Genomic DNA, 109850 nt, shown 5'->3' on the forward strand with positions numbered 1-109850 from the left:
GGTGTATGCAGCACTGGGCGCGTGTTGGCGGTGCTTTCTGACAATGCGTCGGCAGGAGGCGGCGGCGCGTGTTGGTCGGTGTGTTGCGAGTGACCGGGACAAGGCTTGGGTTGTATGAGCGTGCAGTCCCGGCAGTGTGATTTGCCGCGTAAGAACGCCAAACACAACGTCGTAGACCGATGTCAGCCGTGTGCGGATCGCGCGTTCGGGGTCTGAATGCTTGAACAACTGCCGATTCTCGGCACCAATCAAGGCTGCTGAGCGATTGCGCGCCAGTTGCGTGGGTTGCTCGCTCGCGACTGCTCGAATCGGCGGCTGTGCGCGATCCAGCCCTGCGTGATCGCTGGGCGGTCGCGCGGCAGGTCTGCGCTCTGCAATTGCTGCACCATCGAGCCACAGCCGCACTTTGGCGTGCTGCTGCGCTGCTTATTCGGCGTCGGTGGCCGGCTTGGCCGCTGCAACGGGAGCGGCATCCGGCGCACCGCGCTTTTTTTCGCGACGCAACGGCGTATCGCCCAGACGCTCGATTGCACCACCGGACTGCTGGAATGCTTCAAGGTCGGCGGCCAGGCGCTGTTCGGACAAGCGGGGTTTGCCTGGCTGGTTGCTAACGGTCATCGACTGGCGGCGTGAATTATTCATCGCGAATCCTCATGCGTTGTAAAGCGTCAAGGGAATGCCCCGGCGGCGCTGGTCGTCGTAGGTGGCACGCACGTCGCGGCAATACGCGCCGGACATGACGAAACGGCGGCAGATCGCCGGCCGCGTGTCGTAGATCGAGCAACACATGCGCGCAGCGTCGATGGCCACGCACCAACCTTCCTCGTCGCGCGCCATCACGTGCCAGCCTTGCGGTGTCACGCTGGTCAGGTGGTTAGGGATGCGGTCGGATGGGTCGACCATGACGGTGAGCCGGCAACAGACGGCGTCGCAGCGTTCGCAGAGATTCTTGATGGAAAAGGCCAGATGAGAGTGGAGGCGACACCGGACTCCGGCCGCCCCCTGCACCATACACCTTGGGTATGCCGGGGTGTGAACCGGTCCCCCTTGTATGCGGTGTCGCTTCGAAAAGCATGCTGGTTTGTGCGTGCGATGCTACTTGCAGGGTGTCTTCAAGGTGCGTGTCAGGTCATTGCGTGCTGCCGACAGCACGCCCTCAATGGCATCGTCTATGTCCTGCGACCGGCATTGCGCGACAGGAACTGCCCCTGACACTGGGCGATGGCAGCGGCATGACCTGCCGGCGCCGGTTGCGTGATTGGCAAGCCAGCGTGTGTGGCATCGCCTGTATCAGGTCTTGCTAGCCGAACTGCGTCCAGGCCAGACGCTAGACCTGGGCCGGGCGCCTGGACGCCGCTAGCTGGCGTGGCCTCGGCAGTGCGTGTCACTGGCGCCCATCTCCACACCTCGGGGGTTGTTAGCCGCTCCTGGCGGGGACGTCAGCGCACTGCATCGACGATGCGCCATGCAACGGGTCCACAGGCATAGGGCGAATCGCTCAGCAACCTTAATGATTGCAGAGAGATAAAGTTGCGGCTGGTTTCACGTGTCGGCCGTGCCCGGTATAGCGCGACGCAATACTCCACGTTGCGGAGACGAACATCTGCCGGTCGTAAACTCCATGATGCAATAGTCATTCGGGAACATGCCGTTCACCATCGTTCCAGTTGAGCCCAGTGTCATTCTGGTCAAAGGTCGGTATCGACGCTTGCGGCATAGCGTTGGTGTGCTGGTGCTCTGTAGCTTCTGGCTGCGGTGCACCCGGGTCGAACGCAAAGCTGGAACTCGACGCCCCAGGCTGGGTTGGCCACGAAAGCGCCATGAACTGATGAGAAAATGTATCGAGATCCCAATTGCTTTGATGCGTTTGCGACAAAACATCCGTTTGATACAGTGCGCCCTCCCAGTCGAATTCAAAGGGGGAAATCGACGCATCGGGCTGGTCTGGACACGCAGGTCCCGTCACCTCCTGCTCGGGCGTATCGGGAATCCAGACGTCTTCAGCCGCCTGCGGCCAACCACCCTCATGAGTGAGTGGAAACATGGAGGAGTAAAAAGGCTCCACCGGTTCGGCTCTGCTTCCCAGGTCGGGCAACTGCTCGTTAGAAGGATACATCTGGTGCATCGGACGGGATGACATTTCACTGGCGTAGGTTCCCCCCTCGGCATATCTTTTCCCACCGCTGGACTCACACAAATCATTTTCATATTTCTCGTTGAATTGGTGGTCGACTTCGTAGATCTCACGCCCATCAATTATCTCCACGGAGTCCGTCGTTCTGGGGCGGTAAAAGGGTGGTCTCAAGATTCAAGTGCAACACGTGATTTGAAAGTTGCCAGTTCATGCTCCATCGCCTCGCTCGGCGTTTTCCATCCCAACGTCTCGCGTGGACGGGTGTTCATCAGTAATGCGATGTGATTGAGGTACTCCTGACTGACGGTGGACAGATCCGCACCCTTGGGCAAGAACTGGCGAAGTAGGCCATTGGTGTTTTCGTTGCTTCCGCGCTGCCAAGGCGCGTGTGGATCGGCAAACCACACATTGATGTTCAGTCCCTGCATCAGCTCGGCATAACACGTCAGTTCGGTCCCGCGATCATAGGTCAAGCTCGTTCGCATCGAAGCGGGAAGCCTTTTCATCTGGCGGGTAAACCCTTCCAGCGCATCGGCAGCCGTGCAGCCGTCCATTCGGCACAGCACCACAAAGCGCGTCTTGCGCTCCACCAACGTGCCAACGCAGGAACGATTGAACGCGCCCTTGATCAGATCGCCTTCCCAATGACCTGGAATCAGGCGCTGTCGCACGTCTTCGGGCCGGTGCACGATGCGTAGTTCCTCCGGCACCCAGGTGCGTTTGGCAGCGGTCGTACGCCGCAATCCCCGAGTAGGCTTGCCCTGGCGTAAAGCCTCCACCAGCTCCTTTTTCAGGCCACCGCGCGGGTGCGCATAGATCGTTGCGTAGATGGTTTCGTGGCTGACGCGCTGGGCAGAATCATCCGGATGCATGATCAAGAGCTTGGCAGCAATCTGCTGGGGCGACCAGCGCCACAGCACAAGATGATCACGCACCAGCTGGAACAAATCCGTCCCCGGGGTCAGCCTACGCCGCCGAACACTGCGCTGACGCCGCGCTTTGTAACGCCTGGCCGCATCTGCCGCACAGTAGCTCGTGGCGCCCTGCCTGACCAGCTCCCTGCTCAATGTCGATGGGCTTCTGCACAGAAGTCTGGAGATCGAGCGCAAGCTTTGACCACGCCGTGTTTCGATTTGCAGCACCGCGCGCTCTTCTGCACTCAGATGGAGATAGCTTTTTGACATGTGAACACCTTACTTGCTATGAGGGTGTTGCACTTGGAAGTTGAGTCTAAGAAGTCTCGCAGTTTCCGCAGCGCACTAACCGACTTTGCACTGCCCGCCGTGCGCGTTCTAGAGAATTCTTTGGCCTCATCCATCAAAGTTTGGGAGTGCAGTCTGCCCGTTTCGCATAATCCCTCTTTACCCTGGGCATGGAGCCATGCACTGAAGGCGCGCAACGCACATCCATAACCATTGAAAAGAAAACTATGCGCATTTTCGATGAATTGTGTATCAGCGTCAGGAGCCTTATGGTTGCGGTAACCCCGCATCTTTACCATTCCGTGGGTGAGGGATTTCGCGTCATGGATATGATCCAGTGCCGCGAACAGAGAGTTATTCTCATTATTTTTCAGGGACATCGAGGCATCGCGTTTCAGCTCGTCTTTGTCGTTGAAGACCCGATGTAGACCACCCTTTTGCTGCTGCCTGAGCCAACCGCTAAAACGCATCAACAAATAGGCGTACTGTTTTGTGGTCCTGAATTTGGCACCCCCTTTGTTGGCACCGTCTACAAACTGCACGATGAGTTCCCTATCGGCTCGATAGGGTGTTTCCGAGCCTGGTGACCAGATCCCGTTTCGAATCGCGTCGCTTAGCTCGGCGAACGTGCGGAGCCTACCGTACAAGGCTGGACGATTATCTGGCGCCTGACGTTCCTCATGAACTGCGGCGTGTGCAACTGCAGCGTCTGCAAGAGCAGGCTGCTGCGCTGTTGTCCCCTGGGGCCCAGGCGCATCCGCGCGCCGAAGTTGAGGATGAGGAACATGACTGTTGGGGGGCAGGTCGTCGTAATGCAGCGCGAAGGGAAACGGTATCGATGTGCCGTTCGGCGCCAGAAGCGCACCCAATCCCGGCACCGAACGCGCAGCGGATGCCTCGGTGCGACGGAGTTTAGTCGGTCGAGCTGTCAGTTCGCCGAGGACGCCAGAGGGCGCTGACGACGACGGCATTCCGGCCGGAGCGCCACCCGGGCTCGCCGGCTGGCCAGTCGGCTGCTCTGGCAGGCTTTGGTAGGTACTCTGGGCATGCGTCCGACGAATGCTGCTCTTTGGGCTCCACATTTTTTCGCTCCGCTTCATGATGAAAAAGACGGCTCGTTGCTGGATCTGGTCAAGCTGATGCGGCGCAGGGATATCCGCTTAACACCGCCAGCTCTCGCGCATTTGCCCTACTGATGACCTTTGCTTTCCATCTAGTCGGAGTGCTGCCGATTTAGCCTTCGATAATCGATTATTGTGATCGATCGATCGATCGCACACCCGGTGCGCAGATAGCGAAGCCGTAGCGGGTTTGCCGAACACCACCGTGAGCGTTTAAGGCGCGCGCTGGCAACGTTTGTCGAGTGACGGATTGGACCTTGAAGTCATCGGTATAATGACGACGACACCGGACCGAACCGGACCGACCGCTGCAAGCTCGGCAGCAAGCGGTACCAGATCGTCGACCGCACCGGCGTTCCCTTGGCGTTTTGTGTGACGGGCGCCGATCGACACGACGCAGTGGTTTTCGAGGCCGACGTTTGCAAGCGACGCATCCGCTTCCAGCGACGTGTCGATCTCCATCTGGCGTGGCTGTGGCTTGCCTGCTCCATCATCTGCCTTCGGCCCCTTACCTTGATTTTTCTAAATGCTCTTAGGTGATTGGCCATGCATTGCGTTGCCGCACGGTGCATGCCGTGCGCACAACGACAAGAAAAAGCAGGACACGCTGCGGGACGAAGCTGTGGAAGAAACCTTCCCGGCCAGCGATCCTGTGTCGCCATTCTTACCGGCCAAACCGCTGGACTGAGCAACCTGTGCGGTTGTATCAAGGCAGACGGCGCGCCCAAGGACCGCGCCGTCTGCGTATTAGTATCGCCAACGCCAACGCCAACGCTTACGGGGTCGGCACCACCTTGCGGCAATCTTCCAGCTTCTTGTCGAACACCTCGTAGCCGCGCGCTGCCTCGGCCAGTGGCATGCGCTGCGAAATGATTGAAGTCTGCTTGAGCTCGCCATTACCGATGCGCTCCAGCAGATGCGGTATGTGTTTTCGCACATGCGTCTGGCCCATCTTGAAGGTCAGGCCCTTGTCGAACGTAGCGCCGCGTTGCCGTAATGCACTTCGGTCTAGCCGCCGGACAAACCGCCGTACAAATGGCTGAAACCGAACAGGGCCGCAGGCGGGCGCATGTTGCTAGCCGCTCTAAACCCGTCAGTACGGTGCGTGCGCACGGTGTGGACGCGCTCGATCGGCGACGCCGCGTTGATGCCCAAGTCACATCTGGATAACCCACGCCCTCGCACTCTGGCTGCACGCGCTGGAACGCATGCAACTGGTGCATGCATTGCCCACGTGAACCCAACAATCAACGATCGCTAAGCAACGATCACTCAGGAGGCAAGAATGGAAATTTTCAAGATGGTGACCGCCGGTGCCGTCGGCTATGTGGCCTACAAGGCGTGGCAGCGTCGGCAGGGTCAGGCCGAGGACACGCAGAACGCGCAAGGCGCGCCGCAGGACATGCACAAAGCACCTGTCCTCGGTGCCATACCGCCGCACGGCGACCCGTTGCGTGACAGCGTGGGTGGTGCCCGTGACCGCAAACAGGCGCTGGGTGCGCTGGCGGCGTTCAATGAGCAGGAACGCACGCTCGCGCAGCTGGCAGTGGTTAAAGGCGTCGAAGGGGAAGTGCTCGACTTCGCACGCAAGATGGACGAAGCGCACAGCGCTGCGCTGACCGACCTCAGTCGTTTCGCCCCGGATCGCAACGGTACGCTGGGCCAAGCTGCGTCCGCGCGCTCGGAAGGCACGCGCAAGCGTTTGGAAGACCTGCATGGGCAGCAGTTCGAATCGCAGTATCTGCAAGCCAGCGTGACCAGCCACGAACAGGCGCTGGCGTTGCTCGATACGCAGCTGAGCAGCGAGCCGGGCTCCAGCGATCTGGGCAAGGAACTGCAGCATGCGCGCGAAACCATCGCCGAGCATCTGGAACACGCCAGAGCCTTGCGTGCCAAGCAGGGCCAGCCGCACTGACACCTGCTCCACCGGCTGCAGACTCGGCAACGCATCGGAGATCGCCATGGGCGGGCCACAGAACGTAAATCGTCAACCCACCGACATGCATGAACCGACATGCACAAAGTGAGAATCAACCAGGAATGGGATTTGCAGCTCTGGGCGCGCGAACTGCCGATCTGCGCGGACGACCTCAACAAAGCGGTGCAGGAGATGGGCAACGCGACCATCGCGTTATGCGGCTATCGACCGCCGCATTGAGCATCAGATGTCGATTACCAAAACAGGTAGCACGCGCTGCCTGTTTTTGTTGGTGCCGATGATCGATCCAGTCTGATGTCGGCACAGTTTATCGAACCGTGCAGCGCTGCAATCGAGCGCGCATCATGCATCGCAATCGGGTGATAGCCCCTGCGGCGCAGCCTGCTCGAATCCCGCCGCCTGGCGCTGCCACAAGCCATCGAAGACGCCGCCGCGGCCGCGCAATTGCGCAGGGTCGCCGTCTTCCACCACGCGGCCTTCCTGCAACACCACGATGCGATCGAAGCCGATCACGGTGGATAGGCGATGGGCCACCGCAAGCACCGTGCGATCGCGCATCAGATGATCCAGCGCGGCCTGGATTTCCGCTTCCGATTCGGTATCCAGCGCCGAGGTCGCCTCGTCCAGGATCAGGATCGGCGCATCCTTGAGGAATGCGCGTGCAATGCCTAGCCGTTGCCGCTGGCCACCGGACAACATCACCCCACGCTCGCCCACCTGGGTGTCATAGCCTTCGGGCAATTGTCGAATGAAGCCATCGCAGAACGCATGGCGAGCTGCTTCGTGCACCTCCGCATCGCTGGCGTCCGGCCGGCCATAGCGGATGTTGTCGCCGATGCTGCGGTTGAACAGTGCGGTTTCCTGCGGCACCACGGCGATCTTCTCGCGCAGGCTGTCCTGGCTGACGCTGCGGATGTCTTGCCCGTCGATCAGCACGCGCCCGGACTCCACATCGTCCAGCCGCTGGATCAGCGCGATCAAGGTGGACTTGCCGGCACCGGACGGCCCGACGATGCCTACCTTTTGGCCTGCCGGAATATGCAGGTTCAATCCGTCCAGTACCGCTGCCCGATCGGGATAAGCAAATCGCACCTGTTCGAAACGCACATCGCCCTCTGCCAGCGCCAACGGTGCATCCGAATCGACGATGGCGTGCGGTTGCAGAATGATATGCAGCGTATCGGCGATGGCGCCCAGTTGCTGGGTGGTATCCAGCAGGGTCAGCGCCAGATCGCGCGAGCCGTGCAGGATGCGGAAAGTCAGCGCGCTGACCAACACCACATCGCCTGCACTCACTGCGCTGGCGCGCCACATGCCGATCGCCCAGATCAACATGCCGCCGGCCATCAGCGACAAACAAATGTCGTGGATCACGCGGGCTTTTTCCACATACATCCAGCTGCGCCGATGTGCGACCGCCTCGTGCCCGATCTGCTCGGCCAGCCGCGCGCTTTCGCGATCGCGCGCGGCAAACGCCTTGATCGTCCACACATTGGACACCGCATCGACCAACTCGCCGCCCACGCGTGCAGCCTGTGCGGCAAAGCGCTGATGTTTGGCGCGACCACGGATGCCGAAGCTGGTGATGATGGCCGCCACAATCCCGATGAAGCCGACCAGGGTGGCCGCCATGCGCCAGTCCACCGTCAACAGCAACACGATTGCGCCGATGAAGTCCACGATCGGCGGCACGATTTTCCACGCCAACCCTCCGAAGATCTGCCCGGAAGCGCTGCCGAGCGCGGTGATTCGGTTGCCCAGTGCACCGCCGAAATGCTCGGTGAAATAGCGCATCGGGTGGCCGGTGAGATGGCGGAACAGATCCACGCGGATATCCACCACGCTGGCCACCACTGTGCGGCAACCCAGCCAGCCGCCAAGCCGCCACAACAGGTTTTCGATCGCGATCAGGCTGATGAACACGCCCAGCGGCAGCCATACATCGGCTTGGCTGCGTCGGTCGGTGGCCATCGCGTCCACCAGTACCTTCATGCCGTATTGCACGCAAACCGCGCAGCCGGCGGCGCCAACGATCAACAGCAGCAGACCACCAAAATGCCAGGGACGTTGGCAGACGTAATGCCAGAGGAAACGTGCCGGTGTATCCGGCAAGAGATCGGGTTGTGCGGCGGTTTTCACGTGCCGATGTCGGCCAGCGCAAACGGCGGTGCGCGCTGGCCGAAGCGGTCATGCTCGCGCCGCAACTGTTCGGCCAGGCCGGCATGCAGCGGCCGCTCGCCGTGTTCATCCGCGTAACCAAACAGGCCTGTCGGACAATGGCGATAATTTTCCCATCCCGGATAGTCCAGCACCGGATACAGGCAGATGCCTTCCATCGCCACGCCTTGCTGCAGCGCCAGCGCGACTTCGCTGCCGACGTGCTCCAGCCACGGCCCGCGTTGATCGGCTTCGGCACCGGTTTCGGCGACGAACATCGGGCGACGATAGCGCTGCCAGAACTCCTGCATGATGGTCGAGAATGGGCGGTGGTCGGCAGAGCTGCGCAGGATCGGCGCGCCGCCGAGATACCACTGATTGTCCGAGTAATAATTGACGCCGATGATGTCCAGATACTGCGGCGCCCCACCCAGGCCGGGCCACTGTTTTCCGCACAGCATGTCCCAGGCTTCGAACTGCGCCAGGCGCAAGCGTTCGGCTTCGCGTCGCGGGCCGGGGCGATCGTTGGAGGGCACCACATGGATCGCAGGATCCACCTGCACGAAACGCGCGCGCGGCTGGACCTGCCGCACTGCATCGATCGCGGCAATGGTGGCACGCACCAGTTGATGCTTGAGCTCGAAGCCGCGCCCGCGCCCCATCGGATGCATGTGTGCGTGATCGCCGCCATTCCACGCCCAGAACGAGATCTCGTTGAGCGGCGCATAGAATGGCACCGCGTCGGTTTCGTTCTTGATGCACTGCGCGGCCGCCGCGGCGAACCGCGCGAAGCGGTCGACGAATTGCGGCGTCCAGATATCCACATCGTCCGGCCAGCCGTAATGGCACAGGTCCCAGATCACCTGCATGCCGGCCGTATTGGCGGCATGCAGCATCGGTAAAAAGCTGGACCAATCGTAATGCCCGGGGCGTTGCTCGATCAGGTGCCAACGCAAGCCATCGCGCACGGTGCGCAAGCCGTGCGCGGACACCGCCTCGTAATCCTTTGCGGCCCAACGGTCGTGCTTGGTGCCGGCGATCAGGTCCAGCCGACGCCCGTCGCGGCGGCGGTGGCTCGAACACTCGAATCCGGCCATGAAAAAACTGTCGAACACTGTGGGGGTATGCATCTGACATCCTGCTGCACGCTCGGCTGCGCGTCGGCAGCGGAGCGTCAATGACTGCCCCGCAGCGGGACTGCTGCAGGGGCGGGGCGTTGTCGATCAGATCGCCGGTTCGGCGCGACGCTGCTGTTCGGCCTCTTCGATGCGCTTGTACAAGGCCAAGGCCTGACCGACCACTTGATCCATGTTGTAGTACTTGTAGGTGCCCAGCCGACCAAGGAAGGTGACCTTGGGCGTCTCGGCCGCCAAGCGCTCGTAGCGCCGGTACAGCTCGGCGTTCTCTGCGCGTGGAATCGGATAATACGGGTCGCCTTCGGCCGATGGATACTCGCGGGTGAGGCTGGTCTTGGGGTGTTGCTGACCGGTCAGGTGCTTGTATTCGGTGATGCGCGTGTAGGCGACATCTTCGGCCGGATAGTTGACCGTGGCCACCGCCTGGAAGTGCTCCTGATCCAGCGTGCTGTGCTCGAACTTGAGCGAGCGATACGGCAGCTTGCCGTAGCAATAGTCGAAGTATTCGTCCACCGGCCCGCTGTAGACCAGCTGGTCGTAGTCCAGCTCGTCGCGGATCTCGCGGTAGCCGGTATTGAGCATCACCTTGATGTTGGGATGATCGAGCATGCGCTCGAACATGCGCGTGTAACCGTGCAACGGCATCTGCTGGAAGGTGTCGGTAAAGTAACGGTCGTCGTCGTTGGTACGCGTTGGCACGCGCGAGGTGACCGATTTGTCCAGCTGCGATGGATCCAGGCCCCACTGCTTGCGCGTATAGCCGCGGAAGAAGGTCTCGTACAGCGCGTGACCCACCTGGTTGATCACCACATCTTCGCTGGTCTGGATGTCGGCCACCGGCTCGGCACGGCTGGCCAGAAATGCGGCGGCCTCTTCTTCGGTGGTGAGCTGCAAGCCGTACAAGCGGTTCAATGTGGTCATGTTGATCGGGATCGGCACCTGCTGCTCGCCCACCTGCGCGAGCACGCGGTGCTCATACGGGCGCCACTGCGTGAAGTTGGACAGATAATCTACGATGCGCTGCGCATTGGTGTGGAAAATATGCGGGCCATAGCGATGGATCAGCACACCGGCATCGTCGTGAAAGTCATAGGCATTGCCACCGATATGGGGACGCCGATCGACCACCAGTACACGCTTGCCCAGGCCCGCAGCCAGACGCTCGGCCAGCACGCTGCCGGCAAAGCCCGCGCCGACGATCAGGTAATCGAAGCCACGCCGCGTACTGATGCGCGTACGCGTGTTGGCGAGCGGCGCAGTGCCGGAAAGCGTCATTGCATCCAAGAGAGGGTCTCCTTCATCAAGTCGTAGGTGTGGTCCCAGGACATATCGCCCAGCACCTGGTCGGCGGAGTGGAACAACCGCTCGCGATCGGCGCCGTCCTGCAGCGCGGCCTCGCAAGCGGCCACAAAGGCATCGGGAGTGTCGGCAATACGCACCACGCCGGAGTCGCCATAGGTGCGCACCACATCGTGGATCGGCGTGGACACGACCGGGCAGCCGCCGGCCAGATATTCGGGCGTCTTGGTCGGGCTGATGAAGCGAGTAGAGGCGTTCATCGCGAAGGGCATCAACGCCACATCCCAGCCAGAGAGATAGCCGGGCAGTTCGTCGTAGGTTTTGCTGCCCAGGTAATGGATGTTGTCGGCCTGCGGCAAATCGGCCGAGTCGATCTTGACCACGGGCCCGATCATCACGAACTGCCACTGCGGTCGCTGCACGGCAATCGTGCGCAATAGCTCCACATCCAAGCGCTCGTCGATCACGCCATAGAAGCCAAGTCGCGGATGTGCGATGCCGGTTTGATCGGCAGGCTCCTGCTGCGGCGCGCGCGCTGCAGCAAAGTGCGCCACGTCCACACTGCTCGGAAACGCGTGCGCGTTGGCATGCAGCGCGCGTTTGGCTTCCCAGATGCTGTAGCCGCCGGTGAAAACCACATCGGCACGCTGCAGCAGTTCGCGCTCGCGTTGCACCAGTTCGGGCGGCGCACCGCGGAAGGCCGACAGCTCATCCATGCAATCGTAGACGATGGTGCGTGGATGCAGATGCGCACTGAAGCTCTGGCTCATCGGCGTGTAATACCACAGCAGCAGATCGCTCACGCCGAGCTCGGCCAGGTAGCCGTCCAGCAGCCGGCGCTGCACCTGCACGGCATCGTCGCCTTCGCGCCCGACCGGCAAACGCGGCACCAGGACATGCGCGCCGCCTTCCTCGCCACGCACCTGCAGCCACGGATCGGGCTCGTCGCAGGCAATGGGTTCTTCCCAGAACAGGACGTTGAAATCGCGGGCAAAGCGCGCCATCAGATGCTGCGGTCGCTGATAGACAAAGTTCCAGCGCAGATGCGACAGACACAATAGCGTGGGCCGTGACGCGTCGAACTGCGGCGCGCTGTCGGATGCAACGGCTCGGCGGGTCTTGCCGATAGCGTATTGGAACTGACCAGCCCAACTCATGGAATGTCCCCAATAGAGAAAAAAGAATGACCGCGTATCACGCGCGCGAAAGACGGTCGGCGACCACCAACGTGCGTGCCGGTTCGCTGCGGCGCCGTCCATCCGCCGTCAGCATCAGCCGGCGTGCCGGTGCAACCGGTTCGCGAGCAACCTCGCGTTCGGGTACGGTTGCCGGTGTGCGCTGCCGGGGCAGGCGCGAGGTGGCATAACCATCCGGGTGCATCGACTGCCAGCGCCAGGTGTCGCGGCACATGCGGTCCAGGTCGTATTCGGCTTTCCAGCCCAACAGCCGATTGGCCAGCGCGGTACTGGCGAAATACACTGCCACATCGCCATCGCGGCGCGGCGCAATGTGCAGCGGGATGCGGCAACCGCTGGCACGCTCGAACGCGGCCGCTACTTCGCGCACGCTATAGCCGCGCCCGGTGCCGAGATTCACCACCAGCCCCTTGCGTTTGCGTTGCAGGTAATCGATGGCATCCACGTGCGCGCGTGCCAGATCCATCACATGCAGATAGTCGCGCACACCGGTGCCGTCTTCGGTGGGGTAGTCCTCGCCAAACACATGCAAGGCATCGCGGCGACCGACCGCAACCTGCGCGATGTACGGCATCAAATTGTTGGGCACCCCGCGCGGGTCTTCGCCCAGATAGCCGCTGGGATGCGCACCGACCGGATTGAAGTAGCGCAGCAGCGCCGCGTTGAACTCAGGCCAGGCCGCGCTCAGATCGCCGATCATTTCTTCCATCATCAGCTTGGTGCGCCCGTAAGGATTGATCGCCTTCAACGGCGCGCTTTCCTTGATCGGGCTGATGTTGGCGTCGCCATACACGGTGGCCGACGAACTGAACACCAGGTTGGACACCTTGGCGATGCGCATTGCACGCAACAGCGACAGCGTGCCGGTGACATTGTTGTTGAAATACAGCAGTGGCTCGCGCACCGATTCGCCCACCGCCTTGAGCGCAGCGAAATGCAGCACCGCATCGATGCGTTTGCCGATCAGCAGCTCTGCGAGCTCGGGTGCGCGCACATCCATACGATGGAATTCCGGTCGAAATCCCATCAGATGCTGCAGATGATCGAGCACGCGTTCGGACGAATTGCTGAAATTATCGACAATGCACACATCGTGTCCACGTCGCGCCAGTTCGACGCAGGTATGTGAGCCGATATAGCCGGTACCGCCGGTGACCAAAATTCTCATTGTTGTCTGCCTTGTGGGAGCGCCGATGCGCTAGCCTGCCAATGGCGCGGATGCACCACCTCGCACGTTTCGATGCGTATTGCGTGATGTCATCGCGCCAGCAGTGCTGAGCATCTGTGCCACGCACGAATGGCGGGCAGGTCTGGGCGAGAAGAAGGGGGCGTGCATCACGGTCCAACGCCACTTATGTTAGGTGGCGCGGCGTGAGAGCAGACGCAGTGATTAGTGTGCGCCACGCGAGTACAACGTTGACCGGATGCTCACTGCCTCTGTGTGTTTTCGTTCGTTCGCCGATTGCCTATGCAATGCGGCTGAATCAAGCGTGCCGGGCAACAAAAAGCCCGCATCACTGGGCAAGTGACGCGGGCGTGGCGACACCTTGAATATCGCGTTACAGCGTGACTGCACCGCCGGAAATCGTCAGTAAGGTGCCCGACGTATAACTGGCCGTATCGGATGCCAGCATGACGTACGCCGATGCCAGCTCGACCGGCTGACCGGGACGGCCCATCGGCGTTTGGCTGCCGAAATTTTCTACCGAATCTTCGTCCATGCCAGAGGGAATGAACGGCGTCCAGATCGGGCCCGGCAGCACGGCGTTGACGCGAATGTTTTTCTCGGCCAACACGCCGGCCAGGCCAATGGTGAGGTTGGCCAGGGCGCCCTTGGTGGCCGCGTAGGGCAGGATGTTCGGAGTCGGCTTCTTCGACTGCACCGAGGCGGTGTTGATGATGGAGCCGCCATCGGTCATCAACGGCACCGACAAGCGCACCAGGTTGAACACCGCATGCACGTTGGTGTCGAAGGTCTTGCGCCACTCATCCAGAGTGATGTCTTCGAAGCTCTGGAAATACTTCTGATAGCCGGCGTTGTTGACCAGGATATCCAGACCACCGAACGTGCCGTCGACCTTGTCGATCAGCGCTGCAGCCTGGCTGGGGTCGCTGATGTCGCAGCCCACCAGCAATGCGTCGACGCCGGCCTGTTCAATCAGCGCGCCGATTCTGGCCGCGTCTACCTGCTCATCGGGAAGAAAGGCAATCGCCACATCGGCGCCTTCGCGCGCATAGGCGATTGCCACCGCAGCGCCGATGCCGCTGTCGCCGCCGGTGATCAGCGCACGCTTGCCTTTCAACTGGCCGTGACCGACGTAGCTGTCTTCGCCATGGTCCGGGCGCGGGTCCATCTTCTCGGTCCGGCCGGGGAAGCTCTGCTGCTGTGGCTTGAACGGCGGGCGCGGGTAATTAGGCAAGGGCATTGGTGTCTCCTGGCGGCGAGGGGCACGTGTCTGAGCGTCAGTGTGGTCACGCAGACGTAAACATCCGGGCTAAGCCATGTGGGCGGCATGTGTGTTGCGCGCCGGCAAATAGCTCGCGTATTCACGCCATGCGCGATACCACTGCGTGCATTGGATGTGTCCGGTACGCAAACTTCATGTGCTTTTGCCGACCACGCTCGATACTGCGGGCATCGTCAGGAGTTCAACCATGTTCTTCCGCCGCAATGGGCTGTCGTTGTGTTTGCTTGCGCTCACGTTGTTCTTTATCGGTTGCCAGATCTACGCCGGGTTGCATGCTTATAACGAAGAGTTGACCGAGCAAGGTCAGGCGACGCTGCAGCTGGCTGCGTATGTGCACAGCCCGCACTTCATGTCTGCACTGTTCGAGAACTGGGAGAGCGAGTTTCTGCAGATGGGCATGTATGTGTTGTTGACGGTGAAACTGCGTCAGGTGGGCTCAGCCGAGTCGCGTCCGCTCGATCCGAACCAAGAAACCACCGAAATCAAACCCGGTGCAACGCCCTGGCCGGTACGCGCTGGCGGTCTATGGCGACGCTTGTACGAGCATTCGCTGGCGATCGCCTTCGGTGCGTTGTTCCTGATGAGCTTTGTGCTCCACTTTATCGGTAGCTGGCGGCTGGCGTTGCTGGAGCATGCGCAAAAAGACCTGCCGCCGATCACCGTGCTCGACCATTTCACCAGCGCATCGTTCTGGTTGGAGTCGATGCAGAACTGGCAGAGCGAATTCCTGGCAGTGTTTGCCCTGGTGGTGTTGACCATCTGGTTGCGGCAGAAGGATTCGCCGCAGTCCAAGCCGGTGCAGGCACCGCATTCGCAGACCGGCGGGTAGCGCAGCCATCAGACCTGCTGGGCGGCCATCAGGTGGGCGCGGTCGACTTTGTCGACAGGCACCACTTCACGCCATCACGTGTCTTCGTTCACCACCATGCAATGCGCCTGTGCCTAGCGTGGTGCCACAACGACGACGCAGGAGAGCAGCATGGTTAGCGAACCGAAAAAGCCATGGGGTCCGGAAGATGATCAGCAAAAGCCATTCACCCCGCAGGAGCAGCGCAACGAGGACGTTGAATGGAAGGTGCACGACATGCCCGACGACGATCCGGAAGTGAACAAGGCCGATCCAGAGCATGATTACGAACGCCCGGATGGTTCGAAAAAACGCTGAGGCCATCCAGCGAACAGACAGAAAAGTGCCCGCAAATACGCGCGCTTTTCATTTCAGGCGTTCGTCGACTTAACACACTGCGTTGCCTGGACGCCACGCGAGGCAACAGCGCTCAATGAGGAGGGAGATACTCCAAGTCTGCTGCGGTCTTGCCGCGCAACAACCGATACGACCATCGGTCTTGAGGATCAATCAGGTACTGCCAGCAGCGCATATGGCGGCGCGCATGCAGCGCCGAAAAGCGTGACTTGGCACGCTACGTACGACCACGCTGCGTGGTGGGCATGTCACCTCGCCAGGCATGCCCGCACCCAACTGCGCAGGCGAACTCAACGGCAGACCGGCTTACGCGCCGCGCAGAATAATGAAGATCGTGAGCGCGCCCTGCACACCGTCTCCACAGTCGGCGCGTAGGCTGTGGGTCATCCAGCGAACTCGGCGCATGTCGTCGAACGGGTTGGCCCGACGCCGCGAACTGGGGTTGCTCACGTCGGTGTCGGCTGACATCCTGTGTTGCGATGCAATAGCGCAAGCGAGCTGATCCATGCGTCGATCAAAACGGCGTCCGCGTTCGGACTGGCGTGGCAGCCGCTGCAAACCTTGCACTCTTTGGCGTTTCGGCATTTTCGACGCGGCGACCGACCCCGGCCATGGCGCTCTTGGCACTGGCATAATCCGGCGGTGCCGTGCGTACTTCGCTCACATTCACTGCGGCAAGCTCGATTTGGGGGAGAGCGTCGCACGGCGCATATGGTTGTGACAGCAGCACGCAATCTCGATGTGATGCGCAGACGCGGGTTCGCGCCGCTGTCACAATTCTCAACTGAACATATTTAGTCATTGCGGACAAAAGCGCTCATGGACCGTCTTTCCTGCGCCATCATCGACGACGACGTGGAGTTCTGCGATCAGGTGGTTGAGTTAGCCACCGATAGCGGCTTCCATGCCAAGGGCATCCACACCCTTGGCGAAGCCAGCCGTTGGCTGGACAGCAACTTCCCCGACCTGCTGGTCGTGGATGTTGGTCTGCCCGACGGTAGCGGTTTCGATCTCATCGAACGGCTCGACCCGGATCACACGCCGCAGATTGTGGTGGTGTCGGGCGATTACGCTTACGAAACACAGGGCCGCGCGCAGCAGTTTGGCGTCAGCGAATTCCTCACCAAACCCTTCGAACCGGAACGTCTGGAGCGGGTGCTCGGGGGGCTGCGTGAAGCGCAGCAGGGCAACCTGGGCATCGTCGGCAATAGCGACAGCGTTGTGATGCTGCGCAAGGACATCGTGCGCGTGGCGCCGACCGATCTGAATGTGTTGGTGACCGGCGAAACCGGTACCGGTAAGGATCTGGTCGCGCGGGCCATCCACCGTGTGTCCGGCCGTCGCGGTCGCTTCGTGCCGGTCAACTGCGGCGCGATTCCGGAAGAACTGCTGGCCAGCCAGTTGTTCGGTCACGAGCGCGGCAGCTTCACCGGTGCCGATCGTCGGCATGCCGGGTTCCTGGAACAAGCCGCCGATGGCACGTTGTTCCTGGACGAAATCGGCGAGATGCCCAAGCGCCTGCAGGTGTATCTGCTGCGGGCGATCGAATCGCGCAGCTTCATGCGTGTTGGCGGCAACGAGGAAATCCCGTTGGAGGCCCGCGTTGTGGCTGCCACGCATCAGCATGTGCAGCGCGAGCACGCTGTGCTGCGTGAAGATCTGTTCTATCGCCTCAACGAATACCCGATCCAGGTGCCGCCGCTGCGCGAACGGCGCGGCGATGCGCGTCTGCTGGGCCTGCGCGTGATCGACGAGCTCAACGTGCAGTACGGCGAGCGCAAGCTGCCAACCAAATCGTTGCTCCGCTATCTGGCGTATCACACATGGCCGGGCAACGTGCGCGAACTGCGCTCGTTTATTCGCTATCTTTATCTGCGTTCGGATGGAGATCTATTGAGCGCGCCGGATATCGAGCAGACGGTGCCGCAGGCCGATCAGGACGGGTTATTGATTCCGGCTGGCTGGACCATGCGTCAGGCCGAAGACGCCATGATCGAAGCGACACTGGCACGCACGCACTTCAACAAGAAGGCTGCGGCGCGTGAGCTGGGGATCAGCGTGCGTACGCTGCACAACCGGCTCAGCGACAAGGACACCTAGTGCTCGATGCATCGCAGGGGCAGCGGCGCGACCTGCTGCACAAGTTGCGCAACCGTCTCAACGTGATGGGCTTTGCGCTGTACGCCATGCACAATGAATCTTCCAAGCCGCTGGAAACGCTACGCAGCGCCCATCAGTCCGCTGTCGAGCTGCTCAATCAAATCGGCGCAGAAGAACGCGCCCTGCAGCATGCCGTTGACGCACCCACAAAGACACCAAACGCGGAGGGCAGCGATCAGTGATGCTCGGCTGGTTTGGACTGGTTGTTCAGCAGCGTCGTGATCGTGCGCGGGTTGTACGGCTTCATGCAGTAAGACAGATGCGCGAAGCGCTGCGGCAAGGTGTAGCGGTCGTAGCCCGAGCAAAACGAGAACGGCACACCGCGTTCCATCAAGGCATCGGCCACCGGAAACACCGGCTGGCCACGCACATTGACGTCCAGCAACGCGCCATCGATGGCTTGGCCCGAATTGACTAGCGACAGGGCGTCGGGCACATTGCCGACCGGCCCGACCACGCTGACGCCGGCTTCCATCAATAAGTCGTTGAGAGATTCAGCCAGTAAATAATCATCCTCGACCACGAGGATGCGGCGGCCGTTAAGTGAATTGTCGAGCATGGGAAACTCCAGGGCGTTGGCGCAATCACAGACGCGCGTGCGCATGGTGCGCGTAGCCAGGGTTAATGCCGTGCGTAAGCAGGCGCTTCCAAGACCGGTCTCTGCAACGCGCTGCGCACCTGCATGCGCGTGGTGCGTGACAGTCGAGACAGGTTGCGCGATGATCACAGATTGCGCTTGAAATCCGGCGCTGCCGATGTGATCGCTGCCATGACCGACGACGAATCTTCCCACGACGACACCGCGCCTGATCCCACCACGCATCCGCCATTGTTCATCCTTGGAGTCGGCGCTGCCGGCCTGGATGCGACCCGCTTGGCCGAATTGCTCGACGCGGTCGCAGGCGCTTCCAATCTGGCCATCATGTTGTTGCTACGTGACCGCCAGTTGCTGGACGAGCAGCGCCTGCGTGAATTGCTCGGCGAACAGGCCACGTTGTTGGTGGTGCCCAAAGATGGCGATCGGTTGCAGCCGGGCCGGTTTTATCTGCCGCCCAGCGATACCTTGGTGACCTTGGAAGAAGGTCGGCTGCGTCTGCGCAAACTGCTGGATGACGAAAGCGATCATGGGTTGATCGACAGCTTCTTCGTGTCGATGGCGCACGATCAGGACGGCAATGTGATCGGCCTGATCATGGGTCGCTTCGATGGCGACGGCACCTTGGGCACTGCGGCGATCAAGGAGTGCGGTGGCCTGGCGCTGGTGGTGGACGATGCCTTGTTGCATGGGCTGGATCTGCGCAGCGCCAGCAACCCGGCCGCGATCACCGACGATATCCTGCCGCTGCCACGCTTAGCCGCGCGCATTGCTGCGCATATGCAGCGTCACCACGGCTTCGGGCATCCCGCGCCGGTGGGCGTGCGCAACGGCAGCGAGAACGACAAGCTCAGCCAGGTCGCCGGCATCTTGCGCAATACCACCGGCCACGATTTCCACGGTTACAAGCGAGCCACGTTTTTGCGCCGCGTACAGCGGCGCATGCAGGTGGTGCAGGTGGAAACGCTGGAGCAGTATCTGGAAGTGCTGCGCAATCGCTTCGACGAGCCGTTGCAACTGTTCAACGATCTGCTGATTGGCGTGACCCAGTTCTTCCGCGACCGCCGCGAGTTCGAGTTTCTTGAGCAGCAGGTGATTCCGCGGTTGTTTCAGGGCAAGCAGGCGGGCGACAGTCTGCGCGTGTGGGTATTGGGCTGTTCTACCGGTGAAGAAGCGTATTCGTTGGCGATGCTGTTGCGCGAGTATGCCGACACGGTAGATGCCGCGCCACGCATCCAGATCTTTGCCAGCGATATCGATGGGCGCGCGTTGGCTACTGCGCGGGTGGGGCGCTACGCGTCCAGCATTGTGGGTGAGGTCGCACCGAAACGCTTGCGACGCTGGTTCGTCAAGGAGGGCGACACCTATGTGGTGAGCAAAGAGTTGCGTGAGTTGTGCGTGTTCTCCCAACACAGCATCGTCAAGGACCCGCCGTTCTCGCGGCTGGATCTGGTGTCGTGCCGCAATCTGCTGATCTACCTGGATGCCGAACTGCAGAACCGGGTGATCCCGATCTTTCATTTCGCGCTCAAGCCGGGCGGCTATCTGTTTCTTGGCAATGCGGAAAATGTCTCACGGCATGCGCAGTTGTTCTCTCCGGTGGAGCGCAGCTTCCGCGTGTTCCAGCGGATCGATGCCGACAGCCGCGTGCATGCCACATTCCCCAGCTTGCCGCTTGCGCCTGCCGGGCGCGTGCCGGCGCCGCCGCAGCGGCAGCGGCAGCGCACCTCCAGCAATGCGTTGGTGCGCGCCGGCGAGCGCATCGCCGACCGCTACGCGCCGGCCTATGCGGTGCTGGACGAACATTTCGATGTGCTGCACTTTTCCTCGCAAGCCGGGCGTTTCATTCGTCCCGGTAGCGGCGCGCCAAGTCTCAATCTGCTCAATCTGATCCATCGCGATCTGCGCCTGGATCTGCGTAGCGCGCTCAGTCGCGCCGAGGTGGACAAGTCGCCGGTGCATGTGAAGGGCATCCAGGTGCACGAAGACGCATCGAGCTGGGCGGTGGATCTATTCGTGGAGCCTACCTCCGATTCGGAGGCTCCGCGTGGCTATGTGGTGCTGTTCCAGGAAGTGGAAGCGCGCGAACCGGTGGAGCTGCCCGTGCCGCACGAAAGCGTCCCCGATAACGAACATGTGCAGGTGCTGGAAAACGAACTGCGCATCACCCGTGAGCGGCTGCAGTCGATGATCGAAGAGCTGGAAAGCACCAACGAGGAACTCAAGTCCTCCAACGAGGAATACCAGTCGCTTAATGAAGAGCTGCAAAGCGCCAATGAGGAACTGGAAACCTCCAAGGAAGAGTTGCAGTCGGTCAACGAGGAAGTCACCACCGTCAACGGCGAACTGGCCCATCGCGTGCAGGAACTGGCGCAGGCCAACAGCGATCTGAAGAACCTGCTGGAAAGCACGCAGATCGCTACCGTGTTCCTGGACAACGAGCTGCGTGTCACCAACTTTACCCCTGCCGTCACCGACATCCTGCCGCTGGTGGAAAGCGACATCCACCGACCGATCAGCGACATCAAGATGCATGTGGACTATGACGAGCTACAGGACGATGTGCGCCGAGTGATCCGCACCCTGGCGGTGCTCGATCGCGAGGTCGAAAATCCCGGCACCCACGCGCGTTACATAGTGCGTGTGCTGCCGTATCGCACGGTGGACAATTTCATTGGTGGTGCGGTGCTGACCTTCATGGACGTCACCCCGCTCACGCGCGCCGAGCAGGCGCTACGTAGCAGTGAGCAACGCCTGCGTACCTTGATGGAAGGCATTCCGCAGCTGGTGTGGCGTTCGCTCGATGGCGGTCGCTGGACCTGGTCCAGTCCGCAATGGTCCAGCTACACCGGTCGGAGCGATGCCGACAGCCTGGAGCGGGGCTGGCTGCAGGCGGTGCATCCGGACGAGCGCGAGCTGACCATGAAGGCGTGGCAGGAGAGTACGTCGAACGGTGGGCTGGATGTAGAGCACCGCCTGTTCAACGCAGCCGAGCATGGCTATCGCTGGTTTCATACGCGCGGCGCACCGGTGCGCGACGAGCGCGGCCAGGTATTGGAATGGCTGGGAACCTCCACCGAATCGGACAACCTGCGCCGCCTGCAGGAAGAACAACGCGTGCTGGTGAGCGAGTTGCAGCACCGCACCCGCAATCTGATCACCGTGGTGCAATCGGTCGCCAAGCAGACTGTGCAGACCAGCCAGGACATGCCGGAGTTCGCCGGCAAGTTCGAAGACAGGTTGTCTGCGCTGTCGCGCGTGCAAGGGCTGTTGTCGCAATCGGAGAATATGCCGACCACCATCGGCGCGTTGCTGCGCATGGAACTGGATGCGCTCGGTGCCGAGCCCGATCAGCAGCGCATCGTGGTCGAAGGCCCGGACGTGGCGTTGCGCAAATCCACCGTGCAGACACTGGCGCTGGCGTTGCACGAGTTGGCAACCAACGCACTCAAGCACGGCGCGCTTGCGGTGGACACCGGGACCTTATCGATCCGTTGGAATGTTGTGTCCAGCGGCGACACGCCAGTGCGCTTGGTGCTGCTGTGGATCGAGGAAGGGGTAAATCAAAAACTGCGTAACGATCGCGACGACGCCGGTGGGTTCGGCCGTCGCTTGATCGAAAAAGCCTTGCCGTACAGCCACGACGCGCAAACACGCTACGAACTCAGCGACACGCGGCTGGAATGCGAGATCCAGTTGCCCCTCAACTCGCTGCACGGTTGAGTTGGATGCGTGACCTCAGACGCGTGCAAGCGCGTCTGCACTGGTTGGAATTGATCGTGCGCGTGCGCACGTAAGGCGTGCACGCCGACGCCTTGGGTTGCATGTTCGATTCGATGCATGACGCATCGCTTGATGGTGGGGTTCGCTGCAGTCACTGCTGTTTGGAAACATGCGGCGTTAGATTGGCTGACAAAACGTCGCGAGCAGTCGCCAGGTGGGTACGCACAGCCCGGAGGAACCTCGGCTTACGTATGGTACATGCCGATTCCGAGCACCGGCCGCGTCCGCCTTGCGGTGAGCGCAGCGGTTTTGTTGGCCACTTTTAGTTAGCGCGCTCACAACGCGCATGTCGTGCATTCCTTAGCGCACCACAGCAATCTCTATGCATAGACGACAGCACGTACATGCAAACGCGTACCGTACGGAAAATCCTGCGCGACGGTGCAGATCTTGCGACACATTCGACTTTCCCATTGCGCGTGCAGCAACTGAGGCCGGGTAAAACGCTTGCAGCGTCCACATCTGCGAGAGTCAAAAACTTGGCTCGTATTGTGCTTGACCACTGATGTCGTCGAGATGCACACACATAGTGGAGTAGTCATGATTACGCGCATTCTTCAGTTGTCTGCCCGCGCGGCGAGCAACGCGTGGGTTGAGGTCGGTGTGGGTGCCGATGCCGACATTCTGGTCGCCGACCGTGGCGGCAAACGCGAGGAGCGTGCCACCTTCGGACGGCGCGCGCCGGGCCAGCAGCGTTCGATCCATATGCAAGAACCCGGTTGGTTGGGCGGCGTTGATCTGGCCATTTGGGAAACGCAGCGCTGCGCGATTCCGCTATGCGGATTCGCCTGTACGGTGTCGGCAGACGGTACCACCGCAGCCACTTGGCTGAGCCAGGATGGCGGTGCGGTGTACGCGGCCGGCCTGCGCAACGTGATGGATATCGGCGGCCGTCTGCAGATGGGATTTTCGTTGCTGGTCGCCTCATCGGTGAGCATGCCGACGCATCGGCCGCTCTGTATCGACGGCGATGTACGGCAGTGGCTGCACGCTGGTGGCAACGAGGCCATGCGCCATCTCACCCCATGGCGGTTGGAGCGTTGCACTCCTGCTGCCGGTGTGCGGCCGGAATGGGCAAGCGAAGAGCGCTCGGCGCAGGTCGCGCGGGCGTGACCGATCATGCCAGGCAACATAAGCCAAGGGGCCCCTCGGGCCCCTTGCTGGTTTCAGTTATTAGAGCGGCTAACAAACCTAATGCGCCGCCGCCAGGCGGGCGCGGCCGGTGCTCGGAATTGGCATGTACCACGCGTACACTCCGGTTCCTCCACGCCGTCCGCGCCCGCCCGCCTGGCGGCGCAGTAGTTTTGTTAGCCGCTCTTAGCGCTGAATGTCGCCGGTGGTGGAGCCGGCACCTGGGCCTGCGCCCAGGTCGGCGCCCGTCATGCGATCCAGTTCCGGGTTGGACAGCAGACGCAGCGACATCGCATCCAGCGCGGCCGTCTGGGTTGCATCCAGCGCTACCGTCGCCGAGCCATCGCCGCCATCGACCGCGGCCTGCAGCTCGCGATCTGTCACCACTTCCCACTGCTCGCCAGCATTCCACGGGCCGACCATGTCGCCTTCGCCCTGCGAGGTGTTGTAGTACTTGTCGGTGAAGCGCCGATCGCCCGGCAGCTTGCCCGGCGGGAAGTTCGGCTCGATCGAGTACAAAGCTTTTTCGAACGACTTCTGATGCGCCACTTCGCGCGTCATCAAAAAGCGCAATGCATCGACGATGCCCGGATCATCGGTCACAGTGATCAAACGCTCATAGACCAGCTTGGCACGTGCTTCGGCAGCGATATTGGAGCGCATGTCCGCGGTAGGGCAGCCAATTGAATCGACATACGCTGCGGTCCACGGCACACCACTGGAATTGACCAGCGCCGGACCACCGCCATACAGAATCTGCTGGGTATGGCTGGTGCTGTTCTGGGTCATGGTGCGCATCTCCATGGCGTCTTCCATGCCCTCGGAGAGCACTGCTTTCGGACCCTTGTTGAGCATGGCGATGATCGAACCGATCACTTCCAAATGGCTGATTTCTTCGGTGGCAATATCCAACAACAGATCCTTGCGGCCCGGATCGTCTTCGCCCAATGCCTGGGTGAAGTAGCGCATCGCAGCGGCGAGTTCGCCCTGCGGTCCGCCGAACTGTTCGAGCATCAACGTGGCCAGATCCGGATTCGGTTCGGCAACGCGGACGGTGTACATCAAACGCTTGTTATGCATGAACATGGGTCGTGCTCCATGGCTAACGCCCGGCGACTGCTGCCACTCAAGAAGCGGGCAGAAACGTGGGGCTTTGGCTTTCGGGGGATGCCCGCAAAAGATGCGAACCAGCGCAGGGCGGCCGTGCCGAGCTGCGCGATGGCTCAAGCCGCTTTGCTGGCCTTGGATGCTTTTTCGTTACCGCCTTGCTCGGCGAGCGAAGTCAGCTTTTGATCGGTGGCCTTTTCTTCTTCCAGCGTCGCAAGCAGGAGCGGCAGCGCTTCGGCGTAGCCCAGTTGCTTGGCGATCGCGGCGATGGTGCCGTACGAGGCAATCTCGTAATGCTCCACCTTTTGCGCACCGCCGATCAGCGCGGCATCGCGCACCGGGCCTGCTTCGATCTCTTCGATCACCTCGCGGCTTTCTTCGACCAGGCCTTCCATCGCAGCGCACTTGATGCGCTTGAGCTTGATGCCCAGCGCTTCCACGACCTGATCGATGCGTTCAATCTGGCCCTGGGTTTCCTCCAGATGGAGTGCAAAAGCTTGTTTCAGCTTCGGCTCGGTTGCTGCGTTGGCCAAGCGCGGGAGGGACTTGGTCAGCTGCTTCTCGGCGCTGTAGATGTCCGACAGCTCGTGGATAAAAAGTTCTTCGACAGTCGTGATCGCCATGGATGGCTCCTTTCAAGTGGTTAGAGGGTTGAAACGATGCGATTCACCGCCTGGCGGTGACGCCTTACAGTTATTGGCGTTCGAGAAACGCGAGCATGATTGCTTCCTGATGCCCGAGGCGTTATACGGCCATCTCGATACTGTTGCTGCAGGATGTTTTTGCAGTTCTGTGCCACCTGCGTTTGGCTGGCAACGCGCGTTGCGACGACGAGTGCGCGATGGGTGGGGATCTCCAGATGTTCAAAGGCGTCGCTGATGCTCACGCCCTTGGCCACTTCATCGGTCATCAATGCCTTGCCGGCGGCACGCATGCCGACCGTGACGCTGCCGAGCATGCCTTTGAGGGCTGGGACGCCGCCACCGACCAGGTCCCAACACTGCTGCACACTTGCGGACTGCTGCTGCGTTTTTTGCATGTGTTGCTCCGCCCGCAGCTTTAACTCTAGGTCATGCGCAACGCGCGATGCCTTAGAGATCGACAAGGTCTCAGCTTCCTGCTCCATCGCGTCAGCATCCTGCAGCCACGTCACCAAGCGTTCTCTGGATTGCACCGTCGTCATCGTCGTTCGTATCTCAAGGCAGTACCGCGTAGTCGCTACGCTAGTCCGGCCAGTGTTAGCACGATCGGTGGAAACGGTGATCCCGATGCGATGGCGACCTGTGCTGTGGCGCAGGCCTGGCGACAGTTGCATGACTCGATGTCGATCGAGCTGGAGCGTGCCATGCCGGCATCGAATCCGTCCTGCAAGATGCTGCGTGCGCAGCTCTGGCGTGTATCGGTTTCGGCAGCGGCAATCGCGCGGCAGACCGATCGCCACTCCCGCATGACGCCTTCTTGATGCCTTGACGCCATCGCCCCCGGCACCGATCGCCATGGCCAGGCCTCCGTTTCCGTTTTCGTCGCATCGCGCTTGGCGGGGCCGACCGACGGGCGGGCAACCATGTGAAATCGACGCAAGCCTGAATACGTACTAACGGCAAGCGGCCGCTTCTGCGATCATTACCGGCTTGTTGCCGGTTCACGGCGTCCTCACAGCTAGGCTCTTCATGTCCGAACAAACGCTACACCGAGACGTTGGCCCCTTCGCCCTCATGCTTACCGGCTTGGGTTCGATCATTGGTTCCGGTTGGCTGTTCGGCGCCTGGCGCGCGGCGGGATTGGCCGGTCCGGGCGCGATCTGGGCCTGGATTCTGGGCGCAGCGATCATCACCACCATCGCGCTGTCTTACGCCGAACTCGGCGCCATGTTCCCCGAATCTGGCGGCATGGTGCGCTACAGCCACTATTCGCATGGCTCGCTGGTCGGCTTCATCGCCGGCTGGGCCAACTGGATCGCGATCGTCTCGGTGATCCCGGTCGAGGCCGAGGCCTCGGTGCAATACATGGCTTCCTGGCCGTGGGCCTGGGCGCAAGGCTTGTATGCGCATGCGCCCGGTGGAGGAGGAGAGTTGTCGGTGCCCGGCCTGCTGATTTCGGCGGTGCTGGTGCTGGTGTATTTCTTCCTGAATTTCTGGAGCGTCAAGCTGTTCGCACGCTCCAACACCTTGATTACGGTGTTCAAGCTGGTGGTGCCGGCAGCGACCGGTGTGGCCTTGATCGCCAGCGGCTTCCATACCGAAAACTTCAGCGTCGGCGTCGACGGCGGTAAACACGTGCTCGACTTGGCCGCGATATTGACCGCAGTAGCGACCGCCGGCATCGTCTTCAGCTTCAACGGTTTCCAGAGCCCGGTGAACCTGGCCGGCGAAGCGCGTAACCCGGGCCGCAGCATTCCGTTCGCAGTGTTGGGCTCGATCGCGCTGGCCACGGTGGTCTACGTGATTTTGCAGGTGGCTTACATCGGCGCGGTGCCGCCGGATTTGCTGGCCAAGGCCGGCTGGCACGGCATCGATTTCCGCTCGCCGTTCGCCGAGCTGGCCATCATCGTCAACCTGCATTGGCTAGCGATGCTGCTGTACATCGATGCGTTCGTCAGCCCCAGCGGCACCGGCATCACCTACACCGCCACCACCGCGCGCATGGTCTACGGCATGGAAAAGAACGGCACCATGCCGTCGGTGTTTGGCAAGCTGCACCCGGTCTGGGGAGTGCCGCGCATGGCGATGTTCTTCAACCTGGCGGTGTCGTTCGTGTTCCTGTTCTTTTTCCGCGGCTGGGGCACGCTGGCGGCGGTGATCTCGGTGGCGACCATCATTTCATATCTCACCGGCCCGATCAGCGCGATGTCGCTGCGCCGCCACGCACCGGAACTGCATCGCCCGCTGCGCATCGCCGCGCTGCCGGTGCTGGCCGGCGTGGCCTTCGTCATGGCGACCGAGCTGCTGTATTGGGCGCGCTGGCCCCTGACCGGCGAAATCATCCTGCTGATGGTCGTTGCCCTGCCGGTGTACTGCTACTACCAGGCCAAGCAGGGCTGGCCGGATCTGCGCCGCAACCTTAAGGGCGCGGTCTGGATGATCTGCTACCTGCCAGTGGTCGCGCTGCTGTCCTGGGCCGGCAGCAGCCATTTCGGCGGACATGGCTACCTCGGCTACGGCACCGATCTGGCGGCGGTCGCCGCGGTCGGCCTGGTGTTCTACATCTGGGGCGTGCGCAGCGGTTGGCGTACGCCGTCGGTCGAGAAGGCGGTTGCGCAGGCTTGAGCGCCTTCAAGCGAGAGCGCTGACAAAAAACGGCCGGTGCATGCGCGCCGGCCGTTTTCGCTTGCCTGTGCTGGCGTTCTTGCAACTGGATCAGGAATTGACCACCAGGCGCGGCGCCCCATCGAAGCGGTCGAGGTCGCGCAGCAGTTCGGTGTAGCGCCGCAGTCTGCCCATCTCACGCATGTTGACGATGTCCTCGTGGCGTAGCTCGCGCTTGGAGGTCACTTCCTGCTTGTAGCGCAGCACTTCCGGATAGCGACGCGTCATTTCCAGCGCATCGGCAACGCACTCGACCGAGTCGGCGTCCGGTGTCACCCGTGCGCGGCTGTTGAATGCCCGCAACCAGCGCTCGAAACCGGCGCTGTGATCGAACAGATCGGCGATGTACCACATGATGAACAGGATCGACGCCCACGAGGTAAAGATGATCACCACCCGGCTGAAGGTCAGGTGGTAGTCGTTCTGCCAAAGTTGGTGGGTGATCACGCCCAGCAACACCAGCGAAATCGCCTGCCAGCCGATGATCGAGGCGATCACCCATTGTTTCTTGGCGACGCCGAGCAGAGTGAGTTCCTCGTCGAGCTGCTGGTCGGTCTTGTCGCGCCAGTAGGCGACCTGCTCGTCGAAAGAGCGCCGATGGAGTGCGTTGTCCTGCAATAGCAGGCCCAAACCCTGGAACAAAGCGATCATGACAAGCTCCTGACGAATGGCTGGTACGAACGACTTGCTGCACTGGCGGCTGCCGGTGCCCTGGAGCGACCAATCCAACGCCGGGCGATGCATGGCGTGCGTCGGACGCTCTTAGTTCTAGCACTTTCGCTGTGCTTGGCAATGCCTCAAACGAATCGACGGCCGCGTAATCTTGCGCATCTGCGCACAAATCGTTGAATTCATGCGGTATACGGGCGATGGCGCCAGATCGCAGCAATGCTGCATCGCTGATCTTGTTGCACTGCACACCTGACGCTGCATCGTTGCCGCTGCCATCGAGCCCCTGACCAGCTCGTGGTGCAACGGCCCCAGGCGGCTCACCCATCGCTCACACTTGCGAGAAGCCGGAACAAGCGCCGCCGAGTAGGCAGATGCTGATAGGCGTGCAGGCCAGGCCGCAACATGGCCTTGCAACCGTCTGCGTATCATTGCCGTATGTCAGCCGTCCTGCGTGCTCTTACCGCCCCCGCCACCGAGCAGATCCGCCGTTGGGTACTTGGCGCGTTTCCGCGTGACCAGAGCAGCATCCAATACGACCAACCACTTGGCGATGCCGGCATCTTCGGGCCCGACAGCGTCACCTGGCGCGTGCATTCCGAATTCCCGGGCATGTTGTCCGGTGGGTTGTGCGCATTGATGCTGCAGCTGCTGCACCCGCGCGCGCTGGCCGGGGTCTACGATCATTCCAACTTTCGCGCCGACCTGATCGGGCGGCTGCGCCGCACCACCAATTTCGTTGCCGGCACCACCTACGCGCCACGTGGGGAAGCCGAACAGCTGATCGCCCGCGTACGCAACATCCATTCGCATATCCGCGGCCATACCGCCGATGGCGTGCCGTACGACGCCAACGATCCTGAACTGCTGACCTGGGTGCATGTCACCGAGGCCTACGGCTTTTTGCAGGGATGTCGGCGTTATTGCCGCGAGGTGCCTACCGCCATCGCCGACCGCTACTACGATGAGGCGCGACGCGTGGCCGAAGCTCTGGGCGCCACCGATGTGCCCGCCGGCCAGGCGCAGGTGGATGCGTATTTCGCCAACCTGCGCGGGCAACTGTGCATGGACGCGCGCTCGCGCGAAGTGCTCGACATCCTCACCAGCATTCAGTTGCCAGTGCCGGCGGCAGTTCTGTCGCGCGGCGTGTTTCTCGGTGCCGGCACCGCGTTGTTGCCGAGCTGGGCCAGCGACATGCTCGGCCGCACCACGACGCAACGCGCGCAGGCGCGTGCGTCGGCACGTTTGCTACGAAGTTTGTCGCCATTGTTTCGTACGGCGCTACGCGATGGACTGTCTGCGCGTGCTTGTCGCCGCATGCAATTGCCGCCAGCGATGTTGCTGAAGTGGCCTGAGCAGGTGTCAGGCAGCTGCTGCAGACCCCACGTAGCCCGCCTTGCCCTGCGCGCAGCGCCAACTGCGCAGCAATCCTCGTCACCGCCCAACCACTACCAAATCTTTACCCGCTGCCTGGGCGCCAGATACAACTGCTCACCTTGCTTTACATCGAATGCCGGATACCAAGCATCGAGATTGCGCACGGTTTGCGCGCGGAAGCGGACGGGTGCGTGCACGTTGGTGAGCACTGCGTTGCGTAACGCCGCATCGCGATACTTGCCGCGCCAAGCTTGCGCAAAGCCGAGGAAAAAGCGCTGATCCGGGCTGAACCCGTCGATGGTCTGCGGCTGCTTGCCTTGCAGCGATAACCGATACGCGTCGTAGGCAGTGGCCAGGCCGGCAACATCGGCGATGTTCTCACCCAGCGTCAGCTTGCCGTTGACCGACAAATCCTCGAACGGTTTGTAGGCACTGAACTGCGCGGCGAGCGCGTTGCCGGCGGTCTGGAATTTCTTCAAGTCCTGCGGCGTCCACCAATTGTGCAACTCGCCGTGCTCGTCGAATAGCGCACCCATGTTGTCGAAGCTGTGGCTGATTTCATGGCCGATCACCGCGCCGATCGCGCCGTAATTCACTGCATCGTCGGCAGCCGGATCGAAGAACGGCGGCTGCAGAATCGCCGCCGGAAAGATCAGGCGGTTTTCCAGCGGCACGTTCAGCGCATTGACCTCCTGCGGCAGCAGGTACCACTCACGGCGATCGACCGCCTTGCCCAGCTTGGTCAGGTTGCGGCGGTACTCGAACAACGTGGCGCGTTCCTCATTGCCCAGCGCATCGTCGCGGCGCACGTCCAGCCCGCTGTAGTCGCGCCAGCTGTCCGGATAACCCACCGCCACCGTCAAACCGGCGATCTTGGCCTTGGCATGCTGCTTGGTGTCCGGGGTCATCCATTCCAGCGCGTCGATGCGCTTGCCGAAGGCGGTGACGATGTTCTTGACCATCTTTTCGGCGCGCGTCTTGGTCTGCGCGCTGACGTACTTCTGCACGTAGCGTTTGCCCACCGCCTCACCCAACGCGGCATTGGTCGCGTCGATGGCGCGCTTCCAGCGTTGGCGTTGCTGTGGCGTGCCTTCCAGCGTGGTGCCGTAGAACGCGAAGCGCTCATTGGCGAATGCCTTGGATAGATACGGCGAGGCGCGGTCCAGCGCGCGAAAACTCAGGTAGTCCTTCCAGGCCTGCAGCGATTCGGAGTGCACCAGCGCCGATAGCCCGCTCACCGCTTGCGGTTGCCAGACGATGAAATCCTGCTGCGCTTTCAGACCTGCTGCTTCGAAGAACAGCGCCCAGTCCAGGCCGGGTGCGTTTGCCGGGAAGTCGGCCTGTGTCCAGGCATTGGCGCCGGCTTGCACATTGTTGGTCTGCTCGGCGGTGGCATGCACGCGCGCCATCGCGGTTTCCATCATCAGGATGCGCACGGCCTTGGCCGGCGCGTCGCCGACGCCGGCAAGTTTCAGCAGCTTGACGATATGCGCGCGGTAGGCCTCGCGCGGCTGCGTCATGCGCCCGTCATCCAGATAGAAGCTGCGGTCTGGCATGCCCAATCCGCCTTGCACCAGATATGGCACATAGCGGCCGGGATGATGCAGATCCTGCGAGACCCACAGGCCGAACAGACGGTCGGTATGGAAATTGGTGGAGTTGAGAAGATCCACATCGGTGCGCAACTGGCTGCCCAAGATGCGCGCCAACGCCTGCTTGTCGTCCAGCTGCGCGATCGCATCCAGTTCCGGTTGGACCGGACGCACGCCCTTGACCTCGATGCTGGCTTCGTCCATGTAGGCGGCGTAGTAGTCGCCGATCTGCTTGTCTTCGCCGGTGACACGGTCATTGGCGGCTGCGCCTTCGATGATGTCGCGGCTACGCCGCTCGGTTTCGATGGCGATGCTGACGAAGCTGTTGAAACTGGAGCGATCTTCGGGAATCTGCGTGGTCTTGACCCAGTTGCCGCTGGCGTAACTGAAGAAGTCATCGCCCGGCACCACGCTGCGGTCCATGCCGGCAACATCGAAACCGAAATCGCCGAGCTTTGGTGCGCTGGGTGCCGGCTTGATGTGCGCGCTCGTGGCCGGCGCTGCGCTATCGCGGTGACACGCGGCCGTGCTCAGCAGCACGACAGACAGGACAGCGATCAGGACGGGGCGGTGCAAAGGGGCCATGCGGCGCAATTCTTGAAACCGAAACAGACAGCGCAGTGTAAGTGGCCTGCAGTGCCACGTCCCGGTGCGAGCGCGGGGTCCGCCGTGTAGCGGGATATTGCGGACACGCCCGGTTCAGCGCCGACGCTGATACCAAAAGCCGAGTGCGTCGCGGGTCTGCAGCATGCGCCGCCCGTGCCACAGGAAGCGCAGCAGCAAGCCGAGGTGTTCGCGCTTGGAAAAGCTGCGCAGCTTGCGGTCGGAGGTGTGCACGGTCTGGCGCAGGATCACAAAGCGCCCGCAGCGCGCCAGCGCCCGGCTGAGTGCCACATCTTCGCCAGCGTAGTAACGCGTATCGAAGCCGCCCGCACTGACGAATGCAATGCGTGTGCAGAACAAAAAGCATCCTGGTGCGATACCGCCGATACGAAAAAACCAGCCAAAAAGCGCTTGCGCGACACGTTCGGACCATACGCGCTTGCCGTGCAAATGCACCTGCGCGCCACCGCCCACCGCACCGGCATCCAGCGCTGCCAATGCTGCGCCGACTACCTGCGGATTGATCAGCGTATCTGCATCCAGAAACAGCAGCCGGTCGCCTCGCGCCAGTTGTGCACCGGCGTTGCGCGTGGCCGCGATATGCCGCAGCTGCACTTCCAGTACCTGCGCGCCATGCGTGCGTGCAATGGTTGCGGTGTCGTCCCCGCAGGCATCGGCGACCACGATCGCTTCGTAGTCCAGCTGCATGCTCTGCGCGCAGGCATGCAGGCACTGCAGCGTGTCGCCGATCAGCGCGGCCTCGTCATGGGCGGGAATCACGAAGGACAGCATTGGGCGTCTGGCTCGTGCGGTGGTGGTGCCAAGTGTGCAAGCCGCACTGGCGTAAGCGTGTGAGTCGTGCGCGGCCGCAAGCGTCTGCGGCCGCGCGGCGTCGCCTCAGCGGTTGACTGCACGCATCATCGCTTCTGGGTAACGCATGCCGGACGCGGCCTGTGGCGGGAAAATCGCATCGATGCGTGCGAGCTCGTCCGGCATCAGCGCCACATCGAGCGCGCCGATGTTTTCTTCCAGATAGCCGAGGCGCTTGGTGCCGGGGATCGGCACTAGATCCTGGCCCTGCGCCAGCACCCAGGCCAATGCCAGCTGGCCCGGAGTGATGCCCTTGTCGGTTGCGATGGCCTTCACCTGTTCTACCAGCTGCAAGTTGCGAGTGAAGTTCTCGCCCTGGAAGCGCGGCGAATGGCGACGGTAATCATCGGCATCGAAATCGCCCGGCGACGAGAACGCGCCAGTGAGAAAACCGCGCCCCAGCGGCGAGTAGGGTACGAACCCGATACCTAGCTCGCGCACGGCAGCGAACACCCCGTTGTCTTCCGGCTCGCGCGACCATAACGAATATTCGGTCTGCACTGCGGTGATCGGATGCACCGCATGCGCGCGGCGAATGGTGGCTGCGGCCGCTTCCGACAGACCGAGAAAACGCACCTTGCCTTGCTCGACCAAACGCGACATCGCACCCACGGTGTCTTCGATCGGCACGTTGGGATCCACGCGGTGCTGATAATACAGATCGATATGCTCCACGCCCAGGCGGTGCAGGCTGGCTTCGCAGGCGGACTGCACATAGTCCGGGCTGCCGTCGATACCGCGCACCGACGGGTCGTTGGGATCGAGCTTGATGCCGAACTTGGTGGCCAGGAACACTTCGTGCCGGCGCGAAGCGATCGCCTTGCCGACCAACACTTCATTGGTGTGCGGGCCGTACATGTCGGCTGTGTCGAGCAGGCTGATGGCGTGATCGAGTGCGTGGTGGATCACTGCAATCGAGGCGGCTTCGTCGCTGCGATCGCCATAGAACGCGCTCATGCCCATGCAGCCGAGACCGAGGGCGGAAACGGTGGGGCCGGAACGGCCAAGCGTGCGGGTGTGCATGGGGGAAACTCCGTGCAGTAAAAGAGGCATGACGGTGGAAGAATGGCCGGCCGCGTGTTAGTGCCGTGTGGCCCGAACGGTAAGGCTGCGGTCGGTGTAATGACGCGCTGACGGCTCCGGTTGCGGTGCAAGGCTTGTAGCGCTCTGAAGCATTCACGATGCGGTGCGTCTCAGTCTCATAGGCTGAGACGCCATCGCCGCATGCTGACCGCGTGAAAATCCTCGACAAACTCGCCATTCTCGCCGACGCCGCCAAATACGACGCCTCCTGCGCCTCCAGTGGCGCGAACAAGCGCAATTCGCTCGGTACCGGCGGCATCGGTAGCACCGAAGGCATGGGCATCTGTCACTCCTACACGCCAGACGGCCGCTGTGTGTCGTTGCTGAAGATCTTGCTGACCAACTTCTGCGTGTTCGACTGCGCGTATTGCGTCAATCGCGTCTCCAGCAACGTGCGCCGCGCGCGCTTCACACCGGAAGAAGTGGTCACCCTGACGTTGGACTTTTACAAGCGCAATTACATCGAAGGCTTGTTTCTCTCCAGCGGCATCATCCGCAACTCCGACTACACAATGGAGCAGCTGGTGGAAGTGGCGCGGCAGCTGCGCGAGGTGCATCACTTCGCCGGCTACATCCATCTCAAGACCATCCCCGATGCAACGCCGGAGTTGTTGGCGGCGGCCGGTCGCCATGCCGATCGTCTGAGCATCAACGTGGAGCTGCCGACCGAACAGGGATTGACGCTGCTGGCGCCGGAAAAAAGCGTTGGCGGCATCCGCTCGGCGATGGGCGAACTGCGTTGGCGCATCGAAGAAAATCAGCTCGCGCGCAAGGCGGAAAAAGTGCGCCGCGCCAAGCCACCGCGCTTCGCACCGGCCGGGCAAAGCACGCAGATGATCGTCGGCGCCGACGACGCCAACGATCGCAGCATTCTGGACACCAGCCACACTCTCTACGGCAATTATCGGATGCGCCGGGTGTACTACTCGGCGTTCAGCCCAATCCCGGATGCGTCATCCAAATTGCCGCTGCAGCCACCGCCGCTGCAACGCGAGCATCGGCTGTATCAGGCCGATTGGCTGCTGCGTTTCTACGCGTTCAGCGTGGAAGAAATCGCGCCGGCAAACTCCAGCGGCATGCTCGATCTGGACGTGGACCCGAAGCTGGCATGGGCGTTGCGCAATCCGGAGCGCTTTCCGGTGGATTTGAACGCGGCACCGCGCGAGATGTTGCTACGGGTACCGGGCTTGGGCACGCGCAATGTGGAGCGCTTGTTGTTGTCGCGACGGCATGCGCGGTTGCGGGTAGGGGATCTGGCGCGGTTGCGGGTACCGATGAAGAAGCTGCTGCCGTTCGTGAGTGTGCTGGATCATCATCCGCGCCAGCGCTTGGATGATCCGGCCAGGTTGCGTGCGCAGTTAGCGCCAGCGCCGCGACAGGCAGGTTTGTTCGATTGAGTCCGCGTGTGGTGGCGATGCCTTTCCTTCTCTCGTCGGGGCGTCCCCTTCAGGAGGAAAGGTGCCCGACGGGCCGATGAGCAGCGGCTGTACGCAATGGTGCCGCTGACCGACTGCCGTTTACGCCTGTGACGCTGCGCGTTTTGGTGCAGCACAATCGCCAGCGACAAGCAGCGGCACCAACTCAAAAAACAGCAACAACGCAACGATATCGACGGCAGTCACCGTGGCGAGGTTGCGCATCTTGAGAGGTCAGGTGTAAGCGATGTTCAGTGCCGAAGTAGAGCCGGTTTGGAGTCTCGACGCGTGGCGTGCGTTGGCGCGGGCGGGATGGCGTGCGCAGGTGGAGCCGGATTCGATTGCGTGGAATGGTGGGGCGCAGGGTGGATTGTTGATGGGGCCGGGGGTGCTGGATTTGCCTGCGTTTCTGGCTGCGCCGCGCGTATCGGCGGAGTTTTTGCAAATGGCGGGGGCGGTGTTGTGTCATCGTGATCCGCAGCGGTATGCGGTGCTGTATCGGTTGTTGTGGCGGTTGGCGTCCGGAGAGCGGGCGTTGCTGGAGCGGGCGACCGATGTCGATGTGCATCGTGTGGTCCAGTGGCAGAAAACAGTGCAGCGCGACTCGCACAAGATGAAGGCGTTTGTGCGCTTTCGGCGCCTGCCCGGCGACGAAGAAGACTTCATGGCGTGGTTCGAGCCCGAGCATTGGATCGTGGATCGGGTGGCGCCATTTTTCGCGCGCCGATTCGCTGGCATGCGTTGGGCGATTCTCACACCGTATCGCAGTGTGCGTTGGGATGGCGAGGCATTGACGTTCGGCGAGGGCGCGGTGCGTACGCAGGTGCCGGCCGACGATGCGCAGGAAACCTTGTGGCGTACGTACTACGCGCACATCTTCAATCCGGCGCGGCTCAATCCCACCATGATGCGGCAGGAAATGCCGCAAAAATACTGGAAGAACCTGCCCGAAGCGGTCTTGTTGCCGGAGCTGATCCGCGAAGCCGGTATGCGGGTGCGCGAGATGGCCGAGCGTGCCCCCGAGCCGGTGCGGCGGCGGGTTCCGGTGGCCCCACTACCGGTTCCGGAAGTGGCAACCCAAAGCCTGGCGCAGTTGCGCTTGGCTGCGCGCGATTGCCGGCGTTGCGAATTGTGGCAACCGGCAACGCAGACGGTGTTCGGTGAAGGGCCGAACGATGCCTCGGTGATGGTGATCGGCGAGCAGCCGGGTGATGAGGAGGATCTGAGCGGGCGTCCGTTTGTCGGGCCAGCCGGGCGCCTGTTCAATATGGCGCTGGGCGAGCTGGGTGTCGGCCGCGAAACGTTCTATGTGACCAATGCGGTCAAGCATTTCCGTTTTGAGCAGCGTGGAAAGCGCCGTCTGCATCGCAATCCGGAACGTTCGCATATGCAGGCATGCAGCGGATGGTTGCTGGCCGAGCGCACGCAACTGCGTCCGGCGCAGATCGTGTGTTTGGGCGCGATTGCAGCGCAAGCGGTGTTGGGCAAAGGTTTTCGGTTGATGCAGGAGCGCGGGCAGTGGCAACGCTTGGACGATGGCACGCCTGTATTGACCACCGTGCATCCGTCCTGGGTGTTGCGCCAGCCATCCGCTGCGCGCGAAGAAGGCTATCGAAGGTTTGTCGAGGACTTACGCCAATTGCTGGACCCACCAATGCCGGTGGAGGGTTCGATTGGGGCTAAGAGCGGCTAACAAAACGACTGCGCTCACCGTCAGGCGGGCGCGGCCGGTGCTCGGAATCGGCATATACCACGCGTACACTCCGGTTCCTGCGCATCGTCCGCACCCACCTGACGACTGCTCGCTACGTTTTGTTAGCCGCTCTTAGAAAAATACGCATGCAAGCGCCAGCGCACGGTGTCCCGGCAACCGAGACGCCAAACGGCACCCCTGGCGAACCAAGGGTGCCGTCACCGCCGCTTCGCGGCCGGGTAACGGTGCAGGAAACAGGGCTCCCCCGCACCGCGCAGAGTGTGACTTGAATCTTTCTGCACAGATGTAGAGAGCGCACGTGGATGCGGCAAAACGATGTCGATAATGCGCCGCGTCCACGGCACTTCTGTTTGAATCGCGCGATTGGACCTTTCACATCGAGGTCAGCAATGCACCTGCGCGCGATCGCATTTTATCAGCGACGTGGAAACGTAAAAAAATCACCACCAAACAAGCTCTGTCGATCCGCTGCAGCGCCCATCGGCGGAATAAACGGACATTCCGCCGATGGGGTCATGCGGACCTCACGAAAGACGCTCGCATGCAACCACATGCAGTTACGGCATTAGCACTTTGTCCACCACGTGGATTACGCCATTGCTCTGCATGACATCGGCAATGGTGACGTTGGCGGTGTTGCCCTTGACGTCGGTGATGGTGACCTTCTTGCCATTGAGCTTTGCGGTCAGCGGTTCGCCCTGCACGGTGGTCAGCGTGGCGCTACCGCCGCCGGCCTTGATCTTGGCGATCAGCGAGGCGGCATCCACCTTGCCGGGCACCACGTGATAGGTCAGTACCTTGGTCAGGTTGGGCTTGGATGCTGGCTTCAACAGCGTTTCAACCGTGCCGGCCGGCAGTGCGGCAAATGCTGCATTGGTCGGAGCGAACACGGTGAACGGCCCTGGGCCTTTCAGGGTGTCGACCAGGCCGGCGGCTTTGACTGCGGCCACCAGGGTGGTGTGGTCCTTGGAGTTGACCGCGTTGTCGACGATATCCTTGGTGGCCAGCATCGGCGCACCGCCTACCATGGGATTGGACGCAGCGTAGGCGGGGGCCATCGCGCTGGTCAGGGCAATGGCAGCGGCAACGGCAAGCGACTGGAATGAACTCTTCATGAGGCATCGATCCTTTGGGTAAGCGATCGCCTGGATGGCAACCGTTGAACTGGATATTCGCACCAATGCAACGCGGATGCATCACGTGATTTTTACATGGACGTGCTGCATTGCAACGCGATTGCGGACTCAGTCGGGGTGAATTGCACTGGATCCATAGCCAAAGGTTGAGGCTGCTCGATCAGTGGCGGTGGCGGGTGTTTTTCGTACCGATGCAGATTGAGGTTGTACGCTCTGGCGTCGATTGAGCAAGCGCAATCGTTCCTGGGATGTGCTGACAACTTGCGTTAATCAACGTGAGTGCTGGACCCCATCCCGGGTACCACCATGAGAGGCGAATAATGACTCAGAGGCTGCAGACAATGATGTCCGGAAACAGTGAATTCAGTTGATCGATCCGGACAGAAATGGGTCGTCCCGGGCGAGTGGGAGTTCATGGTCAATTCTGCGCGCGTGGCCAACGTTGAAAGTCATAACGATGGCGGCGGATCTTGGCATCCCACCCAAGTGATCCTGTTGAGCTATAGATACAAAAATATCGGGTTCGATGGCAGTGCCAACTACAAGGGCGGCGGTCCATCGACGCTTGCTTTCTCGAAGGCGCATATCGAGGTGCTCGACGCGAACGATGTACACAACGGTGGTGCAGGCAACTAACCTGTGCGCATCAAGCTCGTCGAAGATGCAACGGATCAAACGGTTGGGCAGCAGATGGTTGGCGCGCAGTGGCCGTGCAAGGACGCTATTAGCAGACGGCATGCCCCACGGGGCGTGCCGGTCTCATTGAGCGGTAGTTGGATCCCGGCCGTAGCAGCGTGCCTTCCGGCGCCCACCTGGCAACGCACCGCCTACATGTCGCCGATGGCATGCATCCGGTGCAGCCGGTCGCGGCTCATGCAAACGTCGTGGCGATGTGCAGCGCTTGGTCCATGCTGTCGGCCGCTGTCAGATTGAATCGGCCGAGCACTTACGATGGTCTCTGCAAGCGGGCCATCGCTGACGCATGGCTTGCCACTGCGGATGCATACACTGCGCGCGTTGCGCGCGTCTTCCAGCTGCGATTGCAGTCACTATCTACTACGCAGCGCGCCATCGGCCTCGATGAAGTACTCGCGCATCATGGTGCGTGCCTTTCCATTCGGCGGCGTATCTAACAGGGTATGGTCCACCAGCACCAGCACCAGCACCAGCACCAGCACCAGCACCAGCACCAGCACCAGCACCAGCACCAGCACCAGCACCAGCACCAGCACCAGCACCAGAAATTGCATCCTTAAGCGCTCTCGTAGCGGTCCGTCGTGCAGCGCCGCGGGCGGGCCACAGCGGCGCGGTGGTTTCATCACCGATTGCAAACCGGTATGGTCCCATAGGTGCGTTGTTGAGCGTCGCAATATGCGATTCCGCACGTGCAGCCGTTTCTTCTTCCAGGTTTTTCATGCATTCGATCGATGTCGTCCTCGCCATGTTGCTGGCGGTCGCGGCCAGCGGTTATCTGATCCGTATTTTGCCGTTCTTGCTGCCGTTGCCCTTGGTCCAGATCGCGCTTGGCGCGGTGGTCTCCGGTGTGTTCGATGCAGGGCACGAACTGGAACCGGAGCTGTTCTTCCTGTTGTTTCTGCCGCCGCTGCTGTTTCTGGATGGCTGGCGCATTCCCAAACAAGGCCTGTTCCGCGACAAGGCGGCCATCCTCGAACTGGCGCTGGGCCTGGTGGTGTTCACCGTGATCGGAGCGGGCCTGTTGATCCACTGGCTGATCCCGGCGATGCCGCTGGCGGTGGCGTTCGCGCTGGCGGCGATCATCTCGCCGACCGACCCGGTGGCGGTGTCTTCGATCGCCTCCAAAGTGCGGATACCCAAGCGTTTGATGCACATCTTGGAAGGCGAGTCGTTGCTCAACGATGCGTCCGGCCTTGTGTGTTTCCAGTTCGCAGTGGCGGCCGTGTTGACGGGCACTTTTTCGATCGCCACTGCCTCGCTGACCTTCCTGTGGGTGGCGTTGGCCGGGCTCGCGTTGGGTGTGGCGACCACGTTCGGTCTGAGCCGCATCCAGGCCTGGATCTGGCGCCATTTCGGCGAGGAGCCGGGTTCGGCGATTCTGGTCAACCTGCTCACCCCGTTCGCGGCGTATCTGCTGGCCGAAGCCTTCCATGCCTCGGGCATCCTGGCCGCGGTGGCCGCCGGCGTCACCATGAGTTACGTGGAAATGGCCGGCAACGCGCCGGGCAATATGCGTCTGCAGCGCTCGGCAGTGTGGGACACGGTGCAGTTCACCTTCAATGGCATCATCTTCGTGCTGCTGGGCGAGCAGTTGCCGGGGATCCTGGACGGTGCAGTACGCAGCGTCCAGCAGGCTGGGCACCTCAATCCGTGGTGGCTGGCGGTGTATGTGCTGACCATCAGCACCAGCCTGATGGCACTGCGTTTCGTGTGGGTTTTCCTGTCGCTGCGCTGGAACATCTTCAAGGCGCAGCGACGTGGCGAGCAGCATGTCAGCCCGCCGTGGCGGATCGTGGTGGCGGTGTCGCTGGCCGGCGTGCGCGGCGCGATCACCCTGGCCGGCGTGCTCACACTGCCATTGATGCTGGAAGACGGCTCGCCGTTTCCGGCCCGCCAGTTGGCGATTTTTCTGGCCGCCTCGGTGATCCTGGTCTCGTTGCTGGTGGCCAGCGTGGCGTTGCCGCGCCTGCTGCACGGGCTGGAGTTGCCGGAAGAAGAAGACGAGCAGCTGAAGGAAGACCTGGCCGTCAAGGCCGCCTCGCAGGCCGCGCTGGAGGCAGTGGAAAAACTGCGCCAGCGGTTGGTGGAAGGCAGCAAGAATGCCGAGCGTTACAACGCTGCGGCCAATCAGGTCAGTCAGCGTTATCAGCGCAAGCTGGGCGCGGTGGACATGGCCGAAACCGATCCGGAAGAAGCCGGTGCCTACGAACAGGCGCTGTGCCAGTTCCGTCACGCGGCGTTGGTGGCAGAGCGCAACGAGCTGTTCAAGCTTGCGCGCCGCCACGAGATCTCCGACGATCTGTCGCGCCGGTTGGTGCGCAATCTGGATCTGATCGAGTCGCGTAAGCGTGCGTAAGTATTGAGTAGCTTCTGCGACCAATGCGTTGTACTGCCGATCCTGTCAATCCTCCCGGCGTGCCGAACGAGCATCTTATTTCTGTGGGCGCGGCTTGGCTTGCCGATACTGACGCTTGTCGCCCGCCCGTTCTCCTTTGGGATCGTCGTTCGAGCAAATGCGTGCGCCGCAAATGAAAGCATCAGAAGCATAGAATGCATGGACGATTGGGACAGCTTGTTCGTAGCGCTGGAGTTCCTCTTTCGCTGCTGACAACTCACGCGTGTAATAGCCCAGCAGCCCCCAGCCGATGAGCATCACCAGTATCAAGATGGAACCAGCGGCGCCGAACCAGATCCGAAACCGGCTCTGCAAAGCTTCCAGGTGATGTTCGGCGAGGACCGCGTGCAGATGGACGCGCTATGAAAACTGAGGTTACACAGTTCGTTTGACAGACCCGACGACTGCGCGCTCCAGCGTGCGGGCTGCTTTTCTATTCGGCAGCAGGCGTGTCCTCGTTCTTGGTATCGAGATAATACGCTGCCACTTCACCCTTTATCTTCACCGTCATCGGATTGCCGCGACGGTCGCGCGCCTTGCCGACCTGCACCTTGATCCAGCCCTCGCTGACCGAATACTCCTCCACATTGTCGCGTTCGACACCGTTGAAGCGCACGCCGACGCCGCGGCTGAGGGCATCGGCGTTGTGGAACGGGCTGCGCGCGTCGATGGCCAGATGATCGGGAGGGGTATCGCTCATGGGGAAGACGTCATGGCGACCGGGATGGCCGTCTTGGACCGCACAGGATACGGACCTGCGCCGTGAAGACCAGCCCCGGCGACGCAGCCACGCGTCGATCGGTTTGCTTGCGCGACGCCAAGCCTCACACTTGCGCCTTGCAATCTTGAAGTGAGACCCGCGATGCCCGATAACAGTGCCGACTACGAAGACGACGAAGGCCTGCAGCCCGAGAGCGAGGAAGACGATGTCGACGACCATCCGGCGCGGGTGTGGAATCTGCTGGTGCTGATCAATCCCGGCGACGAAGACACTGCACTTGCCCAGTTCGATGCCTGGCGCCAGGCGCAGGCCGATGAAGGCGACGATGAAGGCGACGATGCCTGGTTGTGGGCATTGAAGGATGCGATCGACTGGCGCTCGGGTTTCTACGTGGACGGGAAGGACACCGACGCGTTCATTGCTGCCATCGACGAACTCAGTGCGCGCTGGAACCTGCGCATCGACTGGGGCGGGGATCTGGACGACGAAGAATTTTCCCGCGGTCTCAGTGTGCCCGACCTGATGGCGGTGGCATTCGATCGCCTGCGCGAGCACGGCTATTCGCTGTGGAACTGGAACACCGGCGGCGACGCGTATTCCGGCTGGATCGCGCTCAGCCGCGACGATGAAGCGATGCTGGCACTGACCTCGCTGCTGGGCGTGGAAGTGCGGTTGGGAAACGAGGCGTTCTGAGAGTCTGGCGATTGGGGAATCGGGAGTATGGATTGGCAATTGGCAAGAGCGGGTGTGCGCTGCCAAACGCTGGGGCTCTTGTCATTCCCAATCCCTAATCACAGCACCCCTCGCCCCGCGCCTGCGCACGTGCATTGGCAATCAATGCCTTGAGCAAGATGCGGTCGGTGTGACGCGAGATCGGGATGGCACCGAGGGCGATCGCCTCGGCGCGTCTCGGGGCGGGCACGTCGTAGTGCGCGCCGCTGAGTTTGTTTTGAAAGGCGCGGCGGGGAATGCCCAGCCGCGCCGCCATCGCATGCAGCTCGTCCAGCGTATCGCCTAGCAGGTGCGCCCAGCGCTGATCGCGCCACAGATGCACCGCATCGTCGACGTAGACGGCCACAAGCAGGTCTTAGGCCTGTGTGTCCTGCTTTTTCTTGCTGCCGTCGGCCGCATCCGCGTTGTCTGCTGCGTCCTGCGTGTCGTGGGAGGCGGCAGCGGCGTCTTGTGCCGCCTCGCCAGTCTCGGCAGCTGTTTTGGCATCGGTTGCTACGTCGGCGCCGGCCTCGTCGCCAGCCGCTTCCTCGCCAGCTCCGTCTTCGTCAGTCTCGTGTTCGTCAGCCTCGTCGTCTTCACCGGCTTGAACGTTCTCGAATTCGGACACCAGCGTGGTCAGATATTCCTCGGCGGTCTTGCCGTCTTCGGCAGCCAGGTCGTCGATCATCTGCTGCAGCTGGGTCGAGTATTCCAGCGAGATGGTCTTGCCTTCCTTCTCCTGCAGATTGGCCAGATGCTTGAGCATGGCCAGCATCGGCACCGGATTGTCGGCGCTGCCCATGGTCTGGCCGCCGATCGACAGCATCCACTCGCTGCCACCTTGCAGACCGATCGCGGCCACCACGCGGCCTTCGGCGTCCCGCAATACGGCATGGTTGACGACCTGGGGCGCTTGACCCAGACGGACGATGGGGCGCTGGGGTTGGGACTTCTTGCGCTTGTCGCGCTTGGCCTTGGAATTGCGGGACACGGTGTTCTCGACGCTGGGAATGGCCAGCCATTCTAGGCGCTTGTGCGTGGCGCAGCTCACGCGACGCTTCCAGGCTCGGCGACGGCGACCTCGCTGATCGGTTCTTCCAGCATCCTGCAGGTCTGGGAAGCTGGCACGCCAGACTACCTGGAGCGTCCTGGAATTCTTGCGCTTACCGTCAGGCGGCGCCGATGGTGGTCGAAAATGGGCGCCTGAGACGGCGCGCCGCACGCAGCCAGCTGACGACTGTGCGCCAGGCAACGTTGGCCACGCTTAGCGCTGCTCGGGCGCCTCGCTGACCGACGTACGCGGCGTAGCAGCGGTAGCGGCGGCGGCTTCGGCAGCCTTGGCCAGCGCAGTGGCCGAGGCCAACTGGGTGCGTGTGGAGACGCGCGGTGCGGCCGGCGCCGCGTCGCTGACAGTGCCCGCTGCCGCTGCCCCGGCCGAAGCAGGCGTCGTAACCGGCGCTCCCACCGCTCCCACCGCTGCGGCGCCGGTGGCGGCCGCAGCGCTCAGGTCCGGCACATGGGTGTCGGCGTCCTGGGTTGACTTGCCCAGCGTCACGCCCTGACCGGCGCCGGCCAGCGCGGTCTGCTCGGCGTCCTGAGTCATCACCACGATACTGATGCGGCGGTTGATCGGATTCTGCGGATTGGTCTTGTCGAACAGGACCGACGACGACAACCCCACCACGCGGGCGACCTTTGCATCGGCCATGCCGCTGCTCACCAGCGTGCGGCGCGCGGCATTGGCACGGTCGGCGCTGAGTTCCCAGTTGGTGTAACCGGTATCGCTGCTGTAGGCGGTGGTGTCGGTGTGACCGGTGATGCTGATGTGGTTGGGCACCTGATTGATGAAGCTGGACAGTTCACGCAGGATGTCCACGGTGTACGGCTTGAGCTGATCGCGGCCGATATCGAACATCGGGCGATTCTGCTTGTCCACGATCTGGATGCGCAGGCCGTCGGGGGTTAGGTCGAGCAATAACTGGTCCTTGAACGGCTCCAGCGCCTGGCTCTTGTCGATGGCTTCCTTCAGGTCCTGCATCAGCGCTTCCAGGCGCTGCTTGTCCTTGGCGCGGCTGTCTTCGTTGCTGTCTGCGGCGTCGTCGCGCTTGCGGCCCATTTCGTCCTTTTGCCCCTTGGCCATGTCGGCGGTGCCGCCGAGCTTGATCATCGAGGTGCTGGCGCCGCCTGGGCCGTTCATGCCCGGCGAAGGCGCCGGCGATTTGCCCGACAACGGGCTGGGATTGCGAAAGTATTCCGAGATCGCGGCGCGCTGCTCCTTGGTGGTGGCGGCCATCAGCCACAGCACCAGAAAGAACGCCATCATCGCGGTCACGAAGTCGGCAAACGCCACTTTCCACGCGCCGCCGTGATGGCCGCCACCCTGTACCTTTTTGATCCGCCGGATGACGACGGTGGATTTGCCCTGGGCCATGACCGCGGCCCTACTTGATCGTCTTCAGGTGCGTTTCGAAATTGCCGAAGCTCGGACGCACGCTGGAGGGCAGCGTCTTGCGTGCGAATTCCAGCGCAATCTTCGGGTTGTAGCCACGCAGGCACGCCAGCAGCGCGGTCTTGACCGCTTCGTACATGCGTCCATCCTGGTCTGCACGCGCCTCCATCGCCGCCGCGAGCGGTGCCACAAAGCCATAGGCCAGCAGGATGCCGAGGAAGGTGCCGACCAGCGCGGCGCCGACATGATGACCGATCTCTTCGATCGGCCCGCCGATCGAACCCATCGTGATCACGATGCCGAGCACCGCCGCTACGATGCCGAAGCCGGGAAGGCCGTCGGAAACCTTGCTCAAGGCATGCGATGGCGCCATCGCCTCGTGGTGATGTTTTTCCAGTTCCAGTTCGAGCAGCGGCTCCAGCTCGTGCGGCTCGATGTTGCTGCCGGTCATCAGGCGCAGGCAATCGGTGATGAAGTCCAGCAGGTGATGGTCGGCAAGCACCTTTGGGTAGTTGCCGAAGATGGTGCTGTCCTGCGGCTTTTCGACGTGATCTTCCAAGGCCATGAAGCCGTCGCGGCGGGCCTTGTTCAACAATTCGTAGACCAGGCTCAGCGTGTCCCTGTAGTCATCGGACTTGTACTGCGGGCCCTTGAATACGCCCAGGATGCTGCTGAAGGTTTCCTTGACGATCTTGGCCGGTGTGCTGACCAGGAAGGCGCCCAGCGCCGCACCACCGATGATCAACAGCTCGTACGGCTGCCACAACGCACCCAGTTTTCCATGCGACAGCACATAGCCGCCCAGGACACTGACGATGACGACGATGAAGCCGATAATGATGAGCATGGCGCAGCCAGAAGCAAACAGAGGTTGCTGTTGTTTCGGCTTGCGCGGCGGATTCTTGAAGCGCGCGGTGTGAAGATGTGCGCTGTGACTGAACGATCAGCCGATTGTCGCTGCGGCCTTATGCACGCAAAGGACCGGCTTGGCCGCCGGCCGATGACAGTGGGAGCCTTGGGTAGGCTGCGGTGATGCCTTGTCGTAGCGTTGGGCCAGTACGCAGATGCTTGCAGTGGCGTCGTCTTTGGTAGTTGCCACGACGTCTTGCCGCAGCCATCAGGCCGGCTGCGCTTCGGCACCACCGCGCTGCAATGGGTTGGGCAGCGTTTGGCCGTTTTCGGTAAAGCCCAGCGACACCGAATTGAGGCAGTGGCGCTCGCCGGTCGGCGGCGGGCCATCCGGAAACACATGGCCCAGGTGGCTGTCGCAGCGCGCGCAGACGATTTCGGTGCGGATCATGCCGTAGCCGATATCGCGGATCTCGCGCACATGGGTCGGATCATAGGGCGCAAAGAAACTCGGCCAGCCGGTACCGGATTCGAACTTGGCGCTGGAGCGGAACAGCGGTAGCCCGCACAGGCGGCAGGTGTAGACACCGTCCAGCTTGTTGTCCAGGAACACCCCACAGAACGGCGCCTCGGTGCCATGTTGCAGCAACACGCGCTGTTCCTCGCCGCTGAGCCCGGCGGTCAGCGCGTCGCGTTGGGCGGGGGAAGGAGGGGTCAGATCGAACTGGCTCATAAGGCTCTCGCATACGCTCGCCCGCGGGGTGCCGACGCCTGCCCCAGTGGATGTGGGCGGTGGGCGCATTGTTCAACCTGGCCGCGCCGCAAGCCCCTCTCCCGCAGAAGGGGTTGGGCTGAGCAATTGCCTGATAAGGGAGGAGCCGGCATGGGCAACGGAATTGCGTCTTCGCGTTGCAATGACCTAACGAAAGCGTTCATCCGGTAGCCGACTGTCTGCATTGCTGCCGCACGCTGGCGCCCCCATCGAAGTAGGACTTCTCGATCACTCAAGGTGCATGTCATGGCGACCCATTCTTCAATACGCGGTTTGCTGCTGTGCGGCCTGCTGGCCATTGCCGGTACGGCGGTGGCGCAATCGGCAACCAGTACGCGTTCGTCCAATACCCTGCAGCCCATTACCACGCCGACTCCGGTGCAGCCCATCGTCACGGCGCCGCGTGCCGTCCAGCCGGCCGCGGCCAGCACGCCGGTGCCGTCGCAGCTCGGTCAGCGCCAGTCTGCCCCGACCATCCCGACCCGCGGCCCGGCACAGACCCCCGTTGCGCCCGTGGGCAGCCAGGTCGCGCCGGCCACCGCACCGATGGTCTACGACCGCAACGGTCGCTTGCTGCAAGGCATGCAGCCGGCCGGTGCCAACCGGGTGCTGGACACCAAAACCGGGCGTTACTACGACGCAGTCCCGGCCGGTGATGGCATGCGCGTGGTGCGCTGAACGTTATTTGACGAATGCGGCAGGAAGGCTGGCGACCGCTGCGGATCGCTGGCGACGCGCAGCCGGCCTGGACTCGCGTACATGCGGCATGGTCGGCAAGGTGCTGCCGAGCAGCTTGCGATACGACGCCATCTCGCTGATGCGCGTCTTGAGCGGGTAATCGAAATCGCTGGAAACCAGGTGGCATTCCAGCACGTCGGGGAGCTTGAGCGCGGTGCGACGGAATTCTTCGAAGATGTCGCCGGATTTGTAGGCCGGACTGATTTCAATCAACACCAGCAGGCTGGCTTTGAGACAGTGCGGGTCCAGTGGCATGTAGTAACCGGCGATGGCGCCGTTGCGCTCCAGCCGGCGCACCCGCTCGGTGCATGGTGCGGTCGACAGGCCGACGCGTTCGCCCAATTCGGTAAAGCAAATCCGCTCCTGCTGCAGGATGCGCAGGATCTTGCGGTCGATCTTGTCCGGTTCATGCAGGCGGGCAGCCATGGGGTCTGTCTCCACAAGGTGTGACAGGAAGTTCCACTGCAAAGGTGTGCCGATTTCGAAATGGCACTGCCCGGCTCGCAATATACTGCGCCCGACCGTCTCCCCAGCGCTTGGTTGTGGGGGAATACCCTTTCCAGGAAAACGACATGCGTGTGCTCATTCTCGGTAGCGGCGTCATCGGCACGACGACCGCGTGGTATCTGGCGCAAGCCGGCTGGGAGGTCACCGTGGTCGACCGTCAGCCAGCGGCGGCGCTGGAAACCAGCTACGCCAATGCTGGGCAGCTGTCGTTCGGTTACACCTCGCCCTGGGCTGCGCCCGGCGTGCCCGGCAAGGCGATGAAGTGGTTGTTCGAACAGCATGCGCCGCTGTCGATCCGGCCCACCCGCGACCTGCGCCAGCTGGCGTGGCTGAGCCAGATGCTGCGTAACTGCACTGTCGAGCGGTATGCGGTGAACAAGGCGCGCATGGTGCGTATGTCCGACTACAGCCGCGATTGTTTGAACGAGTTGCGTGCCAGCACCGGTATCGAGTTCGAAGGCCGCCAGCTTGGCACCACCCAGTTGTTCCGCACCCAGCAGCAACTGGATGCTGCTGCGCAGGACATCGAAGTATTGACGCAGTATGGCGTGCCGTACCAATTGCTGAACCCGGCGCAGATCGCGCAGTTCGAACCCGGCCTGGCTGGCGGTGGTGCGCAGATGGCCGGCGCCTTGCGCCTGCCCGAAGACCAGACCGGCGACTGCCTGCTGTTCACCCAACGCCTGGCCGAGCTGGCCGCGCAGGCCGGTGTGGAATTCCGCTATGGGCAGCAGATCGAGCGACTTGAGCACGATGGCCGCCGCGTCAGCGGCGTGCAGATCGATGGCCGCATCGAAACCGCCGACCGTTACGTGCTGGCGCTGGGCAGCTATTCGGCCGACCTGCTGCTCTCGTTGGGCCTGCATCTGCCGGTCTACCCGCTCAAGGGCTATTCGCTGACGATCCCGATCGTCGATGCGCAACGCGCGCCGACCTCCACGGTGCTGGACGAGAGCTACAAGATCGCGCTCACCCGTTTCGACGAACGCATCCGCGTCGGCGGCATGGCCGAGGTGGCCGGCTTCGATCTGTCGTTGCCTCCGCGTCGTCGCGCCACCCTGGAAATGGTGGTCAACGCTCTGTTTCCCGGCGGTGGCGATCTGGCCCGGGCCGAGTTCTGGACCGGCCTGCGCCCGGCCACGCCGGATGGCACGCCGGTGGTCGGCGGCACGCCGTACGCCAATCTGTTCCTCAATACCGGCCACGGCACCCTGGGCTGGACCATGGCCTGCGGCTCGGGCCGCTATCTGGCCGACGTGATGCAGGGCCGCTCGCCCGATATCGATAGCGAGGGCCTGGACGTGTTTCGTTACCTGTCGCCCCGCAGCGCCCGCACGCAGCAGGAGGCCGCGTAGTGCGCCCTGCGCAAGCGTCGATCGATCTGAATGCATTGCGTCACAACTACCGTCTGGCCAAGCACCTGGGCGGCAGTAAGGCCTTGGCGGTGGTCAAGGCCGACGCTTATGGCCACGGCGCGGTGCGCTGCGCACGGGCGCTGGACGGCGAGGCCGACGGCTTTGCGGTGGCGTGTATCGAAGAAGCCCTGGAGCTGCGTCAGGCCGGCATCCGCGCACCGATCTTGTTGTTGGAAGGCTTCTTCGAGCACGACGAGTTGCGCCTGATTGCCGAGCACGATCTGTGGACGGTGGTGGCCACACCGCAGCAGGTGCGTGCGCTGGCCGATTTCCAGAGCCCGCGGCGATTGCGGGTGTGGTTGAAGCTGGACAGCGGTATGCACCGTTTGGGCCTGTCGCCGGAAGATTTCCGTGCGGCGTGGTTGCGTTTGCGTGGGCTGCCACAGATCGCTTCGATGGTGCTGATGACCCACCTGGCGCGCGCCGATGAGCTGGAGTGCAGCCGCACCGACGAACAGGCCGTCGCCTTCGCGTTGACCGCTGGCGGGATGCGTGCGGAGACCAGTCTGCGCAATTCGCCCGGGCTGCTCGGCTGGCCAGCCTTGCGCAACGATTGGTCGCGTCCGGGGCTGATGCTGTACGGCGCAAACCCGTTCGCGCGGGAAACCGACACCACCGCGCAACTGCGCCCGGTCATGACGCTGCGCTCGCGCATCATCTCCGTGCGCGAACTGCCGGCCGGCGAGCCGGTCGGTTACGGCGCCCGTTTCGTAGCCGAACGGCCGACCCGTGTCGGCGTGGTGGCGATGGGTTATGCCGACGGTTATCCGCAGTTCGCGCCCAACGGCACGCCGATGTGGGTGGATGGACAGGTCTGCCCGTTGATTGGGCGCGTGTCGATGGACATGCTGACCGTGGACCTGACCGATCATCCGCAGGCACAGATCGGCGCCAGCGTGCAGTTATGGGGCGATGCGCCGCGTGCGAGCCCGTTGGCTGCGCAGTGCAACGTCAGCGCGTATCAACTGTTGTGTGGACTCAAGCGTGTGCCGCGGGTGTATGTGGATGAGGGTGCGGCGGGCTAGGGCGACGCGGTAAATCGGGCAGAAACTGCATGCTGTCGTCGCGTTGCGATGCGTCGACCTGGAACGTTTCATGCAAAACCTCCAAGCGGAAGGTAGGCAGCGTACCGGGCGTTCCAGCAGTGCGGGGGTGCGCCCGGTCGCCCGCAACGCGTGGCGCGCCAGGGCTCGCAAGCGTATTGCCGCGCGGTTAATTCGCATCGGGCAGGCCGTGACGGCGGGTTCACCACGCCTGCGCCCGGGCTTCACGGCATAGTCCAGAAGATCATTCGCATGGACACCCACTCTTTCCGCACAAAGTCGGCTTCTCCGGCGCCGGCACACATGCCCTCGGACGTGCGCCTGCAGTTTATCGACTGGGCGAAACAACACGGTCACAACCCCGCCACCGGCGCTGCAACATTTGTTGCCCTGCAAAGCGATGTGGATCTGGATCTGGCCACGCGCCCGCTACGTCTGAAGCCGGGCACCGATGCGCGTGATGCGCTGCGCGAGCACTTGGCCGCACTGGCGCGTCAGCTCGATGTCGCGGTGCAGTTCCCGCCGGTTTACGTCTACACCGCTGCCAATGGCCTGGATTACCGCTATTCGCTGATGCTGGTGATTGCCGAGGACTGCGTCGAGTGGACTTGTCGGGTCTGGCAGGACCTTGACTATCAGGGAATGCTCACCGGCCGTGGACAGGGTCCGCGCGCCAACTATTCACAACTGGCGCGGATGGCGCTGGAACACGAGCTTGATCAGGAGCGCCCGCGTTATGTCCAGGCATGAATTCGAATTGCAGCTGCTGCTGGGCGCGCAGATCGCCAGCGGCCAAGACGGCTTCAGTCAGCGCTGCCGCAGCGAATGTGTCGAGCTGGGGCTGCCGCAGGTGCGCCTGTTGTTGCTGTGCGCCGACGACGCACGTTCTAGCGCCTGGCACCAGGAGGCACAGCGCTGGATGGACGAGCAACTGCGCCGCGAAGGCGAGTGGGTGTTCCGCGGCGTGATCGCCGGAATCGTGGTATCGGCAGCCTGCATTGGCTTGGCCGTTGCGAGCTGGTGGTGAAAAACGGGCCGGTCGAACGCCCGGCCGGCGACAGTGGCAGCGTGAGCCGGGTCAGCCTCCTGTGCACCCGCTGACGACATCAAGCATGGTTTTATCCGCTCGTCATCCGCACTGGCATTACCCGTGGCCCCCGATTTGAGCACCTCGACCCCCAGTCCCGACCCGGCCACCGGCCTTCCTGCCGCTATCGCGCAGCCATTCCTGGACCAGGGGATGTACCACGAGATTTTCCATAACGTAGACGCAGGTTTCTGCGTCATCGATATGGTGTTCGAGGGCGACCAGGCGGTCGATTACGTCATTCGCATGACCAATGGCGCGTTTGAGCGCTATACCGGTCTGTCCAACGTGGTGAATGTGTCCATCCGCGGCATGCTCGCCGAGCATGAACAGGAGTGGTTCGACCGCTACGGCCATGTCGCGCGCACCGGTAATCGCATCCACTTCGAAATGCAGGCCAGGGCGCTGCGCCGCTGGTATTCGGTCGATGCGTTCCGGGTCGGAGAACCGGACCAAGCGCGGGTCGCGGTGCTGTTCATGGACATCACCGAGCGCAAACGCGTCGAGCGCGAACTGGCCGAGAGCGAAGCGCGTTTCAGCGCGCTGGCCGACGGCCTACCGATGCCGGTGTGGGTGCTGGACGCGCAAGGCGTGGTGCGTTTCGTCAACAGCGCCTATGGTGAATTCTTTGGTCTGGATATTTCCAGCGGCACGGTATCGGCGTGGAGCGAGTTGCTGCATCCTGACGACTTGCCGATTTTCCAGTTCGAACTCGCCGCTTCGCTGGAAGAACAACGCGGCCTGCGTGCGCTGGTGCGCGCACGTCGCCACGATGGGCAGTGGCGCTGGATCGAAATGACCGCCACGCCGCGCTATTCGGCCGATGGCCGGTTTATCGGCCTGGCCGGTAGCAGCCCGGATGTGACCGAGCAGCGCGAAATCGAACTGGCGCGCGAGCAATTGCTTGAATCCGAGCGCAGCGCGCGCAGCGAAGCTGAGAGCATGGCGCGGCTGAAGGACGAGTTCCTGGCCACGCTATCGCATGAATTGCGCACGCCGCTGACCACGATCCTGGGTTGGAGCGAATTGCTGCTGCAGCGGGTCGAAGAGGGCCATCCCAACTACAAGGGCCTGTCGGTGATCGCCAGCAGCGCACGTGCGCAGAAGCGGCTGATTTCGGACATGCTCGATCTCAGCAGCATGTTGCTGGGCAAGGTGCAGCTGGAAGTCGAATCGCTGGATCTGGCCGAGCAGGTGCGCGAAGCCTTGACCACCCAGGAACTGGCGGCCGAAGGCAAGGATCAGGTGCTGGAGTTGCATGTGCCGTCCACGCCCTGCCTGGTGCTCGGCGATGCCACGCGCCTGCAGCAGGTGCTGTGGAATCTGCTCTCCAACGCGATCAAGTTCACCCCGGCGCACGGCCGTATCGACGTCAGCATCGAACGCGACGACGGCCATCTGCTGGTGGCCGTGCGCGATTCCGGCGACGGCATTGCGGCCGAATTTTTGCCGCATCTGTTCGGCCGTTTTCGCCAGGCCGATGGCACCACCACGCGCCAGCACGGTGGCTTGGGTCTGGGCCTTGCGATCGTGCAGCAGCTGGTGGAAATGCACGGTGGCCAGGTCGGTGCGACCAGTGGCGGCCGCGGCAAGGGCGCGACATTCACCGTGCGCCTGCCCGAACATATTCCCGACCAGGCCAAACGCCCGCGACGCGAACTGCGGCGGCGCCTGATGTCCGAGCAGATCGTCGAGGCGCGCGCGCTCAACGGCCTGCGTCTGCTGGCGGTCGAAGATCAGCCGGACATGCTCGATTATCTACGCCGGCTGCTCGAAGAGCAGGGCGCCGAAGTGATCACTGCCGGCAGTGCCACCGATGCGTTGGCGTTGATCGATCATCGCGGTTACGCACGCTTCGATCTGATCCTCACCGATATCGGCATGCCGGGCATGGATGGCTATGGGTTGATCCGTACCGTGCGCGAAAACATGGGTCTGGATGCCACTGCGTTACCGGCTGTGGCAGTGACCGCGCTAGCCCGCGACGATGACCGCAAGCGGGCGCTGGACTCTGGCTTTCAAGAGCATCTGGCCAAGCCGTATAGCGTGGCGCAGCTGGTCACCGCAGTGCGTGCAGCGCGCGAATCGGTGGAGTGATGCACGTGCGGCGCGAATGCCGCGCAATTGCAGGCACTGCATAAACACGCAGTTTGCTGCGTCTTTCACGCACGCTGGCCTAGCGTGGCACGCTCCTGTGGTGGAGATGTCACGATGCCAAAATACGCCCCGCATGTTTATTCGGAACAGGTACAGATCGCCACGCTTGAGCACTGGGTATCCTTGCTCGATGGGCAGGAACGCGTGCGCATCGAACTCGATGACGGCAGCATGATCAGCGGCACGGTTGCAGTGCGTCCGAGTATTCAGATCTATCTCGACGATCAGGACAACGAAGGCTTGAACGGGCAACTGCGTCTGGATCAACTGGATGCCTCGCAGGAGCCGCAGTGGATCTGGATGGATCGGATCGTGGCGGTGCACCCGCTGTTGTTGGGAGCCGATCCGCAAGTCATGCCTTGAGGCGGGTGTGTTGACGGTGTGTTTACTTCTCACCGTCGTGCTGTCGGCATGATGACCGACTGTCGCAACCGTTCAGGATTCCTCGCAATGAATGCACCGGTGTTGAAGTTCGCTCGCTGGCCGCTGTCGTTGATGGCTGTCGCCGTTCTCGCCGCGTGCGGCGATACCGCCACGCTGGCCATCGAACAGGACACCGGGCCAAATCCGCAATTGCCCAAGCCGGTCAAACGTCTGATCCCTACTGTCAAGGTGGCGCCGGTCAAGCGCTGGGCCGCAAACGCCAAGCCCATCGCTGCCGATGATCTGCAGGTCAACGCTTTTGCCCTCGACCTGGATCACCCGCGCTGGCTGTATGTGCTGCCCAATGGCGATGTATTGGTGGCCGAGACCGCCGAGCCGCCGAAGCCGGAAGGTGCCGAAGGCGACAGCGGTCTGCGCAAGAAAGTGCAGGGCGCGATGATGAAAAAGGCCGGCGCCGTGGTGCCCAGCGCCAACCGCATCACCTTGTTGCGCGATGTCGATGGCGACGGCGCTGCCGAGGTGCGCACGCAATTCATCAGCGGCCTGTTTTCACCGTTCGGCATGGCGCTGGTCGGTGATCGTTTCTATGTCGCCAATGCCGATGCGCTGGTGAGCTTTCCCTACAAGCCCGGCGATACGCATATCACCGCCAAGCCGACGCTTGTGGCCAATCTGCCCGGTGGCCTCAACCATCATTGGACCAAGTCGCTGCTGGCCAGCCCGGACGGCAGCAAGCTGTACGTGGGCGTCGGCTCCAACAGCAACGTGGCCGAGAACGGCATGGAGGCCGAACTCAACCGTGCGGCGATCCTGGAAATCGACCCGGCCATCGGCAGCAGCCGCGTATTCGCCAGCGGCTTGCGCAATCCGGTTGGCACTGCATGGGAGCCGCAGAGTAAATCGTTGTGGGTGGTGGTCAACGAGCGCGATGAAATCGGCAGCGACCTGGTGCCGGACTACCTGACCTCGGTGCGCGACGGCGGCTTTTACGGCTGGCCTTACAGCTATTACGGCCAGCACGTGGACGAGCGGGTCGAGCCGCAAAACGCCGAGCTGGTGGCCAAGGCGATCAAGCCCGATTACGCGCTGGGCCCCCACACCGCCTCGCTCGGTTTGACGTTCGCCAGAGGCAGCTTGCTGCCGGAACGTTTCCGCCAGGGCGCCTTTATCGGCCAGCACGGCTCATGGAATCGCGATCCGCCCAGCGGCTACAAAGTGCTCTTCGTACCGTTCGTCGATGGCAAGCCCAGCGGTACGCCGATCACGGTACTTGATGGATTTCTGGATGCCGAAGGCAATGCCCAGGGGCGTCCGGTAGGCGTCTGGCCTGACAACAGCGGCGCTCTTCTGGTAGCCGATGACGTCGGCAATGTGATCTGGCGCGTGACGCCTAAAACGCGCTGAGCGCGGCTGGCACACGCACTGGGCAAGTGTGTCCAGTGAGTTTGAGCGAGGTTGCCGATGAGAGCTCAGGACTGCGATGCGTGCCTGCTGCGAGCGTTCATCGGCTGGATCGCGTAGCAGACGCGTCACTCGCTGAAGGCACGCATGCGAACAACCAGAAACCGGGCGTATACCCGGTTTTTTCGCATACGTCGCTTATGTGCGTCTGTTGAGGCAAGCGAATCAACGCGGCGCCTCTGGCGATGCGCTGAAGCGGCGTGCATATCCGCGCTCTTCGGTAATGCGGCTGATATCGTCGTCGGCCATTTCCGGTGCGCCGTAGACCGCGTAGGCCACGCTGCCGTCTTCGCGTTCGCCCACCTGATGCAGGCGGTAGCGGGGCCGGCCGGCGCCGGTGTTTTCGGGGTAGTGCATCGGTGGCGGCGTGTCGTCCAGATCCATTTCGCTGTTATCGACAACTCCACCTACGAATAGGGCTCGCATCGCGTCTCTCCGGTGTGGGGGCTAATTGCAGCCTAGGTGGGCGGATGTTGCATACGCATCAATAGTTCGTATAGGCATTGGAAGGCATGCGGCTGGAATCCCTACAGTCGACAAACCCTTACCTTTCCTTTGGCGGCGCGGCGGGCAACCGGCAGCGGTCCCTTACAATGGCGGCCTGTTCCCGACCTGACGATCCGATGGCTGGCCCGCACGATGCCCCGCTTCAAGCACTGTTCTTGCCCTTCGCCGAAGGCGTGCTGCCATGGCCCCAGCGGCCGGTGCTGTTCCTGCGCGCGCGCGACGGTTTCCCGCTGCGCGAGCGGGCAGCTGCCGACACGCTGACCTGTGAGCAGAGCTTTCGCCCATTCGCCGAGGTGCTGGAGCGCAGCGGTTGGACCGTGCGCGAAGAGAGCGAGATCGAGGCCGACAGCACGCGCTACGCGTTGGTGCTGGTGTTGCCGCCGCGTCAGCGCGAAGAAGCGCGTGCGCTGCTTGCGCGTGCAGTGGCGCTGACCGCGCCGGGTGGCCGGGTGGTCGCCTGCCAGTCCAACAACGAGGGCGCGCGCTCAGGCGAAGCCGATCTGCGCCAGCTCACCGGCCTGGCCGGCAGCCTGACCAAGCATCACTGCCGCACCTATTGGAGTCCGCAGCTACCTGCCGACACCGATGTCGCGCTGCAGGCGCGCTGGGCGATGCTGGATGCGCCACGCAAGATTCTGGATGGGCGCTTCATCAGCCGCCCCGGCGTGTTTGCCTGGGACCGCATCGATCCTGCATCCGCCTTGCTCGTCGAGCATCTGCCGGCCACGCTGGCCGGGCATGGCGCCGATCTGGGCGCAGGCTTCGGCTATCTGTCGGCCGAAGTGCTGGCACGCTGCCCCAAGATCACTGCGCTGGATCTGTATGAGGCCGAGTCGCGTGCGTTGACGCTTGCGCAGCGCAATCTGCAGGACATCGCGCATCCGGCGCAGCTGCAATACCACTGGCGCGACGTCACCGCCGGCCTGGTGGCGCAGTACGACTTCATCGTCAGCAATCCGCCGTTCCACACGCCCTCGCGTGCGGACCGCCCGGATATCGGTCAACGCTTCATTTCCGCGGCTGCGCAGGCGTTGCGTCCGGGAGGGCAGTTGTTGTTGGTTGCTAATCGGCATCTGCCTTACGAACACGTGCTCAACGAACGTTTCGGCCAGGTGCGTGTAGCCGCCGAGCGCGACGGTTTCAAGCTGATCTTTGCCATCCGCGGCCGTGGAGCGCACGCATGAAGTTGGTCAAGCACATTGCCAATCTCGGCTATGGCAGCCGTAAGCAGGTCACCCAGCTGTTCCGCCAGGGCGCAGTCACCGATGTGCAGGGTGAGGTGTTGTATGCCGACGACCAGATGGAGCACGACGCGATCCGCATCGACGGCGAGCCACTCGATCCGCCACCGGGTTTTAGCCTGCTGCTGCACAAACCCAGTGGCTACACCTGCTCGACCAAGGACACCGGCAGGCTGATCTACGAACTGCTGCCGACGCGCTTCCGTTCGCGTGCGCCGGTGCTGGCGCCGGTGGGGCGGCTGGATCGCCAGACCAGCGGCATGCTGTTGATGACCGACGACGGCGCGCTGTTGCACCGGATCATTTCGCCCAAATCCGCACTTGAAAAGGTCTATGAGATCACGCTGGCCGACGATTTGCGTGGCGATGAAGCCGCGCTGTTTTCCAGCGGCACGCTGTTGCTGGAAGGCGAAACCAAACCGCTGCTGCCGGCCGAACTGGAAGTGCTCGGCCCACGTCAGGCACGCTTGACCCTGCACGAGGGCCGCTACCATCAGGTGCGGCGTATGTTCGCTGCCGCCGGCAATCATGTGGCGGCGCTGCACCGCAGCCGGATCGGAGGGCTATCGCTGGATGCGCTGCCATCGGGGCATTGGCGCGCGTTGGAAGCGAGCGATCTGGAAGTGTTGTTCGGGCTGTCTATCTTCTGAAGATCGGTCCGTAGAGCATGTATTTTTGATTAAGAGCGGCTAACAAAACGTAGCGAGCAGTCGTCAGGTGGGTGCTCACGGCGCGGAGGAACCGAAGTGTAGGCGTGGTACATGCCGATTCCGAGCACCGGCCGCGCCCGCCTGGCGGTGAGCGCAGTCGTTTTGTTAGCCGCTCTTAATATAAAGATTGGTGCGCCATCGACATGCGGATGATTCATTCCAGTCGCCCACCCAGTTGTTTTAAGTCGACCCAACCTCGGGGCTTCTACAAAAAATGCTTCAGACGTATTGCATTTTGCGCGACATCCCGCCATCGACGATGAAGTTCTGCCTGGTCACAACGCCGGACAACTGCGACAACAGCAAGTAGACCGCCGACCTGCGCGATGGCAATCGGTCGCTGCCGATTGCGCTGTACTGGCTGCATCGTCTGGCCGCGATAGCCAATGTCAGCAAGCGCGCCGATTGCGGCTACCACACGTTGCGTGTATCCGCGAGACGTGCCTGCGGTGGCTCAGTGTTCGCCCCCGTTCAACACACGGTCCCAGCCATCGCGCCCCAGGCGTTCCAGCGTCTCGATATTACGCTCGACGATGACATCCGGATCCGGAAACGCTGCCACCGCGCGCTCCACGCTGTCTTCGCGCAACAAGTGCAGGGTAGGGAAGGGTGAGCGATTGGTGAAGTTAGCCGCATCGTCCAGAGCCGCGCCTGCAAACTGATAATCCGGATGGAAACTGGCTACCTGCAATACGCCTTGCAGATCCAGTGCTTCCACCGCCGCATCGGCGTTGTCTAGGAAGTCGTTGTAGTCCAGGAAATCGGTGAGCACGTCCGGATGCACGATCAAGGTGGTGTCGATCTGCTCGGCCGGAGTATCGCGCAGCAGCACCAGTTCTTCGGCCAATTGCTCCAGCAATGCCTCCGGCGTGCTGGCATCGCTGAGCACCAGCCGCACCTGGTCCTTGACGTAAACCGCCTTCGCGAACGGGCACAGGTTCAAACCGATCACCGCGCGCTCGATCCACTTGCAGGTGGCGGTCAACGGATCGGGCGTGGCAGGCGTGGACGTCATCGTGGCGGCGGCGTGATGGCACGCCAGTGTATGCGATCGGTGCCCGCTTAGCCGGGAGGGTGCTGCGCGGTTGTCTGTCTTGCAGCAAGCGCAACCGTCTGGTCGTGCCCAGCGCAAACAACGTAGCTCGGCCCAGGCACGCTATCGGCACATCCTGTTACCGACCTGTACGTTACCGGCGAGCGTGGCGCCAGCAACCACCGTGCCGCCCACCTGCGCGCAAGAAGCCGATGGATGTTTGCGCTAATTCGCCCGCCAGCAGCGTCTTATGCGGCGAACCGATCGCATGCGCACCGATGTCGAAGGCAACCGCCAGTTTGCGTGCAGGCGCGGTGCCAGGTGCATCGAACATGCGCAGCATCGCCGGCACAGATTGCGCGCCGCGTTGCCCGGTTTGAGCGCAGTAGCGTGCATGGTCGGCGTGCTGTTTGAAGATGCCTAACAACTCGTGCGCATGGATCGGGTTGGACAGATAACCCGCCGGTGCAGTTAGCAACATCAGCACGAAGGTGCTTAGCAACACCGGGAACGTGGCTTTTTGCCCGTCGCGGGCGACTGCTGCGATGGTGATGAACGGCAGAAACGCGTTCAACGACATCAGCAGGATGAAAGCCAGATAGGTCTGGATGCCGATAACAGCAAGTTCATCGCGACGCAGAGGCTGTATTCCAGCAGCGATTCGAACAGCAGCACGAACCTGTCGTTACGCAGCTGCTTGGCCGCCCAAATCATGCTGGTCGCTGCGCGGTTGGATGCACCACGCATCGGGGTGTGCGTCGCCGAGAGGGCGCGCACGTCGGTCATGCTTGACCAGTAAGAGCGGCTAACAAAACCCAGGAAGAAGCCGTAAGCAGATGATGGAGCATGCAAGCGAGAGCAACGCCAAGTGGAGATCGATGCGGCGTTCAAAGCGGATGCGCAGTTTGCCCAGGCCTGCGAACCAGGCATGCGTGCGCTCGACGACCCAGCGATGACGGCCCAACCGGTCGTTGCGCGCGATCCCCTTGCGTGCGATCCGCGCAATGATGCCGCGCTGCTTGAGGAAGGCGCGACAGCGGTCGATGTCGTAAGCCTTGTCGGCGTGCAATTTGTCTGGCCAACGTCGCGGGCGCCCTGGTTTGCCACCAATTGGCGGCAAGGCGTCGATCAACTCCTCGAACACGACCGAGTCGTGCCGATTGGCGCCGGTGACGCACACTGCCAAGGGCACGCCGTTGCGGTCCACGATCAGATGCCGTTTGCTGCCGAGTTTGCCGCGATCGGTCGGGTTTGGCCCGGTGTAGGCGCCCCCCGGGGGGAGGCCACACTGGCGGCGTCCAGACTGGCTCGGCTCAGATCCAGCCTCTGGGCGCGACGCAGCTCGGTCAGCAACACCTGATGCAGACGATGCCACACACCGGCGGCTTGCCAATCACGCAACCGGCGCCAGCAGGTCATGCCGCTGCCATAGCCCAGCTCCATAGGCAGGTCTTCCCATGGCACGCCCGTGCGCAGGACATAGACGATGCCGTTGAGGGCTTGCTGATCACTGATACGCGGCCGTCCACCTTTGGGCGAACGCTTCACTTGGGGAATCAGCGGCTCGATGCGCTTCCACAGCGCAATGGGGATCTCTTTGCGACGTGTCATGTCCGCAATTTTGCCACCGGCGAGACAAGATTCAAGGGGTTTTGTTAGACGCTCTAAACCAGCGGCCGTGGCCACCGCAGTGAAGCGCCGCGCAAGTGTGGCGCCCAGTGGTCGCGGCTTACATCGTCACCCAGGTGGTCGCGGCCGCTACGTGTGCGTCGAGCGACGTGCATGCGCCACTGCACCGCAACCCAGCGCGCGCGCACTACCGCCAATCACCGCACTCACGCAACCGCACTCAGTCGCGGAAGTTGTCGAACTGCAGCGGCAGCTCGAAGTCGGCCTTCTTCAGCAGCGCCATCGCATCCTGCAGATCGTCGCGCTTCTTGCCGCTCACGCGCAGTTTGTCGCCATTGATCTGCGCTTCGACCTTAAGCTTGGCTTCCTTCAACTTGGCCACCAGCTGCTTGGCCTGCTTCTGCTCGATGCCTTGCTTGACGGTGACCTTCTGCCGCGCGCCGGCCAGATTGGTTTCCATATCGCCGAACTCCAGGCAACGCACGTCGATACCACGTGCCAGCAGTCGTGCGCGCAGGATGTCGGTCATCTGCTTGACCTGGAAATCGCTGGGTGCGGACTGGTTGATCACCTTGCCGTCTTCGAGCTCGAACCTGGCCTCTACGCCCTTGAAATCGAAGCGCGTATCCAGCTCGCGGTTGGCCTGATCCACCGCATTGGTCAATTCGTGCTTGTCGACTTCGGACACCACGTCGAAGGAAGGCATGCAACGCTCCTACTGTCTGAAAACAACCGTCATTCTAGGCCATCGTGCTCAACGCCATCGCGCCGTGAGCACGGTCGAACCAAGCATTGGCGGTCGGCGCGCAAGCGCAGCGATAATGCGCCATGCCCACCCGGTTGGGTACCGTTGCGAGACGGGCACGCCGGGTTGATCGCTGGCATGAGCTTGGCCGGTGCGCCGGGGCAGATCGCGCTGACCCAGGCGTTCCTGCGCGGCGAGGCGTCGATGATCGCGCCGCTGGAATACACCTGCCTGGTCTGGGTGATTGGCTGGGACTGGCTGCTGTGGCAGACCCTGCCCGACAACTGGGCCTGGACCGGCGCCGGCATCATCGTCGCCAGCGGGCTGTATTTGCTGCGCCGGGAGCGGATTCGGCGTGCCGACCGCCCGCCGCCATTGGATAGGCCGTGAGGTCTGGATTCGGGATTGGCTGAAGCAAAGGCAAGGCGCTCTTGCCGTTGCGAATCCCCAATCCCCAATCCCCAATCCCCAATCCCCAATCCCCAATCCCCAATCCCCAATCCCCAATCCCCAATCCCCAATCCCCAATCCCCAATCCCCAATCCCCAATCCCCAATCCCCAATCCCCAATCCTACTGTGTCATAAATAGGTTATCCTGCAAGCAGTCTCTCCCACGGCGGGATCGTGATGGCCGCAGTCAGCAACAAAGCGCGTTTCTCCGCTTATCTCGATGAACTCTCCGCCGCGAACTCTCCGCCGCGCTCGGTCATGCTGACCGCACTGCGGGCCTGCGAGGCGATTGTAGTGCGTTGATGCTGCCTTTGGAGCGCAAGAGTGTTGAGCCCCTGGCTGCTCATCTGGATCCGCTTCGAACCAGGGCTCGCCATCAAGCCTTGCACCACTTCGTGGCCAAATCAGAGTGGTCCGATGCGGCCATGTTGGAGCGGGTTCGTCAGTACGTTTCGTCGCTGCTGGATTTGAAAGACGAGGTGTACTGGATCGTGGGCGACACGGGTTTTCGCAAGAAGGGCAGGTATTCGGTCGGTGTGGCCTGATAGTACTGCGGCGAGATCGGCAAGCAGGACAATTGCCAGGTGGCCGTGAGCGTATCGTTGGCGACGCCGGCAGCGAGCATTCCGATCGCTTTCAGGCTGTATCTGCCTGAAGACTGGGCCAGCGATGCAGCACGCCGGGGAAAAGCGGGAATTCCCCACGAGATTGAGTTCGCGACCAAACCGCAGATCGCACTGGCGCAGATGAAAGCAGCCCATGCCACGGGAGTGGCGCGCGGCACGGTGTTGGCCGATGCAGCCTATGGCAGCAATACGGCCTGGCGTGACGCGCTGGCTTGCCTGGAACTGAACTATGCGGTGGGAATCGTGTCGAGCGTGAAAGTCTGGCCGCCCGGACAAAGGCCCGAATCGCCGGCGGCGTGGAAAGGCCAAGGCCGACCTCCGGTTCGCCATCGTCGTACAGCCGACCATCAGCCACAGTCGGTGCAAGCGCTGGCGCTGTCGTTACCCTCCCGCGCCTTCAGGACAGTCGCGTGGCGGGAAGGCGGCAACGCACCGTTGTCGGGACGTTTCGCCGCCGTACGCGTACGTGCAGCACAAGGTGATCGCTTGCGTCAGGAGGAATGGCTGTTGATCGAATGGCCCAAAGGCCAAGACAGGCCGACCCGATACTTTCTGTCCAACCTGCCGGCAAACACGCCGCGCAAGGATCTGGTAAGGACGGTCAAGGCGCGCTGGCGGATTGAACGCGATTATCAGGATCTGAAACAGGAATTTGGCCTGGATCACTACCAAGGCCGTGGCTGGCGGGGCTTCCATCATCACGCGAGGTTATGCATCGCTGCCTATGGGTACCTGGTTGCTGAACGCTTGCGCGGGGCGCATCAAAAAAACCCTCGGAATGCGCGGAATCTCCCTTACCCGAGAATTACCGACCGCGCGGCAAGGCAATCGCGCGCCCAGCGCCACGCGAGCGACTCGATCACGACGCTGCGCTGGACAATCGCCATGGACATCGCAGCGGCACTACTTGACGGGATGCCTCCGCATCTGCGGATTTAATGACACAGTAGGACTAGGAGCCAGGAAGAGGAACAAGCGAAAGAGCCACTCCCCCTGCAACTGCGATTAGTGCCAACGTGCTTAGAGTTATCGAATAGAGCCGCCTAGAAAAACTGGGGTGGCGCTGAATAGCTCGAATGATGGCTATAGGAACCAATGCATAAAAAGCGCACAACGCAATGAAGTACCAATTGATTTGATATGCGGAGCCTTTACCTAGCAAGTTTCCGACCTGAAATAAAACCACTCCGCCTGCAAGCGATAGAAAAGAGCGATCAGTAACACGCAGCAACTCAAGCCGGGCGACCGGCCGATAGCAGCTCCAGTGCGGCCTTGTCGGCGTCGGCGTGCGTAGCGTCGCCGCTCAAGCGTTCGGCCAGTGCTGTCACCACGATGGCGTGGGCCTGGCGTAGCACGCTGTCTGCATCGGCGCTGGCGTCGATGACGTGTTTTCCCGGCAACTGCAGCTGCGCAAAAATCGTGCGGCAGCGCTCCAGGTTGTCCTGGGTTTCGAAGTGATTGGGTGCGTCGCCGCGGGCGCGGATGCGGGCCAGGCCGGTGGGCGGGGCAGGTCGAGCAGCAGCAACACGTCCGGGCGCGGCGCGAACGCGTTGCGCTCCAGCAGGTCGTCCAGCGGCAGGCCGGCGGCGCCCTGGTAGGCCAACATCGACGGGAAATAGCGGTCCAGGATCACGATGTCGCCGCGTGCCAGCGCGGGCGCGATCAAGGTGTCCACATGTTCGTGGCGGTCGCGGATCAGCAGCTCGGCTTCTTCGTCGGCGCTCAGGCGGCCGGTGGCGGCGGATTGGCGCAATTGGGTGCCCCAGGGGCCGTTGGTCGGCTCCTTGCTCAGCACCACGCGGGCGCCGGCCGCTTCCAGGGTGGTGGCCAGACGACGGGCGAGGGTGCTCTTGCCGGCGCCGTCGATCCCTTCGATCGCGATCAACAAGCCGCCGGGCTTCAGTTCGATTGTCATCGCGCTACTTTAATCGATGAATCCGCATTCCAGCATTCCAGCATTCCAGCATTGCCGTGGCAGGCGCCCTGCCGTTGACGATCCCTGCGGGTCGGGGTCTGCGCCGTTACGCGCCACCGAAGCGGCGCTGCTGTCGTGCGCGACGGCTTGCGCCGAGATTGCAGGGCGCTTCTGTTCGCAATATGCGGCCGCTGTGCGGCGAAGATCAACGTTTAGGGCTGCAGGTGAGTTGAAAAGAGCCGACACAGACATAACCCTGCGTCGGTACGGGCCAGAAGGCACCCCGATCTTGCCGAGCGCTAGGGGCCAGGAAGAGGAGCAATCGAAAGAGCAACTCCCCCTGCAACTGCGATTAGTGCCAACGTGCTTAGAGTTATCGAATAGAGCCGCCTAGAAAAACTGGGGCGGCGCTGAATAGCTCGAATGATGGCTATAGGAACCAATGCATAAAAAGCGCACAACGCAATGAAGTACCAATTGATTTGATACGCGGAGCCTTTACCTAGCAAGTTTCCGACCTGAAATAAAACCACTCCGCCTGCAAGTGATAGAAAAGAGCGGATCGCAAATGCATTGTTAGTTTGCATCTGAGTATTCATATATTCACATCAAGACGATTTGGCACACTGCCCCTGATGGGGTACTTGTGCAGGCTAAGTGGAAGCTGCGGTCTGCCGGCCTAGTTGTAGCCCCTTGCCACCTGACGCCGAGGTTACCGATGTGCTCAACCATTCTCTCGCCGGCATCCAGAGATTCTCGATAGTTGGGGTAGACATAGTTGCGCACGCCATCGGTTCCTCCTGTGACATCGGCCTTGTTTTCAGGGATGATGTTCCCAGCGGCATCCCTAGCAGAGCCCTTCACGTATGAGTAATCTTTCAGGCCCCAATTCCATTCAACTTTAAACTGAGATCCATCGGGAAACTGAATTATGTTTGTGACGACAAATGGGCTTTGTATGGCTCCGATGTTAATTACGCTTGTCAAATTCGAGACCGCGACTCGAAGCTGCTCGTTTAAGTACCAAAAAGGCCCAAGATTGTCGATGCCCAAAGCTGCTCGCGTCGCAGCCTCTCGATAAGCGGGAGTGGTGACAGCATCCATTGCGGTCATGGGGCGTGTTGCTTCGGCCTGCGGACCAACCCTGGCTGCTATTTTGCTTGCTGCAGCGGAGGTGGCTATAGTGATGTTTGCCGGCAGCGTGCTTACAACATAGGGAGATCCACCGTTCGCATCGTACACAGCGAGGCCTGCAGCGAGGCCCTGCTGCTCGACAGCTGTCAGAGCGACTTCTTTTACGAGAAGTTGCCCACCAGCAGTTACCGTCATTTTTGGGTCTGAGGTACGCCGAACATAGTCTGCTGCAGGTACAGACATCGGATTTGGTGGGCTACCCCCGCCGTTGACCGAGACGATCATGTGGTAGACCGTTCGGCGATTGAAATCCCACAGATGGTGATCACCTACCCCGAACTCGCGAGACATTGTCTGCTTCTGTCCAAGGTTGCAATCATTACAAATTCCGACTGCTGCGTAAGCTGAGGCCGAAAAAGCAAACCCTGCCACGAGCACCGCACTCACCACGCACTTGATCAATGTCAACACCTTTTGCGTTTCCATGGAACGTCCTGATTAGCCCTGAACTCTCAGCCGGCCTTTTCGCGACGGCCCTACAGACGGGGCCATTTTGCTTGGCATTTGCAACCATGTCCACTGTCGGCGTTGCTGACGCGTGGTGGCTGGCCCGACGTTTTTCAGCCAGGAAGCCCTATCGCCGCCTTGAATTAGGCTTATGTAGGGAGAAGCGTGGAATTGCTGTAGCTGAGGGTCAGGGCTAATCAGGTGGAACGTTATTGCTCCAATTTTCAGTTTCAGGGCTAAACTGTAATTGCTTCAAATAGAACATGGTTTCCTTGTGATGCGGCGCACATACGTTGAGGTAGTTCGGCATTCGGCGCGCGTCCGCCGGTCCGAGCCCTTAGTCTGTTTCGCTGGCACATTGCTACTCAGCGCGCTCGCTCAACGACTGGAGTTGCTTGTTGATAATAGCTTCCTCGGCACCGCATTTCGGGCAGCTGATGATAGATTCTCCGCCAAGCGGAGTGATCAGGTCGGTTCCGCCAGTGCGTGCGGTCTACAAGTTCCTGCACTCCAAGCATTCCGCCTCCAGTGAATGAACACCGAGCCACTGAGGTGACCTTTTTGTGAGCTCCGATTTGCTGAACTTTCCTGCCACGCTGTGGATCTTGAATTTCCGGGTCTGCAACATGGGTCAGCTCCTTAACGTTTTGTGATGATCACCATACGGCAGTCGGCTTACTAAGAACCGATTGAAGTCCGGCTGAGCGGAAATTCCCCACACCGCGCGGAAACCCTTACAGCACAAGGGGGCTTGAATCCGGGTGCCGGCACCATCTCAGATAGACCGTCGCTGTAGCGCTTCTGTTGAACAGGCGCACTGATGCGCTTGGGTTGCGCTTCTTCCTTCGGGTCATTTGATCGCGCATAAATAGTGCCGATTCCCTTTACGTCGGGCTAGTGCTTCTCTGGAGGCGGAGGGCGCAGATAGCGCTGCATGAGGGTGTGGCAGCTTCGAAAACTGCTGGCTGGCCGTACCCGGGGGGGAGAGGGGCTTTGAGCAGCGCTTGAGGATTGTGCACGGGTACGTTGTTCGCCGCTCGCAGGCGTAGCTCGCAACTCACACTCTGCTGCTTGCGTGTCAGTAACACGCAGCAACTCAAGCCGGGCGACCGGCCGATAGCAGCTCCAGTGCGGCCTTGTCGGCGTCGGCGTGCGTAGCGTCGCCGCTCAAGCGTTCGGCCAGTGCTGTCACCACGATGGCGTGGGCCTGGCGTAGCACGCTGTCTGCATCGGCGCTGGCGTCGATGACGTGTTTTCCCGGCAACTGCAGCTGCGCAAAAATCGTGCGGCAGCGCTCCAGGTTGTCCTGGGTTTCGAAGTGGTTGGGTGCGTCGCCGCGGGCGCGGATGCGGGCCAGGCCGGTGGGCGGGGGCAGGTCGAGCAGCAGCAACACGTCCGGGCGCGGCGCGAACGCGTTGCGCTCCAGCAGGTCGTCCAGCGGCAGGCCGGCGGCGCCCTGGTAGGCCAACATCGAGGGGAAATAGCGGTCCAGAATCACGATGTCGCCGCGTGCCAGCGCGGGCGCGATCAAGGTGTCCACATGTTCGTGGCGGTCGCGGATCAGCAGCTCGGCTTCTTCGTCGGCGCTCAGGCGGCCGGTGGCGGCGGATTGGCGCAACTGGGTGCCCCAGGGGCCGTTGGTCGGCTCCTTGCTCAGCACTACGCGGGCGCCGGCCGCTTGCAGGGTGGTGGCCAGACTGCGGGCGAGGGTGGTCTTGCCGGCGCCGTCGATCCCTTCGATCACGATCAATAAGCCGCCGGGCTTCAGTTCGATTGTCATCGCGTTACTGTAATCGATGGATCAGCATTCCGGCGTCGCCGTGGAAGTCGCCCTGCAGGCGCCGGTCCGCGCGCGTCCGGGTGTCTGCCGCTGGCCGCCGAAGTGATGCGAGCGGTGTGCCATGCTGCGCTGCCGCGCGTCACGGCGTGAGCGCGCCACTAGAGTGCACGGCTTTATCGATGCTGGAGCAATGCATGGCAACGCAGGACCTGCCGGTTTCCCTGATTGGCGTTCCCACCGACATCGGCGCCGGCCATCGCGGTGCGCGGATGGGGCCAGAAGCGCTGCGCATCGCCGGTCTGCAGGAGGCATTGACCGGCCGCGGCGTGGAGGTGCGCGACCTGGGCAACCTGGATGGTCCGCGTAATCCCTGGCAGGCCCCACAGGCCGGCTATCGGCATCTGGATGAAGTGGTGGCCTGGAACCAGGCGCTGATGGACGCCAGCTATGCCGAACTGCGCGCCGGACGCATGCCGATCATGCTCGGCGGCGACCATTGCCTGGGGATCGGCTCCATCACCGCGGTGGCGAACTATTGCCGCGAGCAAGGGCGACCACTGCGGGTGCTGTGGCTGGATGCGCATTCGGACTTCAACACCAGCCAGGTCACCCCGTCTGGCAACGTGCACGGCATGCCGGTGGCCTGCCTGTGCGGGCTGGGGCCAGACGCGCTGACTCATCTGGGCGGCAGTGCGCCGGCGCTGTTGCCCGAGCAGGTGCGGCAGATCGGCATCCGCTCGGTTGATCCCGACGAGAAGCGCTTGATCAAGCAGCACCGCATCGACGTCTACGACATGCGCTACATCGACGAAGCCGGCATGAAACGCACCATGGAAGCTGCGCTGCACGGCATGAGCGAAGACACCCATCTGCATGTGAGCTTCGATGTCGACTTCCTTGATCCCAGCATCGCGCCGGGGGTGGGCACCACTGTGCCGGGTGGCCCCAACTACCGCGAGGCACAATTGGTGATGGAAATGATTGCCGACACCGGGCGCATGGGATCGTTGGATATCGTCGAGCTCAATCCGGTACTGGACAACCGCAACGCCACCGCCGAACTGGCGGTGGATCTGGTCGAGAGTCTGTTCGGCAAGTCGACGCTGATGCGAGATTGATCGACCGCTGAACGCGGCGGGCCGCGTTCACATCAAATCCACGGCCGCGCAGTCAGATTTGGCGCCAAGCACGGTGCATTGGCACCGGCGCATAACAGAGGAAAACCGATGAAGCGACTGCTGACACTGATGGTGCTGGGCCTGTTTTCGGTCGGCGTGATGACTGGCTGTAACACCGTTGCTGGCGCCGGCAAGGACATCCAACGCGCGGGCAGCAAGGTCGAAAAGAAGGCCGATAACTGCAGCGACGGTAAATGCTGATTTCGCGTTTTGTTTGATATTAGTTGTTTGATTTGATTGATCTGCGGCAAGTCGCCGCTTACCCAAGAAGGAGTCTGTTATGAAGCGTGCAATTGTGCTGCTGGTGCTTTCGGTGTTGTCGGTCGGTATGCTGTCGGGTTGCAACACCGTCGCAGGTGCCGGCAAGGACGTGAAGGGCGCTGGCGAGAAAGTGGAAGACGCTGCGCGCAAGTGATCTAACGCCGCATGCAGAAAAAACGGGCCGCAAGGCCCGTTTTTTTGGCCCGATGTTTTCGTAGGGGCGTTGGCGCGTCAAACGCGCGCAGTATGCGCTCCGGCGAAAAGTCGCTGAGCTGCAGCCAGGCTGGTGGCCTGGACAAAGCGCCTAACGCAGTGTCGGCGCGCCACAGGCCGATTTGCACTCATGCCAACGTGCATAAATGCTCTAACGCGGCCCGTTCTGTGTTGGCTTCGCAAGAACTACGTGTTCAGCCCGATGCGACGATGGCAGGTGCACGGAACCGCTAGACTTGCCGGCTGACTCCCTGGCATTACGCAGATGACCACTCGCGTCCTCACCGGCATTACCACCTCCGGCACCCCGCATCTGGGCAATTACGTCGGCGCGATTCGCCCGGCCATCCAGGCCAGCACGGCTGCCGATGCGGAGAGCTTCTACTTCCTGGCCGACCTGCACAGCCTGATCAAGGCGCAGGACCCGGCACGCACCCAGCGCTCGACGCTGGAAATCGCTGCCAGTTGGCTGGCCTGCGGCCTGGACCCGGAAACGGTGTGGTTTTATCGCCAGTCCGATGTGCCTGAAACCACCGAGTTGATGTGGCTGCTGACCTGCGTGGCCGGCAAGGGCATCCTCAACCGCGCGCATGCCTACAAGGCGGCGGTGGACAAGAACCGCGCCGATAACGAGGACGACGATGCGGGCGTGACCGCCGGCTTGTTCATGTATCCGGTACTGATGGCAGCGGACATCTTGATCTTCAACGCGCACAAGGTGCCGGTGGGACGCGACCAGATCCAGCACATCGAGATGGCGCGCGATTTCGCACAGCGCTTCAACCATGTGTATGGCCGCGACTTTTTCACCTTGCCCGAAGCGGTGATCGACGAGCAGGTGTCCACCTTGCCAGGCCTGGACGGCCGCAAGATGAGCAAGAGCTACGGCAATACGATTCCGCTGTTCGCACCGCGCGAGCAATTGCGCAAGCTGGTGTTCTCCATCCTCACCGATTCGCGCGCCCCGGGCGAAGCCAAGGACACCCAAGGCTCGGCGTTGTTCCAGCTGTATCAGGCATTCGCCACGCCGCAGGAAACGGCTGTATTTGCGCAGGCCTTTGCCGGTGGGATCGGTTGGGGCGATGCCAAGCAGCAGGTGTTCGAACGCATCGATCAGGAGATCGCGCCGCTGCGAACGCGCTATGAAGCGCTGATGGTCGAGCCGGCCAGGATCGAAGCGATTCTGCGTGCCGGTGGCGCACGTCTGCGCGCGCGCTACGCCACGCCGTTGCTGGCCGAGTTGCGCGATGCGGTGGGCTTGCGCGACCTGTCCAGTCAGACCGGAACATCTACGACCGATGCTGGCGAAAAAATCGCGTTGCCGGCGTTCAAGCAATACCGCGAAAATGATGGGCAGTTCTATTTCAAGTTGAACGATGGTGCCGGCATGTTGCTGTTGCAGAGCGGCGGCTTCGCGTCGCCGCGCGATGCCGGCCAGTTGATTGCGCGGCTGAAACAGGCCAAGCAGGCCAGCGATCTGCAATTGCCGGGTGTGCATGCGCAGGTGGATGCATGCGTGATTCTTGCGGCCATGCACGCACTGCGCGAGGCGTAAACGCAGCGATGGTGTGAGCGGTTGGCTGCTCGCTGCAAGCAGCCTGGGCGGTGCGCGGCACGTGTGTGGACGCATTGACTACGGCGTACTGCTTGCTACCACCAACCCTGCGATGGGACGCCAGCGGTCACGCGACCGACACCACGCTGGTCTACGACATGGGCGTGGCGCTGGCCAACTGCCGGCAGTTGCCGGGCTGGCAGGACAGTTCGGAGTTCAAGGCGATCCGCGCCCAGCGCGAGGCGGCACGCAAATAAGAGTGGCTAACAAAACGTAGCGAGCAGTCGCCAGGTGGGTGCGGACGGCGCGGAGGAACCGCAGTGTACGCGTGGTACATGCCGATTCCGAGCACCGGCCGCGCCCACCTGGCAGCTGCGCAGTACTTTTGGTAATCGCTCCAAGTGCCATGCGGTCGGTGCAGTGTTGAATGTGCCGCCCGCAAGGGTGCAATGCAGTGATCCGTTGAGCGCGCAGTCGCGTCCGCTACTGCACTGGCAGGGCTGATTTAGAATAGGCGGTCCTGGCTATTGTCGGCACTGCCCAATGTCTTATTTTCACGACGCTGCCGCGCCTGCACGCAGTGGGCTGGTCGTCCTGGCCTTGCTGCTGGTCTATGTGGTGTGGGGCTCGACCTATCTGGCGATTCGCTTTGCGCTGGAAGGTGGCGCGCAGCCGCCGACTATGGTGTCGGGTGCGCGTTTCATCGTGGCCGGCACGGTGTTGTATGCGGTCCTGCGCTGGTGTGGTGTGGCCGCGCCAACGCGTGCGCAATCGAAGAACGTGGCGTTAATGGGTGCGGGGTTGCTGCTGCTGGGCAACGGCATGGCGGTGCTGGCCGAGCGCAGTGTGTCGTCCTGCCTGCCCGCCACTGCGGTGGCATCGGTGCCATTGTGGATGGTCTTGTCTGGCGCGTTGCGCGGGCAGCACGCAAGTCGTGGCGAATGGCTGGGCAGCGTGATCGGCTTTCTGGACGTGGGCTGGCTCACCGCCGGCAGCAGCCTTACCGCAACGCCGGGCGGATTGGTGTCGTTGCCGATCGCGCCGATCGGTTGGGTGTGCTCGCGCGGGCGCGATCTGCCATCGTCGTCCATGACCGCGGTCGGGCAGATGCTGTGCGGCGGCGTGCTGGTGGTCGCCTTCGCCAGGGCGCGGAGATGAGTGCGGTCTCGCCGATCGAGACACGTCGTGGGCTGTTGATCACCGCAGCGGCCTTCGTGGTGTGGGGTGTGGTGCCGCTGTATTGGCATCTGCTCAAGGCAGTGCCGTCGCTGCAGATCATTGCGCACCGTATCGTGTGGAGCACCGTGCTGGTGGTGGCCTGGTTGCTGGCGACATCGGGGGTGCGTTGGTGGCGCGAGATTGCAGCACAGCCGCGCGCGCTACGGATGCTGGCCGGCAGCAGCGTGGCGATCGCGTTCAATTGGGGTCTGTATATCTGGGCGATCAACGCCGGCCATGTGATCGAGGCCAGCCTGGGCTACTTCATCAATCCGCTGCTGAGCGTGTTGCTGGGTGTGCTGGTGTTGAAGGAGCGCTTGCGCCGCATCCAGTGGGTGGCGGTGGTGTGCGCGGCTGCGGGTGTGTTGTGGTTGACCCTCGATGCCGGCGCGCCGCCGTGGATCGCGTTGGGGCTGGCGTTTTCGTTCGGCGCCTATGGTTTGCTGCGCAAGTTGGTTTCGGTGGATTCGGTGGCCGGTCTTGGTGTTGAAAGCGTGTATCTGTTCGTGCCGGCCCTGCTGCTGGCCACATGCGGCGACCAGGGACACTGGGGCGGATTTTTGAGCGGCTGGAGCCTGCGCACCGATCTGTTGCTGATCTTCGGCGGGGTGGTAACGGCATTGCCGCTGATCGGGTTTGCGTATGGTGTGCGGCGGATCCCACTGTCGCTGGTGGGCATCCTGCAATACATCGGGCCGAGTCTGCAGTTGCTGCTAGGTGTGTGGTTTTTCCAGGAGCCGTTTGATCAGAGACATGCGATCGGTTTCGCCACCATCTGGGTCGGTTTGCTGCTGTTCGTCGGCGACAGCGTGTTGCGTTCGCGGCAGCCGGTTGTGCTGCGCTGAGGGATTGCGTCGCTGCGTGCTGGGCGCGTGGTGCGCGTCAGAACGCGTTTGTTGCGGTATCAGCTGCGAGGCACCGGCAGTAGGGCTGCTACCGCGAATGTGGAAGCAGGCAGCGCCTGCGGCGCGGGGCAGTGGCTCGGGTCTTGTTGCGTCTGCGCCAGCCACTGATCGATCGGCCCGCCGAGCAGATCCAGCCGTAGCGGCAGGCTCAGATGATTCTCTCCGGGCAGTTCGACGTAGCGTACGCGCGGGCTGGCCAGCGCCAGCGCGCGGCCATGCGCAACCGGAATGTGCTGATCGGCATCGCCATGCAACAACAACACACAGCTGCGCATGTCGGCCAATTCGTGCGCGACATCGATGCGATCCAGATCCAGTTTGAGTTGGGTGTCGGCCGCGGCGATCACTGCATCGATATTCTGGTCGGCATACCGCCAACGCGCGTACGCGGCAACCGCCTGCGCGCGCCAACCATTGGGCTGGCTGGCGAGCAGGTGCGGCATCATGTCGCGAATGCCGCGCCCGGCGTTGGCGAAGGATTCCATCGCCACCACGCCGGCAACGCGGTCGCCAAGCTTGTCGGCGGTGAACAACGCGGTGGCGGCGCCATAGGAAATGCCGAACAGATACAGTGGGCTGCGGATTTCGCCGCTTGGTTGCAGTGCGTCGAGCACAGCGATGACGTCATCGGATTCGCGCGTGCCGTAACCGGACGGACCACCGCCGGAATGACCGTGGTTACGTAGGTCGATGGTGATCACTCGGTAGCCAGCCTGCGCCAGCTGCAGCGACCACGGCAGCAGCGAGTCGCCATCCATCATCCAGCCGTGCAATAGCACCACGGTGCCGCGCGGCGCCAGCGCCGCGACGGTGGGCGCCTTGAAGCTGAAGTCCACATCCAGCGCATGTGCCGGATCGTTGCGTTGGCCGAGATAGCGATAGCGCATGGCGTACTGGCCGGGATCTATCGCACGCCAGAAGATCGGCACCTGATCGCGCGTCACCACATGCCCGCTGCGGTTGGGCACCGTGGCGATGGTGGCGGCAATGCGCTCCTGGTCCAGCAACGGCGACACCCCACCGGGCGCAACCAGACGCTCGCTGAGCGAGGTCGAGGACGAAGAACAGCCGGCAAGCCACAGGCAGGCGCAGGCCAGCAACAACAAACGCGTCATGGCGGCACATCGTATGGATCAAATGGCCAAGCACCCTACGACCTGCCCAATTCGCGCAGCTACCGCACTACAGTGACAAAACGATGACAGTGCCCTATGCGTTCAGCCGCAGCGCGCGTCAGGTGAGCTCTGGCTGATCGCCGGTGGGTTGATCGCAGATCAAAAAAGTAGGGTCGGACAGGATCGCCCGTGCAATCGCCACTTGTTAGCCAATCTTATCGGGCGGCGATCGGGCGAGGGATCGCAACCGGGCGCTGATTACGGCTCCTTTGGCCATATTGACCTTGTGCCCCAGCTTTTGTCCAGCTGGGGAGATGCCTGTGATCTGCGCAGCCCTGGACAGATCCGAGAGCTGGCCTACCGCCCCCCACGCGCCATGCTGGAAAACACACCATCCCGCCGTATCCAGGCATGAAATAGCGCAGCGCTCAAATGCCCCAGCACAGTGGCGAACAACAGATATGCCAACCAGCCGTGTGCGCTACGCAACCACGCATATAGCGCCGGATCGTGCGGTGCGATTGCTGGCAAGTTCGCGCCCTGCCACAGCACGATCGGATAACTACCGGCCGACAACATCGCCCAGCCGATCAGTGGCATGCCCAGCATCAGCGCATACAGCAACCAGTGCGACGCAATCGCGGCGGCCTTCTGCCAAGCGGGCAGATCGGCCGGCAACGGCGGTGGGCGGTGACGCAGACGGTTGATCCACCGCAGCACCGCAAGAATCAAAATCGCGATGCCCAGCGGACGGTGCAGATCGATCAACCACGGCCGCTGCGTCACCGAGGCGACCATGCCTACGCCAACGAACAGCATGGTCAGGATCATTGCCGCCATCAGCCAGTGCAGCACGCGGGCAGGCAGGTTGAAGTGGGTATGGCTGCTCATGGGTGGGCTTCCTGGCCGGTGGCAGCGCTGCCTTGGCCGTTGGCGATCTCATGCTCGCGCCGGTTGAACGATTGCGAATACACCGAAGAACGTGCCGCCAGGATCGGGTCGTTCGATCTGGCGATGCCCTTGGGCAGGATCAGCGGGTCGTAATTCAGATCGCGACAGGGGCCGGTGGCTTGCGGCTCGGCATGATCGATCGACACGGTGCCGGCCACGATCTGCTTGCGGCTTTCCGGCCACGGCTGCGACGGATCGTCGACCGGATCGTCCGGTTCGGCGACGGTCAGCACCAGATCCCAGCGCAACGGTCCCTGCGTCAGGCGCGTGTCCAGATCGGTGGCGAGAAAATCGCCATCGGCCTGCGCCCTTTGCTGCGCACTCAACGCTTTGAACGGCGTATGCGGACGCATCGACCAGCGGATGTAGCGCTCGCGTCCATCGGCGGCGATTGCGCGGAATGCGTTGACGCCGTTGTACTGGGTGTTGGCCCAGCTGTCCGACCACGGTGCGGTTTTGGCCCACTGCTGAAACTTGGCCGCTTCCGGATACTGCTTACCGAATGCTGCCAGCTTGGCCGGGTCGGGCTTACCGGTGGCCGGGTCCGGCTTGGAGGCCATGTTGAGCGCCTGAAAACCGGCCGGCGTGGCGACCACGAAGAACGGGAAACTGTTCATCGCGGTGCGCCATTCCTGCCCATCGTCGCTACGCAACAGCAGCGCCATGCTGCGCACCCGCGCCGCGCCATCGGCCCCGTGCGGGTCGCTGCCGCCGATCGACATCCGCCCCAACACCGACGTGCTGGCCTGGCTGAAGATGCGTGCCGACGACAGCCAGGTCGCCTTGCCGCTGGCCTGAAATTGGCCGCTGACGCACACGCCTTTGGTGTGCGCGCGACGGAAGCCCGGATGCGGTGGCCCGCTCGCTTCGATGGTGTCGGTCATGCGCGCGGCGGTGAGCCGGTCGCCGCCGATCCAGCCGGCCGTGCAGGCGAACGCGAGCGCAATGCCGCAGGCAATCGCTGCAATGCCGAGCAACGGCGCCACGGGAGGAGGTGCGCGCTGCGGCGGTGGAGATGGAGGTGGCAAGGTCATGGCTGGCTCCGCGATTCGATGAGGCAAGTGGTCGATGCAGTGGGTCGTCAATGCAGTGAGACGACGTGCGATACGGTTTATTTCCGTCGACATAAAAAAGTTCGGCACGCACGCGACCCGTGGGAATAGTCCACGCTCTAGTGCGTCTACTGTGTGATGCCAGCACCACAATCGGCCGATGGATGATCTGGACGACCGACTTCGCGCGGTGCTGTCGGCACTGCGCCGCCTTGTGCGCTCGCTGACCGGCGAGCCAGTCACTGCCGAGGATCTTGGTGCAGGCCACGCTGGAACGCGCGCTGCGGCGCTGGCGCGCACCCGGCACACCCTCGAGGCGTTGCAACCGTGGCTGTTCGCCGTTTTTTATCGCCATTTGCTGGACGCGCAGCAACGTGCTGCGCGTTATGGACGCCCGCGCTGTATCGCAGCGCTTACTTAACCGCCGTAACGCTGCTTCAGCATCGCGTAGGCCGAGCGCAGTGCCAGCGCTTCGCCACCTGCCGGGCGGCCGGGGCGCTCGCTGTCGTTCCAGGCGTAGACGTCCAGATGCGCCCAGCACTGGCCAGGTGCGACAAAACGCTCCAGATAAAGCGCGGCGGTCACCGCGCCAGCCATGCGCGAGCCGGCGTTGGCCATATCGGCCACATGGCTGTTGAGATAACGCAGGTACGGGCGCCATAGCGGCATGCGCCAGACCGGGTCGCGGGTCTGCTCGCCGGCACTCAGCCAAGCCTGCGCCAATGCATCGTCGTTGGCGAACAGTGCCGGCAGGTCCGGACCCAACGCGATACGTGCGGCACCGGTGAGCGTGGCGAAATCCAGGATCAGATCCGGGCGCTGTTCGGTGGCGTAGCTCAGCGCATCGCACAGTACCAGCCGGCCTTCGGCATCGGTGTTGTCCACTTCCACGCTGACGCCGGCGCGCGTGGTGATCACTTCGCCAGGACGGAACGCATTCGGGCCCACTGCGTTTTCCACTGCAGGAATCAGCAGCGTCAGCCGCACCGGCAACTGCTGCGCCATCACCAGGCCGGCCAGCGCCAATGCGTGCGCTGCACCGCCCATGTCCTTTTTCATGTTGCGCATGCCGTCGGCCGGCTTCAGATCTAGGCCGCCGGTGTCGAAGCACACGCCCTTGCCGACCAGCACCAGATGCGGATGCTCGGCCGCGCCCCAACGCAATGCGATCAAGCGCGGCGCACGATGCGAGGCACGTCCCACCGCATGGATGGTGGGAAAGTTCTGCGCCAGCAACGCTTCGCCGACGATGGCCTCGACCTGCGCACCATGCGCCTGCGCCAGCGTGTGCACGGCATCTTCCAGTTGCTGCGGACCCATGTCTTCGGTGGGCGTGTTGACCCAATCGCGCACGCGGATGCAGGCCTCGATCAAGGCGCAGGTTTCTGCCGAGGGCGTGGCCGCCAGTTCGGCCGGCGCGCGCGGCACCTTGCGATAGCGCGAGAAGCGATACGCGCCCAACCCCCAGCCCAATTGCAGCAACGCCTGTTCGCTCTCGCTCAATGCGCTGGACAGCATCCAGCGACTGGCTGGCGGCAGCGCCAACGGTGCATGTGCGTAAGCGTAGGCATCGGCGCGATCGCCGATACCGAGGATCGCTCCGGCCAGTCCTTGCTCGCCCGGCAACAACAACACGCTACCCGGCGCGGCGTCGAAGCGCTGCGCCTGCGCCCACGACAGCACGCGCGTTGGCTGCTCGGCGCACCAGCGCGCAAAGCCTTCGCGGTCGAGCACATACAGCGGCAAGGCCGCAGCGTTGGAATCGATGAAACCGGTGAGGTGCGACATGGAAATCCTCGAATGCGGCGCCGTGCGCCGAGCAAAGGTTGGGCTCAGGCGTGAACCCGGATGCCGTCGTGCGGCGTGCCTGGATGCAGCCGTTGTGCGTCCAGCCAATCGGCCAGCCCGGTCATGCTGTCGAACTCCAGGTCCGGCTGCCGAGTGGGGTGCGACCACACCGCACCGTCGCGGTTGATCCAGCACGCGCGCAAGCCGGCATCGAGTGCGCCGAGCACATCCATGCGCACGTGGTCGCCCACATGCAGCACCTGCGCCGGCGGCACCTGCAGGCGCGCGCACGCGGCCAGGAAGATGCTCGGATCCGGCTTGGCGCTGCCGTGCTCGCGCGAGCCCAACTGAAACGCGAAGTGATGCATCAAGCCGATGCACTGCAGATCGGCATTGCCGTTACTGAGTGCGGCCACCGGCACATGCGCGGCGATGCGTGCCAGTGCCTCTAGCGCGTCCGGGTAGCATTCCACCTGATTGCGCGCGGCATAGAACACTTCATACGCAGGCTCCAGCAACGCCAGATCGCCGCCGCTCTCGCGCAAGGCCATCTCCAGCGTTAACCGACGCAGCGCACTAAGGTCGTGATGCAGATGCGGGTTGTCGGCAAAGCTGCGCTCGCGCAGCTCACCCATTGCCTTCACCGGAAACCGCTCGGCAGTGACCGGACTGTGCTCGCGCATCCAATCGTGCAACACCTGATCGATACGCGCACCGATCGGGGCAAAAGGCCACAACGTATCGTCTAGGTCGAGAGTGATGGCGTTGATGTGGAAGCTCATGCGCCGATCTTACGGTTGTGGCGATGAAAAGGGGATCGGGGAGTTGGGATCGGCAACTCGCAACAGCGACGTGCTGGCGCCTGGACCAATCCCGCAGCGCAATGCAACTGCCGTTGCAAATCCCTAATGCCGACTCCCCAATCCCGGTCACTCAAGTAGCCTGGCCCAGCGCTGCATCCCTTCCACCCGGCTCAGCACCATCTTGATGCAGACCAGCAGCGGGACCGCCAGCAGCAGGCCGACCATGCCCCAGAGCCAGCCGAACAACATCAGCGCCAGGATCAGCATCAGCGGCGAGATCGCCATGCGTCGGCCGAGCACGATCGGGGTGAGGACCTGGCCTTCGATGGTGTGCAGTGCCAGATACAGAATCGCCGGCAGCAGCGAGGACAAAGTGGTGCGGAATTCCACAAAGCCCATCAATAGCATCAGCATTACGCCGATCGACGGACCCACATACGGTGCAAAGTTCAATAGCGCCACCACGGTGCCCCACAACAACGCTTCAGGCAGCGGAACCTGTAGCGCATACAAGATGCCGGCAAAAATCAGGCCGACCAGCGTGTTGATCACGCTGATGGTGAGCACGTAACGCGACACCTCGCGTTCGATATCCAACATGATTTCGGTGGTGAAGCGTTGTTGCTGTCGGTTCTGCAGTAATGCAATTGCATGCCGCTGCAGGCTCTCGCCATAGACCATGAAGAAGAACGTCAGCAGCACCACCGCCAGCACCGAGGCAGCGAGCTTAGGCGTGCGCACCAGCGCCTTGTAGGGGTCGTCCATCTGCGTGCGCACGATCTGCACACCGCGCTGGCCTTCGCCACCGGCCGCGCGTGCAAAATTTTCCGCCGCCTGGTTGGCTTGCATCACCGGCTTGGTGAAATCGCGCACATCGCGCGCAATTTGCCGCATTTGTCGCGGTGCCTGCTGCACCCATTCGGCGGCCGGGCCTGCCAATTGCGCGGCCAAGGTCACGGTGCCGGCCAGACCTAGGCACAGCACCATCAATGCGCCGATAAAGCGCGGGATATACAGCTTGCGCAGACCGCGCAGGATGGGGTTGCCGATCAGCGCGAAGAACGCTGACAGCATGATGGGCAAGATGATCGTCTGCGCGGCCCACAGCGTGTAGCCGACCGCAAGCGTGGCCAACACGACCATCGAGGCAGGCGCGCGCGGGCGTGGCGCCGATGGCGGCGGAAGCGAATCTGCCGGTGCGGCAGCATCCGATGAGTCGACGGGAAGAGACATGTGGACCCTGGCAGCAGACTGGCGTACTGCCAGCGGTGCGCCATTATCGGCACAACACGTCAACGGCGTGCACAGAAGCCTGCGCGCACGATGTCAGTAAGGGACGTTGCAGATGGCGGCCCAAGAGCGGCTAACAAAACGTAGCGAGCAGTCGTCAGGTGGGTGCTCACGGCGCACAGGAACCGGAGTGTACGCGTGGTACATGCCGATTCCGAGCACCGACCGCGCCCGCCTGGCGGTGAGCGCAGTCGTTTTGTTAGCCGCTCCAAGCCACGCATCGGACTGCGCAATAACCATGCTGCTCGACAGACGGACCTAGCCTCAGGCAGCGTGCTCGACCGGCACCTGCACAACCGTGACAGGAGGATCGGAAGCGACCTCTTCGGCATTGTCGGCGGCACGCGCGGCCTGTTCGGACGCTTCCTGCGCACGGTGCGCAGTAAACAACGCAGAGATCGTGCTGACCATCTGCAAAATCTTGGGGATGCCGCCGAGCTTGCCGGCGATGCTGCCCAGCGCTGCCTGCGGTTCGTTGCGGCCAGTGATGAAGCCCAGCCCGAAACCGGCCACCATAATGCGCAGCGGGGACCATCCTGCCCGCCATGCCTGGCCCAGCTCACCCCAATGCAGACGCGTCTCTTGGGCGCGCCCTTCCACTAGAAATTCAGCGCGCTCGACGCGCTGACGCAAGGTACCGAACTTCATGCACGTGCTCCACTGGCAGGCGATGCGGTGGCATCGTCGTCGTCGCTGTGGTCATCGAAAATGCCCAACTTGATCAGCTGACGACGTGTTGCGTTCAAGCCGGTGTGATCGAAGTAGAAGAACACCCGCCATGCCGCGATGCCGGTGACCAACAAGCTGGCCAGCGCAGTAAAAAACATTGCCTGGAACCACGACAACCCGGCGCGTTGCAGCAAGGCAATGATCGCGCCCGCCAGCAACAACCACGACGAGGCGCCGAACACCACGGCGACGCATGCCCATGCCAGACCGCGTCCGAATGCGCTGCGTGCCAGTTGCAGGTCGGCCGACACCAGCCGGCGTAGCGCACGGCTGGTGTCTTTGGCCGAGCCCAGCGTTGCGCGGCCGGCTGCACCGACCGCCCGTACGCTTTCGTCCAGTCCTGGCGTGTCCGAACGCGCGTTCTGCGCGTCGGAGGCAGCAGCTGTAGAAGCCTGATCGCTCACGACTTAGTCGTCGTTGCTGCGTGCCAGTTTGGCAATGATCCAGCCGGTCGCGAAGGCAACGCCGAATGCGGCCAGCGGGCGCTCGCGGATCAAGTCGGTGGCGCTTGCCAGCAGGTCGTTGCTCTTGCTGACCAGTACATCAAGCTGTTCTTTGGCAGCGGCGCCGCCGAACTCGGCAGCGGCCATGCCGGCCAGTGCGGTGTCGGACAGTTCGGCCTTGACGTTGGCGCGGCCAAGCTTGAGCTCATCGCCTGCAGCGCTGGTAGCGCCCTTGACGGCTTCGCTGGCAGCACTGGCAGCGGACTTCAGATGGGTGCCGGCTTCGCTCAGGTTTTCCTTCAGCTGATCGGTATTGGTGGGGCTCATGCGATATCTCCTTTTGGTCATTAGGTGGCAGCTGCGACAGCTTGCTGGCGTGGTACAGCAATAGCATCGTCGCAGTGTAGGGGGTGTTAGTGGGCGTGTACCGCAGTGCACGCCAAGTCAACGCATGAGCGCGTCGTACTGCGCGTTGCCACGCAGGATACGCACGACCAACTGCTCGGGCTTGCGTTGGAAGTTGGCGCGCCAGCTGGCCAAGTCCGCAAACTCTCCCACACTGCTGGCCACGATCACGTCGCCGGAGACCAGACCATTGGCTGCTGCACGGCCACCACGTTTGACCTCGCTGACCATCACTCCGGTGATGCCGGATTGACGTAGCGATTCGGGCAGGTCCACAAAGGTGGCGCCACTCAGGCGCGGGTCCAGCATGTCGCCGGTGACGGCACGGTCCTGCTCCTTCAAGGTCGCCTTGAGCTTGAGCGGTTTGCCATCGCGACGGATGTCCAGGGTCACCGCGCTACCGACGGCTTGCAGGCCTTCGTAGTTGTGCAGTGCTTCGGCGCTGTCCACGCGTTGATCGTTGGCCGCCACCACCACATCGCCCGGCTGCACGCCTGCGGCGGCCGCAGCTGAGCCCGGCAACACGCGTGTTACCAAGGCGCCACGTAAAGAGTCCACACCCAAGCCCTGCAGCATTTGCTGCGTGAGATTCTGCGTTTCCAGACCGAGCGTGCCGCGCACCACCACGCCCTTGGTCACCAACTGCTCGACCACGTTGCGCGCTAGGTTGGACGGAATCGCCAGGCCCAGCCCGATATTGCCGGCCATGCTGCCCTGCGGATTGAAACTGGCGGTGTTGATGCCTACCAGCTGACCTTGCAGATTGACCAACGCACCGCCGGAATTGCCCGGGTTGATCGAGGCATCGGTCTGGATGAAGTTCTGATAGCCCAGCCCGCGGATGCCGCTACGGCCCACCGCCGACACGATGCCGGAGGTCACCGTCTGGGTAAAGCCGAAGGGGTTGCCGATCGCCACCACAAAATCGCCCACGCGCAGCGCATTGCTGTCGGCCAATTTGATGTCGGTGAGGTTGTCGGCCTTGATGCGGATCAGCGCGATATCGGTATCGGCATCGGAGCCGATGAAATCGGCGTTGACCGTGCGCCCGTCTCCGAGTGTCACCTGCACGTCGTCGGCATTTTCGATGACGTGGTGGTTGGTCAGTACATAGCCCTTTTGCGCATCGATGATCACGCCCGAACCTAGCGATTCGTCGATGCGGTCCTGCGGCACCTGCGGAAACAGCCGGCGCAGGATCGGATCGTTGAAGAACGGGTTGCGCACGCGCACCACTTGTTTGGTGTTGACGCTGACCACCGCCGGCATCGCCCGTTGCAGCATCGGCGCCAGCGACGGTACCGGTTGGCCGGCGACGGCTGCCGGGAGCGCTGCGGCGGTAGGCAGGGTGAAAGCAGCATTGCCGGCCGGGGTTGCCTCGGCGCGATTGTCCAGCCAGGTAGTGATGCCGGTGGCGGCAAATCCGCCGAAGGCAGCGGCAAGCGAAAGAGTCAGCAGGGTGGGCAGCGGTCGCATGGAACGTATTCCGGGTTGCGCGGTGGAAGAGAAATAGGGCGTCTGACTGCGTAAATCAAGCTGAACGAGAGTGCCTGCGCGCAATTTAACTTCGGGTGAAAGTGACGCCCATCCCTTGCCGGCATTACGTTGACAGCTGCATGAGCCCGGCGTAGCGTCCGCTCGATACGATGCTTGTTCAGCATGAAGCATGCCGTCGCGCATCGCCCGCGTTTCCAGTAGTGATGCCCTTAAGGAGGGTCTATGAGCAACGGCAATGGTGTAACGTCAACCCTGTCCGACGTCGTCGATAGCGTAAAGAGCACCGCCACCGAACTGACCGAAACCATTGCCAGCACCACCAGCGAGGCGGTTGCCAATGTGCAGGAGGTAGCCAGCACGGCGGCGGACGAGGTCAATGCACGCGTGGCCAAGGCGCGCAAGGCGGTGGTCAAGGTCGAAAAAAAGGTCGTCAAAAAAGCAAGCGAGGCGGCCACTGCAGTGAAGCGCAGCTTCGCCAGGACCAAGCGCTCGCTCACCTCGACCAAAGACGCCGCCAAGGACAAGCTCACCGCCACCAAGGACGCTGCCAAGCAGAAGCTGACCACGACCAAAGACGCGGCCAAGCAAAAGTTGACCAGCACCGCCGATGCCGCCAAGAAAAAGGTGGCCGACACCAGGGCCAGCGCCAAGCAGAAGCTGGAAATAGCCAAGGCCAACGCCAAGGCCGAAGCCTCTGCACTGAGTGCCAGGACCGCAGCCAAGAGCGTGGCGCGCAAGACTGCGGTGGCCACAGTCGGTGCGCGTTCGGCAGCGAAGAAGGCGGCGGCCACGTCGGCAGCAGTCAAGAAGTCGGTCGCCAAAACGATTGCCAAGCCCGCGGCCAAAAAGGCGCCGGTCTCCAAGCAGACCGCGACCAAGCAGGTTGCGGTGAAGAAGGTCCCACTCAAGAAAGCGGTGACCAAGACCGCGCTGAAGAAGGCGGCCAAGGTCACCAAGACCCCGGCAACGCGCGCAGTGGCCAAGACCACCGCCGCACGCAAAGCGGTCGGCAAGAAAGTCGCCAAGCGCGTAACACGCTGAGGGCGCAACGCGGACGCTTGCACTGCGAGCTGACGTTGGAAAGAAGGCCGGCGCTGTTGGTACAGCACCGGCCTGTTTCATATGGGGATCGCTAGCGATTCCCGATTCCCCCACTACTCCAACCCCTCCACAAACTGCTCAGCTCCCTTGCGAATGCCGGCTTTCGCCGCGTCGTATGCACCTAGGCTGGCCTTGATATTCATTGCGCTCGGGTACTGCTTTTCGACATAGGCAGCCAGCAGGCGATTGCTGGGCGCATCGTAGATTTCAACCGCATAGCTGACCGAGCCGGAGAACGCGCCTTCCTTGCCGCGTGCGGCCTGCACCGCGTTGTAGGAGCCGCCGCCGATGTCGACCTTCATGATGGTGCCGAGCACCCGCTTGCTGGGCTTGGCGCCGGTCAGGGCGATGCGTACACGCAAGGTGTCGCGGTTGGCCGACGTCGTTCGCTCCCAGCGCTGGGCAATCGCGTTGCCGAACTCCTGCTGCATGTATTCGGCCAGCATGCGTTTATCGTGCTCGGGCACGTCTTCAAATTGCGCATCCGGCCCGCGGTAAATGCTCACCGACTCGACCAGTGCTGCGCGATAACGTGTCCAATCCACGTCGCCGTGGTAGGCGTACGGCATGCGGTCGCCGCGGCTACCCTCCTGCGGGCGTAGATAGCTCGAAGACGGCAATTGGCTGTACGGCATCGGACGGGTGCTGGCGCAGCCGATCAAGGTCACGCTGACAAGGGCGAGTGCGAAGCAACGGATAAGCGAATGGAGCGACATGGAGAAGACCTGAAAAAGGAAGCAGACAGATTGGATGCGCCAGCGCGTAGCCGTGGCCTACTGCTCAGTGCAACAGAAAACTGGCCAGCGCCATCGCAAACACGGCGGCTGCGGCGGTGAACAATACGCCGCTCGTGGCCCAGCGCTGCAGGCGGCGGGCGTCGCTTGCGCTGCGGATGTCGGGCAAGTCGCTCCAGATGTCGCGATTGCGTGTGCCGGTACGGCCGCAGCGAAAATCCAGCGTAGGTGCAATCTGCGTCACAGTGGCAGTGGCAGCGTCGCCATCGTTGGCGGCGGTCTGCGCGGCCAGCAGCGACATTGCGGCGGGGACGAGTTGGGTGGAACGGATCGAGTGGAACATCACCATGCATCCTGGATGCGTGCGGTGAGTGAACTTTAGGCAGGCGTGTTTGGGAACTTATTGGGTCTATCTGCATGCTGTTGCAGCACGTACACGACGTTCAGGTCGCGCTGGGTGCACGGTCGCCGGCAAACACCACGCGCACGCATAGACCGCGGCCATCGTTGCCTTCGCAGGTTTCGATCGTTGCCGCGTGCAGGCGTGCGATGCCGGCTACCAACGACAGCCCGATTCCGCTGCCCTGCACCTCGCTGCCGGGCACGCGATAAAACCGTTCGAAGATGGATGCCTGCGCGCTTTCCGGCACGCCGGGGCCGTCATCGCTGACCTGCACGAACGGATGCAGCACATCGGCGCGCAGGCAGTAGCCGCAACTTACTTCGACCGTGCCGTGGGTGCGGCCATAGCGGATAGCGTTGTCGACCAGATTGCGGATCAGGATGCCGATCGCATCCACATCGCAGCGCAGCAGGCACGGCGATGCCTCGGCCTGCAGATTGATCTGGCGTGCATCGGCCTGCACGCTGAATTCGTCCAGCACATGCGTCATCAGCTCGCCCATTTCGACCTGGTGGTAGGCGGTCGAACTAATACCGGCGTCCAGCCGCGCCAGATCCAGCAATTGTTCGGCAAGGCGGTTGCTGCGCCGTGCGGTCTCCAGCAGCTGGCGCACCGCTGCGTCCTTGGTTTCCAAAGTCGGTGCGCGCAGCGCGACCTCGGCGTAGGCATGCAGCGCCGAGAGCGGTGTGCGCAGTTCGTGCGCGGCATCGGCAACAAAATCGCGCTCGGCCTGTACGGCTTTTTCCACCCGCGCCAGCAAGGTGTTGAACGAGCCGATCAGCGGGCGGATTTCATCGGGCACTTGCTCCAGCGGCACCGGTTCGGTGTCCAGGCCGGTGCGTTCGGCGATGGCGCCGGAAATGGCGCGCAGTGGCCCTAGCGAGGCACGCACCGCCCACCACACCAGCAGCCCCAAGATGCCCAATTGCAGGGTGTTGAGCACCATCGCAATCAGCGTCTGCTTGAAACTCATGCGCGAGGACATACTGCCGGTCGGGGTGCGCGCGTCCACCCCATTGGGCGGCTCTGACTGGGTGTCGAAGCGATGCTCCAGCGCATCGGGCAGGGTGCTGATCAATTGATCGCCAAGCAGGTTGAGCTCCTGCTCGAATACGCTTTCATGGCCCTGGGTGACCAGTGCGACCAGGATCCACAGGGAGGTGGACCAGCTCAGCAAAACGATCGCGGCCAGTACCGCCAGCATGCGCGCCTGCAGCGATTTCATTCGGGTGCCTTACCGACCATATAGCCCTGGCCATAGATGGTGGAGATGAGCTCGTCACCCAGTTTGCGGCGCAGCTGGTGCACATACACCGCGATCATGTTGCTGCCGCCTTCCGACGGACCGCCGTAGACGCCTTCTTCCAGTTGATCCTTGGTGACCACGCGCCCAGCGCGCTCCATCAGGGCGAGCAGCAGCCGATATTCGTGTGCGCTCAGTGCCACCCACTTGCCGTTCTTGGTGACCTTGCGGCTGCTCGGGTCCACGCAGACATCGCCATGATTGAGCAGCGGCACCACGCGGCCCTGGCTGCGCCGGGTGAGCGCGCGTAGCCGCGCCATCAGCTCGTCGAACTGAAAGGGTTTCACCAAATAATCGTCGGCGCCGGCATCCAGGCCGCGGATGCGGTCGGTGAGCTGGCCACGCGCGGTCAATGCGATCACCGGAGTGGGGTCGTAATGGCTGCGCATGAAGCGGATCACCGTCAGCCCCGATTCGCCGGGCAGGCCGATATCCAGCAATACCGCGGTGTAGCGGTGGTCTACCAGTACCGTCTTGGCAGCATTGGCGCTGCCGACGTGGTCGATGGTCCAGGACTGTTGGCGTATGCCGTCGCAGATCGCATTGGCCAGCATGGTGTCGTCTTCGACAAGGAGCAGGTGCATAGGTGTTTCCGCCGGGCGCAAGGCCAGTCCGAGATCCGCAGCACTCTCGGAGATGGTCGTTAGGCAAATATTAGTGCACGGTCCGCGCGGCAGGTCAGGACTGGCGGGCGACCCGTTCCGGTCAGCCCGCACCACGTTTTTGCGGCCGGCTTAGCTTGGCTAACAAAACGACTGCGCTCACCGCCAGGCGGGCGCGGCCGGTGTTCGGAATCGGCATGTATCCTTCGTACACTGCAATTTCTCCGTACCGTCCGCACCCACCTGGCGACTGCTCGCTACGTTTTGTTAGGCATTCTTAGTGCTGCAGGATGGCACGCAGCGCGGCCTCCAGGTCCACGTACTGGAAGCGGAAGCCGGCATCGAGCGCGCGTTGCGGCAGCACCTTCTGGCTGATCAACAGCAGATCGGCCATTTCGCCGAAGCCAATCCGCAACAGGCCGGCGGGGAGCGCCAGCAGGGCAGGGCGATGCAACACCTTGGCCAAGGTCTGCGTAAATTCGGCATTGGTGACCGGGTTCGGCGCGGTGGCGTTGTAGGCGCCGGATTCGCCATGCTGTAGCAACCAGAGCAGCAGCGAGACCATGTCGGCGCGGTGGATCCAGCTCATCCAGTGCCGGCCATCGCCGAACGGGCCACCACCGCCGAAGCGGAACGCCGGCAGCATGCGCGCCAGTGCGCCGCCGTTCTGGTCCAGCACGATGCCGGTGCGCACCCGGCTCACCCGAGGGCCGAGCGCGGCAATCCTGTTCGCTTCCGCCTCCCAGTCGCGGCAGAGCACGGCGGAGAAGTCCTCGCCAGCGCTATCGGTTTCGGTCAGTGCGGTGTCGCCGCGTTCGCCGTAATAGCCTACCGCCGAGCCGGAGATCAGCACCGACGGGCGCTGTGCGGTCGGCTGCTGGGCGATCCAGGCGTGCAGCTGGCGGGTGATGCCCAGCCGCGAGGCGCGGAAGCGCTGCTTGCGTGCGTCGGTCCAGCGGCCGGCTGCCAGCGGCTCGCCAGCCAAGTTGATGACGGCGTCGGCCTGTATCCCGTTCAGCGTATCTACAACGGCGACACCGGGTAGGGTGCGGCCAGCGCGGCGCGGATCGCGGGTCAGCACGCTGACTTGGTGGCCGGCATGCAGCAGCGCCGGGCACAAGGCCTGACCGATGAAGCCGGTGCCGCCGGTGATGAGCAAATGCATGGAAAGGCTCCTGGGCCGAATCGATGCGGCACGATAGGCCAGGGCGGACCGCAGCGAAGTGAAGCTGACCCAGCGATGTTGCAGCGATCGCCGCGATGGGCGTTGGTGCCGAGTGCCCTGCGCGCGGCGGATCGCCCAAGCGCAAACGCGCCGGACAGGCTGGCGCGTTTGCGTGCTGAAGACGAGCGTCGGCGCTTACTTCGACGAAGACACCGCATGGGCGCGTTCGAAATGCACCGCCACCACGCGGCGGGTCTGTTCCAGGTACTGCTTGACCGGTGCGCTTTCGGCGGCGGGCAGTAGTTCGGAATCGAGAATCTTGATGGTATCGCCATGGTCCATGACCATGTTGCGCATGAAGCCATTGCGGTACGCGTCCTTGCCGTCGGGCAGGGTCAACGTCTTTGACAACGCTTCTACTGCGGCCTTGCCCTTGGCGCGCATCGCATCTGCACGCGGGCTGTTGGTTGCGCCGAGCGCCTTGGTTTTTTCAAGATTGGCTTCATGGTCATGCAGCATCTGCTGCGCGAACTCGGCGGTGGTGCCACCCAGGTCCTGGTCGATGGCCTGTTTGGCAAGCGCGATCTCGTTCTCGTCGATTGCCGCCAGTACCCCTAATGCGCCGCCATCGCCCTTGGCCAATTCGGTCGCACCACTGCCGCTGATCGGCGCAGGCGTCGGTTCCGGCGAGACGGATGGCGCAGTGCGCGATGCATCGCCGCCGGGGCGATCGCACGCGGTGAGAGTCACAATGGCCAGTAGCGAAGCAGCAACAAGAGTGGATTTCATGACTGTCCTGGAGTGAGTCGGCAGTCGCCGACGATCAGATGCAAAGGAGCTGCTGTGCGGCTCCGGTGACGTGTCGATCAGGCCCGCTGCGGCTGGGCGACTGGCGTCCTGCCCAAGGGTCTGATCGGTGCCCACACTGCGTCCTGCTCAGCACGGCAGACGCGTGCCATGTGCGCGGTGCGTTCGCCAATCACTGCATGCTCGCTAGCTGGCGCGTTGCCCAGCAGACTGACGACATGGAGCCCAGGATTTCCTTCGCGTGGTCGCTCTGGTCGTTGACGATGTGCGGTACCAACCGCTCCAGTCGTTCCAATTCCTGCTGCACGTGATACTGGGTTTTCATGACGATCTCCAATGGGTACAGGTCCTGATCAACGACTGCGTGCTCAACTATCGCTATTGCGTGTGCCCAACCTTTGCCAGCAGTCGGTGGCCAACTGTTCGTAATTTGACTGCGTGTTGGATGAAATGAAGTGATGCTCCAGGCGGTCGCGAAACAAACGCAGACGTTCCTGATCGCTCGAACGCGGTGCCTGCAGATAGATATCGCAGGCCATTTTCACCACCGGTGACAACTCGCTGAACTTGCCTGCGCCGAGGTTGCCCTGGGCGTGCCGCGCCTGCCAATGCGCGATTTCGGCTTGTACATCGATGACGGATGGATCTCTGCTCATGACGTGAGGTGGTCCAGGCTAAATAAACTTGACGTGCAGAGTAACTACGGGTGTGTCAACGAATGATCATCGAACGCGACTATTGCGCTGCATCGCGCACCCGTGCACGCTTATATCGGTAAGTTTGTTCTCGCACTTCTACACGCTACGTATGCAAGCAATCGCTTTTGACAAATGCGCGTATGAGTGCCAAGTGTGACCAGGCTGCAGTGATCAGCTCAGCGCCGTGATGCATGCCATGTGCGTCGCTGCAGATTGCTGCAAGCAACCTCGCCCACGCATGCGGTAGCGATGCATTGAAAGCGACATCGCTCATGCAATGCCGCATTTCACGGAAGATTGTGAGCCGCTCCACATCTGTGTAACGTGTTATCAGTAAGGTATGCATCGACTTAATGGACAGAGCACATCAGAATGCAGGACAGCGAAAGCAGTCATCGTAAGCGGCATCATGCCAGCGGCACAGCCGAAGCACGCGTGTGGTGGCATGCCCTATTGGAACTGCGTGGCGGGCGGACTGCCATCAGCTTGATCGTGGTGTTTCTCATCGTACTGGGCCTGTATCTGGCCTTGAAATAGCTTGGTTGAGATAAGAGCGCCTAATCCTACTGTGTCATTAAATCCGTAGATGCGGAGGCATCCCGTCAAGTAGTGCCGCTGCGATGTCCATGGCGATTGTCCAGCGCAGCGTCGCGATCGAGTCGCTCGCGTGGCGCTGGGCGCGCGATTGCCTTCCGCCAGCGCGCCTTGACCGTCCTTACCAGATCCTTGCGCGGCGTGTTTACCGGCAGGTTGGACAGAAAGTATCGGGTCGGCCTGTCTTGGCCTTTGGGCCATTCGATCAACAGCCATTCCTCCTGACGCAAGCGATCACCTTGTGCTGCACGTACGCGTACGGCGGCGAAACGTCCCGACAACGGTGCGTTGCTGCCTTCCCGCCACGCGACTGTCCTGAAGGCGCGGGAGGGTAACGACAGCGCCAGCGCTTGCACCGACTGTGGCTGATGGTCGGCTGTACGACGATGGCGAACCGGAGGTCGGCCTTGGCCTTTCCACGCCGCCGGCGATTCGGGCCTTTGTCCGGGCGGCCAGACTTTCACGCTCGACACGATTCCCACCGCATAGTTCAGTTCCAAGCAAGCCAGCGCGTCACGCCAGGCCGTATTGCTGCTATAGGCTGCATCGGCCAACACCGTGCCGCGCGCCACTCCCGTGGCATGGGCCGCTTTCATCTGCGCCAGTGCGATCTGCGGTTTGGTCGCGAACTCAATCTCGTGGGGAATTCCCGCTTTTCCCCGGCGTGCTGCATCGCTGGCCCAGTCTTCAGGCAGATACAGCCTGAAAGCGATCGGAATGCTCGCTGCCGGCGTCGCCAACGATACGCTCACGGCCACCTGGCAATTGTCCTGCTTGCCGATCTCGCCGCAGTCCTGTCGGGCCAAACCGACCGAATGCCTGCCCTTCTTGCGAAAACCCGTGTCGTCCACGATCCAGTACACCTCGTCTTTCAAATCCAGCAGCGACGAAACGTACTGACGAACCCGCTCCAACATGGCCGCATCGGACCACTCTGATTTGGCCACGAAGTGGTGCAAGGCTTGATGGCGAGCCCTGGTTCGAAGCGGATCCAGATGAGCAGCCAGGGGCTCAACACTCTTGCGCTCCAAAGGCAGCATCAACGCACTACAATCGCCTCGCAGGCCCGCAGTGCGGTCAGCATGACCGAGCGCAGCGGAGAGTTCATCGAGATAAGCGGAGAAACGCGCTTTGTTGCTGACTGCGGCCATCACGATCCCGCCGTGGGAGAGACTGCTTTCAGGATAGCCTATTTATGACACAGTAGGACTAGGGAAGCTCTGAGCAACGCGGCCGGAGGATGAGGCAAGCTACATTGGCCACATCCACGGACTCAGGTCCTCGGTTTTTCGCCGTTTCCGGCGCGTTTGCGGGGTGTTGCCCGAGTTACAGGCACACCCCACGGCAGGCATCAACTGCTTTCGCTTCAACCACAGGTTCGACAGCGCAAACAGCGTCAGCACCTGCGCAGTCTTCTTCGCCAAGCCGCGATAGCGCACCTTGACGTAGCCAAACTGACGCTTGATCACCCGAAACGGGTGTTCCACCTTCGCACGCAGGCTGGCCTTGGTGTGCTCCCAGCGTTCGGCCCACTTCAATTCGCGCTTGCTCTTGATTTGCTTCAGTTTCGAGGGCTTTTACGCGATCAGATAGCGCAGCTTGCGCTTGCTCGCCATCTCTTCGCGCTTCTCCAACCCGGTGTCGCCGCTGTCGCCGCACACCGTGTCCTCCTTACCGTGCAGCAGCTTGTGCGCCTGCGTGATGTCTGCCACGTTGGCCGCCGTGCATTCCACGTGGTGCACCAGGCCGGAGGCATCGTCCACGCCGATGTGCGCCTTCATCCCGAAGAAATACTGATTGCCCTTCCTGGTCTGGTGCATTTCAGGGTCGCGCTCACCTTCCTTGTTCTTGGTCGAACTGGGCGCGGCAATGATCGTGGCGTCCACGATCGTGCCGCCTCGCAGGCTCTGCCCCTTGCGCGACAAGTGCGCGTTGACCCGATTGAACAGCTTGCGCGCCAGATCGTGCTGTTCCAGCAGGTGACGGAAGTTGAGAATCGTGGTCTCGTCCGGCACATCGTCCAACCCGCCGATCTTGGCGAAACGGCGCATCGACACCGTGTCGTACAGGGCCTCTTCCGCAGACGGATCGCTCAGTGCGTACCACTGCTGCAAAAAATGGATGCGCAGCATCGTCTCCAGTGGATATGGCTGTCGCCCCGGCTGGCCTGACGTCGGATAGTGCGGCGCGATCAGGGACAGCAGGTCCTTCCACGGCACCACCTGATCCATCTCGCACAAGAACACCTCGCGCCGTGTCCGCTTGCGTTTGCCGTTGTACTCCGCGTCGCCGAAAGACAGTTGCATCGTTATCGTTCCGTTGGCTCTATGCGATTGTCGCAGGATCAGGGGGAGTTGTTCAGACCTTCCCTAAACTTAGAACCGAATGGAATATCGTCCGCAAACTATTGACTGGTAGGCTTCACGACCCCCAGACCGGCCACGCGCGGTGATCGAGTTTCAGCGCCTGCACAAGTCCTATGCCGTTGACGGTCGCCAGATCGTGGCGCTGCATCCCCTCGATCTGCGCATCGGCCCCGGCGAAGTCTTCGGCATCATCGGCCACTCCGGTGCCGGCAAATCCACGTTGATCCGGCTGATCAACCGGCTGGAAGAACCCAGCGGCGGCCGTCTGCTGATCGGCGACGAGGACGTCACCGCGCTGGACAGCCAGGGCCTACGCGCGCTGCGCCGGCGTATCGGGATGATCTTCCAGCACTTCAATCTGCTGTCTTCGCGCACCGTGGCTGGCAATGTGGCGTTTCCGCTAGAGCTGGCCGGCACCCCGCGCGCGGAGGTCGATGCACGTGTGGCCGAGTTGCTGGCGCGGGTTGGGCTGGAGCAGCACGCTAACAAATATCCGGCGCAGTTGTCCGGCGGGCAGAAGCAGCGCGTGGGCGTTGCGCGCGCGCTGGCCACCCGGCCGCAGATCCTGCTGTGCGACGAGGCCACCAGCGCGCTGGACCCGCAGACCACCGCTTCCGTGCTGCAGCTGCTGGCGCAGATCAACCGCGAGCTCGGCCTGACCATCGTGCTGATCACCCACGAGATGGACGTGATCCGCCGCGTCTGCGACCGCGTGGCGGTGCTGGATGCCGGCAGGCTGGTCGAAACCGGCCCGGTGACCGAGGTGTTCCTGCATCCGCAGCACCCCACCACGCGGCGCTTCGTCTCCGAAGCCGAGCATGTGGAAGAAGCCGAGCTGCATCGCGACTTCGCTGCGGTGGGCGGGCGCATCGTGCGGCTGACTTTCCTGGGCAACGGCACCTACGAACCGGTGCTCGGCCGCATCGCCCGCGAGACCGGCGTGGATTACAACATCCTGTCCGGGCGCGTGGATCGCATCAAGGACACTCCGTATGGTCAGCTCATCGTCGCGCTGACCGGCGGCGACCATAACGCGGCACGCGCCGGCTTCGCCGCCGCCGGTGTGCACGTGGAGGATCTGCGCGTATGACTCTGTTGATTGCCACCGCCGATGGGTTCTTCCGCAATCTCGATGCCGGCAAGTGGGGCGACATCGGTCAGGCCACTCTCGATACCTTGCTGATGCTGGCCGGCGCGTTGCCGCTGACGCTGTTGATCGGCCTGCCGCTGGGCGTTGCGCTGTTCCTGTGCGGCGCGCCGCAGTTGCGTCGCCGCCCGGTTCTGTATGGCGCGCTTGCGGCGCTGATCAACCTGCTGCGCTCGGTGCCTTTCATTATTCTGATGATCGCGATGATTCCGCTCACGCTGATGCTGATGGGCACCTCGCTAGGCGTGCGCGGCGCGATCCTTCCGCTGGTGGTCGGTGCCGCCCCGTTCTATGCGCGTCTGGTGGAAACCGCGCTGCGCGAGGTGGACCGCGGCATTATCGAAGCCAGCCAGGCGATGGGCGCCACCACCTGGCAACTGGTGCTGCGCGTGCTGCTGCCCGAGGCGCGCCCGGGTCTGATTGCCGGCGCCACGGTGACCACCATCGCGTTGATCGGCTTCACCGCGATGGGCGGTGCGATCGGCTCCGGTGGCCTGGGCGATGTGGCCTATCGCGAAGGCTATCTGCGGTCGCATTCGGATGTCGCGCTGATCACCGTGATCGCCTTGCTGGTGCTGGTGCAGCTGCTGCAGATGCTGGGCGACCGGTTGGTGGCGCGTTACAGCAGGCGTTGAGCTTGCAGTGAGGCCGGGTGCTGAGCCGGCGTGGAGCGCGCCGGTCCGGCATCGACGCTCGGCCGCACCAGCCGACGCAATCGCATCAACCCACGAACACAGGTCCGACGCATCGCTGCTATAAGCGGTGTCTGTTAGGTTTACCGCCTGCGGCAGTGCCGCATTCCTCCTCCCACGGATCCCTACATGAGCACATTCGCGTTTCGTTCCTTCCTGGCTGCAGCCACGCTGGCATTGGCGTCCTGTGGTGGCAATGGCGGCAGCAGCGGCGGCGACACGCTGACCGTGGCCGCCACGGCGGTGCCGCATGCCGAGATCCTGAAGGTGGTCGAACCATTGTTGGCCAAGCAGGGCGTCAAACTGGACGTGCGCGTGTTCAACGACTACGTGCAGCCCAACGACCAGGTGGTGCAGAAGCAGATCGACGTCAATTACTTCCAGACCGAGCCCTATCTGGACGCCTACAACCGCGACCGCAAGAGCCAGCTGGTGACCGTGATCGGCGTGCATATCGAACCGTTCGGCGCATATTCGCGTCGCTTCAAGGCGCTAGCCGACCTGCCTACCGGCGCCGATGTGGTGATCCCCAACGACCCGAGCAACAACAGCCGCGCGCTGATTCTGCTCGACAGGGCCGGGGTGATCAAACTCAAGGATCCTGGCAACGCGTTGTCGACTCAGCGCGACATCGTCGAAAACCCCAAGCAGGTGAAATTCCGCGAGCTCGATTCGGCGATGCTGCCGCGCGTGCTGGATCAGGTCGATCTGGCGCTGATCAACACCAACTACGCGCTCGACGCCGGCCTCAACCCGATCCGCGATGCGCTGGCGATCGAAAGCAAGGACTCGCCATATGTGAACTTCCTGGTGGCGCGCGCAGACAACAAGGACGATGCGCGCGTGCAGAAGCTGGCCAAGGCCTTGACCAGCCCTGAAGTGAAAGCGTTTATCGAGCAGAAGTACAAAGGCGCGGTGTTGCCGGCTTTTTAAGAGCGGTCATCAAAAGATTGCGCAGCCTCCCGGCAGGTGCTCGGTTACGCTCCGATTCTGAGCGCGCCGTCGGCATCCAGCTCACAGCGCTCGCCATGCTTGCCAACCACTCTTCGCCGCAACCGACCATCTGATGCCACTTCTCCTTGCCATCCCGCTGGCCGTGATCGTCGCCCTGGCGGTGTTCGCGGTGCTGTTTCCGCTGTCGCTGGTGCAGCGCTTTCGTGTCGGCACGGCGCGTCGGCAGGCGCGTGGTTGGCTGTTGACGATCAATCTGGTGTCGGCCGGAATGTCTAGTGTGTTGTTCGTCATCTTCACCTTGATCGCGGCGGCGTTCTGGCCCGGCGCGATCGGCCACGCTGCGTTCGGCTGGGCCTGCGGGCTGGCACTGGGAATGCTGGCCTTGCGCCTGACCCGCTTCGAGCGCACTACGCAGGGCCTGTTTTATCGGCCCAATCTGTGGCTGGTGCTGGCATTGACCTCATTGGTAGTGGCGCGTGTGATTGCGGGCATGGTGCAGGGCTGGCGCAGCGCCTGGCAGGGCGTGGTCTGGCCCACCGAAGGCTGGCTCAGTCATGCCAGCCTGTTGGGCGCAGCCGGCGTCTTGCTTGGCTATGCGCTTGCCTACGCGACGTTGCTGTGGTGGCGCTGGCGCAGCGCGCGTCTGCGCGGCAGCGTCTACTGGCGTTGAGCTAACGCTGTTGATGCGCACTCGGCAAGCCCGAACTGCTGCCGCCTCTCACGTGCGCATGCAGGTCGTGCGACAGATTTGGCACGCCGAGCTTTGCAAGATTGCGCGCTTCACGCATAAAAAACGGGCCTTTCGGCCCGTTTTTCTCCAGCTGAAACGTGCTTCAGGCAGGCGCTTAGAAGCGCGCGCCGATACCGAAGCCGACAGTCCACGGATCCAGTTCCAGCTCGCTGCCGGTGCCCTGGCCGCCCACACGCAGTTCCGGACGCGAACGCATGTAGCGGGCGTCGGCACGGGCGAACCAGGTGGAATTGATGTTCATGTCCACACCGACGGTGCCGATGACACCCTTTGCGGTGTCCAGACCCACGTGCTGACCGCTTGCCGACGCCGCGTCGATCTTCTCGTTGCTGAAGTTAGACTCGTAGTAGCCCACCCCCACGAACGGACGGAACACGTTGTCAGCCTGGCCGAGGTGATATTGGCCGCTGATGGCGATCGGCTGCTGCTCGACGGTACCGACCTTGCCCACGCCATCGGCGTTGACACGGTGGTTGAACTTGTCGGCTGCACCCCACAGTTCAACGGCGAAGTTGTCGTTGATGTAGTAGCTGGCGCTTAGCGTCGGTGCCGGGCCGCCATCGACGTCCAGGCCTGGAGCCGGGTCGTTTTTCGGCTTGATCAGGGCAACACCGCCGACCACTGCCCAATGCTTGCCAGAGGCGCTATCGGCGCTGGTGGAAGCCGAGGAGGTGTCACCGGTGTAGCCAGTGTCTTGTGCAAAAGCAGACGGTGCAAACGCAAGTGCGGATACAGCAGCCAGGCTCAGGATGGAAATGGAACGCATTGGGGTCTCCTCGTTTTCTTGTCAGGCCCGTGGAGTGGGCCGCGCCAAAGCTATTCCTGAAAATCTGAATCCACGCCTACCCGTAGCTCGCTAAAATTTCGTTTGTTCAGCAAATTTCCGAAGAAGGCCGTGGTTGCGACATGCACGCCGAAAACGATATTCACGCAGGTGCGATTGCTGTGACGAAAAGCACCACGCTGCAATGCCTGCCAGCGCACATTCGCAGCGATTGCCGCACGCTGGTGCTCGGCTCGATGCCAGGGAATGCCTCGCTGGAGGCAGGCAGCTACTACGCCCACCCGCGCAATCGGTTCTGGCCGCTGATGCAGGTGTTGTTGCACATCGATGCAAGCGCTGCGTACCCAACGCGCCTGCACACACTGGCCGAACGCGGCGTTGGCTTGTGGGATGTGATCGGTCAGTGCGAGCGGCGCGGCAGCCTGGATACGGCGATCGTGCCAGGCAGCATCGTGGTCAACCCCTTCGCCTCATTGCTGGCAACACTGCCGCAACTGCGTGCGGTGGTCTGCAATGGCGCAGCTGCTGCGCAGGCATGGCGTCGGCATGTGCAGCCGTTGTTGCCGGTAGAGCTGCGCACAGTGCCGTTGTGGGCATTGCCATCCACCAGCCCGGCCAATGCCGCGTGGTCGTTGCCGCGTCTGTGCGAGGCTTGGCAACCGCTGCGCGCTGCGTTGGACTAGGCGCGTTGCATGAGTCGAATGAGTAGGGCGGGTTGAGCTGCGTGCAAACGTTGCGGTGGGCTGAGCCAACGCGTACGCACCGCAGTGCTGGCCGTGTTCGCGTGCGGCACGGCCAATCGATGCGCGCCAGAAGCAGAGCTTCAGCAAAAACCGGTTGACCCCGATCGATATCGATGACGACATTCGGTGCGTTGGTGGCCGAACCGCTGTCGCAGCTGATCGGCGATGTTGTGGCCGGTGCGGCGCAGCCGGCACCGACCGAAACGCGCTGCAACTGCGTTCGCTCGATGGTGTGGAAAAGCCCATCGAGCGTCCGATCGCGCCGCAAGCGGGTGCACTGCGACCCTGCGCCCAGCAGTGATAGTGATGCGAGCTGGTCGAAGCCGTCGATGGACTAGACAATGCGCTGGCGTATCGTTTGCCCTCGGGGGGGGGGGGGCCACTGCGCCTGTTTGCGGGTCGATCGACGCGCATCGAGATGATCCAGCGCATATGCGTGCCGACGCTGCATCCCGCCCAGCGCGCGATTTTTCCACAGCAATGGTTGGCGCTGCGGCCCGCAGCCGGCCACAATAGAGGTTTCCCCCATTCTGTTGCCGGAGTTCCCCCGTATGGCCGAAATCAAGGAAGCACTTGTCCCCGATATCGGTGACTACAGCGATGTCCCGGTGATCGAGGTGCTGGTGTCGGTCGGCGATACGGTCAGCAAGGACCAGAGCTTGGTCACGCTGGAATCGGACAAGGCCACGATGGAAGTGCCCTCGTCGGTGTCCGGCGTGGTCAAGGAGATCAAGGTCAAGGTCGGCGATTCACTGTCGCAAGGCGCTTTGGTGGCGTTGATCGAAGTGGCCGATGCTGGCGCCGATAGCGCACCTGCTCCTGCGCTTGCCGCACCGACCAAGGCCGCTGCTGCACCGGCGCCTGCCACCAAGGCCGAACCGGTTGCGGCGGCGTCTTCGGAAGGTGGCTTGGTCGAAGCGCTTGTGCCCGATATCGGCGACTACACCGACATCCCGGTGATCGAAGTGCTGGTCGCTGTGGGCGACACCGTCGCCAAGGACCAGAGCTTGGTCACGCTGGAATCGGACAAGGCCACGATGGAAGTGCCCTCGTCGGCCGCTGGTGTAGTAAAAGAACTGCGGGTCAAGGTGGGCGACACCCTTTCGCAGGGCAACGTGGTGGCGATCATCGCCGCCAGCGATGGTGGCGCCGGTGCGGCGCAGCCGCCGGCCAAGCCCGCCACCGAGTCCTCCGAGACCTCCGGCAAGGTCGAGCCGGTCGCCGTGTCCGAAGTGCCGGACAAGCTTGCTCAGCGAGAGATCGCGCAGGTGCAGGGCGCACGATTCAGCGGGCCGTCGCAGCCTGCCCCGCAATCGCAGGGTGGCCAGCCGTCCGCCGGTAGTCCGAGCAGCCCGCCGGTGACCTTCGATGCGGACAGCGTGCTGCCGTCCAAGGTGCCTTATGCCAGCCCGGTAGTGCGCTTATTCGCCCGCGAGCTCGGCGTGGACCTGGGCCAGATCAAAGGCAGCGAGAAGGGCGGACGTATCACTCGCCAGGACGTGCAGCGCTTCGTCAAGGCCGCACTCAGCGGTGGCGCGCCTGCCGCAGCCGGCGCCGCCACGGCCGGTGGTGGCAATGGTCTGAACCTGCTGGCCTGGCCGAAGGTGGACTTCAGCAAGTTCGGCGACACCGAAACCCAGCCGCTGTCGCGCATCAAGAAGATCTCCGGTGCCAACCTGGCGCGCAACTGGGCGATGATTCCGCACGTCACCCAGTTCGAACAGGCCGACATCACCGACCTGGAAGCGCTGCGCGTGGCCCTCAATAAGGAGAACGAGAAGGCCGGCATCAAGTTGACCATGCTCGCTTTCCTGGTTAAGGCCAGCGCTGCGGCCCTGAAGACGTTCCCCGAGTTCAATGCTTCGCTCGACGCCACCGGCGAAAACCTCACGCTGAAAAAGTACTTCCATATCGGTTTCGCGGCCGATACGCCGAACGGCCTGGTCGTGCCGGTGATCCGCGATGTCGACAAGAAGGGCGTGCTGCAGATTGCGCGTGAAAGCGGCGAGCTGGCCAAGAAAGCGCGCGACGGCAAGCTGGGCCCGGCCGACATGAGTGGCGGCTGCTTCTCGATCAGCTCGCTCGGCGGCATCGGTGGTACCGCGTTCACGCCGATTATCAATGCACCGGAAGTGGCGATCCTGGGCGTGTCCAAGTCGGCGATCCAGCCGGTCTGGAACGGTAAGGAATTCGCCCCCAAGCTGTTGCTGCCGCTGTCGTTGAGCTACGACCATCGTGTCATCGACGGCGCGCTGGCCGCACGCTTCACCACCTACCTCAGCCAGGTGCTGGCCGACATGCGACGCGTCCTGCTGTGAGAGCGGCGCTGCTAATGCTCGGCGTACCGCCGTTGACCAGGGCGCAGCACGCGAGTGCGAAAGCACGCTCGGGCGCGGCTGGTCGCCGGCAGTGGGCAATGACGGTTCCGTGACCACTTTTTCGATGATGTGCGTGACAGCAGCGCGTCCAAGCTGCGGCGGGGGCGAGTTGCTGCTGCAACAGGACGCATTGCTGATCGAAGCCAGCGAAGGCATGGAAAACAAGCGCGACAAGCGCTGGACCCAAATCGAATCGTCGCTGGATGAACTCCAGCAGACGCTTGCCGGCACAGCCGGTTGAGTTACAGGAGAAGCAAATGGCGGTCATTGAAATCAAGGTTCCCGACATCGGTGATTACAGCGATGTCCCGGTCATCGAAGTGCTGGTTGCCGTTGGCGACAGCGTGGCCAAGGATCAGGGCTTGGTGACGCTTGAGTCGGACAAGGCTACGCTTGAAGTGCCGTCCTCGGCCGCAGGTGTGGTCAAGGAGCTCAAGGTCAAGGTCGGCGACAACCTGTCCGAAGGCGCAGTCGTGCTGCTGCTGGAAACCGAAGGCGCCGCCGCTGCACCACCGGCGCCCGCCAAGGCTGAGACCAAAGCCGCGCCGGTTGCCGCCGCACCCACGGCCGCCGCGCCGGCCAGTAAGCCGCCGGTGACGCCGTCGCATCGTGCCCCAGCCGAACCGGCCGCGCCCAAGCCAGCGCTGACTAGCGGCAAGCCGGTCGATATCGACTGCAGGATGGTGGTGCTCGGGGCCGGCCCCGGTGGCTACACCGCTGCGTTCCGTTCCGCCGATCTGGGCCTGGATACCGTGCTGATCGAGCGCTACGCCAGCCTCGGTGGCGTCTGCCTCAACGTCGGTTGCATCCCGTCCAAGGCACTGCTGCATGCCGCTGGCGTCATCGATGAAGTGTCGCACGCAGACGATTTCGGTGTGCACTTCGGCGAGCCCAGCATCGCGCTGGACAAGCTGCGCGAGTACAAGGATAAGGTTGTCGGCAAGCTCACCGGCGGCTTGGCCAGCATGGCCAAGCAACGCAAAGTGCGCACGGTCACAGGTGTAGCCAGCTTTGTCTCGCCCAACGAGCTGGAGATCGTCGGCGACGACGGCAAGATCCAGTTGCTGCGCTTCGAACACTGCATCATCGCGGCCGGTTCGCAGGCGGTGAAGTTGCCCAACTTCCCTTGGGACGACAAGCGCGTGATGGACTCCACCGACGCGCTGGAATTGCACGACATTCCCAAGACCCTGCTGGTGGTCGGCGGCGGCATCATCGGCCTGGAAATGGCCACGGTGTATAGCTCTCTCGGCAGCAAGGTCACCGTGGTCGAGTTCATGGATCAGCTGATGCCGGGCGCCGACAAAGATCTGGTCAAGCCGTTGGCCGATCGTTTGAAGAAGCGTGGTGTCGAGGTATATCTCAAGACCAAGGCCACCGACGTCAAGGCCGATGCCAGCGGCATCACCGTGTCGTTCGAAGCGGCCACCGCAGGCCAGACGCCAGCGCTGCAACCTACCGCTTACGAGCGCGTGCTGGTAGCAGTGGGCCGCATGCCCAACGGCAAGAAGCTGGGTGCTGAAAAGGCCGGCGTCACCATCACCGAGCGCGGCTTCATTCCGGTTGATCGGCAGATGCGCACCAACGTGCCGCACATCTTCGCCATTGGCGACATCGTCGGTAACCCGATGTTGGCGCACAAGGCCACTCACGAAGGCAAGTTGGCCGCCGAAGTCGCTGCCGGCGAGAAGAAGGAATGGGTTGCACGGGTGATTCCGTCGGTTGCCTACACCAACCCGGAAATCGCCTGGGTCGGCGTCACCGAGACCGAGGCCAATGCCAAGGGCTTGAAGGTCGGCGTGGCCAAGTTCCCGTGGGCCGCCAGCGGTCGCGCGATCGGCATAGGTCGCACCGAGGGCTTTACCAAGCTGATCTTCGACGCGCAGACCCACCGCGTGATCGGTGGTGCCATCGTCGGCGTGCATGCCGGTGATCTACTGGCCGAGATTGGATTGGCGATCGAGATGGGCGCGGAAGCCGAAGACATCGGCCACACCATCCACGCACATCCGACCCTGAGCGAATCGGTCGGCATGGCCGCCGAGGTCTACGACGGCACCATCACCGATCTGTATATTCCGAAGAAGAAGTAACAAGCCGCACGCCTGTGCTGCCTACAACGCCCTACCTTGCGCGTAATGCTGTTCATTCGATTTCTTAAGTGAACAGCATTACGCAAAACGTGGGCTTTTTCGGATGACTGGTCAAGCACATCAGAACGCGAACGTCACGCCTGCGACCGGGCCCTTGAACTCATGCTTGAGGCCGATCAAGCCGTCGCTGCCGCGCGGGTCGCCGTCGAGCTTGAACCAGTCGTAGCCGGCGAAGATGCCGAAGTGCTTGGTGACGCGGTATTCGGCAATCGCATTCGCGCGGCTCAGGTCGCCGTCGTAATCACCGAAGTCACCCCAACTGGTGTCGAGGTACTGGCCCTGCACGTTGAACAACCAGTGTTCGCTCGGGCGTGCGGTGAAACGGATGCCGACCACCGGAGCAACACCGTCTTGGCTTTCGTCCAGTACGTCGCCACTGAAGACGCTGCCCAGGTCGGCATATGCATTGGCTTGGACCTTGGCGTATTCGGCACCGATCTGCAGGCCCATGCTGAATTGCGGTGAATCGATGACCGAGTAGTCGTACACCAGGGTGGCGACCTGGTACTTCAACTTACCCTTGATGAAGCTGCCGGTCGGCACGGTGAAGCCGCCGCCGATGTCCTGGGTCAGGGGCTCGCGGCGACCCTTGTCGTACTTGAAATAATCGAAGATCAGGCGCTGACGGGTGCTGATGCGGAACACGCCATCGATGCGCGGCTCCCATTGCTTGCCGCCCAGTTCGAAGTCTTCATTGACCGACACGTTGTTGCCTGCGATCAGCGTGTTGCCGCGGATGGTGGTGTCGTTGTCGACGTTCATCGCACCGAGACGAATCTGGAAGCGGTCATCGGTATCTTCGGCGTGCGCAGACCCAGCATGGGCAACAGCCAGAACGCACGGGATCGCCAGTGCGAGGAGGTGTTTCATGGGGAGCTCCGAATGCTTGGAATGGTCAGGCGGTCGAGCCTGTGCCGTGCATATTGGATATGGCAACGTCCTCCATAAGTGAAGGAGTTGTCGAATACCTGTCAAGGTGTTCATAGCAATCGGACAAAACGGTCCGCATCGTCAACTAGAGACACAAACAGGCATCATGCGTCGATCACGGCAAATTCGATGTGGACGTCGGCGAGCGCGATGTGTGTCGCAATGCATCCCATCCGGTACGGTTGTCACCGCCGGCTACCCAAAACGTCGACATCCGAATATCGCTAAGCCATCGCTGCGTGCGCTGCGTAGATCGTAAAGATCGTGCGATGCGGCGGATTGGGTCGCGGACAGGAAAGTAGCGGGGTGCGCCAAAATGCGTAAAAAGCAGGAGCCCCGGTCTCCTGGATGCGGCCTGCGGTGCTACTTTGATGTGCAGGCGTTGCGGCAGCTGAGACCTCTGCCGGTTGTCTCGCAATTTGTCCCGTTGCTATACTTCTGCGGCTCGACGGGAAGCAACTGCGCTCCCCCCATTCATTCACATGTAGGTAACGGTAGTGCTGAACTCCGTTGACGCGGGTCGGCGGTTGATGCTGCGCGCTGCGGTATATCCGCTTGCCGCCGTAGCTATAACCAGTCTGGGGTTGCTGTTGGTCGGTCTCCGTTACTCTGCCGGTCTGGCGTTGACCGGATTTACAACGGTGCTGGGTGGCTGGATTGCGGCACGTACCGCGCTAGGTGGCGGTATCCAGGCAGCAGGCATCGCCATGGTCCGGCTGATTCTGGCGATGGTGTTGAAGTGGGTATTGGTTTTCGTGGCGCTGGCGCTTGGTTTCGGCCTGTTGCGGCTGCCTCCTCTGGCTTTGTTGGCGGGTATCGCCATCGGGCTGATTTTTCAGGTTCTGGCTCTGGCCAGGCGTTGATTCGAACTTAAAGGGCTCCGGACACATGGCGGGCGAGGCAGCGACACCTACCTCCTATATCCAGCATCACTTGCAGAACCTGATCTATCCGGTTCGTGAGGGTGGCGGTACGTTTTGGACCATCCACGTCGACACCCTGGTCATGGCGGTGTTGATGGGCCTGGTGATGGTCTTCGCGTTCTGGACGGCGACCCGCAGTGCAACGGCCGGCGTGCCGGGCAAGTGGCAGGCGTTCGTGGAAATCTGCCTGGAGTTCGTCGATCGGCAGGCCAAGGACACCTATCACGGCAGCAGCAAGCTGGTGACCCCGATCGCGATCACCATCTTCTTCTGGATCCTGTTGATGAATCTCATCAAGATGGTTCCGGCCGATTTCATCGCCATCCCGCTGGGTTGGGCAGGCATCCATTCCTGGAAGCCGGTGCCCACCGCCGACGTCAATGCCACCTTGGGCATGTCGATCAGCGTGTTCTTCCTGATGATCGTCTTCTCGCTGCGCTCCAAGGGCGTAGGCGGCATGACCAAGGAATTCCTGACGGCGCCGTTCGGCAAGTGGATGATGCCGTTCAACCTGCTTTTGAACATCGTCGAGTGGTTGAGCAAGCCGATTTCGTTGGCGATGCGACTGTTCGGCAACATGTTCGGCGGCGAGATCGTCTTCCTGTTGATCTGGGTGCTGGGCGGTGCGGGCATCGCCGGCATGGTCGCTGGCGGCGTATTCGGCCTTGGCTGGATGTTGTTCCACCTATTGGTGATTCCGTTGCAGGCTTTCATTTTCATGATGCTGTCGATCGTGTATCTGAGCCTTGCCGAAGACAGTCACTGAGTTTCGCTACACCCTTCATACATACGCTTCATCCCGATTCATCCATCACCCTTAGAAACTTTCGTTCGGAGATCATCATGTACCTCGCCGTCCTGACCAACCTCGCTCAAGTCCAGAGCTCCACCGTCCTCGCCGTCGGCATCATGATCGGCCTGGCCGCGCTGGGTGCCGGCCTCGGTCTGGCCATCATGGCTGGCAAGTTCCTGGAATCGGCCGCGCGCCAACCGGAATTGATCCCGGTGTTGCAGGTCCGCATGTTCATCACCGCCGGCCTGATCGACGCCGCGTTCATCATCAGCGTCGCTGTCGGCCTGCTGTTCGCCTTCGCCAACCCGCTGGCACAGGTGTTCATCGAGCGTCTGTCGCAGGCTGCCGGCTGATCCAGCGGTAGCAGGATGTGGAGGCAACCGCGCGTGGTTGCCTCTGCGGATGAAGGTCGGAAAGCGTCGCCATGCGGTGGCGCTTTCACCCCTAAAGAGCGATTGAGCGACCCATGGACATCACCCTTACCATCTTTGCCCAGGCGCTGGCCTTCGCCGGTCTGATCTGGATCGTCGCGACCAAGATCTGGCCGCCGCTGTTGCGGGCGATCGAAGAGCGTCAGCAAAAGATCGCTGAAGGTCTGGCTGCGGCCGATCGTAGTCAGAAGGATCTGGCGCAGGCGCAGGAAAAGGTCAATGAAGTAGTGAAGGACGCACGCACCAAGGCCAACGAGATCATCGATCAGGCCCATGCGCGCGCCAACCAGATCATCGAAGCGGCCAAGCATGAGGCGATTGCCGAAGCCAACCGTCAGAAGGAGCTGGCGCAGACCGAAATCGACGCCTCGGCGACCCGTGCCCGCGAGGAACTACGTAAGCAGGTCTCCGTGCTGGCAGTCAGCGGTGCCGAAAAGCTGCTCAAGCGTGAAATCGATGCCAACGCCCACAAGGCGCTGCTCGACGAGCTGGCGGCGGAGATTTAATCGATGAGTCAGGCCCTCACACTTGCCCGTCCCTACGGCCGTGCCGCGTTTGCAATCGCGCGTGAGGGCGGCAACGTCGCGCCCTGGTCCGATGCGCTGGCGTTTTCGTCGCAGGTGGCCGGCGAGCCGCGCGTGGCCGCGCTGTTGCTCAACCCGGCCTTGAGCCAGGAACAGGCAGTAGCGTTGCTGGCCCCGCCGCAAGCGGGCGAAGACTATCTGCGTTTCCTCGGCCTGCTTGCCGATGCGCAGCGGCTGTCGCTGCTGCCGGAAGTCGCAGGGCTGTACGAACAGCTGCGTGCCGACGCCGAACACGTCGTCAAGGCGACAGTGACATCGGCAACCGCAATGAATCGGACAGAGCTCGACACGATCGCTGCTGCGCTGAAGAAGCGTTTCGGCCGCGAGGTGGACATCATCACTGCGGTGGACGCTTCGTTGATCGGCGGCGCGGTGATCGACACCGGCGACGTGGTCATCGACGGCTCGCTGAAGGGCAAGCTTGCGCGTCTGCAAAGCTCGCTCGCCCACTGAATTCACATAAACGCATGGCCCTCGCGGCCGGCACCTAGGACTGAACGATGGCAACCACGCTCAACCCCTCCGAAATCAGCGACCTGATCAAGACCCGCATCGAGGCGGTCAAGCTGTCCGCAGAGTCTCGCAACGAAGGCTCCGTGACCAGCGTGTCCGACGGCATCGTGCGCATCTTCGGCCTGGCCGACGTGATGCAGGGCGAAATGATCGAATTGCCGCCCGCTCCGGATGGCACGCCCACCTTTGCCCTTGCGCTGAACCTGGAGCGCGATTCGGTCGGCGCCGTGGTGCTGGGCGACTACGAGAACCTGCGCGAAGGCGACGTGGCCAAGACTACCGGTCGCATTCTGGAAGTGCCGGTGGGTCCGGAGCTACTGGGTCGCGTGGTCAACGCACTGGGCGAGCCGATCGATGGCAAGGGTCCGCTGGGCGCTACCCAGACCGCACCGGTGGAGCGTGTTGCGCCGGGCGTGATCTGGCGCAAGTCGGTCGACCAGCCGGTGCAGACCGGTTACAAGTCGGTCGATGCGATGATCCCAATCGGCCGTGGTCAGCGCGAGCTGGTCATCGGCGACCGTCAGACCGGCAAGACCGCACTGGCGATCGATGCGGTGATCAACCAGAAGGGCACCGGTATCAAGTGCGTATACGTGGCGATTGGTCAGAAGGCCTCGACCGTTGCCAACATCGTGCGCAAGCTCGAAGAGAATGGCGCGCTGGCGCACACCGTGGTGGTGGCTGCGACCGCGTCCGAGTCGGCCGCGATGCAATACATCAGCCCGTATGCCGGCTGCACCATGGGCGAGTACTTCATGGACCGCGGCGAAGATGCGCTGATCGTGTATGACGATCTGTCCAAGCAGGCCGTGGCTTACCGTCAGATCTCACTGCTGCTCAAGCGCCCCCCGGGTCGCGAAGCCTATCCGGGCGACGTGTTCTACCTGCATTCGCGTCTGCTCGAGCGCGCTGCGCGCGTGTCCGAGGAATACGTTGAGAAGTTCACCAACGGTGCGGTGACCGGCAAGACCGGTTCGCTGACGGCACTGCCGATCATCGAAACGCAGGCCGGTGACGTCTCCGCATTCGTGCCGACCAATGTGATTTCGATCACCGACGGCCAGATCTTCCTGGAAACCGACCTGTTCAACGCCGGCATCCGTCCGGCCGTGAACGCCGGTATCTCGGTGTCGCGCGTCGGTGGTGCGGCCCAGACCAAGATCATCAAGAAGCTGTCCGGCGGCATCCGTATCTCGCTGGCGCAGTACCGTGAGCTGGCTGCGTTCGCGCAGTTCGCCTCGGATCTGGACGAAGCCACCCGCAAGCAGCTCGAGCGCGGTCAGCGCGTCACCGAGCTGATGAAGCAGAAGCAGTACGCGCCGATGTCCATTGCCAACCAGGCGCTGTCGATCTATGCCGTCAACGAGGGTTACCTCGATGAAGTGCCAGTCAACAAGCTGTTGGCGTTCGAAGAAGGCTTGCACGCCCACTTCGCCAACACCCAGGGTGAGCTGATCTCCAAGATCAACACCACCGGCGGTTGGGACAACGACATCGAAGCCGGCTTCAAGAAGGGCATCGAAGAGTTCAAGACCACCGGTAGCTGGTAAGTCAGTAGCCGGGATTCGGGATTGGGCAGTCGGGATTCGTAAGAGCGGTGGTTCGGGGGCTTAGGCCACTCGAAGCACCACTTACGAATCTCCAGATTCAGGTATTCGGGAGTCGTGGTGGGAGATGCGGGAGGCTTTGGCCAATCCCGAATCACCAATCCCGAATCCCACCAGCGAAGCGAGCGAGCAATGGCAGGCGGACGCGAAATCAAAACCAAGATCAAGAGCGTGCAGAACACCCGCAAGGTGACGCGCGCGCTCGAAATGGTCTCGGCCTCCAAGATCCGCAAGGCGCAGGACCGCATGAAGACCTCGCGTCCGTACGCGCAGGCGATGAAGCAGGTGATCGGGCATCTGGCGCAGGCCAGTACCGATTACCAGCATCCGTTTCTGGTCGAGCGTGAGCAGGTCAAGCGGGTCGGTTACATCGTGATCTCTTCCGACCGTGGCCTGGCCGGCGGTCTGAACAACAACCTGTTCCGCAAGATGCTGGGCGAAGTGCGTCCGTGGCAGGACAAGGGTGCCGAGATCGACGTGGTGACCATCGGTCAGAAGGCGTCGGCATTCTTCCGGCGCATCAAGGTCAACATGGTCGGCAGCGTGACGCATCTGGGCGACAGCCCGCAGATCGATCAGCTGATCGGTGTGATCAAGGTGATGCTGGATGCGTTCGTCGAGGGCAAGGTGGACCGCGTGTATCTGGTCTACAACCGCTTTGTGAATACGATGACCCAGAAGGCCAGCTTCGATCAGCTGCTGCCGCTGCCGGCCGGCGAGCACAAGGTGGCCCACCACGATTGGGATTACCTGTACGAACCCGATGCCGCGACCGTGCTGGAACACGTGATGACGCGTTACATCGAGTCGCTGGTGTACCAGGCCGTGCTGGAAAACGTTGCCTCCGAGCATGCCGCGCGCATGGTGGCGATGAAGGCTGCCAGCGACAACGCCAACAAGATGATCGGCACCTTGCAACTGGTCTACAACAAAGCGCGTCAGGCGGCGATCACCCAGGAAATTTCGGAGATCGTCAGCGGCGCCGCCGCCGTATAAGAACAGCCCGGAGTGTGGATTTGGTATTGGCTGAAAGCGCATCGGATCGCGCTCTTACGAATCTCCAATCACGCATCCCACATCACAAAATTCAACGAGCTGGCATCGGCCACTCGGACAGAGCAAAGCTAACCGGAGCAGCAATAATGAGTCAGGGCAAGATCGTTCAGATCATCGGCGCGGTCGTCGACGTCGAATTCCAGCGCAATGAAGTGCCGAAGGTCTATCACGCGTTG

108 protein-coding genes, 7 other RNA genes and 17 pseudogenes (1 of these 132 cut by a window edge) are annotated in these 109850 nt (G+C 62.4%); 62 read left to right on the forward strand and 70 right to left on the reverse strand.

All coding sequences use genetic code 11. The annotated features are described in order from the left end of the window. Positions 1–426: 426 nt before the first annotated feature. Both J5I97_RS02045 and J5I97_RS02050 read right to left on the reverse strand, forming a co-directional pair. Complete coding sequence (locus J5I97_RS02045; RefSeq protein ID WP_208588697.1) at positions 427–642, reverse strand: hypothetical protein; 216 nt, start codon at positions 640–642, stop codon at positions 427–429. Positions 643–651: 9 nt separating this feature from the next. Continuing rightward, positions 652–903: a YkgJ family cysteine cluster protein gene (locus J5I97_RS02050; protein WP_002804067.1), complete on the reverse strand. Its 252-nt coding sequence runs from the start codon at positions 901–903 to the stop codon at positions 652–654. A gap of 243 nt (positions 904–1146) precedes the next feature. Between J5I97_RS02050 and J5I97_RS02055 the strand changes: the two are divergent. After that, positions 1147–1345, forward strand: a pseudogene (locus tag J5I97_RS02055) (transposase); the annotation flags it as partial. Positions 1346–1633: 288 nt separating this feature from the next. Here the strand turns inward: J5I97_RS02055 and J5I97_RS02060 are convergent. Genes J5I97_RS02060 through J5I97_RS02070 form a run of 3 tightly spaced genes read right to left on the reverse strand, consistent with a single transcriptional unit; the run spans position 1634 to position 4205 of the window. Beyond that, on the reverse strand, positions 1634–2266 hold the full coding sequence (locus J5I97_RS02060) for a hypothetical protein (RefSeq protein ID WP_208588700.1): 633 nt from the start codon (positions 2264–2266) through the stop codon (positions 1634–1636). 35 nt (positions 2267–2301) lie between these two features. Next, on the reverse strand, positions 2302–3318 hold the full coding sequence (locus J5I97_RS02065) for an IS30 family transposase (RefSeq protein WP_208586408.1): 1017 nt from the start codon (positions 3316–3318) through the stop codon (positions 2302–2304). Beyond that, positions 3294–4205, reverse strand: a complete 912-nt coding sequence (locus tag J5I97_RS02070; protein WP_208588702.1) for a hypothetical protein — start codon at positions 4203–4205, stop codon at positions 3294–3296. The genes J5I97_RS02065 and J5I97_RS02070 overlap by 25 nt, the downstream gene beginning before the upstream one ends. A 177-nt stretch (positions 4206–4382) precedes the next feature. Here J5I97_RS02070 and J5I97_RS02075 point away from each other — a divergent pair, with 177 nt between their 5' ends. The 3 genes and pseudogenes from J5I97_RS02075 to J5I97_RS02085 all read left to right on the forward strand — a co-directional run bounded on the left by J5I97_RS02075 (position 4383) and on the right by J5I97_RS02085 (position 5145). Next, complete coding sequence (locus J5I97_RS02075) at positions 4383–4532, forward strand: hypothetical protein (RefSeq protein ID WP_208588704.1); 150 nt, start codon at positions 4383–4385, stop codon at positions 4530–4532. 204 nt (positions 4533–4736) lie between these two features. Next, positions 4737–4997: pseudogene (locus J5I97_RS02080) on the forward strand (hypothetical protein); the annotation flags it as partial. Beyond that, complete coding sequence (locus J5I97_RS02085; protein ID WP_208588705.1) at positions 4984–5145, forward strand: hypothetical protein; 162 nt, start codon at positions 4984–4986, stop codon at positions 5143–5145. The pseudogene J5I97_RS02080 and the gene J5I97_RS02085, both read left to right, overlap by 14 nt. A gap of 87 nt (positions 5146–5232) precedes the next feature. Here J5I97_RS02085 and J5I97_RS02090 read toward each other — a convergent pair. Next, positions 5233–5442: pseudogene (locus J5I97_RS02090) on the reverse strand (glutathione-dependent formaldehyde dehydrogenase); the annotation flags it as partial. A gap of 300 nt (positions 5443–5742) precedes the next feature. Between J5I97_RS02090 and J5I97_RS02095 the strand changes: the two are divergent. Both J5I97_RS02095 and J5I97_RS02100 read left to right on the forward strand, forming a co-directional pair. Next, on the forward strand, positions 5743–6372 hold the full coding sequence (locus J5I97_RS02095; protein WP_208588706.1) for a DUF4142 domain-containing protein: 630 nt from the start codon (positions 5743–5745) through the stop codon (positions 6370–6372). Between the two features lie 99 nt (positions 6373–6471). Then, positions 6472–6615, forward strand: a complete 144-nt coding sequence (locus J5I97_RS02100) for a DUF3606 domain-containing protein (protein WP_208588707.1) — start codon at positions 6472–6474, stop codon at positions 6613–6615. A 123-nt stretch (positions 6616–6738) separates the two neighbouring features. On the opposite strand, the gene J5I97_RS02105 is transcribed toward J5I97_RS02100, so the two are convergent. The 6 genes from J5I97_RS02105 to J5I97_RS02130 all read right to left on the reverse strand — a co-directional run bounded on the left by J5I97_RS02105 (position 6739) and on the right by J5I97_RS02130 (position 14610). Continuing rightward, entirely contained in the window at positions 6739–8535 is a 1797-nt protein-coding gene (locus J5I97_RS02105; protein ID WP_208588708.1) for an ABC transporter ATP-binding protein, read from the reverse strand. Continuing rightward, positions 8532–9683, reverse strand: coding sequence for a beta-glucosidase (locus tag J5I97_RS02110; RefSeq protein WP_208588709.1), 1152 nt, complete (start codon positions 9681–9683; stop codon positions 8532–8534). Before J5I97_RS02110 ends, J5I97_RS02105 begins: the two co-directional genes overlap by 4 nt. A gap of 93 nt (positions 9684–9776) precedes the next feature. After that, positions 9777–10964, reverse strand: a complete 1188-nt coding sequence (gene glf, locus J5I97_RS02115; protein WP_208591516.1) for a UDP-galactopyranose mutase — start codon at positions 10962–10964, stop codon at positions 9777–9779. Then, positions 10961–12145, reverse strand: coding sequence for a glycosyltransferase family 1 protein (locus J5I97_RS02120; RefSeq protein WP_208588710.1), 1185 nt, complete (start codon positions 12143–12145; stop codon positions 10961–10963). Before J5I97_RS02120 ends, glf begins: the two co-directional genes overlap by 4 nt. Before the next feature lie 37 nt (positions 12146–12182). Then, positions 12183–13352 (reverse strand): UDP-glucose 4-epimerase GalE, encoded by a 1170-nt coding sequence (gene galE, locus J5I97_RS02125; RefSeq protein ID WP_208588712.1) that lies wholly within the window; start codon positions 13350–13352, stop codon positions 12183–12185. A gap of 391 nt (positions 13353–13743) precedes the next feature. Next, positions 13744–14610 (reverse strand): SDR family oxidoreductase, encoded by an 867-nt coding sequence (locus tag J5I97_RS02130; protein WP_208588718.1) that lies wholly within the window; start codon positions 14608–14610, stop codon positions 13744–13746. Positions 14611–14839: 229 nt separating this feature from the next. Here J5I97_RS02130 and J5I97_RS02135 point away from each other — a divergent pair, with 229 nt between their 5' ends. Continuing rightward, positions 14840–15481 (forward strand): DUF6766 family protein, encoded by a 642-nt coding sequence (locus J5I97_RS02135; RefSeq protein WP_208588720.1) that lies wholly within the window; start codon positions 14840–14842, stop codon positions 15479–15481. A 150-nt stretch (positions 15482–15631) separates the two neighbouring features. After that, on the forward strand, positions 15632–15817 hold the full coding sequence (locus tag J5I97_RS02140) for a hypothetical protein (protein WP_208588721.1): 186 nt from the start codon (positions 15632–15634) through the stop codon (positions 15815–15817). A gap of 345 nt (positions 15818–16162) precedes the next feature. On the opposite strand, the gene J5I97_RS02145 is transcribed toward J5I97_RS02140, so the two are convergent. Continuing rightward, a complete protein-coding gene (locus J5I97_RS02145; protein WP_208588722.1) occupies positions 16163–16324 on the reverse strand; it encodes a hypothetical protein in 162 nt (53 codons plus the stop codon). A 351-nt stretch (positions 16325–16675) separates the two neighbouring features. On the opposite strand from J5I97_RS02145, the gene J5I97_RS02150 reads away from it, so the two are divergent. Both J5I97_RS02150 and J5I97_RS02155 read left to right on the forward strand, forming a co-directional pair. Then, positions 16676–17956 carry a sigma-54-dependent transcriptional regulator gene (locus J5I97_RS02150; protein ID WP_208588723.1) on the forward strand — a complete coding sequence of 427 codons (1281 nt, stop codon included), beginning with the start codon at positions 16676–16678 and terminating at the stop codon, positions 17954–17956. Then, on the forward strand, positions 17956–18198 hold the full coding sequence (locus J5I97_RS02155; RefSeq protein WP_208588724.1) for a hypothetical protein: 243 nt from the start codon (positions 17956–17958) through the stop codon (positions 18196–18198). The genes J5I97_RS02150 and J5I97_RS02155 overlap by 1 nt, the downstream gene beginning before the upstream one ends. Here the strand turns inward: J5I97_RS02155 and J5I97_RS02160 are convergent. Continuing rightward, a complete protein-coding gene (locus J5I97_RS02160; protein ID WP_208588725.1) occupies positions 18192–18575 on the reverse strand; it encodes a response regulator in 384 nt (127 codons plus the stop codon). The two genes, J5I97_RS02155 and J5I97_RS02160, sit on opposite strands and share 7 nt — an antisense overlap. Before the next feature lie 210 nt (positions 18576–18785). Here J5I97_RS02160 and J5I97_RS02165 point away from each other — a divergent pair, with 210 nt between their 5' ends. Next, entirely contained in the window at positions 18786–22334 is a 3549-nt protein-coding gene (locus J5I97_RS02165; protein WP_208588728.1) for a CheR family methyltransferase, read from the forward strand. Positions 22335–22518: 184 nt separating this feature from the next. Here the strand turns inward: J5I97_RS02165 and J5I97_RS02170 are convergent. Beyond that, positions 22519–22594, reverse strand: a non-coding RNA gene (locus J5I97_RS02170) — sX9 sRNA. A gap of 340 nt (positions 22595–22934) precedes the next feature. Between J5I97_RS02170 and J5I97_RS02175 the strand changes: the two genes are divergently transcribed. Both J5I97_RS02175 and J5I97_RS02180 read left to right on the forward strand, forming a co-directional pair. Beyond that, complete coding sequence (locus tag J5I97_RS02175; RefSeq protein ID WP_208588729.1) at positions 22935–23507, forward strand: hypothetical protein; 573 nt, start codon at positions 22935–22937, stop codon at positions 23505–23507. 124 nt (positions 23508–23631) lie between these two features. Then, positions 23632–23707: non-coding RNA, sX9 sRNA (locus J5I97_RS02180), on the forward strand. Positions 23708–23711: 4 nt separating this feature from the next. Here the strand turns inward: J5I97_RS02180 and J5I97_RS02185 are convergent. The 3 genes from J5I97_RS02185 to J5I97_RS02195 all read right to left on the reverse strand — a co-directional run bounded on the left by J5I97_RS02185 (position 23712) and on the right by J5I97_RS02195 (position 25815). Continuing rightward, entirely contained in the window at positions 23712–24611 is a 900-nt protein-coding gene (locus J5I97_RS02185) for a manganese catalase family protein (RefSeq protein ID WP_208588730.1), read from the reverse strand. Between the two features lie 137 nt (positions 24612–24748). Next, positions 24749–25255 (reverse strand): ferritin-like domain-containing protein, encoded by a 507-nt coding sequence (locus J5I97_RS02190; protein WP_208588731.1) that lies wholly within the window; start codon positions 25253–25255, stop codon positions 24749–24751. Between the two features lie 20 nt (positions 25256–25275). After that, complete coding sequence (locus J5I97_RS02195) at positions 25276–25815, reverse strand: DUF892 family protein (protein WP_238135620.1); 540 nt, start codon at positions 25813–25815, stop codon at positions 25276–25278. A gap of 138 nt (positions 25816–25953) precedes the next feature. On the opposite strand from J5I97_RS02195, the gene J5I97_RS02200 reads away from it, so the two are divergent. Beyond that, entirely contained in the window at positions 25954–26094 is a 141-nt protein-coding gene (locus tag J5I97_RS02200) for a hypothetical protein (protein WP_208588732.1), read from the forward strand. A gap of 208 nt (positions 26095–26302) precedes the next feature. Continuing rightward, a complete protein-coding gene (locus J5I97_RS02205; RefSeq protein ID WP_208588734.1) occupies positions 26303–27898 on the forward strand; it encodes an APC family permease in 1596 nt (531 codons plus the stop codon). 90 nt (positions 27899–27988) lie between these two features. Here the strand turns inward: J5I97_RS02205 and J5I97_RS02210 are convergent, their stop codons facing one another. Continuing rightward, the gene (locus tag J5I97_RS02210; RefSeq protein ID WP_208588736.1) at positions 27989–28681 is read right to left on the reverse strand and encodes a hypothetical protein; all 693 of its coding nucleotides are present in this window, start codon (positions 28679–28681) and stop codon (positions 27989–27991) included. Positions 28682–29044: 363 nt separating this feature from the next. On the opposite strand from J5I97_RS02210, the pseudogene J5I97_RS02215 reads away from it, so the two are divergent. Next, positions 29045–29965, forward strand: a pseudogene (locus J5I97_RS02215) (oxygenase MpaB family protein); the annotation flags it as partial. A gap of 89 nt (positions 29966–30054) precedes the next feature. Here the strand turns inward: J5I97_RS02215 and J5I97_RS02220 are convergent. The 3 genes from J5I97_RS02220 to J5I97_RS02230 form a co-directional block, all read right to left on the reverse strand. After that, positions 30055–32124, reverse strand: a complete 2070-nt coding sequence (locus tag J5I97_RS02220; protein WP_208591517.1) for a M13 family metallopeptidase — start codon at positions 32122–32124, stop codon at positions 30055–30057. A 150-nt stretch (positions 32125–32274) separates the two neighbouring features. Beyond that, the gene (locus J5I97_RS02225; protein ID WP_208588737.1) at positions 32275–32970 is read right to left on the reverse strand and encodes a glycosyltransferase; all 696 of its coding nucleotides are present in this window, start codon (positions 32968–32970) and stop codon (positions 32275–32277) included. 105 nt (positions 32971–33075) lie between these two features. After that, the gene (locus tag J5I97_RS02230) at positions 33076–34071 is read right to left on the reverse strand and encodes an aldo/keto reductase (RefSeq protein ID WP_208588740.1); all 996 of its coding nucleotides are present in this window, start codon (positions 34069–34071) and stop codon (positions 33076–33078) included. A gap of 212 nt (positions 34072–34283) precedes the next feature. On the opposite strand from J5I97_RS02230, the gene J5I97_RS02235 reads away from it, so the two are divergent. Then, positions 34284–35528, forward strand: coding sequence for a putative DNA modification/repair radical SAM protein (locus J5I97_RS02235; protein WP_208588741.1), 1245 nt, complete (start codon positions 34284–34286; stop codon positions 35526–35528). Positions 35529–35648: 120 nt separating this feature from the next. On the opposite strand, the gene J5I97_RS20275 is transcribed toward J5I97_RS02235, so the two are convergent. Continuing rightward, positions 35649–35771 (reverse strand): hypothetical protein, encoded by a 123-nt coding sequence (locus J5I97_RS20275; protein WP_279631225.1) that lies wholly within the window; start codon positions 35769–35771, stop codon positions 35649–35651. 22 nt (positions 35772–35793) lie between these two features. Between J5I97_RS20275 and J5I97_RS02240 the strand changes: the two genes are divergently transcribed. Together J5I97_RS02240 and J5I97_RS02245 are read left to right on the forward strand one after the other, a co-directional pair. Further along, positions 35794–37239 carry a UdgX family uracil-DNA binding protein gene (locus tag J5I97_RS02240; RefSeq protein ID WP_208588744.1) on the forward strand — a complete coding sequence of 482 codons (1446 nt, stop codon included), beginning with the start codon at positions 35794–35796 and terminating at the stop codon, positions 37237–37239. 52 nt (positions 37240–37291) lie between these two features. Beyond that, positions 37292–37367: non-coding RNA, sX9 sRNA (locus J5I97_RS02245), on the forward strand. A gap of 450 nt (positions 37368–37817) precedes the next feature. On the opposite strand, the gene J5I97_RS02250 is transcribed toward J5I97_RS02245, so the two are convergent. After that, positions 37818–38375, reverse strand: a complete 558-nt coding sequence (locus tag J5I97_RS02250) for a fasciclin domain-containing protein (RefSeq protein ID WP_208588745.1) — start codon at positions 38373–38375, stop codon at positions 37818–37820. Positions 38376–38753: 378 nt separating this feature from the next. On the opposite strand from J5I97_RS02250, the gene J5I97_RS02255 reads away from it, so the two are divergent. Then, on the forward strand, positions 38754–39032 hold the full coding sequence (locus J5I97_RS02255) for a hypothetical protein (protein ID WP_238135622.1): 279 nt from the start codon (positions 38754–38756) through the stop codon (positions 39030–39032). Between the two features lie 413 nt (positions 39033–39445). On the opposite strand, the gene J5I97_RS02260 is transcribed toward J5I97_RS02255, so the two are convergent. After that, a complete protein-coding gene (locus tag J5I97_RS02260) occupies positions 39446–39646 on the reverse strand; it encodes a hypothetical protein (protein ID WP_208588746.1) in 201 nt (66 codons plus the stop codon). Positions 39647–39810: 164 nt separating this feature from the next. Here J5I97_RS02260 and J5I97_RS02265 point away from each other — a divergent pair, with 164 nt between their 5' ends. Continuing rightward, a complete protein-coding gene (locus J5I97_RS02265) occupies positions 39811–41448 on the forward strand; it encodes a Na+/H+ antiporter (protein ID WP_208588747.1) in 1638 nt (545 codons plus the stop codon). 75 nt (positions 41449–41523) lie between these two features. Here the strand turns inward: J5I97_RS02265 and J5I97_RS02270 are convergent, their stop codons facing one another. Further along, the gene (locus J5I97_RS02270) at positions 41524–41802 is read right to left on the reverse strand and encodes a hypothetical protein (RefSeq protein ID WP_244241849.1); all 279 of its coding nucleotides are present in this window, start codon (positions 41800–41802) and stop codon (positions 41524–41526) included. 118 nt (positions 41803–41920) lie between these two features. Further along, a complete protein-coding gene (locus J5I97_RS02275) occupies positions 41921–42187 on the reverse strand; it encodes a DUF3297 family protein (RefSeq protein WP_208588748.1) in 267 nt (88 codons plus the stop codon). Between the two features lie 162 nt (positions 42188–42349). Between J5I97_RS02275 and J5I97_RS02280 the strand changes: the two genes are divergently transcribed. Further along, entirely contained in the window at positions 42350–42901 is a 552-nt protein-coding gene (locus J5I97_RS02280; protein WP_208588749.1) for a DUF6630 family protein, read from the forward strand. Positions 42902–42995: 94 nt separating this feature from the next. Here the strand turns inward: J5I97_RS02280 and J5I97_RS02285 are convergent, their stop codons facing one another. The 5 genes from J5I97_RS02285 to msrB all read right to left on the reverse strand — a co-directional run bounded on the left by J5I97_RS02285 (position 42996) and on the right by msrB (position 46950). Beyond that, a complete protein-coding gene (locus J5I97_RS02285) occupies positions 42996–43286 on the reverse strand; it encodes a DUF4031 domain-containing protein (RefSeq protein ID WP_208588750.1) in 291 nt (96 codons plus the stop codon). Between the two features lie 9 nt (positions 43287–43295). Then, the gene (locus J5I97_RS02290; protein ID WP_208588751.1) at positions 43296–43910 is read right to left on the reverse strand and encodes a hypothetical protein; all 615 of its coding nucleotides are present in this window, start codon (positions 43908–43910) and stop codon (positions 43296–43298) included. Between the two features lie 273 nt (positions 43911–44183). Beyond that, on the reverse strand, positions 44184–45350 hold the full coding sequence (motB, locus tag J5I97_RS02295) for a flagellar motor protein MotB (RefSeq protein ID WP_208588753.1): 1167 nt from the start codon (positions 45348–45350) through the stop codon (positions 44184–44186). 10 nt (positions 45351–45360) lie between these two features. After that, positions 45361–46215 carry a flagellar motor stator protein MotA gene (motA, locus tag J5I97_RS02300; protein WP_208588760.1) on the reverse strand — a complete coding sequence of 285 codons (855 nt, stop codon included), beginning with the start codon at positions 46213–46215 and terminating at the stop codon, positions 45361–45363. A 270-nt stretch (positions 46216–46485) separates the two neighbouring features. After that, the gene (gene msrB / locus J5I97_RS02305; RefSeq protein WP_208588761.1) at positions 46486–46950 is read right to left on the reverse strand and encodes a peptide-methionine (R)-S-oxide reductase MsrB; all 465 of its coding nucleotides are present in this window, start codon (positions 46948–46950) and stop codon (positions 46486–46488) included. Between the two features lie 285 nt (positions 46951–47235). On the opposite strand from msrB, the gene J5I97_RS02310 reads away from it, so the two are divergent. Further along, positions 47236–47667, forward strand: coding sequence for a hypothetical protein (locus tag J5I97_RS02310; protein ID WP_208588762.1), 432 nt, complete (start codon positions 47236–47238; stop codon positions 47665–47667). A 3-nt stretch (positions 47668–47670) separates the two neighbouring features. Here J5I97_RS02310 and J5I97_RS02315 read toward each other — a convergent pair whose 3' ends face one another. Continuing rightward, positions 47671–48153: a winged helix-turn-helix transcriptional regulator gene (locus tag J5I97_RS02315; protein ID WP_208588763.1), complete on the reverse strand. Its 483-nt coding sequence runs from the start codon at positions 48151–48153 to the stop codon at positions 47671–47673. Positions 48154–48299: 146 nt separating this feature from the next. On the opposite strand from J5I97_RS02315, the gene J5I97_RS02320 reads away from it, so the two are divergent. The 7 genes from J5I97_RS02320 (at position 48300) to J5I97_RS02350 (ending at position 55724) form a co-directional block, all read left to right on the forward strand. After that, on the forward strand, positions 48300–49589 hold the full coding sequence (locus J5I97_RS02320; RefSeq protein WP_208588764.1) for a D-amino acid dehydrogenase: 1290 nt from the start codon (positions 48300–48302) through the stop codon (positions 49587–49589). Beyond that, on the forward strand, positions 49589–50674 hold the full coding sequence (gene alr, locus J5I97_RS02325) for an alanine racemase (protein WP_208588766.1): 1086 nt from the start codon (positions 49589–49591) through the stop codon (positions 50672–50674). The genes J5I97_RS02320 and alr overlap by 1 nt, the downstream gene beginning before the upstream one ends. A gap of 321 nt (positions 50675–50995) precedes the next feature. Beyond that, complete coding sequence (locus J5I97_RS02330; protein WP_208591519.1) at positions 50996–51442, forward strand: hypothetical protein; 447 nt, start codon at positions 50996–50998, stop codon at positions 51440–51442. Next, positions 51429–51719, forward strand: coding sequence for a hypothetical protein (locus J5I97_RS02335; protein ID WP_208588768.1), 291 nt, complete (start codon positions 51429–51431; stop codon positions 51717–51719). Before J5I97_RS02330 ends, J5I97_RS02335 begins: the two co-directional genes overlap by 14 nt. Before the next feature lie 123 nt (positions 51720–51842). Then, the gene (locus J5I97_RS02340) at positions 51843–53876 is read left to right on the forward strand and encodes a hybrid sensor histidine kinase/response regulator (protein WP_167699508.1); all 2034 of its coding nucleotides are present in this window, start codon (positions 51843–51845) and stop codon (positions 53874–53876) included. Positions 53877–53990: 114 nt separating this feature from the next. Then, a complete protein-coding gene (locus J5I97_RS02345; RefSeq protein ID WP_208588770.1) occupies positions 53991–54299 on the forward strand; it encodes a DUF3247 family protein in 309 nt (102 codons plus the stop codon). An 87-nt stretch (positions 54300–54386) separates the two neighbouring features. After that, complete coding sequence (locus J5I97_RS02350; RefSeq protein WP_208588772.1) at positions 54387–55724, forward strand: PQQ-dependent sugar dehydrogenase; 1338 nt, start codon at positions 54387–54389, stop codon at positions 55722–55724. A gap of 222 nt (positions 55725–55946) precedes the next feature. Here J5I97_RS02350 and J5I97_RS02355 read toward each other — a convergent pair whose 3' ends face one another. Then, positions 55947–56207: a hypothetical protein gene (locus J5I97_RS02355; RefSeq protein WP_330873153.1), complete on the reverse strand. Its 261-nt coding sequence runs from the start codon at positions 56205–56207 to the stop codon at positions 55947–55949. 197 nt (positions 56208–56404) lie between these two features. Between J5I97_RS02355 and J5I97_RS02360 the strand changes: the two genes are divergently transcribed. Next, complete coding sequence (locus tag J5I97_RS02360) at positions 56405–57472, forward strand: class I SAM-dependent methyltransferase (RefSeq protein ID WP_208588780.1); 1068 nt, start codon at positions 56405–56407, stop codon at positions 57470–57472. Continuing rightward, the gene (locus J5I97_RS02365) at positions 57469–58179 is read left to right on the forward strand and encodes a pseudouridine synthase (RefSeq protein ID WP_208588782.1); all 711 of its coding nucleotides are present in this window, start codon (positions 57469–57471) and stop codon (positions 58177–58179) included. The genes J5I97_RS02360 and J5I97_RS02365 overlap by 4 nt, the downstream gene beginning before the upstream one ends. 37 nt (positions 58180–58216) lie before the next feature. On the opposite strand, the gene J5I97_RS02370 is transcribed toward J5I97_RS02365, so the two are convergent. The 7 genes and pseudogenes from J5I97_RS02370 to J5I97_RS02400 all read right to left on the reverse strand — a co-directional run bounded on the left by J5I97_RS02370 (position 58217) and on the right by J5I97_RS02400 (position 61607). After that, positions 58217–58292: non-coding RNA, sX9 sRNA (locus tag J5I97_RS02370), on the reverse strand. Positions 58293–58458: 166 nt separating this feature from the next. After that, positions 58459–58554: pseudogene (locus J5I97_RS02375) on the reverse strand (oxidoreductase); the annotation flags it as partial. A 139-nt stretch (positions 58555–58693) separates the two neighbouring features. Beyond that, entirely contained in the window at positions 58694–59254 is a 561-nt protein-coding gene (locus tag J5I97_RS02380) for a DUF1415 domain-containing protein (protein ID WP_208588784.1), read from the reverse strand. A 172-nt stretch (positions 59255–59426) separates the two neighbouring features. Continuing rightward, positions 59427–59636 (reverse strand): annotated as a pseudogene (locus tag J5I97_RS02385) (hypothetical protein); the annotation flags it as partial. Between the two features lie 72 nt (positions 59637–59708). Beyond that, positions 59709–60019 (reverse strand): annotated as a pseudogene (locus tag J5I97_RS02390) (hybrid sensor histidine kinase/response regulator); the annotation flags it as partial. Positions 60020–60077: 58 nt separating this feature from the next. Further along, positions 60078–60883 (reverse strand): IS5 family transposase gene (locus tag J5I97_RS02395; protein ID WP_208587302.1). Its coding sequence is split into 2 segments (ribosomal slippage): positions 60078–60553 and positions 60553–60883, totalling 807 coding nucleotides; the frame shifts between segments, so codons are not numbered across the junction. 238 nt (positions 60884–61121) lie between these two features. Continuing rightward, the gene (locus J5I97_RS02400) at positions 61122–61607 is read right to left on the reverse strand and encodes a YajQ family cyclic di-GMP-binding protein (protein ID WP_208588785.1); all 486 of its coding nucleotides are present in this window, start codon (positions 61605–61607) and stop codon (positions 61122–61124) included. Between the two features lie 129 nt (positions 61608–61736). On the opposite strand from J5I97_RS02400, the pseudogene J5I97_RS02405 reads away from it, so the two are divergent. Both J5I97_RS02405 and J5I97_RS02410 read left to right on the forward strand, forming a co-directional pair. After that, positions 61737–62036: pseudogene (locus J5I97_RS02405) on the forward strand (EamA/RhaT family transporter); the annotation flags it as partial. A gap of 300 nt (positions 62037–62336) precedes the next feature. Next, positions 62337–63634, forward strand: a pseudogene (locus J5I97_RS02410) (IS701 family transposase); the annotation flags it as partial. A gap of 321 nt (positions 63635–63955) precedes the next feature. Here the strand turns inward: J5I97_RS02410 and tmk (J5I97_RS02415) are convergent. The 4 genes and pseudogenes from tmk (J5I97_RS02415) to tmk (J5I97_RS02430) form a co-directional block, all read right to left on the reverse strand. Continuing rightward, positions 63956–64638, reverse strand: a pseudogene (gene tmk / locus J5I97_RS02415) (dTMP kinase). Positions 64639–64937: 299 nt separating this feature from the next. Continuing rightward, complete coding sequence (locus J5I97_RS02420) at positions 64938–65237, reverse strand: hypothetical protein (protein WP_208588786.1); 300 nt, start codon at positions 65235–65237, stop codon at positions 64938–64940. Positions 65238–65241: 4 nt separating this feature from the next. Further along, complete coding sequence (locus tag J5I97_RS02425) at positions 65242–66258, reverse strand: hypothetical protein (RefSeq protein WP_238135624.1); 1017 nt, start codon at positions 66256–66258, stop codon at positions 65242–65244. Between the two features lie 1117 nt (positions 66259–67375). Next, positions 67376–68059, reverse strand: coding sequence for a dTMP kinase (tmk, locus tag J5I97_RS02430; protein WP_208588787.1), 684 nt, complete (start codon positions 68057–68059; stop codon positions 67376–67378). A 194-nt stretch (positions 68060–68253) separates the two neighbouring features. On the opposite strand from tmk (J5I97_RS02430), the gene rocF reads away from it, so the two are divergent. From rocF to J5I97_RS02455, 5 genes are all read left to right on the forward strand, one after another. Further along, positions 68254–69177, forward strand: coding sequence for an arginase (gene rocF / locus J5I97_RS02435; protein WP_208588790.1), 924 nt, complete (start codon positions 68254–68256; stop codon positions 69175–69177). 108 nt (positions 69178–69285) lie between these two features. Further along, complete coding sequence (locus tag J5I97_RS02440) at positions 69286–69438, forward strand: entericidin A/B family lipoprotein (RefSeq protein WP_208588793.1); 153 nt, start codon at positions 69286–69288, stop codon at positions 69436–69438. A gap of 79 nt (positions 69439–69517) precedes the next feature. Then, the gene (locus J5I97_RS02445; RefSeq protein ID WP_208588796.1) at positions 69518–69652 is read left to right on the forward strand and encodes an entericidin A/B family lipoprotein; all 135 of its coding nucleotides are present in this window, start codon (positions 69518–69520) and stop codon (positions 69650–69652) included. 324 nt (positions 69653–69976) lie between these two features. Further along, positions 69977–71266, forward strand: a complete 1290-nt coding sequence (locus tag J5I97_RS02450) for a tryptophan--tRNA ligase (RefSeq protein ID WP_208588797.1) — start codon at positions 69977–69979, stop codon at positions 71264–71266. 92 nt (positions 71267–71358) lie between these two features. Beyond that, entirely contained in the window at positions 71359–71523 is a 165-nt protein-coding gene (locus J5I97_RS02455; RefSeq protein WP_208591856.1) for a hypothetical protein, read from the forward strand. A 4-nt stretch (positions 71524–71527) separates the two neighbouring features. Here the strand turns inward: J5I97_RS02455 and J5I97_RS02460 are convergent. Then, positions 71528–71603, reverse strand: a non-coding RNA gene (locus J5I97_RS02460) — sX9 sRNA. 206 nt (positions 71604–71809) lie between these two features. Between J5I97_RS02460 and J5I97_RS02465 the strand changes: the two are divergent. Both J5I97_RS02465 and rarD read left to right on the forward strand, forming a co-directional pair. Beyond that, positions 71810–72403, forward strand: a pseudogene (locus J5I97_RS02465) (drug/metabolite exporter YedA); the annotation flags it as partial. 17 nt (positions 72404–72420) lie between these two features. Next, entirely contained in the window at positions 72421–73329 is a 909-nt protein-coding gene (rarD, locus tag J5I97_RS02470; protein WP_208588801.1) for an EamA family transporter RarD, read from the forward strand. 59 nt (positions 73330–73388) lie between these two features. Here rarD and J5I97_RS02475 read toward each other — a convergent pair whose 3' ends face one another. From J5I97_RS02475 to J5I97_RS02490, 4 genes and pseudogenes are all read right to left on the reverse strand, one after another. Beyond that, entirely contained in the window at positions 73389–74504 is a 1116-nt protein-coding gene (locus tag J5I97_RS02475; protein WP_208588802.1) for an alpha/beta hydrolase family protein, read from the reverse strand. A gap of 136 nt (positions 74505–74640) precedes the next feature. Next, positions 74641–74709: pseudogene (locus J5I97_RS02480) on the reverse strand (ABC transporter ATP-binding protein); the annotation flags it as partial. Positions 74710–74861: 152 nt separating this feature from the next. Then, positions 74862–75395, reverse strand: coding sequence for a cytochrome b (locus J5I97_RS02485; protein ID WP_208588803.1), 534 nt, complete (start codon positions 75393–75395; stop codon positions 74862–74864). Then, entirely contained in the window at positions 75392–76489 is a 1098-nt protein-coding gene (locus J5I97_RS02490; protein ID WP_208588805.1) for a catalase family peroxidase, read from the reverse strand. Before J5I97_RS02490 ends, J5I97_RS02485 begins: the two co-directional genes overlap by 4 nt. Positions 76490–76667: 178 nt before the next feature. Here J5I97_RS02490 and J5I97_RS19710 point away from each other — a divergent pair. Beyond that, positions 76668–76901 (forward strand): annotated as a pseudogene (locus J5I97_RS19710) (RNA polymerase sigma factor); the annotation flags it as partial. A 23-nt stretch (positions 76902–76924) separates the two neighbouring features. On the opposite strand, the gene J5I97_RS02500 reads toward J5I97_RS19710, so the two are convergent. The 8 genes from J5I97_RS02500 to J5I97_RS02535 all read right to left on the reverse strand — a co-directional run bounded on the left by J5I97_RS02500 (position 76925) and on the right by J5I97_RS02535 (position 83441). Further along, a complete protein-coding gene (locus J5I97_RS02500; protein ID WP_208588806.1) occupies positions 76925–78295 on the reverse strand; it encodes a leucyl aminopeptidase family protein in 1371 nt (456 codons plus the stop codon). A gap of 44 nt (positions 78296–78339) precedes the next feature. After that, complete coding sequence (locus tag J5I97_RS02505; protein ID WP_208588807.1) at positions 78340–79077, reverse strand: HAD family hydrolase; 738 nt, start codon at positions 79075–79077, stop codon at positions 78340–78342. A 147-nt stretch (positions 79078–79224) separates the two neighbouring features. Then, the gene (locus J5I97_RS02510; protein ID WP_208588808.1) at positions 79225–80331 is read right to left on the reverse strand and encodes an AI-2E family transporter; all 1107 of its coding nucleotides are present in this window, start codon (positions 80329–80331) and stop codon (positions 79225–79227) included. 128 nt (positions 80332–80459) lie between these two features. Then, positions 80460–80535, reverse strand: a non-coding RNA gene (locus J5I97_RS02515) — sX9 sRNA. A 117-nt stretch (positions 80536–80652) separates the two neighbouring features. Then, entirely contained in the window at positions 80653–81036 is a 384-nt protein-coding gene (locus tag J5I97_RS02520; protein WP_208588814.1) for a hypothetical protein, read from the reverse strand. After that, positions 81033–81521 carry a phage holin family protein gene (locus tag J5I97_RS02525; RefSeq protein ID WP_208588818.1) on the reverse strand — a complete coding sequence of 163 codons (489 nt, stop codon included), beginning with the start codon at positions 81519–81521 and terminating at the stop codon, positions 81033–81035. Before J5I97_RS02525 ends, J5I97_RS02520 begins: the two co-directional genes overlap by 4 nt. 3 nt (positions 81522–81524) lie before the next feature. Next, on the reverse strand, positions 81525–81887 hold the full coding sequence (locus tag J5I97_RS02530; protein ID WP_208588820.1) for a hypothetical protein: 363 nt from the start codon (positions 81885–81887) through the stop codon (positions 81525–81527). Positions 81888–82004: 117 nt separating this feature from the next. Then, on the reverse strand, positions 82005–83441 hold the full coding sequence (locus J5I97_RS02535; RefSeq protein ID WP_208588822.1) for a Do family serine endopeptidase: 1437 nt from the start codon (positions 83439–83441) through the stop codon (positions 82005–82007). A gap of 243 nt (positions 83442–83684) precedes the next feature. Between J5I97_RS02535 and J5I97_RS02540 the strand changes: the two genes are divergently transcribed. Beyond that, positions 83685–84503, forward strand: coding sequence for a histidine biosynthesis protein HisIE (locus J5I97_RS02540; protein WP_208588823.1), 819 nt, complete (start codon positions 83685–83687; stop codon positions 84501–84503). Between the two features lie 113 nt (positions 84504–84616). On the opposite strand, the gene J5I97_RS02545 is transcribed toward J5I97_RS02540, so the two are convergent. The 4 genes from J5I97_RS02545 to J5I97_RS02560 all read right to left on the reverse strand — a co-directional run bounded on the left by J5I97_RS02545 (position 84617) and on the right by J5I97_RS02560 (position 87587). Then, positions 84617–85279: a DUF3313 domain-containing protein gene (locus J5I97_RS02545; protein ID WP_208588827.1), complete on the reverse strand. Its 663-nt coding sequence runs from the start codon at positions 85277–85279 to the stop codon at positions 84617–84619. Positions 85280–85343: 64 nt separating this feature from the next. Then, positions 85344–85640, reverse strand: a complete 297-nt coding sequence (locus J5I97_RS02550) for a hypothetical protein (protein ID WP_208588829.1) — start codon at positions 85638–85640, stop codon at positions 85344–85346. Between the two features lie 100 nt (positions 85641–85740). After that, positions 85741–86925, reverse strand: coding sequence for a sensor histidine kinase (locus J5I97_RS02555; RefSeq protein WP_208588831.1), 1185 nt, complete (start codon positions 86923–86925; stop codon positions 85741–85743). Next, positions 86922–87587: a response regulator transcription factor gene (locus J5I97_RS02560; protein ID WP_208588832.1), complete on the reverse strand. Its 666-nt coding sequence runs from the start codon at positions 87585–87587 to the stop codon at positions 86922–86924. Before J5I97_RS02560 ends, J5I97_RS02555 begins: the two co-directional genes overlap by 4 nt. Positions 87588–87802: 215 nt before the next feature. Here J5I97_RS02560 and J5I97_RS02565 point away from each other — a divergent pair. Then, positions 87803–87878, forward strand: a non-coding RNA gene (locus J5I97_RS02565) — sX9 sRNA. Between the two features lie 4 nt (positions 87879–87882). Here J5I97_RS02565 and J5I97_RS02570 read toward each other — a convergent pair. The 4 genes and pseudogenes from J5I97_RS02570 to J5I97_RS02585 all read right to left on the reverse strand — a co-directional run bounded on the left by J5I97_RS02570 (position 87883) and on the right by J5I97_RS02585 (position 90233). Further along, positions 87883–88770: a TIGR01777 family oxidoreductase gene (locus tag J5I97_RS02570; protein WP_208588835.1), complete on the reverse strand. Its 888-nt coding sequence runs from the start codon at positions 88768–88770 to the stop codon at positions 87883–87885. A 195-nt stretch (positions 88771–88965) separates the two neighbouring features. After that, positions 88966–89559, reverse strand: coding sequence for a DUF4142 domain-containing protein (locus tag J5I97_RS02575; RefSeq protein ID WP_208588837.1), 594 nt, complete (start codon positions 89557–89559; stop codon positions 88966–88968). Between the two features lie 77 nt (positions 89560–89636). Beyond that, positions 89637–89902 (reverse strand): annotated as a pseudogene (locus tag J5I97_RS02580) (hypothetical protein). Between the two features lie 43 nt (positions 89903–89945). Further along, complete coding sequence (locus tag J5I97_RS02585) at positions 89946–90233, reverse strand: hypothetical protein (protein ID WP_208588839.1); 288 nt, start codon at positions 90231–90233, stop codon at positions 89946–89948. Between the two features lie 414 nt (positions 90234–90647). On the opposite strand from J5I97_RS02585, the gene J5I97_RS02590 reads away from it, so the two are divergent. After that, positions 90648–90812 (forward strand): hypothetical protein, encoded by a 165-nt coding sequence (locus J5I97_RS02590; RefSeq protein WP_208588841.1) that lies wholly within the window; start codon positions 90648–90650, stop codon positions 90810–90812. 155 nt (positions 90813–90967) lie between these two features. Here the strand turns inward: J5I97_RS02590 and J5I97_RS02595 are convergent. Next, positions 90968–92020, reverse strand: a pseudogene (locus J5I97_RS02595) (IS701 family transposase); the annotation flags it as partial. Positions 92021–92119: 99 nt separating this feature from the next. Continuing rightward, a pseudogene (locus tag J5I97_RS02600) lies at positions 92120–93175 on the reverse strand (IS5 family transposase). Between the two features lie 142 nt (positions 93176–93317). Here J5I97_RS02600 and J5I97_RS02605 point away from each other — a divergent pair. The 4 genes from J5I97_RS02605 to J5I97_RS02620 all read left to right on the forward strand — a co-directional run bounded on the left by J5I97_RS02605 (position 93318) and on the right by J5I97_RS02620 (position 96698). Then, positions 93318–94325 carry a methionine ABC transporter ATP-binding protein gene (locus J5I97_RS02605; RefSeq protein ID WP_208588843.1) on the forward strand — a complete coding sequence of 336 codons (1008 nt, stop codon included), beginning with the start codon at positions 93318–93320 and terminating at the stop codon, positions 94323–94325. After that, on the forward strand, positions 94322–95017 hold the full coding sequence (locus tag J5I97_RS02610; protein WP_208588844.1) for a methionine ABC transporter permease: 696 nt from the start codon (positions 94322–94324) through the stop codon (positions 95015–95017). Before J5I97_RS02605 ends, J5I97_RS02610 begins: the two co-directional genes overlap by 4 nt. Before the next feature lie 186 nt (positions 95018–95203). Further along, positions 95204–96007 (forward strand): MetQ/NlpA family ABC transporter substrate-binding protein, encoded by an 804-nt coding sequence (locus tag J5I97_RS02615; RefSeq protein WP_208588845.1) that lies wholly within the window; start codon positions 95204–95206, stop codon positions 96005–96007. Positions 96008–96140: 133 nt separating this feature from the next. Continuing rightward, a complete protein-coding gene (locus tag J5I97_RS02620; RefSeq protein WP_208588846.1) occupies positions 96141–96698 on the forward strand; it encodes a DUF1453 domain-containing protein in 558 nt (185 codons plus the stop codon). 175 nt (positions 96699–96873) lie between these two features. Here the strand turns inward: J5I97_RS02620 and J5I97_RS02625 are convergent, their stop codons facing one another. Then, a complete protein-coding gene (locus J5I97_RS02625; RefSeq protein ID WP_208588847.1) occupies positions 96874–97545 on the reverse strand; it encodes an OmpW/AlkL family protein in 672 nt (223 codons plus the stop codon). 140 nt (positions 97546–97685) lie between these two features. Between J5I97_RS02625 and J5I97_RS02630 the strand changes: the two genes are divergently transcribed. The 5 genes and pseudogenes from J5I97_RS02630 to lpdA all read left to right on the forward strand — a co-directional run bounded on the left by J5I97_RS02630 (position 97686) and on the right by lpdA (position 102777). Further along, positions 97686–98246, forward strand: coding sequence for a DNA-deoxyinosine glycosylase (locus J5I97_RS02630; RefSeq protein ID WP_208588848.1), 561 nt, complete (start codon positions 97686–97688; stop codon positions 98244–98246). Between the two features lie 115 nt (positions 98247–98361). After that, a pseudogene (locus J5I97_RS02635) lies at positions 98362–98728 on the forward strand (hypothetical protein); the annotation flags it as partial. A 129-nt stretch (positions 98729–98857) separates the two neighbouring features. Further along, on the forward strand, positions 98858–100624 hold the full coding sequence (locus J5I97_RS02640) for a dihydrolipoyllysine-residue acetyltransferase (protein ID WP_208588849.1): 1767 nt from the start codon (positions 98858–98860) through the stop codon (positions 100622–100624). Positions 100625–100733: 109 nt separating this feature from the next. Further along, positions 100734–100925: a hypothetical protein gene (locus J5I97_RS02645; protein WP_208591858.1), complete on the forward strand. Its 192-nt coding sequence runs from the start codon at positions 100734–100736 to the stop codon at positions 100923–100925. Positions 100926–100941: 16 nt separating this feature from the next. Then, the gene (gene lpdA, locus J5I97_RS02650; protein WP_208588850.1) at positions 100942–102777 is read left to right on the forward strand and encodes a dihydrolipoyl dehydrogenase; all 1836 of its coding nucleotides are present in this window, start codon (positions 100942–100944) and stop codon (positions 102775–102777) included. 120 nt (positions 102778–102897) lie between these two features. Here the strand turns inward: lpdA and J5I97_RS02655 are convergent, their stop codons facing one another. Further along, positions 102898–103707 (reverse strand): hypothetical protein, encoded by an 810-nt coding sequence (locus J5I97_RS02655; protein WP_208588851.1) that lies wholly within the window; start codon positions 103705–103707, stop codon positions 102898–102900. Between the two features lie 557 nt (positions 103708–104264). Between J5I97_RS02655 and J5I97_RS02660 the strand changes: the two genes are divergently transcribed. From J5I97_RS02660 to atpD, 8 genes are all read left to right on the forward strand, one after another. Next, on the forward strand, positions 104265–104630 hold the full coding sequence (locus J5I97_RS02660; protein ID WP_208588852.1) for a hypothetical protein: 366 nt from the start codon (positions 104265–104267) through the stop codon (positions 104628–104630). 25 nt (positions 104631–104655) lie between these two features. Next, positions 104656–105456 carry a F0F1 ATP synthase subunit A gene (gene atpB, locus J5I97_RS02665; protein ID WP_208588853.1) on the forward strand — a complete coding sequence of 267 codons (801 nt, stop codon included), beginning with the start codon at positions 104656–104658 and terminating at the stop codon, positions 105454–105456. A 77-nt stretch (positions 105457–105533) separates the two neighbouring features. Beyond that, entirely contained in the window at positions 105534–105836 is a 303-nt protein-coding gene (gene atpE / locus J5I97_RS02670) for a F0F1 ATP synthase subunit C (protein ID WP_002814105.1), read from the forward strand. A gap of 113 nt (positions 105837–105949) precedes the next feature. Further along, positions 105950–106420 (forward strand): F0F1 ATP synthase subunit B, encoded by a 471-nt coding sequence (locus tag J5I97_RS02675; RefSeq protein WP_208588854.1) that lies wholly within the window; start codon positions 105950–105952, stop codon positions 106418–106420. A gap of 3 nt (positions 106421–106423) precedes the next feature. Next, positions 106424–106951, forward strand: a complete 528-nt coding sequence (locus J5I97_RS02680; RefSeq protein ID WP_208588855.1) for a F0F1 ATP synthase subunit delta — start codon at positions 106424–106426, stop codon at positions 106949–106951. 47 nt (positions 106952–106998) lie between these two features. After that, positions 106999–108561 (forward strand): F0F1 ATP synthase subunit alpha, encoded by a 1563-nt coding sequence (gene atpA, locus J5I97_RS02685; protein ID WP_208588857.1) that lies wholly within the window; start codon positions 106999–107001, stop codon positions 108559–108561. Positions 108562–108750: 189 nt separating this feature from the next. Next, the gene (atpG, locus tag J5I97_RS02690) at positions 108751–109614 is read left to right on the forward strand and encodes a F0F1 ATP synthase subunit gamma (RefSeq protein WP_208588859.1); all 864 of its coding nucleotides are present in this window, start codon (positions 108751–108753) and stop codon (positions 109612–109614) included. 146 nt (positions 109615–109760) lie between these two features. Continuing rightward, a protein-coding gene (gene atpD / locus J5I97_RS02695; protein WP_208588861.1) for a F0F1 ATP synthase subunit beta crosses the window boundary here: on the forward strand, positions 109761–109850 show its 5' portion. Its footprint extends 1317 nt past the window's final position; the window shows 90 of its 1407 coding nt (coding positions 1–90); the start codon lies at positions 109761–109763; its stop codon lies beyond the right edge, outside the window.

The organism is Xanthomonas fragariae (assembly GCF_017603965.1).
Taxonomy (GTDB): Bacteria; Pseudomonadota; Gammaproteobacteria; order Xanthomonadales; family Xanthomonadaceae; genus Xanthomonas; species Xanthomonas fragariae_A.

Bases quoted from the DNA above. Each gene is read 5' to 3' on its own strand.
- J5I97_RS02150 (WP_208588723.1), top strand. From the start codon at position 16,676: ATGGACCGTCTTTCCTGCGCCATCATCGACGACGACGTGGAGTTCTGC.
- J5I97_RS02555 (WP_208588831.1), bottom strand. From the start codon at position 86,925: ATGAAATCGCTGCAGGCGCGCATGCTGGCGGTACTGGCCGCGATCGTT.
- J5I97_RS02110 (WP_208588709.1), bottom strand. From the start codon at position 9,683: ATGCATACCCCCACAGTGTTCGACAGTTTTTTCATGGCCGGATTCGAG.
- J5I97_RS02655 (WP_208588851.1), bottom strand. From the start codon at position 103,707: ATGAAACACCTCCTCGCACTGGCGATCCCGTGCGTTCTGGCTGTTGCC.
- J5I97_RS02360 (WP_208588780.1), top strand. From the start codon at position 56,405: ATGGCTGGCCCGCACGATGCCCCGCTTCAAGCACTGTTCTTGCCCTTC.
- J5I97_RS02625 (WP_208588847.1), bottom strand. From the start codon at position 97,545: ATGCGTTCCATTTCCATCCTGAGCCTGGCTGCTGTATCCGCACTTGCG.
- tmk (WP_208588787.1), bottom strand. From the start codon at position 68,059: ATGACAATCGAACTGAAGCCCGGCGGCTTATTGATCGTGATCGAAGGG.
- J5I97_RS02160 (WP_208588725.1), bottom strand. From the start codon at position 18,575: ATGCTCGACAATTCACTTAACGGCCGCCGCATCCTCGTGGTCGAGGAT.
- J5I97_RS02680 (WP_208588855.1), top strand. From the start codon at position 106,424: ATGAGTCAGGCCCTCACACTTGCCCGTCCCTACGGCCGTGCCGCGTTT.
- J5I97_RS02425 (WP_238135624.1), bottom strand. From the start codon at position 66,258: ATGGAAACGCAAAAGGTGTTGACATTGATCAAGTGCGTGGTGAGTGCG.
- J5I97_RS02280 (WP_208588749.1), top strand. From the start codon at position 42,350: ATGCCCGATAACAGTGCCGACTACGAAGACGACGAAGGCCTGCAGCCC.
- J5I97_RS02520 (WP_208588814.1), bottom strand. From the start codon at position 81,036: ATGAAGTTCGGTACCTTGCGTCAGCGCGTCGAGCGCGCTGAATTTCTA.
- J5I97_RS02675 (WP_208588854.1), top strand. From the start codon at position 105,950: ATGGACATCACCCTTACCATCTTTGCCCAGGCGCTGGCCTTCGCCGGT.
- J5I97_RS02345 (WP_208588770.1), top strand. From the start codon at position 53,991: ATGCCAAAATACGCCCCGCATGTTTATTCGGAACAGGTACAGATCGCC.
- atpG (WP_208588859.1), top strand. From the start codon at position 108,751: ATGGCAGGCGGACGCGAAATCAAAACCAAGATCAAGAGCGTGCAGAAC.
- J5I97_RS02400 (WP_208588785.1), bottom strand. From the start codon at position 61,607: ATGCCTTCCTTCGACGTGGTGTCCGAAGTCGACAAGCACGAATTGACC.
- J5I97_RS02640 (WP_208588849.1), top strand. From the start codon at position 98,858: ATGGCCGAAATCAAGGAAGCACTTGTCCCCGATATCGGTGACTACAGC.
- glf (WP_208591516.1), bottom strand. From the start codon at position 10,964: ATGACGCTTTCCGGCACTGCGCCGCTCGCCAACACGCGTACGCGCATC.
- atpE (WP_002814105.1), top strand. From the start codon at position 105,534: ATGTACCTCGCCGTCCTGACCAACCTCGCTCAAGTCCAGAGCTCCACC.
- atpB (WP_208588853.1), top strand. From the start codon at position 104,656: ATGGCGGGCGAGGCAGCGACACCTACCTCCTATATCCAGCATCACTTG.
- J5I97_RS02490 (WP_208588805.1), bottom strand. From the start codon at position 76,489: ATGACCTTGCCACCTCCATCTCCACCGCCGCAGCGCGCACCTCCTCCC.
- J5I97_RS02130 (WP_208588718.1), bottom strand. From the start codon at position 14,610: ATGCCCTTGCCTAATTACCCGCGCCCGCCGTTCAAGCCACAGCAGCAG.
- J5I97_RS02485 (WP_208588803.1), bottom strand. From the start codon at position 75,395: ATGAGCAGCCATACCCACTTCAACCTGCCTGCCCGCGTGCTGCACTGG.
- J5I97_RS02420 (WP_208588786.1), bottom strand. From the start codon at position 65,237: ATGAATACTCAGATGCAAACTAACAATGCATTTGCGATCCGCTCTTTT.
- J5I97_RS02140 (WP_208588721.1), top strand. From the start codon at position 15,632: ATGGTTAGCGAACCGAAAAAGCCATGGGGTCCGGAAGATGATCAGCAA.
- J5I97_RS02450 (WP_208588797.1), top strand. From the start codon at position 69,977: ATGACCACTCGCGTCCTCACCGGCATTACCACCTCCGGCACCCCGCAT.
- J5I97_RS02335 (WP_208588768.1), top strand. From the start codon at position 51,429: ATGTCCAGGCATGAATTCGAATTGCAGCTGCTGCTGGGCGCGCAGATC.
- J5I97_RS02330 (WP_208591519.1), top strand. From the start codon at position 50,996: ATGCCCTCGGACGTGCGCCTGCAGTTTATCGACTGGGCGAAACAACAC.
- J5I97_RS02545 (WP_208588827.1), bottom strand. From the start codon at position 85,279: ATGTCGCTCCATTCGCTTATCCGTTGCTTCGCACTCGCCCTTGTCAGC.
- J5I97_RS02260 (WP_208588746.1), bottom strand. From the start codon at position 39,646: ATGCAATTTCTGGTGCTGGTGCTGGTGCTGGTGCTGGTGCTGGTGCTG.
- J5I97_RS02540 (WP_208588823.1), top strand. From the start codon at position 83,685: ATGAGCAACGGCAATGGTGTAACGTCAACCCTGTCCGACGTCGTCGAT.
- J5I97_RS02315 (WP_208588763.1), bottom strand. From the start codon at position 48,153: ATGGCTGCCCGCCTGCATGAACCGGACAAGATCGACCGCAAGATCCTG.
- J5I97_RS02195 (WP_238135620.1), bottom strand. From the start codon at position 25,815: ATGACGACGGTGCAATCCAGAGAACGCTTGGTGACGTGGCTGCAGGAT.
- motA (WP_208588760.1), bottom strand. From the start codon at position 46,215: ATGCTCATCATTATCGGCTTCATCGTCGTCATCGTCAGTGTCCTGGGC.
- J5I97_RS02185 (WP_208588730.1), bottom strand. From the start codon at position 24,611: ATGTTCATGCATAACAAGCGTTTGATGTACACCGTCCGCGTTGCCGAA.
- lpdA (WP_208588850.1), top strand. From the start codon at position 100,942: ATGGCGGTCATTGAAATCAAGGTTCCCGACATCGGTGATTACAGCGAT.
- J5I97_RS02240 (WP_208588744.1), top strand. From the start codon at position 35,794: ATGTTCAGTGCCGAAGTAGAGCCGGTTTGGAGTCTCGACGCGTGGCGT.
- atpA (WP_208588857.1), top strand. From the start codon at position 106,999: ATGGCAACCACGCTCAACCCCTCCGAAATCAGCGACCTGATCAAGACC.
- J5I97_RS02615 (WP_208588845.1), top strand. From the start codon at position 95,204: ATGAGCACATTCGCGTTTCGTTCCTTCCTGGCTGCAGCCACGCTGGCA.
- J5I97_RS02355 (WP_330873153.1), bottom strand. From the start codon at position 56,207: ATGCGAGCCCTATTCGTAGGTGGAGTTGTCGATAACAGCGAAATGGAT.
- J5I97_RS02210 (WP_208588736.1), bottom strand. From the start codon at position 28,681: ATGCATCGCCCGGCGTTGGATTGGTCGCTCCAGGGCACCGGCAGCCGC.
- J5I97_RS02445 (WP_208588796.1), top strand. From the start codon at position 69,518: ATGAAGCGTGCAATTGTGCTGCTGGTGCTTTCGGTGTTGTCGGTCGGT.
- J5I97_RS02560 (WP_208588832.1), bottom strand. From the start codon at position 87,587: ATGCACCTGCTCCTTGTCGAAGACGACACCATGCTGGCCAATGCGATC.
- J5I97_RS02205 (WP_208588734.1), top strand. From the start codon at position 26,303: ATGTCCGAACAAACGCTACACCGAGACGTTGGCCCCTTCGCCCTCATG.
- galE (WP_208588712.1), bottom strand. From the start codon at position 13,352: ATGAGAATTTTGGTCACCGGCGGTACCGGCTATATCGGCTCACATACC.
- J5I97_RS02095 (WP_208588706.1), top strand. From the start codon at position 5,743: ATGGAAATTTTCAAGATGGTGACCGCCGGTGCCGTCGGCTATGTGGCC.
- J5I97_RS02620 (WP_208588846.1), top strand. From the start codon at position 96,141: ATGCCACTTCTCCTTGCCATCCCGCTGGCCGTGATCGTCGCCCTGGCG.
- J5I97_RS02365 (WP_208588782.1), top strand. From the start codon at position 57,469: ATGAAGTTGGTCAAGCACATTGCCAATCTCGGCTATGGCAGCCGTAAG.
- J5I97_RS02575 (WP_208588837.1), bottom strand. From the start codon at position 89,559: ATGAAATCCACTCTTGTTGCTGCTTCGCTACTGGCCATTGTGACTCTC.
- J5I97_RS02135 (WP_208588720.1), top strand. From the start codon at position 14,840: ATGTTCTTCCGCCGCAATGGGCTGTCGTTGTGTTTGCTTGCGCTCACG.
- J5I97_RS02320 (WP_208588764.1), top strand. From the start codon at position 48,300: ATGCGTGTGCTCATTCTCGGTAGCGGCGTCATCGGCACGACGACCGCG.
- J5I97_RS02100 (WP_208588707.1), top strand. From the start codon at position 6,472: ATGCACAAAGTGAGAATCAACCAGGAATGGGATTTGCAGCTCTGGGCG.
- J5I97_RS02120 (WP_208588710.1), bottom strand. From the start codon at position 12,145: ATGAGTTGGGCTGGTCAGTTCCAATACGCTATCGGCAAGACCCGCCGA.
- J5I97_RS02585 (WP_208588839.1), bottom strand. From the start codon at position 90,233: ATGAGCAGAGATCCATCCGTCATCGATGTACAAGCCGAAATCGCGCAT.
- J5I97_RS02505 (WP_208588807.1), bottom strand. From the start codon at position 79,077: ATGAGCTTCCACATCAACGCCATCACTCTCGACCTAGACGATACGTTG.
- J5I97_RS02380 (WP_208588784.1), bottom strand. From the start codon at position 59,254: ATGACGTCCACGCCTGCCACGCCCGATCCGTTGACCGCCACCTGCAAG.
- J5I97_RS02265 (WP_208588747.1), top strand. From the start codon at position 39,811: ATGCATTCGATCGATGTCGTCCTCGCCATGTTGCTGGCGGTCGCGGCC.
- msrB (WP_208588761.1), bottom strand. From the start codon at position 46,950: ATGAGCCAGTTCGATCTGACCCCTCCTTCCCCCGCCCAACGCGACGCG.
- J5I97_RS02190 (WP_208588731.1), bottom strand. From the start codon at position 25,255: ATGGCGATCACGACTGTCGAAGAACTTTTTATCCACGAGCTGTCGGAC.
- J5I97_RS02510 (WP_208588808.1), bottom strand. From the start codon at position 80,331: ATGTCTCTTCCCGTCGACTCATCGGATGCTGCCGCACCGGCAGATTCG.
- J5I97_RS02050 (WP_002804067.1), bottom strand. From the start codon at position 903: ATGGTCGACCCATCCGACCGCATCCCTAACCACCTGACCAGCGTGACA.
- J5I97_RS02085 (WP_208588705.1), top strand. From the start codon at position 4,984: ATGCTCTTAGGTGATTGGCCATGCATTGCGTTGCCGCACGGTGCATGC.
- J5I97_RS02610 (WP_208588844.1), top strand. From the start codon at position 94,322: ATGACTCTGTTGATTGCCACCGCCGATGGGTTCTTCCGCAATCTCGAT.
- J5I97_RS02230 (WP_208588740.1), bottom strand. From the start codon at position 34,071: ATGCACACCCGCACGCTTGGCCGTTCCGGCCCCACCGTTTCCGCCCTC.
- rarD (WP_208588801.1), top strand. From the start codon at position 72,421: ATGAGTGCGGTCTCGCCGATCGAGACACGTCGTGGGCTGTTGATCACC.
- rocF (WP_208588790.1), top strand. From the start codon at position 68,254: ATGGCAACGCAGGACCTGCCGGTTTCCCTGATTGGCGTTCCCACCGAC.
- J5I97_RS02630 (WP_208588848.1), top strand. From the start codon at position 97,686: ATGCACGCCGAAAACGATATTCACGCAGGTGCGATTGCTGTGACGAAA.
- J5I97_RS02165 (WP_208588728.1), top strand. From the start codon at position 18,786: ATGACCGACGACGAATCTTCCCACGACGACACCGCGCCTGATCCCACC.
- J5I97_RS02145 (WP_208588722.1), bottom strand. From the start codon at position 16,324: ATGTCAGCCGACACCGACGTGAGCAACCCCAGTTCGCGGCGTCGGGCC.
- J5I97_RS02550 (WP_208588829.1), bottom strand. From the start codon at position 85,640: ATGTTCCACTCGATCCGTTCCACCCAACTCGTCCCCGCCGCAATGTCG.
- J5I97_RS02440 (WP_208588793.1), top strand. From the start codon at position 69,286: ATGAAGCGACTGCTGACACTGATGGTGCTGGGCCTGTTTTCGGTCGGC.
- J5I97_RS02275 (WP_208588748.1), bottom strand. From the start codon at position 42,187: ATGAGCGATACCCCTCCCGATCATCTGGCCATCGACGCGCGCAGCCCG.
- J5I97_RS02590 (WP_208588841.1), top strand. From the start codon at position 90,648: ATGCAGGACAGCGAAAGCAGTCATCGTAAGCGGCATCATGCCAGCGGC.
- J5I97_RS20275 (WP_279631225.1), bottom strand. From the start codon at position 35,771: ATGCGCAACCTCGCCACGGTGACTGCCGTCGATATCGTTGCGTTGTTG.
- J5I97_RS02075 (WP_208588704.1), top strand. From the start codon at position 4,383: ATGCGTCCGACGAATGCTGCTCTTTGGGCTCCACATTTTTTCGCTCCG.
- J5I97_RS02535 (WP_208588822.1), bottom strand. From the start codon at position 83,441: ATGCGACCGCTGCCCACCCTGCTGACTCTTTCGCTTGCCGCTGCCTTC.
- J5I97_RS02350 (WP_208588772.1), top strand. From the start codon at position 54,387: ATGAATGCACCGGTGTTGAAGTTCGCTCGCTGGCCGCTGTCGTTGATG.
- J5I97_RS02225 (WP_208588737.1), bottom strand. From the start codon at position 32,970: ATGCTGTCCTTCGTGATTCCCGCCCATGACGAGGCCGCGCTGATCGGC.
- J5I97_RS02570 (WP_208588835.1), bottom strand. From the start codon at position 88,770: ATGCATTTGCTCATCACCGGCGGCACCGGCTTCATCGGTCAGGCCTTG.
- J5I97_RS02500 (WP_208588806.1), bottom strand. From the start codon at position 78,295: ATGTCGCACCTCACCGGTTTCATCGATTCCAACGCTGCGGCCTTGCCG.
- J5I97_RS02530 (WP_208588820.1), bottom strand. From the start codon at position 81,887: ATGAGCCCCACCAATACCGATCAGCTGAAGGAAAACCTGAGCGAAGCC.
- J5I97_RS02045 (WP_208588697.1), bottom strand. From the start codon at position 642: ATGAATAATTCACGCCGCCAGTCGATGACCGTTAGCAACCAGCCAGGC.
- J5I97_RS02310 (WP_208588762.1), top strand. From the start codon at position 47,236: ATGGCGACCCATTCTTCAATACGCGGTTTGCTGCTGTGCGGCCTGCTG.
- J5I97_RS02250 (WP_208588745.1), bottom strand. From the start codon at position 38,375: ATGAAGAGTTCATTCCAGTCGCTTGCCGTTGCCGCTGCCATTGCCCTG.
- J5I97_RS02065 (WP_208586408.1), bottom strand. From the start codon at position 3,318: ATGTCAAAAAGCTATCTCCATCTGAGTGCAGAAGAGCGCGCGGTGCTG.
- J5I97_RS02475 (WP_208588802.1), bottom strand. From the start codon at position 74,504: ATGACGCGTTTGTTGTTGCTGGCCTGCGCCTGCCTGTGGCTTGCCGGC.
- motB (WP_208588753.1), bottom strand. From the start codon at position 45,350: ATGGCCCAGGGCAAATCCACCGTCGTCATCCGGCGGATCAAAAAGGTA.
- J5I97_RS02175 (WP_208588729.1), top strand. From the start codon at position 22,935: ATGATTACGCGCATTCTTCAGTTGTCTGCCCGCGCGGCGAGCAACGCG.
- J5I97_RS02200 (WP_208588732.1), top strand. From the start codon at position 25,954: ATGTCGATCGAGCTGGAGCGTGCCATGCCGGCATCGAATCCGTCCTGC.